A 115,343-nucleotide genomic window follows, 5' to 3' on the forward strand; every position below is an offset into this window, starting at 1 on the left:
GGAGAGAATTTCTATATAATTCTGCATTAGAAGAAGCCGCCATAATTCTCAAGGTTTGTACTAATGTTAAGGGCGTAACTAAATTATTTCGAGATAGTCCTGAACCATCAAATAATTGATAATTATTAGGATTAATTCCTAATTTACTTAAAATTAATTTGATTTCTTTTAATCCTGATTCTACGCTATCGGAACGAGAATTTTGCGCCCCCAATGTTCTTAATAGAGATTCAGCAAAAACATTATTACTTTCCAAATTCAGGGTTTTAATTAATTCAGATAAAGGTGGAGATTCTACAAATGCTAATTCTGATTCTGGATAGGAAAAATTAGAAGAAATTGAGGTTTCTAATACTTTGATTCCAGAATTAATTAAAATTTTCTGGAATTGTTGGATAAAGTTATTGGTTGGTTCGATAACAGCCGCATAAACTGGTTCTGGTTCTCCATTAACTCTTAATTGTCCTGAAACCCTAATAATAGGTTGGCTTAAATCTCGTCCAATATTAACAAATTCCGGTTGATTTTCTCTAACAGTTTGTGTTTGATTATCTATTGTCCATCCCGTTGCTTGTTCGGGACGTACCCAGGTAACTTTTAATGGTTGTCCTACGGTTTGTGGAGAAAGAGTTAAATCTAGGGAATTTTGATTTAAGATTAAACTATTAATTGGTGCGCCATAACCCGCTTGTATGTCTTCCCATTGCCAAGTTGAATGTATGGGCGAACCCGTAAAATAACTATCTACAGCTATTAATTGATTAATCTGATTTATGCCTCGATTTTTTAACTGTTGGGCTAAATCTTGCAGTTGAATTTCTGTTAAGCTGGGGTCGCCTCTCCCGACAATATAAATATTACCTTGACTATCTCCATAAATAGAAGTTCTAATCCTAAAATTTGCTCCTAATTTTTGTAAGGCGGCGGCAGTGGTTAATAGTTTAACGGTGGAAGCGGGAATAAAATAATATTGACTATCTCGCTCATAAAGGGTTATATTTGTAGTTAGGGTTTCTATTAAAATTCCCCACCTAGAGTGTTGAAATTGAGGACGATTTGCGATCGCATTAATTGTAGGTTCTAGTTCCCCAGGACAAAGGTTTTTAGCCAGGGAATTTGTTTGACCCCAAACGGGCTGGGATAAACTTAATAGGGATATTAAACTACTGAATAAAAAATTTTTCATGATAATTTTCCAGAAACCGAGTTTATAATAAACTGAGCAATTTTCAAACTTCCTCCAGGTTTTCCCATGCGCTGTTCTCCATTATTTAAACATAATTTTAAATACTCGGTATTTTCTAAGGTTTGCTTGACTTTTTGGGCAGTTTGATTTAAGATAGAATCATCCGCAGGTTTAGTTCCGATTAGTTGAATTGATAATCCTAATAATCTTAACTGTGCCTCGGCAAACCGATAGGTAAATGCGGGGCCATTCCCAGGAATTGTAATCACAGGTTTGCCCAAACCGACCGCTTGTTCGTTCGCAGTTCCCGCCATTCCTAGAACTAAATTAGCCGCGTTTAGAATATCGGCAAAACTATCAGAATAACAAATAACCTCTAAACCATTTTTATTAGTTAATCTGCCGTTTTGATGTTGCCAATTTAAACATATTGCAATTTGATCTAATTCTGCCATTAAACTCCCCACCGCAGCTACCCGAAATTGAATTTTTTGGGAACTAATTTGATCAATCATTTCCACTAATTTTAACAGCAAGATTAAATTATTTCTAGCTTCAGGAATACGAGAACCAGGAAGCAACGCAATCATTAGGGATGCAGAATCAAGGTTTAAATTAACTCCCCTGGGAGTCAGATTATCCATCATGGGAGTCCCGACAAATTGAGCTTTTCTAATTCCTTGTTTTTGTAAATCCTCTGCGGTAAAATTATCACGGGTAAATATAGCTAAACAGCGAGGAGAATTAAGAAAAAACGGCAGAATTAACCCTAAATTTAGTTTACCTTCATAATAACTAGAATAGGCAGATAGAAAAATTATATAGGGTTTTTTTGTGAAATAAGCGATCGCAGCCACCACAATATCTCCCGTCACCATTAAAATATCATAATCCTTAGCCTGTTTCCAAATAATTTTTAATTGTTTCCCCAATAAACCAATTAAACCCGATGCAATATCCTGTAAAAAAACCAAAGGATTCATATATAAAAATCCTCCCGATGGCAAAGTTCGAGTCGGGGTCAAAATTGTAACTCCCAACTCTTTATAAATATTACCCTCTCCCACAATAGGAACGGCGGCCATTTCAACATTTATATCTAAAGATAATAACGGCTTAATAATCTCCCCATTACAAGTATCCTCACCGTGACCATTACTTAAAAATAAAATTCGTTGATTATTCATAAAACCATGCTATAATTATCTGAAAGTATTCGTCAATTTAAGATTTAATTCATCTAATGATCAATTTTTGATCAATTTTTATGTAAAATGAAAACTGACAATTTTATCAAACATAACCCCAACCGTGAAATTTTTTGTCTATCATACTCCTGAACTAGCCCCTGCGAATGTTCTTCCCGACTGTGCCATCGTCGTGGACGTACTACGCGCCACCACCACCATTGCCACCGCTTTAAACGCTGGAGCCGAGGCGGTGCAGGTTTTCAGTGACATTGACTCGTTGCTGCAAACCAGCGAAAACTGGCCAGCCGATAAACGCATCCGGGTCGGTGAAAGGGGTGGGGCCAAGGTAGAAGGATTTGATTTAGGCAATTCTCCCCTGAGTTGTACCCCAGAATTTGTCAAAAACAAACGATTGTTTATGACCACCACCAACGGAACCCGCAGTTTAGAAAGGATACAAGCCACCCCGGTCGTCTTGACCGCCGCTTTTATTAATCGACGGGCCATTGTGGAATATTTGATCGCCAAAAGTCCAGAAACCGTTTGGGTATTAGGTTCTGGTTGGGAAGGTAGTTTTTCCCTCGAAGATACCGCCTGTGCCGGAGCAGTGGCCCAAAATTTAGTTCATGAAATGGGTTATCCTTTAGATGATTTTGCGGGAAATGATGAAGTTTTTGCCGCTATTTCCCTTTATTCCCAATGGCAAAATAACCTGTTTGAACTGTTAAATCATGCCAGTCATGGTCAACGATTATTACGTTTAGGGTGTTATGAAGACTTGCAGTATTGCGCCCAAGAGGATATTTTAGATGTGTTACCCATCCAAAAAGAACCCGGAGTTTTAGTTAAATCAGACATCAAAAAACAAAACTGATAATTTTGGATAAAAGATGCTACAACTTAACTGAATGGTCTGCATTAATCGTTATCTTGATTACCGTCGGTGAATCAAAAATTTTACCCCCATTCTGATTCTGTAACTTCCCCATTTTTATCAATGGGGGAAATTTTCTATCGCAGCCCCGTTGCACTTCAAAACTTTTATTTAATGTTATCTACCTATTTACAAATCCTCAGCGATTCTCAGCCCCCTTTACCGACTTTAGATGATTTTGCCCAACGGATTAATCAAGAACACAAACAGTGTTTAGATTCTCCACAAACCTCCTTAATTCATGGGCGGAATGCGGGAGAATGGTTGCTGCACGTTCAAACTCAATTCTCCCCGGAACATTGGCAAGTTTGGTTTCAGGAACATTTCACCTTTTCCCAACAAACTGCCACCATGTATATGCAAATTGCCAGGAAAATGCCGGGGGTAAATCCAGGTATTTTTTCCTCAACAATTGATTCTATTTCTCAACCCACAAAAACTCTAGTTATTCCAATTATACCATATTCTCAAGCTCTTAATTCAACGGATGAAGTTAAAAATATTTCTGATAAATCCTCTCAAATTCTACCTCCAAAACCCGACTTTCCGTTATTAAATCCAGAGTGCCATGTAGAGACGTACCATGTAGAGACGCGCCATGGCACGTCTCTACCGGGGATTTCAACTGAATCAACCACTACAATTCAGGAACCATTAGAAATATTAGAATCTCCTGTAACTCGGATTCAAATTAACCCCAAAGAATCCAGTATTGATGTTGAATTTACTGCTATTAATCCCCCGGAACCTCCACCAATTGACCCGCCCAAACCCGATAAAAAACCCGTAGAAATTATTAAATTAATGATTCCTGGCGTTGTTGTTCCGAAAGCTCGTCCTCGGGTAACCAAAAATGGAACCTATTTACCGCCCCGTTATCGCGCTTGGCGAAATCATGCAGAAGTAGAAATATATCGGCAAATTTCAGAACAAAATATTACCCATAAATTTCCTTTACGCAAAGCAGCAATTGTGATTAAATTATTAGGAAATCATCGGACAAATTCCGATATTGATAATTTAGCAGGTGCTTGTTTAGATGCCTTAACCTTAAATGGTGCGGGGGTATTAATTGATGACCGTTTAAGTTGTTTACCCCAATTAACTGTTGAATTCGATCCCGATGCTAAAAAAACTGGGGTTTCCATTGAAATTGAACCGTTATAATTTTTTGATTCAAGTCTGAATATGAAAAGGGTTTTAGTTACGGGGGGAACTGGATTTTTAGGGCAGAAATTGGCGTTGAAATTACATTCTTTAGGTCAGGATGTTACTGTTTTAGGTCGTAACTTAATTATCGGCGATCGCTTATAGCAGGGAACAGCCCCCCAAACCCCCCGTGCACGGGGGGCTAGGGGGGGAGGGATCTGGGGGGAAAATACTTCACCGTCTGGGTTCCAATATCCGTCTGGTGTCCTAACTGCCTTGGCGATCGCTTACAACAATTAGGACTGAAATTTTTACCCGTTGATATTACAAATATGGAATGGATATATAAATACTTATTACCCGATCAAGAACCGCCTTTAACTCGTTATACTCTGGGTTTATTAGCCTTTAGTCAAACCTTGGATATGACATCGGCTAAAATTAAGTTAGGCTATGAACCTCGAATTTCGATGGAACAGGGGTTGGATGAGTTTGTGAGATGTTGGAAATTTTGATAGGATGCGCTGAAGCGCAACAACAAGCGACAACAAAATGATGTTAAAATTATTCCCTCCCATAGTTCTATGGATGAGTAAAATATCAAAGTATTGCCAGCCTCATCCCTGGTTGGTGATATACAAATTAACAATTACTAAAGTCTAATTCCCTAAAGGAATTTCAATTAAAAAGTTAGTTCCGGTTCCTAATACTGAAAAACAAGTAAGTTCTCCGTGGTGTTTATCCGTGACTAAATGATAGGCAATTGATAATCCTAAACTGGTGCCTTTTCCCTGTAATTGTGGGGGAATAAACGGATCAAAAATACTTTTCCGTTCTATTTCCGACATCCCAATTCCATTATCCGCAATCGAAATAGCCACGGTATTTTCATTTTCTAAATAGGTGCGAATAATAATCTTAGGTTGATCCACTAAATCATCCTTAAAACTGGTAGCTTCTAAACGATCAATGGTGTAGGTAAGTAAATTCATAAACACTTGATTTAGTTGTCCCGCATAGCAACCCACTTTGGGTAAAGCACTATATTCTTTAACTAAAGTAATACCCGATCTTCCGGCTTTTGCTTGCAAACGATTTTGTAAGATTAAGATTGTACTATCTAACCCTTCATGAATATCAACAAACTTCATTTGGGATTCATCTAAACGGGTGAAATGACGTAGCGATCGCACGACATCTCTAATTCGTTCAGCCCCAACTTTCATCGACTCTAACATCCGGGGTAAATCCTGCTTTAAAAAGCTCAAATTAACTTCTTCTATCTCATCGGCAATTTCAGGAACAATTTCAGGATAATACTGTTGATATAAGCTAACTAAATTCATTAAATCTTCAATATAATTTTTAGCATGAACAATATTTCCCGAAATAAAACTAACTGGATTATTAATTTCATGGGCAATTCCAGCCACCAACTGCCCCAAAGATGACATTTTTTCGGTTTGAATTAGTTGGGTTTGGGTGCGTTGAAGTTGAGTTAAAATAGTTTCTAATTCGGCTCGTCGTTTCGCTTCTTGTTCTTCACTTTGGCGTAATGCCTGTTCCATTTGTTGACGTTCCGTAATATCTAAACCCACAAAAACCGCCGCCGAACCTCGGTGATATTTTTGGGCGACAATTAAATAGGTGCAAGGAAGTCCTCGGACATTTGCTGTTAATTCCCGTGAACTTTTCCAATGATCTTGAGCAAAAAATTCATAGACAAATTGATTAAATTCTGGGCTAGTTTGGAGAAATCCCACCTCTTTCCCGATAAAGGTTTCCGCCGGAACATTGTAAGAATTAGCTAAATGGCGATTCACCCCTAAATATTTCAAATCGGAACTAATCCAAGAAACTAATCCGGGGACGGCATTTAATACCGCTTCTAATTGATCCTTGGAGGCTAAAATGGCAGAGGAAGTGGCTTTTTGTTCAGAAATATCATGGGCAAAACCACAAATTAAGGGCAAACCTGGAACTGAAACTGAACCTAATTCGGTTTCAACGGTTAAAGTGGGATCGGAGGACTCTAATTCTAAATAATTAATTTTAAAATTAACCGGAAAAATGGAACCGGATTTTCTTTGATAACTGGACTCAAAGGTTAATGATCCTTTTTGTTTCAATTCTTGGCAATATTCCTGCCAAACCACGGCGGTTAAATCGGGATCAATATTATGAATATTCAGTTGCAGTAATTCACTTTCTGTATAGCCCAACATCCGACAAGCGGATTGATTCACATAGCAAAAATTACCTTCTAAAGTCATCCAAAAAATAGCCGTTGCCGCCTGATCAAATGCCTTTTGAGTCAGTTTTAATTTTTCTTGTAATTGTTTTTGAGGCGTAATCACTTCCAAGTATAAAATTAACCCCCCAATCTCTCCCGATGCAGTTTGCCAAGGTTGCACTACCCATTTATTCCACTGAGTCGAACCCTGGGCTTGAGGGTGGTGGGTTTCCAGTTCCCAACGGGGCAATTTCCCCTCCAAAGATTGTTGGGCATTCTGATACCAAATTTCGGGTAAATGGGGAAACCATTGTTGATGAGCAGAACCGATTAAATTAATATTTCCTTCGCCATAGTCCTGTTGCCATTGGCGGGATACGGCTAAATATCGCAGTTGCGGGTCAACCATGGCCATCGCCGTCGGCAGATATTCCACGAAGCGACGGAAATAATCTGGATCAGAGTGGTCAGAATCTGGGGCACCGAACCCAGTCCCCGGTGGGTCAGAAGGGTTGGAAATAGTAGTGGGTTGAACTTGTTTATCCACGATTTGACACTCCCTCCGTCAAAATTGGGTTAGGAAAACTCCATTTGTTTATACAAGATGGAAGATATTGATTCATTGAAATTTAATATTACCCTGATGATGGGTCTTACCCTCCATTGTATAATTAATTGCCGGAGTTTGTCTATAAATTGAGCCTTTTTCCTGATAATTCCTACCGCATCAAGGTAATCTCAACCGGAAGTTATGCTTTTTTACTTCAATTAATTCTCATCTATTATACTGAAATTTAATCAAACAATTAATTCGACTTGACAAAGTTTGGGGTGAGAAAGCCCTAAAGGGCTGACTACGGGGGGGTGAGAAAGCCCTAAAGGGCTTACTACGGGGTTAGAAGGGTTTCCAGTTGAAAAGGAAATAAATCCCTTGTTCCTGTAAACTGCGATCGCTAGACTCTAATTTAATTAAGGGAATGCCCCAGTCAATCTGTGCAGTTATCTGATCGCTATATTGCCATCTTAATCCTAACCCAATTGATAATAATGTGCGATCAGGTAATGCTGATTCTCCGGGCGCATTCCAAGATTGACCAAAATCCATAAAAGGTGTGAGTTGTAGGACACCTTCACCATTTTTAGTTCTCAAAATTGGATAACGCAATTCTGCGGAGGCAAATATCACATTATCGCGTAACAAAACGTCTTGACGATACCCTCGCACACTCTCTAAACCCCCCAGTCCCATCTGTTCTAAAGCCAGTAATTCTTGGTTGGTGAGTTGAACATCAGAACGGAGTAAAAAAATCGTATCGGGCGCTAATAAACGTACCCATTGAGCTTGACCGCGCCAGGAAAAATATTTACTATCGGGTTGATTAGAACTGAGGGTGGCATCGAATAATCCTACCCCGAAACTGAGTTGCGATCGCACCGCTAAGACCTGTTTTGGCCCCTGATTGGTATATTCTTGAAACAACCGCAAAACAGAAAGTCGGGTTTTTCCATCCTCCTCGGCCCCCCTAGACAGGGGAAAACCCACTCCTAAAATACTTGTATCACTTTCCTGACGGCCAAAGGTTAATCCTAATGCTAATTCCTCCGTTGGAGTGCGGATAATTGGTTGGCGAAATCGCAATTCATACGTCCGACTATTCGCCCTAATATCTAAATCGTTAAACGGCGGTTCAATAATTTGGCTATTAGTCGAGTTAAAATAAAATCCTAATGTGGCATTGCGAGATGTCAGGGGAAAGGTATATAAAACATCCCCAATACTACTTCCTTGGGTATTACTAAAGGATAATTCTAAGCGATCGCCCTGTCCCAATAAATTCCCTTCTTTGACTTCAATTCCCCGTTGCCAAGATCCCACCGCCGGAGACCGATTATTATTGGTAAATAAATTCAGATCAAAGGTTTTTGCCGTTTGAAATTCAATATTTAGAATACTTTCCCCAGGTTGAGTTCCAGTTGCCAATTCCGCCGAAATCGTTTTTACCACCGGATCAAGTTGTAGCAATTGTAAAGCCTGTAACAGATGGTTTTGATTAAAGGGTTTCTGAGTCACTAATTCTAACCGACTTTTAATATAGTTGGGATTTAAACGTCCTTTTCCTTTAATATTAATCTCGGTCACTTTCCCTTCTAAAATTGCTATAGTAACAATTCCATTTGTCAAAGGTTGAGCCGGAATAAACGCACCGGAGGTAATATAACCCTGTTTAATATATAAATCCGTTACCGCAGAACGGGCTTGCAATAGTTCTGTAAAAGTAATCGGACGACCGACAAAATCTTTTGTAATTTCAGCTAATTTTTGATCAGAAAAAACCGTATTTCCTTGAAAATTAAACCGTTCAATATTAATAGTATTGGGACTATCTGGAATATTTTCTGGAGTTTCTTGTATAGGAACCGATGGAGAAAATAATGGTTCTGTTGGGGGTAAAGTTTCAGGAAGTTGGGGTTCTGGGAGTCCAGGTTGAGGAGGAATCGGGATAATAGAACGATCGGAGGGCAAAGAATCTGGAATTTCAGCCAAAACCGGACGAACTACCGCAGTTAAGACGCAATTAATTTGTACCGCCAGAATCAAACTAGCAAAGAGTCGAGAATAGACTTGAATATACCGAAGGCGAGAAAATTGCCATAGCAGGATCAATAATTTCAGATTCGGTTTAAACTGTTCTACGGGTAAACAATTAATCGAATTGAGAAGATTCAAATGGCGCATAAAAAAAGTTTTAAATTATGTTTTGCTTAAAAAAATATCAAGAATATGCTACTAAGTAGTTACACAAAATAAATTACCTAGTTGAGAAAGGGAACAGCCCCCCCAAACCCCCCGTGCACGGGGGGGGGGAGGGAACAGGGTGGAGGATGTGTAATTAATTTTGTTTAGGTACTTATCATCTTTTTATGACCATGGTTTATCAAGTCCGTCTGATTAACGAAGCTGAAGGTTTAGATTACACAATTGCAGTTCCTGATGACCAATATATTCTCGATATTGCAGAAGACAACGGGATTCGTCTACCATCAGGATGTAAACAAGGAGATTGTTCAGCTTGTGTGGCTAAACTCCTCCAGGGTCAAGTAGATCAAAGTGAACAGAAATTTCTTCGTCTTGGGGAAATTGCCCTGGGCTATACTGTAACCTGTGTCGCCTATCCCCGTTCAGATTGTACCCTCATTACCCATCAAGAAAAGGTTTTATATCAGTCTTCTCTATATCATCGGTCTAGTTCTGATCCCGGTTAATTCTTCGATTTGTTTAGATAATATTTTCCCCAAAAACAAGTAATTTTATCTCGACTGAAATACAGTTTTTTCCAAGATTGGTCTAACGTCAGATGGATTTCTTGAGACTTCACGTTGCCAATAACCAAAGCCACCATGCTGATTAACAGCTTGAATCCACTGATCTAAAAATCCCCATTTAGCCTCATCTTGGCGAGTTGGTTGTCCTTTAGTTTCCAGAATCAATAAATTGCCATTTTTCAGACGCACTATAAAGTCAGGGCGATATTTGCGAACAACTCCATTAAAAATATAGAGAATTTCAAATCCCAGGTGATCGTTTTTTACCCAAGCATCAACATAGTCATTCCGATCCAATTCAAAGGCTTCGCTGGCTTCCCATGTACTATCAAAAATGCAACAACTAATATGGGATTTTTGGGTATATTCACAAGGTTTACCCGTATACCAAGGGCGCATATCAGATGTAGAACGGATGGGATGTTCTGGATCAAATACTGGTTCAATTACTTCTGTATTTTCTAAATAAATAGCCTGCCAAATATGTTGCACAATTTTACTCATATTGAGAGTAATCAGAATCCGCCGTCTAATTGCGTCCACACTAAATAAGGGTGGATTAATTTCGATGAAATCTGATTGGATAAATTCTTCTAATAATCGAATCAGCTTGGCTAGTAAGTATTCTCGATTACCTTGCCAACCGGGTTTCATCTGTTCAAATATATCCCTAGAAACTTCAAAAGCAATTTTTTGCATCCGTTGTTTTCGACCTAAATCTTCTAGGTCAATTGCCTTGATTTTTGTTACATCCGGTTTGCCATCGACACTCGGAGCGAGTTCTGCTAGGGTAATATTTTCAAAGGCATCTAACTTTAAAGGTTCAACCAGACTCAGATCGAGTTTTAGTTCTGGTTTATAAATATAATCAATGCGGACAATATTGGGAAAGCTTATTTCAAACTGCTGTTTTTCAGGATCGGGTTTAATTTCAGTCTTAGGATTAGGTGGTGGTGGTGGAGTTCCTTCATCAGATTCGTGGGGAAGAAAGGTAAAAGGAACACCAAAAATATTAACATATTCGGCTTCGAGTAAGTTTGTTTCTGGGTTAATATCATAAGCAGTTCTCCTTAAACCTCTACCTACAACTTGTTCGCAAAGAAGTTGACTAGAAAATGCGCGAATCCCCATAATATGAGTCACAGTTTTAGCATCCCAACCTTCAGATAACATCCCAACAGAAATAACATTTTGAATTTGTTCCCCAGGCTTCCCAAGTTGACCGACTGTATCAACTGTTTTTCGTAAAAGTTCTGCTTGTTCCTTCTTTGAAAGTTTGCGAATAGGTTCATCATCAGAGTTATCATCTTCGCTATTTTCTGCGGTGGTATTTTGTATTTCGCTACTTTCTTCTTGGGATTCTGCCATTTTTAAAACATTAGAATCAATATGTAAAGTGCGTTCTGAGTTACAGAGTTCTTCGATATGAATTTTGTGATGATCAAAAGCATATTTAATTCTAGCCGCAGTTTCGGTACGGTTAGCAATAGAAATCATGGCTGGTGGAACTTTATGCCCCGATTCTTGCCATGCTTTCGCAGTTTCTAGCCAATCTTTTCCGAGTAAAAGATAGCCATTAGCCAGCAAATCAGGGAGGGATTCATTAGGTTTGGCTTTACGATTGACATCATCATAAACTTCTGGATCTCGATAAAGATGGTAAAGACGGGATTTAAAGTCTTTTACATTCAGTCTGGAATCGTCACGAATCACCACGCGAGGGGTTTTAACTAAACCGGATTCAATGGCATCATTTAAGCCAAAATCGCTGACAATCCAGCCAAATAAAGCTTCTTCTGAACTCTTTTTTCCAGAGGGTGCAAAGGGTGTGGCAGAAAAGTCAAAACAGGTGATAATTTTTCTGGCTTGGTGAATGCGATCGAGTCCACCAACCCATTTTGTGGCCTCATCTAATTCTTCTTTACTGACACCTTTAATTTTGGATTCAGCAGGTATGCGCCATGCGTGGTGTGCTTCGTCGTTAATAACAACAATGTTGCTAGAATTGGCGATTTCTCCTAATACTTCTCTGGCGTAGGCTTCGTTACTTTTTGCACCCCGTTTATCAACTCCTTTTTTCTTCTTAATTTGTGCTTCTGTTTCCCAATTCAATGCGTGCCAGTTGCGGATTAATACTTTCCCTTGACGGAGTTTATCGAATAATCCCAGAGGAACAATATTGAATATTTCATAATAGTTATTTTCCGCAGATGGAAGCAGAACTTGTAGACGATTTCTAACAGTTAGTCCGGGGGCGACAATAAAAATAGCTTTAGAAAAACGGGTATCTTGGGGATAGGTAATTTTATTGATAATTTGCCATGCAATTAACATTGCCATGACGATAGTTTTGCCCGAACCTGTTGCCATTTTGGAACAGAGACGTTTGAAGTTTCCGCCATCGTCAGGAATATCAATGCCAACTTTTGTAGATGGTGGTGATTCTGTTAGCCAGATTAGGGTTTTTATGGCTTCTAACTGACAGAAAAAGAAGGGAAAATCCCGTTCTTCTGAATTGTCCCAGTGTTCTAGTAGACGCTTGGTAACGCCTGTAACACCTGGGTATCCATCATCACACCAAGCTTTAACGCGGGGACGAATTTGGTTAACTAAAGGAATCTCGACAAATTTACCAGGATCGTCGAAGGTTTTAGAGCTTTCGGAAGCGATAATATAGCCTGCGGGTCGTCTTCCTGCTGCTAGGTTAAATAGGCGAGAATTGCGATCGTAGTGCCAATATTGTTTGGGTTCTTCGTAGGGAGAATTGATAATGAGTTGATTAATTGTAGTTTGTGATGACATAATGCTTCAATTTGTTGGACGTATCGTATCAATCAGATCGCATAGTTGGGTGACGGAGGGACAAAGGTTGAGGTCTTGTCAACTTATGTTATTTCAGTGAAATAAGACGGCTGGATCGAAATCTTATTATAGTAAAACGCTTTTTATTATAATAAGATTGATCGTCTGAATACTTACTCACCATTAAAAATCTGTACGGCGGTCAAATTCAATTCTGGAAAAACTACTGATTCAACTCTTTCATCTCCTCGAAACAGCTTAATTTGATACTCACCATCTACTAGCTGATAAACCGATAAAGTAGGTTGTTTTGGAGAACCAATATAACGGCTACCACCTAAACCCAAATAATCTACAATCCAATATTCGGGAATTCCTAATGCTTCATAATCAATCATTTTGTGTGCATAATCATCGCGCCAATTTGTGCTAACAACTTCAACCACTAATTTGATAGAATCTCCCTGAGTAATAACTGATTCTCTTTCCCATCGAGATTCATTGGCTGCTACGGCTTGTTTATCTAATATAATGACATCTGGATCGTAGCCAGAGTTATCGCTAAATTTAATTGTACATTCCTTGGGAATAAAGTAAGGAAGTTGTAGTCGCCTGATTTCTAAACCAAACTCGAACGCCTGAAAACCTGCGCTGGCTGAATGTTTACCAGTTGGATTTGGCATTTCAACAATAACTCCGTTATGTAGTTCATAGTGTCCGTTTTCTGGTTTCCATTCCAGAAAGTCATCGAAAGTTATTAACTTGGATATTGTTTGAGTCATTGGGAAAACCTCCAACTTTTTTTTCGGGTAATTAGTCTTTTAGTCTTCAATTTTAGTGATATAGCAATCCTATTTGAGTTGTGTTCAAAAGTCCTGGGCAAAAGGGAACACCGGAACACCGGAACACCGGAACACCGGAACAGCCCCCCCAAACCCCCCGTGCACGGGGGGCTAGGGGGGGAGGGAACGCCGGATCTGGGGTAATACTTCTGGCTGTTTCATGTCAGTATTAAAATGTTACAACCTATTTAGGATTGCTATAGGTAGATGAATAATTTGATCTTGATATTCATTATATTTATTTGTGGCTTCTTTATTGGTTAAATAATAAAGGATGCTTTCTATTCCTACTCTTGTCCCTTTTACTCGAATGTCATCATCGGCTAAAAATTCAAAATATTCTTCTATTAGCATGGTTTATTACTCCATTTTTGGTTTAGGTTTGATTGATATTCAGAGTCATAGTTTAGATTATAGCACTTACCCAGAAACCGGGTTTCTTAGGTTAACCGAATAATTTTCAAACTTTCAATTCCCCGATCATCCACAATTTTAACAGCAACGCGCTGATATTTTCCCATCTCAAAAGGTAACGAAACAGTACCCTGATAAGACTCAATTAAATCCTCATCAATTTCAGCTTTTAAATTACGCGCTAGGCGTGACCAAGCATCTTTTTCTCCTGCCATTGGGAAGAAAACCTGACGGGGAAAGATACTTCTCCCATCATAATCAATATCTAACATCCAAACAGCTATTTTTTCCACACTGCCAGACTCAATATTTCCAGTCTTGGTATTATAATAATCGAAGCCGTGAACTTCTACTTCCCACTTGCCTGCATCCTCTCCTCTATTAATGCGACGCAGCGCAACATCTGGTTGACCAATTAACCAAAAACTCTCGTTACTAGCACGTTTTTTCTTCAAATCTTCTGTTAGTAAATCCGCGTTCATTTGCGCTTTTAATAATGTCACACCAGGCCAATTAGTTTCCTCAATATCTTTAGCAGCTTCCGGGTCAAATTGAAAGGCGGCAAAGACAATTAATTTCGGTTTTGGCACTAAAGTTTGTGCTTCTTCAATGGCTTGGGTAACTTGTCTTTGTTCTAAAGGTGCGTGTTCTGGCCCGAAGGAAATCACTACTCGCATTGGTTGACCATAACTACCACCAGTTTCTTTTACTGTATTCGCGAGATTTTCTTCCCCTCGTGAACGGGGGGACTCAGGGGGGGTTGGTTTAGTTTCAGCATCGGCATGAAGCCAACGAGTGCCGGGTAAAGATTCGACTCTGGAGAATAAAATATATTGTCCGTTTTTACCGCGAATCCCCGTTTTTAGCAGTTCATCTCGCCATTCAGATTGTCGCAATGTTTCGCCAGAACGGGCGATTGAATTATCAGGAATGGCTGGATTGATAATATCATCAATTGGTTTAACTGTAGGCGCGGGTACGGCTTCGACGGTGAAGGGGCCGGTAACTCTGGCTTTGGATTTGTCTAATAAAGGTTGATCGTAAAGTGTTTCTTGGTCGGCGTATTTATTAATCGCTTGTTCGATTTCTATGCGATTCATTCCTTCCCGAATTTCGGGATTATTGGCAATAGATTTAAGGGTGATATGAGGGACGGTTTTGTATTTGAAACCACCGCCTACGCCTTCTTGGGAATTTGCTAATTGATAATAGTCAAAGGTGGCGGTCATTAACCTTTGTTTGGCTAGGGTTATTGCTACTCTTGAAGTATCGCAGGTTATCCATCTGCGTCCCCATTGTTCGGCAACGTAGGCAGTTGTACCGCTACCGCAATTGTGAACTGTACAAACTTCAGTAATAAAAGAATGACTACCTTCAATCTCTAAATCATAAACAGTTTCAGTTGACCAACAATTTTCTACTTTTGCAATCTCCACACATTCAAGACTAATCTTTTCTCCCCCTATTTCTCCCCCTATTACTCCCCCTATTACTCCCCCTATTACTCCCCCTATTACTCCCCCTCTTACTCCCCCCGTACAGGGGGGGTTGGGGGGGGACACAAGTGCACTAAAAACAATATCTCCTGGTTTTAGATTACCTGCTTGAACCCAAGTTGCACCCTCAATTGATTCCATGCGGATGCGACATTGAGATTCAATTGCTAAACAAACTCCTTCTAAATTTTCGTAAATTTCTTTTGTCGTAAAGCGCAGCACATCAAGACCAAGACTACGCATAAAACTATCCCGTTGTCGATCATATTCTATTGCTTCTGGTTCAAAGTGGGTTGCGCCATCTATTTCTACAACTAAATGAGCATCTCGACTATAAAAGTCAGCAATATATCGACCTATAGGATGTTGACGACGAAACTTAAATTCTAGTTTTTTCCCTCGTAAAATATCCCATAATTTCTGCTCAGGCGGTGTCATTTCTTTACGAAGTTTTCGGCGAATTTCTAGGTGACTATAGGGGGTTGCTGACCAGTCTTGATTACCTCCTAAATTGCGCGGTCTAAGTTTTGCTAGTACGCGATGATCGGCTGTTAACCACATAGTTGTATTGTTGTTTTTACAGGTTAACCCGATCATTTCTCCTTGGTATTCTTTTTGGATGGTGCGTAGGACTCGGTGGGGTTTGTTGTCGTGACTGTAGACTAAAGTACCGGGTTGTATTTCTTCGATGGGAATGAGTTTTTCTTCCCCTAAATCTCCCGTGAATCCCCCCCTAAATCCCCCCGTGTACGGGGGGACTTTGAATTTTCCGGCTCCCTCCCCATTCATGGGGAGGGTTGGGGAGGGGGTCAATATTTTTGTTCCTTTTCGCAAGCAGGTGATATCTAGGACTAAATCGCCTGGGTCGGTGGTCATTAGGAGGCAGCGTTCGATAGTTTTTGTTGTTGTTTGAACTACATAAATATTTGACTCACGAAATCCACTTGAGCCTGTATCTGTCCAAATATTAGTAATTGGTAATACAGGAAAATCTTCGACAAATCGAACATAACGTAATTTTGAAGTTGCTTCAAATAATCGGTTTGCATTTGCTAAATTTTCAAGTCCATTGAGATTTGTTTTCCAACGTTGAATATATTTTTTCCCTTTATATTCAAACGAGAAGCTAGGATTAGCTGATTCTAAAGAAGTTGTTTGAAATACTTTTGCTTCTAGGGGAATTTGGGAGAAATCTTTTTTTTCTTCAGATATCATTCTCCGTCGTTCACCATTAGATAATTGTAACCATTGATAATCAGTTCCTTCCCCATATTCTTTAGTGTTAAAAAGTTGTTTTGCTTTAATATAATTTTTATCTTTAACATACCAGAGTAAATAATCAGAAGTGACTGGAATAAAAGACTGAGATAATCCTCCAGTTTTTTGAAAACAGATTATACAAATAAAATTATTAACTCCAAAAACCTCATCCATCAATTCCCTAACATGATGCACATTCTCATCAGAAATCTGCACAAAAACACTACCACTTTCCGACAACAACTCCCTCGCCAACAACAATCTATCTCTTAAATAAGTCAAATAAGAATGAATCCCCAATTCCCAAGTATCCCGAAATGCTTTAATCATTTCCGGTTCTTGAGTCAAATCCTCATCTTTGCCATCTTTCACATCCCGCTTATTCACAAACGGCTGAAAATTGGAACCATATTTAATCCCATAAGGCGGATCGAAATAAATCATCTGTACTTGTCCCGCCATGCCCTCTTTTTCTAATAGGGAATTCATCACTAAAAGCGAATCTCCAGCAACTAAACGGTTACTCCAATTATGCTGATGTTTATAAAATTCAATCGCTTGTCGAATAGGCGGATTTTCTTCAGGTATTTCAAATAAAGATAACTGTAAACCCGGAGTTTGATTTTGCTTCCGTACTGCTTCAATAATGCTGCGAGGATCGATGCGTTCGTGAACGTGCAATGATACAGTTGGCACTTCAAAATTAGTATGTTCCGCCTTACCAGCCCAAACTAATTGCGGGTCAAGGTGCGGATCGTAGCTATAATTTTTATTATCACCATCAGGATCACTTTCTGGCGTAACCAGTCCCACAGGTGGATTATTCACTCGTTGCTGATTTTCGTGATTATATTGATCTATATTTCTTTGATCGGGTTTCTTTTGCCTTGCCATGGGATCTCCTCTAGTCAAAGACTTTACTTTACAATTGATCAAATTATTTCTGTATTTGAGGAACGCTCATCAACAGCTACTATTTAAAAGTTCGTAAAAAAAGGACTCCTATTACAGAATCCTTTTGGCTAACTAAATATGGATAAACAATTTGTTAATGCACAACTATTTAATATAGTTACCGATTTAGAATCGGAGCGACAGGATTTGAACCTGCGACCCCTACCACCCCAAGGTAGTGCGCTACCAAGCTGCGCTACGCCCCGACACAATTAACTAATGTAGCATAGCAAACAAAAACTTGTCAAGACTATTTCAAAAGATTTTCAAGGTTTTTGTCGCTTGTACCAATTCCGCCACCACTTCCACGGGCCAACTACCTTCCGCCCGCCGTCCGGTATTCAAAATCAACAGCACCGTATAAGCGTTAGCATAGCCCTCTACCTGCATCCACAACCGCTCGCTTTCCGCTTCACAGGCTATTTTTTCTTCATCCATCAACTCAAGGCTCATTTGGCTCATGGTATCAGCTAGTTCACCCAACAACCGACAAAAATCATCAAACTCCGCCTGGGTCAATTCCATCGCCCAGGTATCGCCCCCGACTAACCCCTGAAATTCCGGGGCTTGGAGGTTCCAACCTAAACGCCATCCGGTTCCGGTTTTTAGAATTTTCTCCATATTCCCCGGGTTATTTTAACCGTTGAGCATCTCCCGACTCCGGTAGGGGAATTAAGGAGGGGGTTGGCGGTTTAGCGGTGGGTGAAGCAGGGCTCGGTTTTGGAATTGTTCCATTGTCACTATTGACTGGATTGGGATTAAATAAACTCGCCAGTGTATTAACTAACGCATCCCGTTCAACTCTATTTAACTGTTGAATGGCTTTTTGATCCCCGACTAAAGGATTTTCTTTTAATCCCTCCTGACCCGGATAACTTAACACTAACATCGGTTCATTCACCCCGAGATAATCGGCTAAGGTGAGTTTCCAATCAAAACGATATTGAGTGGGTCGATCTTTCACATAAATATGATAACGAATTAACCGACCAATCAAGGTATTATCTTCGGCGACTTTCCCCGTTTCCTGGGAAAGATATTGATTTTCCTGGGGTAAATTTGGTAATTGTTCATAGACTTTCTTCCACACCTCTGAAACCCTGACTCGTCCCGATGGGGAGGATATTTCTGGCGGCGGAGTTTGGGCGAGTCCTTGAATTTCCAGGCCATCTATAAACCCACCCAAAACAATGAATAGGGTAATTATAACGGCGATTAATAGAAAACTTAAACTAACTGGTTTTTTGGGTTTTCGAGATTTCAACATAAACATAAGATTAAGATATTTTGGAGTCTTTATCACCTCAATAAATAAGGTGTTAAAGACACCCAATACCGCAATTGATCAATCTAACGATCCGCGATAATTTGCGGTTGATTTAGTTCATCGGACATTTCAATAATTGCGCGTAAAACAGGTTTGATGGTGTTCTCATCTCCATTATCAAAGTATTCATAACGACACCGTTTAGCCCGATTTGCGACTTGTACTGTAATCCGATAGCGATTGGTCGCAGCACTGACGAGATCGGCAGCCCGGCGAGTAATTTCTGTTGAGTCTATTGGATGGGTACGCTTTTGCATGAAGTTTATAATTTCCTAACCCTAGAGTTGTGTTTATATCTTATCGTTTAACTTGAATATAAGGATTAGGATCTTCTGCAATCCATCCTAAATCGGAGTTATAACGAATTTCAAAATGGAGATGGGGTTGATTCGTATCCGGTTGTCCCGTCGTCCCGACTGTTCCCAATACATCCCCTAACTTTACCGATTGACCCAGTTTTACCCCAATATTGTCTAAATGGGCATAACGGGTTTGTTTCCCTGACCCATGATTAACCACAACTAATTTTCCATACCCCTCCCGTTCTCCCGCAAAGGCTATTTTTCCCATCCCAACGGATAAAACTGGGGTTCCCACCGTCGCCGTCAAGTCTAAACCACTATGAAATATTACCCGACCTGAAACCGGATTGAGTTGCCAACCATAACCCATTTGTAGGGTTGTCCGTTGCGGTAAGGGATAACCGGGTAACACCAATATCGCCACAGTTGGTGGCCCTTTGGGTGACCAATTCACACCGGGTAAAAATAAGGCTGTTGGTTGAGTTTGACAACCATTCATTTCAAAAACCACGTCAGGACGGGCATTATAAGCTCTGGCTACTTCCTGCCAACTCCGACCCGGGGGAATATCTACCCTAATCCCATTATGGGGTGGAATCAAAATCTCCTGTCCAATCGGAATTGGCCCCCGTTGTAAAATTGGATTGATCCCCAGTAGGGTTGCCGGAATTAGGTTATATTGGCGGGCAATACTTTCGAGGGTGTCTCCAGGGGCAATCCGATGGGGTTTTAAACGGGATAATACCGGGGTTGGGCAAACATCTTGAGCTTCTGAGTTAAAGGGTTCATTTGCCTCTACAGACCTTATCCATGGCGTAATACTAACTAATATTCCGATTAGAGCCATCAACCGCAATAATAATATTTCTAAACGTTGAACCCGCATAATCAACAATTAATCCAATTTAACTTAAAAAAAAACCGATTCCCCAGTCAGTGATTGTTCAATAATAATCAGTAATCACCTCAACAGGTAGTTTACAGTTATAATGGGATAGTGAAGTCTTTCTTTTATTTCTTTCACTGATAACTGATTACTGATTTCCACCCCCACAACAAAGATGGATTTATCATTCAAACAGTTTACGATATACCTAGCCTTAGTCTCTTTAGGTGGCGGTGGTGGATGGCTGGCAAGTCGCTATGTCCAAACCAATAACTCAGACCCGTTATCGGCGACGGTAGCCATCGTTAAACATATCCCTGCGGTTTCCCCCCCTAGGGTGACAGAAGACCCGGTGGTTGACCGTAGTAGTTCTAATTTTATTGCTGATGCCGCCGAAATTGTTGGCCCGACGGTGGTGAGAATTGATGCAACCCGCAAATCGGCACAAGATGTGCCCGATGCCTTTAAAAATCCCCTATTTAAACGCTTTTTTGGCAATCAAATCCCCACAAATGAAGACCGAGTTCGTAGGGGAACAGGTTCAGGATTTATTCTACATTCCGACGGTCGGATCATTACTAATGCCCATGTTGTGGATGGGGCGGATACGGTGCAAGTCACCCTTAAAGATGGTCGGGTATTGGAAGGGAAAGTAAAAGGAGTTGACCCAATAACCGATGTGGCGGCGGTGAAAATTGACGGGAAAGAGTTACCGACGGCCCCGATTGGTTTTTCCGATCATTTGGTTCCGGGTCAGTGGGCGATCGCCATTGGCAATCCCCTAGGATTAGATAATACCGTAACTATTGGGATTATTAGCGCCACAGATCGTTCCAGTACCCAAGTCGGAATTCCCGATAAACGAGTCCGCTTTATTCAAACCGATGCCGCGATTAATCCGGGCAACTCTGGCGGGCCATTATTAAACGATCAAGGTCATGTGATTGGGATTAATACGGCAATTCGGGCTAATGCCCAGGGTCTAGGATTTGCCATTCCCATTGAAACGGCGATCCGCATCGCTAGTCAACTTTTTGCCAAAGGGAAAGCCGATCATCCCTATCTGGGTGTACAGATGGTGGAACTCAGTCCGGTGGTGAAGGCAGAAATAAATCAGCAACTAGAAGTTAAGTTAACCCAAGACACCGGAGTGATTGTGGTGCGGGTGGTGGAGGATTCCCCCGCCGCCCAAATGGGAATTCTCAAGGGAGATATCCTCACGAAAATTGACGGTGTTGCGGTGAATACTCCAGCCCAAGTCCAAGAACAAATTGAAACTAAGACGGTTGGGGAAGAACTTCCCGTCGAAATTAACCGCCAGGGCCAACAACAAACCCTGATCATTAAAACCGCCGTGTTCCCAGAATCTGCCTTGGCTGGAGAATTCAATAATTAATCCGGTGTTTTGGGATCAATTGAAGTGGTGCGGGACAAGTTTTCTTCCAGGTGCATCCGTTGTTCCATTTGACGTAAAAAGTACCCGGTCATCATTGCCGATGCTAACAGACCCGCCAAGTTTTCGCGGTTGGTTGTAATCTGGACATCAAAGTGATCGGAGGGGAGTACCCCGACTAATCCTTGGACGTTTTTGCTAATGATTTCTTTAATTTCCAAACTCGCAGACTGAGCAACTGTCGCCAGAATATCGGGATGTTGACTTTGCAGGTAGGTCAACAAGGGATTTTCGGCGGTTTCTTGAACATCAGATTTAAGGAAGTCAGAGTTAAAAACCATGATCTGCGTCTCTATATCATGCTTATGCTATCTATAGTTTATCTTATTGTATGGGGGCGTCGATGGGTAAATCGTCGCTAAAATTTAATGAGAGTTGTTGGGGAAGCTGATCAACTTGGAAATATTGATGGAATTTTTTAGTCACTTGTAACCAATGGGAGCGGGAGTTAGCTTGTTTGCGTTTCTGAACAAATCCCAGTTCTACGAGTTCGGTGACTTGTTGATAGGCTCCTGACCCTCTTAATTCTACTAAATCGGTTTGGGTAATGCCACCCTTGAGGGCGATCGCGGCTAAAGTTCTTAATGCCCCAACTCCTAACTCCGGTGCTACTAAGCTTTGCATTAATGACCGATAGGCTTCTCGCAGTTGTAAGCTATATCCAGAATCGGTTTCTACGACTTCTAAGGCACTATCCCGATGGGCATAGTCGGACATCAGTTGAATGAGTGCTTCTTCGACTTCGGTGCGATCGCACCCGGCTAATTCTGCTAGTCCAGCAATGGAAAGCGATTGACCTTTTAAATACAAAATTGCTTCAATTTTCGCCAATAAACTCATTTTTAACAACAGATGAAAGATCACGGTTTGGAGTTCTTAACTGTTGACTGTACACACTTGTCTGTCAAGCGTCAACTTTTAGCCGGGGATTGGTGTTGTCACCCCGATCTGTACTTACAGTTAACAAAATTTTTGTATATTTTTTCAGCAAATATTATTTAATTCCTTCTCTATCTAAAACTATATTTTTTTCAACTCTCTGAAGAAATATTTTACTTGGAGTCAAGAGCTTCATTAAACTTAACAAAAATATAGGTGAACTGTAAGTTAGATAACAAAGTTAAGGAAATCCATCATCCATAATTGAGTTTATATAATTATTTGGGATCAATCAACATGAACAGGGAAAATGCCGTTCCCTCGAATTGCCGCAATTGCCTCCACTACAAACCAGAAGGCAGACGGGGGGGGATTTGTCAGATGTTTCACGCGCCTGTCCAAAGTCATTGGAAATCCTGTTCCTTAGCCGCCTTACCCTTTATTTACTTATTAGATCGGTCAGAGGCGGAATTTTATGGCATACCCGATGAAAAAGAGCAGAAAGTTTCATAAACCAACTCTCCAATCAATTTTATGATGAATTAGGACAAAAATCATGACTAACATCGCAAAAAAATCTATAAAAGAAAACAAAAATTGTTGCTGCTTTAAAGGATTAAATTTTGACTAAATTTCCACAGACTTGTTTGGAAAATTTATGTTAGAATAGAATTTCAGATTTTTTTTAAGATCAATGACAATAAGTTTAAAATCTCAATTAACCGAGCATTTACAACAAATCATTAGAGAACGTGACCCCTATCTGGCTTCAGAGGGTCATTTTTATGTGCGTGAATATATTCGTCAGCAACTCCAACAATGGGGAACTGTGATCACCGATGAGTTTGAACTTAGGGGAAAAACCCATCAAAATCTGATCCTAAATTTACCTGGTATTTCCAAATCAAAAAATTCTATTATTTTAATTGGTGCCCATTATGATGCTGTACCTGGGTGTCCTGGGGCCGATGATAATGGTACGGGAGTTGCGGCTTTATTGGAATTAGCAAAGGCGATCGCAGAACACCCCCTAAAATATCCGGTTCAATGTGTAGCTTTTGATTTAGAGGAATTTGGTTTTCTGGGGAGTCAACATTATGCTGAATCCTTAAAACAGCAAAACCAGTCTATTCGTCTGATGCTCTCCCTAGAAATGTTAGGCTATTGCAATCCTAATCCTAATTCCCAAAAATATCCCCCTGGATTAAAATATTTTTATCCGAATTATGGGGATTATATCGCCTTAATTGGGAACTTAAAAACTATTCCCGATTTAATTAGAATCAGTCGAGGAATTCGCCAAACCAAAACCCCTTGTGAATGGCTACCTGTTCCCAACCGAGGGATGATGGTTCCCGATACCAGACGCAGTGATCAGGTTCCTTTTTGGGATTTAGGATATTCAGCAATTATGGTGACAGATACGGCAAATTTAAGAAACCCTCACTATCATCAACCGACGGATACTTTAGAAACCCTAGATTTGGATTTTCTTGCCGGAGTTTGTCAAGGTTTATTAGCAGGTTTACGAAGGCTGTAATCCCGGGGGATTTACAGTAAGATGACCCAACTGAACCTGTGGCATTAGAAGACTGGGAATGCTTAAAATGATTATCCTTGATACTCATTATGAAGATTCTCTGGAGTAATCGCTTCAACCAACTCCTCTAGGGAATATCGCCGACGAGTTATCGGCTCGATCGTCAGCTTACAAAGCCAGGGTGGGAGCGTGAAAGCCCACTGGCTTCAGCCGTGGGATGAAACGCGACGCAGGCACTTTTAAGTGCCGTCATCTACCAATTAATTTGTACCCAGTTATTAGATATTTATGTTATCATATTTTCCATGATCAAAGTAACTCGGACGATTAAATTAAAATTCGCAAAACTCAACCTTTGTAAAGCTCAAATGTTTGAGCAAATGACGGAAGAAAACACGCAGATTGCTAATAAGCTGTTGTCATTGCCAATTAAAGAACGGCGAAAAATGACAACAGCTAAAATCATGTCCGAGTTAAAATCTGCTCTGGTCAATCAAGTTATTCGACATACCACATCCCCAACGGGTCGTAAAACCAAGCAATATAAAGTTCTTCCTGTAGAAGTTAACAATCAAAATTGGAAATTAACTCAAAAAGGGAGTACCTATTCAATTAGCTTCCCGACCCTCAAAGGTGAAAAAAGAATCCCCATTGAAGTAGCATCTCCTCATTGGCAACCCGTTTTAGATGGATTGTTAGAGGAAACAATTCAAGGGGGTTCTTTTAAATTGATTAAACACAGAAATAAGTGGTATGCCTATCTGTCGATAACAGAGGATGTTCCAGAAGTTGAGACAGAGAAAACATTAGGATGTGACCGAGGGCAGAATAATTTAGCGGTAGTTGCACCAAAAGAAGGTTTCGGCAAGTTCTTTAATGGTCAAAGTGTTAAGCATCGAAGACGTTATTTTCAACAAAGAAGGCAACAACTTCAAGAAGCTAAAAAGTTTCGAGCTTTAAAGAAATGGAACAAAAAAGAGCAACGATGGATGGAAGCTATTAACCATACAGTCAGTCGCCGAATTGTTCGTTTTGCCCAATACCATAACGCCGATATTGTTATAGAGGATTTGGAAGGATGTCGTAAAACCATGAAACAGAGCCAGAAATCTCGTTCTGATTCTGGTCAATCTCGACACACTTGGTCTTATTATTCTTTGGAGCAAAAACTTAATTATAAGTTAGCTCTTAAAGGATTGAAGTTAATCAAAAGACCTGCACCATACACCTCTAAATCTTGCTCAACTTGCGGTGTTATTGGCAAAAGAAATCGGCACGATTTTAATTGCCCTAATGGTCACTACCACAATTCTGATTTGAATGCTGCACGAAATCTGTCTCAATGGGATGGTTTCGCTTGTGATTTAAACCTAAAGAGAGATGCTTCTGTAATGGATTCATCCGGTTTAAATTATGGGGTGTTTGGCGCACCCCCGAACTCGGTGAAAAACAATCAAAAAGAGTATATTCAACTGTCTTTATTTGATTGGGCTAGATACGAGAATCCCACCCCTTTAGCGTAGCGTAGGGGTGGGAGTGTCAACATCTATCAATACAAACTGCACTTGGGAACCTTCAGCTAAGTTAATCTCTTTAGCTAAATGCTGTGGAATCCGAACAGCAAGACTGTTTCCCCACTTTGCGATCGTCCCAACCATAGCCTAATCCTCCAGCTAATGATATTACTCTGAGAAATTCACCATTTTTTATGATGTATATACAGAGTGTCTACAGTATAGCAACTAAGTAAAAGGTTGACAAGGAGCAATATTTTGTTATCTCTTAGTCCACGCAGGCGGACTTTGTTTATGTAGCTGCGGTTTCAACCGCCGAAGCTTTGTTGGTATTTTCCTAAAATCTTAGCATTGTAAGTACGAAAGAGCCGAAAATGTAATGTATAATTTAGGGGAGTTAATCGGAGGTTGTCATGCTGAATATAGAATTAGACAAGGAAACGGAAGCTTATTTAGTAGAAATTTTGGGAAGGGAGAAAACTACCAGCGATGAATTGATTAAACGCTTAGTTAAAGATCGCTGGCTGAGTTTACAACCGCGTCAAACAATTGTAGAAAGACTGGGGGGACATCCTGAACATCTGTTAGAAGATGCGCCACCTGATTTATCAGAACGCGCAACTCGGAAAAAAGCGATCCAAGCTTATTTGGAGAAAAGACATCCTCAATATCATCCGCAATGACTTATCATCCCGTAATTATTGTAGATAGTGGAGTTCTTGTAGCTTACTACAGTGTAAAAGATAGCTATCATCAACAGGCGCGAGTTTTTTTTGAGAGATGTACAAGTAACCTAGTAACTACCACTGCTTGTGTTACCGAAGTGATGTGGCTTTTAAGTCCTAATTGGCGAATACAGAATAAGTTTTTACAGGGAGTTGCCAGGGGAGTTTTTGAATCTATCCCATTGCTTCCTGAAGATTTTTCGCGGATTACTGAACTAAATGAACAGTATGCAGATTTACCGGGAGATTTTGCTGATTTGTCTCTGGTTGCTATTTCCGAACGGCTGAATATTCCGGCTATTGCTACTTTGGATAGTGATTTTGGTGTTTATCGACGTTATCGAAAACAGGCTTTTGAGCGGGTGTTTAGACCTGAAGACTAAAGCTATTTGTATCTATGGTAAAATTCTGCGTTAAACCTTGATTTATGGCATCACTTGAATAGTCGCATTTTACAATATTCTTAATATTCCCTTCATCTCTTAGTCCCTCTCTGCTAAGACTTCCTTTGTGTAGCTGCGGTTTCAACCCCCGAAGCATCAAGGAGATAAATCACAGCCTCTTTTGTGAGTCAGATTAAATGATTTTGAAATTCAGGGAAAGTGATCTGTAGTGAGGATATAATCAAGCATTATGAATTTGAAGGTGATTCCCAATGGATGATAGTCGCACTCAAACTTACCGAAATCTGATTCGTATGCTGTTGGCTTATCCCACCCAGGTAAATGAAATTTTAAACGCCAAGATGATTTGCTGTTAGCAACACGGCACGCCAGCCTAAGTCTTTTCGGGTGGAGAATATTTTGTTCTCTTCTTCGGACAATTATGGTACAAGCAGGCGTTAGTGAAACAGAAATGCGATCGAAAGCCTAACAGCCTAATAGAGTATTTACAGTATAGAAACTAAGAAAAATATTGACACTTTGCAAGATTTTGTTATCTCTTAGTCCCTCTCTGCTAGGACTTTATTTGTGTAGTTTGAACTCAAAAAAAGAGACTGAGTGGAAGTTTGCAGAAATCAGGGCTGATACTTTGAAGGTTACACATAATGGAAATAGCTATGAACAAGGATGCAGTAAATAAAACTTCACAAACCTATTTAGCTTTTTGGTTAGAAATTTTACAAGCAATTTTAGAAGGTAATGATACTTCCCAAGGATTTTACCCAATATTAACAGCAAATCAAGACAAACTAAATGAGGAGTTTAGGATCTTATGGCGAGACTGGACAACAGCAATTATAGACACAGAAGATTATCCAGCACCTTTAATAATTACTGATATTATTAGCAATTTTAGTAGCTTAATCAAAGAGTTCCCTTTAGGCAACCTAGCCCAGAACATAGAAATTTCTATTACAGGTCTTGAGATGACGCTAAAAGTTTATAGCCGTGAGGTATTTCCTTTAAACTGGGCAAGCACTCAGAATAATTTGGGCAATGCTTATAGGGATAGAATTTTGGGCGATGAAACAGAAAATATCAAACAAGCATTAGCATTTTATCAAAATGCCTTAGAAGTTTTCACCCGTGAAGAGTTTCCTGAAGATTGGGCAAGAACTAAAAATAATCTGGCAATGGCTTACGCTAAAAGAATTAGAGGGAAAAAAGCATATAATCAAGAGTTGGCGCTTGCCAATTATCAAGATGCCTTAGAAGTTTATAGCCGTGAGGCATTTCCCCGACAATGGGCAATGATTCAAAATAACTTAGTAGATATCTCCCTAAAAATATCAGAAAATAATGCGTATAATGAGGAAATAGCAATTAAATATTGTCAATCTGCCTTACAGGTTTTTACCCGTGAAGAGTTTCCCCTAGATTGGGCAAAGAGCCAACATAACCTAGCAGCCACTTATCTCTTTATAAGTAAGGGTGAAAGACTAGATTACTTAGAACTAGCACTCACTCATAGCCAAGAGGCTTTACAAGTTCACATCCGTGAAAAAAATCCTTATGAATGGGCATTTACTCAACGTATTTTAGGACTCATTTACAAAGAAAAGGGTGAAATTAAATCGGCTACTGAATGTTGGCAATTGTCTCTGGAAATTTTCATTCCTGCATTGTTACCAGTAGAATGTTTTGGATCGGGTCTTTTGTTAGGTGACACTGCTTTTATTACTGAAAACTGGACAGTAGCCATACAAGGTTATGAAAAAGCAATAGCAGCAGTCGAACAAAGTCGGGAATGGGCAACCAACGAAGCAGCCCGTCAAGAAATCCAATTGAACGCCATAGATGTCTATATCAATATGGTGCAAGCCTGCATCAATGACGGACAAATTGAAAAAGCCCTCGAAACCGTCGAACGCAGCAAATCCCGCAACTTAGTCGAACTACTAGCAAATTCCGAACTTGAACCCAAAGGCGCTGATGATTCACTCAAACAGAAATTACGCACCCTAAGAAGCACCATTTCATCAATACGGCAATTACTAGCCCAAGCCGATAATAACAGCACATTTAATCGCGACAGTTTCCAGGGATTTCGTAGCAGCGAAACATCCAGCCTCACCCGCGAGTATATCGCCCAACAGCGCGAACTCCTGCAAGAATATCAGCGCCAACTCGATGCAGTTTTCGCCCAGTGTCAGGAACTAGATCCCGCCTTCACCCTCACTCAAGAAGTCAAATCTATTACCGTTGCCGAAATCCGCGATTTGATTGACTCCCACACCGCTATTTTAGAGTGGTATATTGGCACAGATAGTTTCCAAATATTCATCGTCACCCAGTCAAATTTGGAAGTTGTGCAGTTTGAAAAAGCCGAATTAGAAAAGCTGGAAGCGTGGAATCAACAGTATCTCGAAGCCTTATTTAACGACACCGAAACCTGGCAAGATAATCTTTCCGAGTCGCTGAATAGTCTTTCCCAGATATTGCGCTTTGATGAAATTCTCCATCATCCCGCCCTAGCCAATTGTGACTCCCTGATTCTAGTTCCCCACCGCTATTTGCATCTATTCCCCCTTCATGCCTTATCTGTTAGCCAACAAACTTGGAAGCGATTTAACCCAGAAACTCCCCATCTGGAACCCCCCGCTAACCCTTGTCTGCTAGATTGCTTCAAAAAAGGCGTGCGATACGCCCCCAGTTGTCAACTCCTGCAACGGGTACAACAGCGAGAACGCCCACCCGCCGCTACCCGCACCCTGTTCGCCATCCAAAATCCTACCGAAGACCTTGACTACACAGATATAGAAGTAGAAACCATCAAACGTGACTTTTCACCCGCCGACATTTTAAGCAAACAACAAGCCACCAAAACCGCCCTCCTTGATAACCTAGAAACCATCGCCCAAGCGCACTACGTCCACTTTTCCTGTCACGGTTCCTTTGATTTCCAGACACCCCTAATTTCATCCCTAATCTTAGCAGGAGCGATAGAATCAACGGACTCACCCACCCCCACCGGGCAAAAATCTCTCCGATTGCGTTCCGGGGGACAAGCCAACCCCGCCAAATGCCTAACTCTGCAAGACATTTTTGCTACACTAAACTTACCTAAATGTCGCCTCGTCACCCTCTCCGCTTGCGAAACCGGGTTGACAGACACAACCAAGCAGAGTGATGACTGTATTGGCTTGGCTACAGGCTTTTTGTATGCTGGTAGTCAGGGGGTACTCTCCAGTTTGTGGTCAGTCAATGACTTAGCGACGGCGTTTTTAATGATTAAATTCTATGAAAATCTGGCAACCGATGATATGGCAGTAGCCCTCAATACTGCCCAAATTTGGCTGCGGGATGCTACCCAATCTAAATTGCTAGAATGGATTGGTAAATTAAAATTAGATTTAGAGTCAACTCAACATATCAAGGGTTTCCTTGAAAGTTACGATTCTGACGAAACACCATTTGAAAGCCCGGTTTTCTGGGCTGCATTTTGCGCTATAGGAAAGTAAAAATTATGACTACAAATCCTCTCTTATTAGCTTTCCCAAACTTTGTAAAAATGGAAAACATTGAAACAGACTGTTTAAGAGAATTGGATCGAGCCTTAGAATCCGTCAGCAGCGAACCTTCACAAAATATAGAGGAAACTCTGAATGAATGGTTACGCAACCACAAAGATATCAGAGAACAGCTTAGAAAGTTTGCACCAAGTAACAAAGAAGTTACTAAAGTTAAAGCTCAACCCAAAACAGGTGTCGGTAACGTATTTCAAGAATTAAGCGAAGCAGTGAAACAAAAACTCAAAAAGATCGAAAAGGGGAAATAACTTTTATGTCTCCTCCTAAAATCTATGCGCCGAATGTTCATTTGTTTGCCTATCAGTTGCGAAAAGAATCTGACCCTCAAAAAGATAATCTCAAAGAACTATTTAAGAAAGGCGAAAACATCTTAAAAGAATTCGGGATTAATCAAAAAATTCATATCCAAGACAAACCCGGATATCGAGTTGAACTTTCTGCTCAACAAACCGAAGACGATGCCTCCATTTTATTTGAAAAATGGTCAGATTCTCCAATCACAGGCATTGCTTATCCTGTCCGAGTTCACGACACTTTTGCCTTAGCATTAAATGTCCGCCGTCCCGAAAAAAACGAACAGGGAATTAAAACTGCTGACGTAGATATCGACTTTTTTAAACGCTTGCATCCTAGCGAATGCTGGATGCCAAGCAAAGTTAACGCTTCTCTAGGTCAAACATTATTGTTAACTCTTTGGTACACTCCAGAGAAAACTTGGCAATTTTGGAACTCAAGAGAAGACCAAAAAAAGCTGCAATCTTTGGCGGATAAATGCTTGCGAGCTTTTATTCCTGACAAGTTAGAGACTCCTCCATTTTACCGATCGGGTGAACTATTTGGTAGTCCCATTTTTGAGTATGGAATTCCCGATGAATTAGAAAATTATTGTCACGTTTTAGTTTGGGTATTCGTCACTCCTGAAACCGACACAAAATTACAAGAAGAATATCCTAATTTAGTTGATATTTTTTGCTATCGTGCTAAAATTATCCAGGCATATAAATTAAGTCGATCTGTCTATAAAGTCCTCTCGCATAGCTATAAAGAAATAAAAGCAGAAATAGCTATTGTTGAAAGTTTACCCGATGATAAAACCTTAGATGCGACTAATTTAGAGGAATTAAAAAAGGCACTTAAGCGCATTCCTAGCCTTAATTTTAGTTACGTTGAGTTCATCAGAGACTTGGATAACTACCGCCTTCCTCTTAAAATCAATCTTCAAAATTATAAAAGAGAGATAAAGCTGTTACAAAAAAAATACCCACAAGAAGATTTAAGATTTCTGGAGAATTTCTCAGACGAAAATGCTCATATTTTTGAAGAGCAAATTCAAGCAGATTTGGACTATTTTGCAAAGGGATCGGATTTACTAGAAAAAGCCTTAGATGCTATCCGAGGAAGAGTGGAAATAGAGCAAGCAGAGAGCGATCGCAACCTCCAAAAAACCATCCAATCCGTAGGCTTTGGCATAGGTGCAGCAGGCGTAGTCGCAACTAGCGCCCCCTATTGGATCGACCAGAATCCAGAGAAAATAAACATTGACAAACCTTTTACCTCTACTTCTCTAAATACTTTCACAGCTGTTATCCTTTTTAGCTTCATAGCGGGGTTAGGTGCATGGGGTATCGCTTCTGGGTGGATGTACCGCAAAAGCTTCATAGCGGGAGTGAAAGGTAGGTTGTCAGGAGGAATTGGTAATAATAAAACTCAGGTTAGCTTACCCAGTTCTCCAGGTCAACCAATTAATACCATTTCCCAGGAACCGGAAGCGGCGACAAATACGACTGAAACGAAGCGCGAAGATTCTGCACGTCCGCATCAATGAAACTCTAATTTTGCCGTATTCTGTATAAATCTGAATCAAGACATTTGTTGATCCAACTTAAGTAAGGCTTGAATTCGAGCTTCCGTTGGTGGATGAGTTGAAAATAAACTAGCCATGGTTTGTCCTGAAAAACTATTCTTGACATCCGCCCCGGCGTGAACGCACGGGGATTCCATCTATTTAAGCAGATCAAAAATTGATAGCTGCTCAAATACTGGATGGGTTGACGCTTCGCGGGCTACAGCTACCGCCAAGGGTAGTCTTACGTCTGCCTCCACGTCCGTTTGAAGTCTCCGAAAGCCCTCCGGCGACTAAAATATTTACTGCGGCATTAACATCACGATCGTGAGATGTACCGCAATTTAAACAAGTCCACTCTCTAATATTTAACTCTTTTTTACCACCACGAAAACCACAGCAAGAGCAAGTTTGAGAAGTAGGAATCCATCTATCGATGACACGAAAATCCCGCCCGTACATAACTGACTTAGCTTCTAACATAGTTCTAAAACTACGCCAACCTAAATCGGAAATTGCACGGGATAGTTTTCGGTTTTTAATCATCCCTGACACATTTAAATCTTCCAAGACTATTGTTTGATTTTCACGAATAATCTGAGTTGAAAGTTTGTGTAAAAAATCGTTTCGGGTATCAGAAACTTTAGCGTGAAGTTTAGCTAATTTCTTTCTAGCAACTTCTCTTCTTTTACTCCCTTTCTGTTTCCTTGACAAATTACGCTGTAATTTCCTTAAACGCTTTAATTGTTTCTTCAAAGGTTTAGGTGATTTAACTTTTTCACCGTTGCTTAATGTAGCAAAATCAGTGATACCTAAATCAATTCCTACTGAATTTTGGTTTTCAGGTAATTGTTGAGGATTAAATTCAACGACAAAGCTGACAAAATACCTATCAGCACTATCTTTGATTAAGGTAGCACTAGAAGGAACTGCGGGTAATTCCCTACTCCAGATTACTTGAATATCACCTATTTTAGCCAGGTGAATGTAATTAGAGTTAGGATAGAGTTTAAACCCATTGTCGGTAAATCTAGCTGATTGCTTAGATTTACGTTTTTTAAACTTAGGGGGTTTAACTTTCTTGCCTTTTCTCTGTCCTTTACAGGATTTAAAAAAGTTAGAATAAGCCTGCTCCAAATCTCTCAAAGACTGTTGCAAGGGAACCGAGGAAACTTCTGTTAACCATTCTTTTTCCTCGGTTTTCTTGAGTTCTGTAAGTCTTTTAGAGAGTTCACCACTAGAAGGTTTTTTGTTACCCGCACGGTATTGTTCTTGGCAGTAAGCTAAGGCATCGTTAAAAACCACACGACAACAACCGAACAATTGAGACATTAGCCTCTTTTGTTGGTCTGTTGGGTAGATTCTATATTGATACCTTAACTTCATTGTTTTTGTTGTTTACGATCACTTCTTTAGTATACTCTAAAATAGAATAAAAAGCCGTCGTGGAACGACGGGGTTTTAAACCCAAAATTTCTGATAATTAATAGAGCTTCAAAAGCGGGATTTCCTTCAATGGGAATTTGTCTGGCCGTAGCATCTAACCGTTGTAACGCTCTGGCTAAAGCTTTAGGATTTCCGGTTAATTTAGCCGCCCGCGCATCGGCGGAAAATTCGCGAGTTCGAGAAATAGCTAATTGAATCACAGTAGCAGCCATAGGAGCTAGAATTATTGTTAATAATAATCCTATGGGATTTCCCCCTTGATTCCGATTCCGTGAACCTCCAAACCACATCGAATAACTGGCAAATTGAGCGAGTCCAGAAATAGCTCCCGCGATGGTTGCAGCTATCGCTTGGGTGAGGGTATCTCGATTTTGAACATGGCTTAATTCATGGGCAATGACGCCTTCTAATTCATCTTCGGGTAACAGATTCATAATTCCTTCGGTGACAGCAACAGCAGCGTTTTTGGGATTTCGACCTGTGGCGAAGGCATTGGCCGCCGGAGTCGGGACGATATAAACTCCGGGTACGGGTAAATTGGCGCGATCGCATAATCGTTGTACCATCGCATATAATCCTGGGGCCTGTTCGGGGGTAACGGGTTGGGCATTATAGGCTTTGAGGGCAATTTGATCGGAAAAATACCAGCTTCCTAAATTGGTTATCGCGGCTAATACGATACCCACCAATAGACCGCCAGTTCCGCCAATCACCCAATAGCTAATCATAACTAAAAGGGCACTTAATAATCCTAGTAAAGCAACGGTTTTAAATAGATTCATGGCAATTTTTCTCCGGTGTAACTGTTGGTTTTGAGTTCTATTATAGTCCTAAATGTGTTAAGGATAGGGGGAATATCACCCAAAATAATAGGTTTTACGGAATTCTTGAGAATCGAGTTGTTATACTAAACAAGAATAATTTCATCAGAAACCTGAAAACATCATGCGAGAAATGTTAGCAAATACACTGGAGATATTTGACCGACACAGTGGTTGGATTATTTGGAATCTGTTCCTGGCATTTATTCCTTGGGCTTTGAGTTTTTGGTTATTTCGCAGAAAAGTGATGACTCGAAATTGGGGTTGGTGGATGATCTATATTATTTTTATTGCTTTCTTACCCAATGCTCCCTATCTACTCACAGATATTATTCATTTAATTCGGATTATTCAGGCTGGGTATTCGGTTTGGGTAATTACCTTAATTTTTATTCCACTCCATGTTTTTGCAATTATGGCGGGTTTACAATTCTATGTTTTATCGTTAATTAATCAAGGGCATTATTTAAAAAGGCAAGGGGTGAAACAATATATTTTTGCTGCGGAAATCATGACTCATCTTTTATGTGCGATTGGGGTTTATTTGGGAAGATTTAGACGGTTTAATAGTTGGGATTTGGTGACTCAACCCGATGTGGTTTTCTTGCAAACTTTAGATGATTTAACCGATAAAAAACCTTTGTTTGTGGTAATTATTACCTTTTTATTCATTACAATATCCTATACATTAATGAAGCAAGTTACCCTGGGATTAATTCTTCAGTTAAAACGAATTTATTCAGGATTAGATGAATTAGACTCGGATGAATTTCCCCAAAGGTAAATCGGAATTAAGTATCAAATCGACAAATATATTTAGGATTAATCGGACATTCAGTTGATGTTAGAGGATTATTTTGAACAAACAAAAAACGAATTTTATTCAAGGATTTTAATGGTGTAATATCAACCACTTGATTATTATTGAGATTGATTTCACTGACAACCTTTAAATTTTGAAGTGGTGAAACATCAGAAATTTGATTATAGCTGAGATTAATTCGGATTAATTTAGTTAAGGATTTTAAGGGACTAATATCCGTAATTTTGTTATAACTTAAATCCAATTCTTCTAAATTAGTCAAACTTTGTAAGGGAGTCAGATCAGAAATATGATTATTTCTTAATTTCAAGACAGTGATCTGGGTTAATCCTTGTAATGGACTTAAATCCGAGAGGAGAAATGTACTTAAATCTAGCATTTTTTGTTCCGCCATCATTTGATTGGCGCGATCGCAATTTGAAGTTCCCACTTTCTGCAATAAAACATCAAGGGTTCTTTTTGCCTCTGGTGACAATTGCTGACGATTCAAACACCAATCTTGAAAGGTTTTAAAGGTCTGGGAATTCGCCTCTGATTGGGCTAAACTTGCCTGGGGTAAACCCAAAACCATTAACATTAATAAAAATTTCCCGACTTTCTGTGGAATTGTCCTTTTTGTCAAGGGTTTGTTCATCCTGATAAATCCTCGGTGAATAATTGTGGTAGAATAGTACAAGTTACTTTTTAACTCTAGTATTGACGACACGATAGCTCTTTGTTCCTCAACTTCTAAACTAATGAGTATTCGGGGTATTGACGTTTCAGATTACCAGCCTATAGTAGATTGGCAAGCCGTTGCCCGTTCTGGGATTTCCTTTGCTGTGATTAAATCAACAGAAGGAGAAAGCTTTGTTTGTAAAGTTTTCCCCAGCTATTGGGAACAAACAAAAGCCAACGGTTTAATTCGGGGTGCTTATCATTTTTTTAAGCCTGATAGTGATCCGATTAAACAAGCCTATCATTTTCTGAAAATTGTTAAACTTCAAGATGGAGATCTGCCTCCGGTCTTGGATATTGAAACCATGGGAACCGTAGATGCCAAAACCCTCTGTGATCGAGCCGCACAGTGGATTGATGTGATTGAAAAGGAAACGGGTTTTCGTCCGATTATTTATACTTATCCTGGGTTTTGGCAAAAACTTAATACTACTCGTTTTTCCGATTATCCTCTGTGGATTGCCCATTATACCACGGCCGAACAACCAATTATTCCTGGCGGTTGGAAAACCTGGGTATTTTGGCAATTTACAGATCAGGGCCAAGTTGATGGAATTAGTGGGGGTGTGGATGTTAATTTATTTGAAAGTATTCGCAGAGGGGATAAGGGAACAAAAGTTGAAAAGATTCAAAACCTGCTAAAAAATCAAGGTCATGATCCAGGAATTATTGATGGGAGTTTTGGCAATGGTACGGAAACTGCTTTAATCAAATTTCAACAAAAAAAACAGTTACAAGCGGATGGAGTCGCGGGGTTAAAAACCTGGACGGCGTTGATGGGGCCCTCCGATTCTTTTGTTCTACCTGTGGGAAGTGTCGAACCTACGCCTGTACCTACACCTGTACCTACGTCTGTACCAACGCCTGTACCAACGCCTGTACCTACACCTGTACCTACGCCTGTACCTACACCTGTACCTACACCTGTACCCACACCAGAACCCGCGCCTATTCCCAGTATTGAACTGATTGATATTTGTAAAGTTTATAAAGGAACTCCCAATCAGGATCAAGTGCTAACATGGTTCGAGCCACAAATTCCCCAGACTATATTATTAGAATTTTCTAAACTCTGGAGAAACCAAACAAAGGTTCCAACTGTTTCTGTAAAGTTCATTAATGTTTGCAAATATTATCGAGGTTTGCCTAATCAAGATCAAGCCTTGCGTTGGTTACAAGAGAAAATTTCACCTACCCTCTTAAGTGAATTAGCTCAAAAATGGAATCAACAAACTTTACCACCACCTAGTATTAAATTAGAGGATGTCTGTAAATACTATAAGGGTTTACCCGGCCAGGTAAAGGCATTAGAATGGTTACAAAGTCAAATTCCTCCGGCTACCTTAGATGAATTTGTCAGACAGTGGAGAAAACCCTAAATCAGTCATCAGTTAAGTAGTTGCACAAAATAAATTACCTAGTTGAGAGAGGGAACACCGGAACAGCCCCCCCAAACCCCCCGTGCACGGGGGGCTAGGGGGGGAGGGCCAGGGTAGAGGATGTGTAATTAATTTTGTTTAGGTACTTATCAGTTATCAGTTATTAAAAACCATTGCCCACCTTAAAAACTCCCTAGATTCCCAAGAGCGATCGCACTTCAATCTCCCCTTAAACTTAATATAATTAAGCAAGCTATCTTATTACAAAAACTGGGTTGTTGTATAGCAACCGCCAAGGCCCCATTCTTTACTCAGAGTCAAAAGCCCGACGTAACGCCTCAATATCCGCCCCACAAATAGCGTGAAGATGGCGAGTAATTTTCTGAATATCCCAATCCCACCATCGGATATTTAATAGGTCTTCAATCATAGAATCTTCAAACCGTTTACGAATTTCTTGGGCGGGATTTCCCCCCACAATCCTATAGGAAGGAACATCACGGGTAACAACCGATTGAGCCCCAATAATCGCCCCATCTCTAATATTAATACCGGGCATAATTGTAGCCCCATATCCGATCCAAACATCATTACCAATCACCGTATTTCTTTTAAACGGCCAAGAATCAGGCATGGCAGATTCCCAACCATTTCCAAATACAGGAAAAGGATAATTTGTCAACCAATCTGTGCGATGATTGCCGCCATTCATGATAAATTTAACATCGGAAGCAATGGAACAAAATTTACCAATAATTAATTGATCTCCGATAAAGTCAAAATGGTATAAAACATTCTTTTCAAAGTTTTCTGGGTTCTCGAAATCATCATAATAAGTATAATCCCCGACAATAATATTCGGATTTTTAATGATTGTTTTCAGATAGACTAATCGAGTTTGTTCGGGGATGGGATAACGGGTTTGAGGAGAGGGGCCGTAATTCATGATCTTTTGAGGAAATAGTGTTAGCATTTTGATCATTACTCAATCCTATCATTTCAATTCCAGTTAAGCAATTACCCTGACAATGACATCAACTCAATCTATAACTTCTCTCCCTTTGCCCCCTGGTAAGTTGGGTTTTGCGATCATTGGTGAAACCATTAGTTTTTTGCGAGATCCTGATTTTGCTGACAAGCGACAAAAACAATATGGATCAATTTTTAAAACCCATCTTTTTGGTCGTCCCACTGTGATTATGATGGGTGCAGAAGCCAATCGGTTTTTATTTGCAAATGAGAATAAATATTTTATTGTGGCTTGGCCCCTAAGTACCCGAATATTATTAGGACAGGGATCATTATCAATGCAATTGGGAGATATTCATAAGTCTCGCCGTAAAATTTTATCCCAAGCATTTCAGCCTAGAGCTTTAGCCGGATATGCTACGACTATGGAAGATTTCACCCATCGTTATTTGCATAAATGGGAACAAAAATCAACCTTAATTTGGTATCCTGAATTACGGAAATATACCTTTGATATTGCCTGTAAATTATTAATTGGAAAACAGCAAGCTACCGATACCAATTTAGAAGTATTATTTGAAGATTGGTGTAATGGACTATTTACTATTCCCCTGCGTTTACCCGGAACAAAATTTAATCGGGGTTGGCAATGTCGTCAGTTATTATTAACAGAAATAGAAACCCTAATTCGTCAACGTCAGCAACAACCCCAGTCTGGGGAAGATGCCCTGGGATTATTATTACAAGCCCAGGATGAAGACGGAAATCAACTCGGTATTGAAGAACTCAAAGATCAGATTTTAACCCTATTATTTGCCGGACATGAAACCTTAACTTCTGCGATCGCATCCTTCTGTTTAGAAGTCGGTCAGCGTCCTGATATTATAGCAAAAATTAGAGCCGAACAACAACAATTTGATCCCACTCAACCGATTACCTTTGAAGATTTAAAATCCATGACCTATTTAGAACAGGTGATGAAAGAAGTATTGCGGTTTGTGCCTCCGGTTGGGGGTGGGTTTCGAGAAGTAATTCAAGATTGTGAATATAACGGTTATTTTATCCCCAAAGACTGGTCTATTTTATATCAAATTGCCAAAACCCATCAGGATGAAACGGTTTATTTTCAACCGCAAGAATTCGATCCTGAGCGGTTTAGTGAAACCCGCAATGAAGATAAACCTAAACCCTTTAGTTGGGTTCCCTTTGGTGGCGGAATGCGCGAATGTATTGGCAAAGAATTTGCTAAATTAGAGATCAAATTATTTGCGGCATTATTAGTCAGAAATTATGATTGGCAACTGTTACCAAATCAATCTTTAGACTTAATTACAATTCCCACTCCCCGTCCCCGGGATGGTTTAAAAGTGCAGTTGAGACGTTTAAACGATTAATCGGCTATCCATGATCCCCCCTAACTATATATGTAGGGCTAATTCATGAATTACCCCTACATATATAGCAATCCGCACCGAGGTTGTAATAATTTACAACTGATATGAAACAGCCAGAAGTATTATTTCTATTCCCTATTCCCTATTCCCTATGGTATATCTTTCGTATTAATTCATAAAAACCTTATGGATTTATAAAAACGCTACTACAATGAAAATATGAAATTTATTAGTAGAGTTGTTAAGTCTGCTCAGATTAATAAATATCAGATTCAGCAAATTCAACAAGGAGCCGATATGAGTTTAAAAAATAGAGAAAAAGCCACCGCCAAAAATGTCGCAGGCAAGGTTCAAGAAGCCGTAGGCAACGTGACTGGAGACCCCAAAGATCAGGCTGAAGGCAAGGAAAAACAGGCAGAAGCAAAGGTTATGCACACCGTTGAAGATGTGAAAGATGAAGTCAAAGCCAAACTGGACTAAAAGCCTTTTTGAGCCTTAAATTTTACCATTTTTGACCCGTAAAATCGGTTTCAAATAATGGTAAAAATGATAAAATCTGAATACCTAAAATAGTGTGAAATTTCTGTTTATCGACTTTTACCAGAGAGTCTTGATAATTTGCCCCAGTTTAGAATCAATATTTTTTGGTATATCTGCCAATGAATAAAAAACTCAGTTAGTTTAAAGCAATCAAAATTTTTAGGGATATTAACATGATTTTGTTTAGCAAAGTTCGTAAATTTTTGCTGTCTATTGGCATGGTTGTTTTCATCTCCAGTGCTATCATCTTTAGTTTGGCATCGGGAGAAAGTTGGGCTGCAACTTTGTCAACCCAAGGCATCAACCCAGCACAGACTCAAATTGCTATCATGAATCAAACGAAAGAGATGATCAATAATGTTAAGGATCAAGCCCAAGAAGCGATTGCTAACATCACAGATGATCTGAAAACCGATGTTGTTCAAAACGATCAGCAATTTGATGCTAATACCCAACAGGGGATTAGAACTCTTGCAAAATAATTTTATGGTATTATGGTGAGTTTTGCTCAATTTCATAAAATCCCAGAGACTAACCATTCTTCACAAACTTTTGCTAAAAACTCCATAAAATGGTAAAAATTGAAAGTGAATTAAGACAATAACTCTGCGATGAACACTCAATTTTATCTAAATTTGAAACCTCCTGAATTTAAACGGAGATTTGGTGTCAAGATTCAAACCTTTCAAGCAATGGTTAATGCCATAGAGCAGTTCAGGTTAGAACATCCTAAAGATAGGAGAGGACGTCACACCTGCCTGACTCTCCAAGAGCAAGTTTTAGTAGCCTTGGAGTATTGGCGAGAATACAGAACATATTTTCATATTGGGACAAATTGGGGAGTATCAGAATCAACTATTTGCCGAATTGTTGCTAATATTGAATCAACTTTAATGAAAAACAGAAAAAATGTTACTCAGGAAAGAAAAAACATCACACGCTCAAAATTCAGTTAGTAATTGATCAAGAAACTAAACAGATTATTTGTACAGATTTTGGACAAGGACATTGCCACGATTTCAGCTTATTCAAAAAAAGCAAAATTCATTTTCACCCCCAAACTGATAGTTTACAAGATAGTGGCTATCAAGGGATTAAGGATTATCACTTGAATAGCTATGTACCCAAAAAGAAACCCAAAAATGGCAATCTTTCGGTCTTAGAAAAAGACTATAATCAAGCTTTGGCTCATCAACGAATTGTGATTGAACACGTTAATCGGAGCCTCAAAATTTTCAGGATCTTATCGAGTCGTTATCGAAATCGTCGTCGCCGTTATGGTCTTCGTTGTAATTTGTTGTCAGCCATTTATAATTATGAGTTGACACTCTTAGTCTGAAAGTGAAAATTTTTTATTATAGCATAGATTTTTTTTGCAAGAGGTCTAATAAGCTCACCTACTACAATATGTTTAGGACGAAAAGTCCGATTAACTTCACTAAAGAAGCCAGTCAGATAAATATTATCATCAAAGGTTGTTGCTATGGCAACAGCTATCGCAACCTTAATTGTTTCAATTAACCAATCCATCACTATCCCTCACTCAAAATCTGTCTGATCACCGAAACTATAGAATAATTGCACAAGTCCTAATAATATATAAAGAGCGTTAAAAAGTCTAACACCCTGGCTACATTCTCGTATTTCCAATTCATCTAACAATGTCCATTATTTATATTTATCAAAGGAGTTATTATGATTAGCTATTTACGCGATATTTTGCCCAAATACAAAGACCAAAATCTTCTAAAACCATTCCGATCAATTCCTCGTAGATTGGTTATATCCAAGTTTGTAGTCCAGTTTGGCATCGGTCTTGCCTCAAGTTTGGTCTTGAGTCTAGCCTTTAATAGTAATGTTGTTGCTACTCCTGAATCTGGCCATGTACTCTCCCCTCTAATCAGTCAGGTCAATCAGGCTAACCCACCCAAAAACTCAAGCATTCGGTTATTAGAAACGGTGGGATTGTTTGTCGGGGGGATCGTATTTTGTATCGCTTTGGATCGTTGGTTTTCTGACCGCTCGGCGCAATTGGGTAACACACCCTTAGCCCAACAAGCGCGACGACTCAAACAACTCAAAATCGGGTATCCAGAGGGAATGACCAATTTTGAAGTTCTTCGCAGTCAAGCCTTACTGGAAGAACGTTTGCGACCCTTTGGGCTAATTGTGACTTGGACAAGCTTTTTATCGGCATCGGCTCTGATTGAGGCTCTGAGTAACGGGACAATTGATTTTTGCGGGGGGGGTGGTACGGCCAGTATTTTCTCCCAGGCGGCGGATCATGTCTTTGTGCGGGTGGCTAAGGAAAAATATACCGCCCCCAAAGGTCAAGCGATTCTAGTCCCAGAGGATTCGCCAATTCAGACTATTGCTGACCTCAAGGGTAAGAAGATTGCCTTTGATAAAGGCTCTAGCGCCCACTATATATTGATCAAAGCATTGCGGAAAGTCGGACTCGATTTTAGCGATATTGACCCGATTTATCTGACCCAGCCCCAGGCATTATCCCTATTCCGACAGGGTGAAGTGGATGCTTGGGTGGTTTGGGTTCCCTACACACTCACTCAAGCCCGAAGTTCCTATCCAGGGCGTTCCATTGCCGACCTAGGAAGTATTTTTGGGGATAGGGCTTCTTTGGAGGTTCCCACCTATTACTATGCGATTCCAGAGTTAGTCCGAGACTATCCTGACCTATTAAAAGTGATTTTAGAGGAGGTCAATGAGGCGGGAGCCTGGGCTAAAAAACAGGAATTAGAAGCGACTCAACGTTTGCTAGATCAACACGAAATCGATCCATTTATCCTAGAAACTTTACAGAAACGGAGTGCTGAACGGGCGATTATCCCGATTGATGAACAATCCCTTGATGCCCTACAGCATCAGGCTAATTTGTTTCGGGATCTTGATCTGATTCCTGAGCGGGTGAATGTGAAGGATGGAACCTATAGTTTGCAGACTAAGCAAAACTGGACTTATTAATCCGACGTTGTTGGGCTTTAGCCCCTCCTCTCCTAAGAGTGCTGAAGCACAACAACGGGGAATCAAGCCGACCTTTTCGTTGTTGGGCTTTAGCCCCTCCTAAGAGCGCTGAAGCGCAACAACGGGGGCAAGAATAAACTTAAATTGGGGTAGCCGATAAATTTAAAAGATAATGGGTGCTTCCGTCCCTGGGGGAGACTCGCAAAAAGTAGGTTCCGCCGGGTAATTTATCTAACTTAATGGATTCTGGGGTGAGGCCTAAATTAGCGGAACTAGCAACAATTTCATTACTTTGAACCGCTCGATTGTTATTCAGATCATAAATCAAGTCTAAGTCTAAATTGGCTTTCATTTGATTCATGATTATACTAACTTTACTATTAAAATTAGGAATAATAAACTCATAAATATCAACGGGGTTAGCCGCGTCAATTAAGCCTACAATGGTTTTTTGTCCTAATAATATATCTATATTAATAGCTTGGGTCAGGTCATCTTTAAAAGCCGGAGCAATCCCTAATCTTGATTCTTTTAATCCTTGTCGCCAAAAATGTTCAAAAAATGTATTATACTGCCCGGATTTAATCTCAGATAAGACATCGGGATATCGAGTTTGATAAAAGTTAGTATCAAAACCAATACTGGGATTGCGTCCTTCATATTGTCCATGGAGAAAAAAATGTTCAAACGGGTTAATTTCTGCTTTAAGAAAACCCGCTTTTACATCGGGATATCGTTCTAAATAATAAATTGGATCAAATAAGGGATTAGGAGAACGCGGTTGAAATTGACCAAAATCAATAAAATGTTCCGCAGGTGTAATAAATCCTTCCTTTATTTGAGTTAAAAGTTCAGGATCTCCTTGCTGATAATATTGACTATCAAATAAAGGATTAGGTTCATAACCCAAAAATTGACCCTCCTGAACAAAATGATCAAAAGCGTTCCGAAATTCTCGCCTTTCAATCGCCGGAGCCACATCAGGATATTGAGCCAAATAGAATTTTTCATCAAATAGCGTTTCTAAAGTTAACATCAGCTTAAAATCTCCCTATATATTGACTTAATTATACAAAATCCACCATTACCCATTACCTATCATGAATTTAAGAGGATTAAGCAGATTAACACAGATTAAAATCTGTGAAATCCGTGAAATCCTCTTAAATCAGTGATCCCCATTCCCTAATTATCCAATAATTCCGATTAAATTAGCAATAGTAAACAGTAATTCATGGGGTTCTACGGGTTTAGCTAAATGGGCGTGAAACCCGGCGGAGAATGCGGCTTGACGGTCTTCATCTTGGGCATAAGCTGTAAGTGCTAAAGCGGGTATTTGCCCTCCTGCTTCTGGGGGTAATAAACGAATTTGACGGATTAGTGAATAACCGTCTCCCCCCGACAGTCCAATATCACTGACTAAAATATGAAATGGAGATATAGCACTATTGGCTTTGAAGATATTAATGGCTTCTTCTGCACTCCCAACGGTCACCACTTCTGACCCACAATTTTCTAAAATATGAGCAACTAAATCCCGAGCATCCACTTCATCATCAACCACTAAAATTTTAACTCCTTTGATTTTTAAACAACTTTCAAACATCAAATCATCATCACCGAAACCCTCTTGAAGATACTGATAATCTTTTAACATATCCGATGTCATCATGGGTAATTTTACGGTAAATACTGTCCCCTTTCCTAACCCTGGACTATCTACAGTAACACTTCCTCCATGAATTTCAACTAAATGGTGGACAATGGTTAATCCTAATCCTAATCCGCCCTGTTTCCGAGTCATTGAACCATCGGATTGACGAGATCTTTCAAACACAAAGGGTAAAAAGTCTTTACTAATTCCTTGTCCGGTATCACTAACTTGAATTTCTGCATAATCTCTGACTTCATAATTGCTATTATTTCCCAAGGAATTTTGATTCTGAGACTTATGTAGTCTCACCTGAATTTCTCCTCCTTCTGAGCTAAATTTTATTGCATTGGTTAATAGATTCCACATCACCTGTTGTAAACGGTTACTATCCCCTAAAACCATCCCAATATTAGGCTCAAAGGAAATATTAATTTTAATATCTTTCGCCTCAGTTATTGAGTGTACCGTTTCAATTGCTGCTTCAATTACCGGAATTAAAGCAGTCGGATTCGGGCTAAAATTCAGTTTTCCACTAATAATTCGAGAAACATCTAATAAATCCTCAATCAGTTGCGCTAAAGCCCGTGTATTACGATTAATTGTTTCCGTCGCCCGATTAAATGTTTCCTTATCTAAATCTCGTGATATCAACATTTGTGTCCATCCCAAAATAGCATTCAGAGGAGTCCGTAATTCATGGGAAAGGGTAGCTAAAAATTCATCTTTGAGGCGGTTGGCTTCTGTTAATTCATCAGCCCGGGTACGCAGTTCAGCTTCTAATTGTTTACGATTAGTAATATCCCGCATGGCTGTCACCTGAACTTGACGTCCTTTATAAATTTGAGACTTACCAATGATTTCTACATCAAAAATTGTGCCATCTTTTCTTAATCCAAAGACTTCTAATGGGGCTTCTAAGTTGTTTTTAATATTTTGTAAAATTAAATCCCGACTTTCGGGGGTGACAAAATCCAGAAAAGAAGTTCCCATCATTTCTCCTAAAGGGTAATCCAACATAATAGATGCCCCTTGGTTAGCATCAAGAATGATGCCATTTTCATGAATAATAATACCATCAAATGTAGTTTCAATTAGGGTTCTAAACCGAGCTTCACTTTCTTGTAATTCTTCTTCTGCGTGTTTACGTTCGGTGATATCTTCATAGATAAATACGACTTCTCGAATTTTACCCACCTCATCCCGCACTGGATAAATATAAGCCTCAACCCAGCGTTGAGCATATCCATAATTCGATAATCCTGGGAAGCTTTGATGAGGATCATATAAAATTGGAGGAATCGCCACGGTTTCCCCGGCTAAACCCTTTTGAATATAGGGAATTATCCGTTTTTGAATTAGTTGTTGATCTTCTAACAAATTGTAGTCTTTAATCATTTCTCCTTTGATTCCCCATAGCTCCTCCCAGGCTCGATTTACACGCCTAACCGAACCATCTAATGATAGGATTAAAATACTCAGGGGAGATTGTTCAACCATTGTCCGATATTGAACTTCTGAGCGACGTAATAAGGTTTCGGCTCGATGACTTTCTGTGCGGTCAATGGCTACACCCCCAACCAATGGATCTTCCTGATCAACCCAAATTGGAAATTGATAGATTAAAAATTCTCCAATTTTGCCGTCTCGTCGAGGTAGAGATTCAATAACTTCTAAAACTAGGTTTTGCGAAGCCACAATCGAAATATAATTCAGGAATTTGGAGGCTAAATCTGGGGTAAATATATCAAATATAGTGGTTTCTAAAGATTCTGGAGAAACATTAAAGGTTCGGGTATAACTTTTACTTAAATATAACATTTTACCTTGATGATCACAAATCCAAGCTACGGTAGGGTTGTAATCCATAAACGCCTGAAATCGGGCTTCACTATCTCGCAGGGCTTTTTCTGATTTCGTCAGTTCCGTTGCAATTTTTTCCGCAATATATCGAGCTTTAATTTGCGATCGCATTAATCCAAATAAGATAATACCAACAAAACTTCCCGCCAAAGCAATATAGGGAGCAATCAAACGTTGGGAATTAAAATCAAGTTTAGGACGGGAAGTATAGATAATCGTCCAAGTTTGTCCAGCAATTGAGAGCATTTTTCGCCCCTCAAATTGAGGCTTAAACCCTAATAAACGACTAGAGTTAGAATCGTATATGAGAGAGGAGGGAGTAATTGCTAAACCATCATAAATTTTAAAATCTATAAAAACATTTGGATAATTCCCAAATAGCCCTTGCATCAAGTCATCCATCCGAAAGGGACTATAGATAAATCCTAGTAATTTCTCCCGTTTTTCTGTTACCGTTGGCGGAGTATAATTACCTCGATAAATGGGGAAATAAATTAAAAATCCCGCTTGTTTTTTGGCATCAATTTCTTGTCGGAGTTTGACTCGACCCGACGCCACCGGAATTCCCCCATCCCGGGCGTGTTCCATGGCGCGACGGCGCACGGGTTCGGTAAACATATCAAACCCAATGGCGGCTTTATTACGTTCATCTAGGGGTTCTAGGTAGATAATGGCATGATATTCGGATCGAGGGTAATCGGGATTGATAGCGAAGTTAGGGATACCCTCAGCTTTCATCCGAGCTATTAATTGATCTTTTTCGGAGGGTTGAACCCGAATTGTAAACCCAATCCCTTGAATCCCTGGATATTCCCTCCGCAGTTTTAATTGTTCCATGTAGGTGCGGAATTCCTCTCGATCCACGGTATCATGGCTGGCAAATAACCCACTTCCGGCACGGAGTAAGGCAATATAGGTTTTAACCCGATCTCGAATTAGGTTTTCCGTCTGTTGGGCGGAGGCATTAAACTGTAACCGATCCTGGTTACGGGCTGTTGATTCTACATAATAAGTGGCGATCGCCGTCAGGATTAAAGTCCCCAACAGCACTAAGTAGGGAACAATCTGCCGATTCGGAGAGAGAAACTTATACAGCCATTTGCGCTTCATAGAGCTATCAGGGAAAGTCTGGGGATTAGAACTGCGGGTTAACCCTTAATTTTTGTGTTGTTTGGGGTAAGTTTTAATTAAGATTTTCTGCATATTATATCACGAAAAATTGAATTGAATCTTCACCAGAAAGGGATTATCTTAAAATTATCGATTTCACTTTTGACCAAAAATTTTCAATTGGGGAAAAATCAGGTCTTCAGCCATTACATCTATAATGAAATATCTTGCTGACCCCCCCTACGAAACTTAATGGGCTGCGGACGCTTTTGCACCTTTACCTCCCTTACCTAAAAAGAATAATAACGGTAACGAAAATAAAAATGTTACTCCCACCACCCTAAAAATATCGGCAAAAGAGAGAACCGCCGCCTGGGTATCGACAATTTGACTTAATGACGCTAAGGCTTGTTTTTGGGCTGTTACCCCATCCATACCCTGACTTTGGAACATCGCCGTCAGCGCTTGTAACCTTTGATTTGTGACAAAATCGTAGGGAGTCAAATGGGTGAGAAGTACCGCTCGATGGAAGGCTTCTCGCTGACTTAACAAACTGGTGAGGGCGGCAATTCCTACACTCCCGCCCAATTGTCGGGTTAGGTTATAAAACCCCGACCCGGCCGATATCGCCTGTTGGGGCAATCCTCCCAAAGTGGCTAAACTCAAAGGCAAAAACATCAACACCGTCACCCCACCCCTGGCTACTAACGGCCAAAATAGCTGATCCGTACCCGTTTGGGCACTAATAGTGGAGAGGTCAAACATCACCAAAGCCGAACCAATGGCCCCTAAAGCAATTAATAACCGGGCATCGACTTTCGTTGATATTTTTCCTAATAGTATCATCATTACCGCCGAAAATAACGCCCCTGGAGCTAATAAAAATCCCGTTTGTGTTGCTGAAAAATGAAGAATACTTTGGGCAAAAATTGGGACGACAAATAACGTCCCATACAGTCCTATCCCCAAAATCCCAGAATAAATACTCCCGGCGGCTAAAGACCGATACCGCAAAACCCGCAGGTCAACAGCCGGATTTCGGGTGGTCAATTCCCGCCAAATAAATAACGCCATCCCCACCGTCGCTGTAATCGCTAGAGTCCGAATAAAACTGGATGAAAACCAGTCTTCCTGTTCTCCTTCTTCTAACAACGCTTGGAAACTGCCAACTGCCACCGTCAGCAAAATAATCCCCCACCAATCAACTTTGGTACTTTGGGAATTGTTTTCTTCATTCTTGGGCAAAAATAGCCAAGCCATCAAGGTTGCTAAAATACCAACGGGCAGATTAATAAAGAAAATCCACCGCCAACCCAGGGTATCTGTCAGGTATCCCCCTAAAGTTGGGCCAATGGCGGGGCCAGCAATTACGCCAACGCCAAACACCGCTTGGGCGATACCTTGTTCATGGGGGGCAAAGGTTTGGAATAAAATGGCTTGACCCTTTGCCAGTAACCCACCCCCACACAACCCTTGCAGAATCCGAGAAATAACCAACATAGGTAAATTAACAGAGAATCCACAAAGAATAGATGCCAGAGTAAAACCGACTAAGGAGAAAATAAAATAAGATTTACGCCCAAAAAAATCTCCGAGCCAAGCGCTTAAGGGAATTAAAATCACGTTAGCGATCGCATAACCCGTCACCACCCAAGCAATTTCCGTCACCGTCGCCCCCAAACTGGCTTGCATATCCGTCAGGGCAACATTAACAATACTGGTATCAATAACTTCTAACATGGCTCCCAAAGCGGCCGTTAATGCGATCGCCCACTTCAAATAACCCTGAATATAATGGGGTTGATTCATATAAGTGTTGATGTTTGACACCGATGGGGGTTACCCACCTCTACAACTAATTACTAATTGCGGTTTCCACACTTACGGTAATGCTCAAACCCGCCCGCAGTTTGTGTTCGGGGTCAGCATTGGCGACAAACGCTAGTCGCACGGGAACCCACTGCACAACTTTGTTAAAATTGCCTGTGGCATTGTCGGGAGGTAATAAGGCAAATTCAGCCCCCGTTGCGGGACTAATTCCCGTTACCGTTGCCCGAAATATTTCCCCCGGATAGGCGTCTACCCGCACTAACGCCATTTCCCCGACTCGTAAATTCTTTAACTCCGTTTCCTTAAAATTCGCTTCAATATAAATATCATCGGTCTTCAGGGGAACTAACGCTAATAACGGTTGTCCGGGTTGGATTTTTTTCCCGACTTCCGCCGTCAGTTGACCGACATATCCACTCACCGGGGCGGTAATAGTAGTATAAGCAAGCTGTTGACGGGCTAAGGCGAGGGAGGCTTGCGCCTGTTTAATCTGGGCTTGAGCCAGTTGGGTTTGATCTTGTTTTATAACCACTTCCTGACCTGAAGCTTGGGTTTCTGCAACCTGAGCTTGAGACGCCCCCGCTTGGGCTTGGGATTTTTCTACCTCGGCTTGGGCCTGACCGACTTTAGCTTGAGCTTGTTGGAGTCGAGCTTGGGCAGTTTTTACCGCCGATTTTGCTTGGGCAAGTTGAGCTTGGCTATTAACAACCTGGGCTTGAGCTTGTTGGAGTTGGGACTGGGCATTATTCACCGTTGCTTGAGCCTGTCCTACCCCCTGTTGGACAACGGTTAAACTAGCTTGAGCTTCTGCAAAGGCAGCTTGGGCTGTATCCCGTTGTTGAGCCGAAACTACATTTTGCTGATAAAGGGATTGATAGCGTTGAAAATCCTGTTGAGTTTTGGTAACTTCAGCCTCTGCTTGGACAACTTTAGCCCGGGCTGCATTTACGCCTAATTCCGCTTCCTGAATTTGAGCTTGTTGGGCGGCAATATTGGCTTGGTCTTGTTGGAGTTGAGCTTGAGCTACGTTAACACCGAGTTGAGCCTGTTGCAGTAGGGCTTGGACGGCAATTGCTTCTGATTCGGCTTGCTGAACATTAGTTTGTTCGGCGGTAACGGCTGCTTGTTGCGCTTTTAAATTGGATTGCGCTTGTTCAACTTGACTAATATTAGTATTGGCGGTTAAAGAAACATTATCCTTAGCAGTTTGTAATTGTGCTTCGGCTGCATTTAAGTTGGCTTCTTCCTGTTTGATTTTTAATAATAAATCTTGATCTTCTAAAATTACCAAAGGTTGACCAGCTTGCACATAATCCCCATTTTTAATTAATACTTTTTGAACGGTAGCCGCAATTTTTGGGGCAATCGGAGAAATATGGCCTTCAATTTGGGCGTTATCCGTTGTGGCGTGGGTGCTTTGAAATTGCCACCAACGGCTTCCGAAAACGGCTCCTGTAATTAATGCGATCGCTCCTACTAACAATAACCCCCAAGGCCGTTTTTTTCCAGAGGGTTTGGCTTCCTCAACCACGGGAATTTCAGCGATGGGCGGTTGATGTCCATTGGTTTGAATCTGTTCAGAAGATAAAGGCTTCTGAACTTCAACGGGTTTGGCTTTTAAGTGAGAATCAATAACAGTGTTGGATTTCATCTTGCTGTTCTCTATTAATCAAGGTGTTATTAGTAGGCAAGGGACTGATACCCTGCACGAAAAGATCGACACAGGTTTCGATATAATCTTCGCGGTTATAATGGATGAAATTGGGGATGGCATTACGTCGCAGCATTCCTGCCAATAGCATTCCGGTAAATAAATCTATAGCGGGTTCTAATCTTAAATCTGAGCGCACTTTACCCCGTTTTTGGCTGTTTTTGAGGTAATTAATTAGCTTTTCTCGTAGGGGTTGGGTAGCTTCAGCAATAATCTGAGATGCGACTTGGGGATGGCGTTTAGCTTCTCCGATAAAAGTGCGAATCAGGGCTTCATGTTCTTCGAGCATGGTGTTATAAAGCCAGCTATAATGGGTTAAATCCTTTTTTAAATCCTGCGTCCACTCTTTTTGATGAGTCAATGCTTCCGTTTGCAAGGCGGTTGCTTGTTGGACAACGGCGGCAAGTAACTGTTTTTTGCTATGGAAATGACGAAATAACGTGACTTCATTAACTCCCGCCATCCGAGCAATTGCTTTTGTGGTGGCTCCCGCAATTCCAGCTTCAGCAAACACTTCTAAAGCCGCTTTCAATAAGCGACTGCGAGTGAGTGCGGTTTTCTGCTCCTGAGAATTCATAGATTATAACGTAAGTGCTTACTTGCATTATAACAAATAAATATAGAAACCGGGTTTCTAATTTGATCTCTGGGCAAAAATCAGAGATTTTATTCAGAATATCCAGTTTCTATCCCCAGATTTTAACGGTTAGAAATCGCATAATGGACTAAAGCAGCCATGCGTTTTCTGAGGGTTTCTAACCCCAAGGCTTTAGAAGCGGAAATATAAACCGCTTGAGGATATTTTTCCTGCGCTAATCGTAAATTTTCCCCATCAGTTTGATCGATTTTATTAAACACTAATAATCCCGGGCCAGGAGTCACAGGCATTTCTCTTAAAATCTGCATTACCGACTCAATTTGACTTTCCCAGGCGGAATGGGATAAATCCACTAAATGAATTAAGGCATCCGCGTCCGTCACCTCTTCTAAAGTAGCTCTAAACGCATTAACCAAAGGAGGCGGAAGTTCATGTATAAATCCGACTGTATCCGTGATAACAATTGTTAAAGGCTCCTCCGTTATCATATCAGGAATCTCTAAACGGCGAGTCGTGGGATCAAGGGTAGCAAAGAGTTGGTCAGCCGTATAGACTTCCGACTGGGTTAAAACGTTCAATAAAGTTGACTTTCCAGCATTGGTATAGCCCACTAAGGCCAAGGTCGGAACCTCTTGAGCTTGACGATTTTGGCGCAGACGAGAACGATGGGCTTGTAGTTGATTCACTTCCTGTTGTAGCCGGGAGATTCGACGCTGGATGGCCCGCCGTTCCGTTTCCAGTTTGGTTTCTCCTGGCCCTCTGGTTCCAATTCCGCCCCCTAAGCGAGACATAGCCAGACCTCGACCAGTTAACCGGGGTAAACTATATTCCAGTTGGGCCAGTTCTACCTGTAATTTTCCCGCCCCCGACTGGGCGCGTTGAGCAAAAATATCAAGGATGACTTCGGTTCGGTCTACAACCCTGACCCCGATTTGGGTTTCCAGGTTCCGAACTTGGGCGGGAGATAAGTCCCGATCAAATACAATTAAATTAGCTCCGATGGTTTGGGCAACCAAGGCAATTTCTTGGACTTTCCCCTCTCCGACAACGGTTTGGGGGTGAGGATGCGATCGCTTTTGGCGTAAAGTTTGTAACACCTGACCCCCGGCGGTATCGACTAAACGCACCAATTCCGTTAACCCATCTTCAAACCGTTGGGGGGATATTTTATCCGTTTTCACCCCCACTAACAGCACTTTATCCTGACTAGAATCGACTTCCCTGGCGACAAATTCCCGTTCAAACTCCGTTTCTAGTTCGTTGACTAAATCGAGAAAATCCTGTTGCGATAGGGCATCCAGACTCATCGGCAACGACAAATAATAGGGAATGGCAGAAAAACCGTTATCAATTTGTTGATTCTTAGTCGTGTCCATTTCCGGGACAAGGTGAGCCATATAAGTGTCTTTAATATAGCCCGTTTCACCCCCTCCTCGTCGCTGAAAACCACCTCCGGTCAGGGTGAGAACTACCAGAATGTCCAAACGTTGAATCGCCATGGCAGTCAAAGCTGCTTCTTTAGGGGGTTCCGGGCTAGTTTGGGTGGTAATACAACGAATTCCACTCAGGCGTCCATTCCCATACCGGGGGAGTTCTAAGGGGGGAATTTGAGTTTGGCGAGGAGTTCCGACTCCCACCCGCATCACCTGTCCCCGACGGTTAATATAGGCGCACAGAGGCTGATCAATTTCTGTACTAATTGCCGCCAGTCGCTGGGCAAATTCTACGGTTGTAATTAAATCGCCTGGTAATCGTTGATGATACAGGCTTTGCAACCGTTTAAGCTGACTGGCTTTTAGACCTTGTAGTTGACCATAAATCGTTTCGATAGGCACGTTTTACCAGTTTCCTGGCCCTCCATAAACAATAGGGGTTAATTTGAAATATGATAGCTTGAATTTTGATCGGAGTGTGGGCTGTGGGCTGTCCAAACCGGACTCATAACTTAATATTTTCTTGAGGACTATTAGATGTCGAATCTGATAGAATCCTTTTATATTTAGGGCTAAATTGATTAAATTTGTGATTAATCTTTAATCAAATGACAGGCTACAGAATGGTTTAAACCCATATCTTTTAATGGCGGTTCCTCCAGCCAACATTGTTCCATAACAGAGGGACAACGACTAGAAAATCGACATCCCATGGGCGGGTTTAGGAGACTAGGAATTTCTCCAGTTAATAAAATTCGTTGTCGTTTGGCTTCTAATTCTGGGTCAGGAATGGGGACGGCGGATAATAGGGCTTGGGTATAGGGATGGAGAGGATTTTCATACAAAGAAATCCTATCTGCAAGTTCAACAATTTTGCCCAAATACATAACTGCAACTCGGTCAGAAATATGGCGAACTATACTTAAATCATGGGCAATAAAAAGATAGGTTAAACCTAAATTTTGCTGTAGGTTTTGGATTAAATTAATCACTTGGGCTTGAATGGAAACATCCAAGGAGGCAATCGGTTCATCGCAAATAATGACATCAGGATTCATTGCCAATGCTCTTGCAATCCCTATTCTTTGTTGTTGTCCTCCTGAAAATTCATGGGGATAACGATTAATTGCATTATTATTTAATCCGACTAATTCCAATAATTCTTTGACGCGATTTTGAGCTATTTTAGTAGTAGCTAATTGATGAATAATTAAAGGTTCACTAATAATTTTTTCTACAGTCATTCGAGGGTTTAAGGAAGAATAAGGGTCTTGAAAAATCATTTGCATCCGGCGACGAAAGGGTTGCAATTCCTTGGGATTTAAAACGGTTAAATCGGTATTTTCAAAGTAAATTTTTCCCACCGTAGGAGGAGAAAGCTGTAAAATCATCCGTCCAGTTGTGCTTTTTCCACAACCTGATTCTCCGACTAAACTTAAGGTTTCTCCCCTATTAATATTAAAGGTAATTCCATCAACGGCTTTAATGGCTGCAACTTGACGTTGTAGCAAAATTCCTTCCATGACTGGAAAGTGTTTTTGTAAGTTTTCTACCCGAATTAGGGGAGTATTTTTTTGATTGGATTTAAGTTTTATTTCTAAAGTATTAACCATATTTTTATTATAATAAATATTTATATTATAAGCAATTCGGCGATTGGGAATCCGGCGATTGGGAAATCACGTCTACACAAACGAAGTCCGCCTACGCGGACTAGGAAGGGAGTAGAGAATTTGCAATCGAAGATTCTTATAACCCGCGCAGGCGGGTTTTGTCTGTGTAGGCGCGATTTCAATCGCCGAGATTAGAGCCGAGATTAGAGGAAATCTGGCGATTGGGAAATCGCGTCTACACAAACGAAGTCCGCCTACGCGGACTAGGGGTAGTTTTAGAAATTAATTCCCACTCAGAAATCATTGATTGCTGACGGTGGTGAACAGCTTGATTTCTGATATAATTAGCTACACTGTCGATGGCATCGTGGCTAACGGTAAAAGCCCCGTAGCTGCCTTGCCACTTAAAAAAATCACCCGGTTTAAGTTGGTGAGTTACGAAATGAGAGGAACTTCCCTTAATTTGCTTAATTATTTCAGCTACCGCCAAAGTTGTTGGAAAACCTATTAGCAAGTGAACATGGTCTTCTATACCTCCAACTGCGATTACAGTACATTCTAATTTTTTACATTCTCCAATAATAACGGCATAGATTTCTTGCTGAATATCAGGAGTAATCAAAGGTAATCTATCCCAGGTTGCCCAGACATAATGGAGATATATTTGCGTAAAATTTTCTCTCATTTTAATTACAATATCCTAAATTTATCCCCAACCCGCGCAGGCGGGTTTTGTCTGTTTAGACGCGATTTCAATCGCCGAAATTAAAGCGATTAGATTAGAAATCCGGCGATTAGGAAATCGCGTCTACAGAAACGAAGTCCGCCTGCGCGGACTGGGAAGGCGTCAACAATAATCCTTAATAAATAGTATAATTGATTGCACCATCCCAAATCCCATTTCTCCGATGAAGTCTGAACCCCAACCAGCCTATCTCAACCTGATAAATCAACTGCTAACCTGTGCCAGCGGCGAAGAACAAGAGATATTGAACACTCACCCCGAATTGCTCGATGATGGCTTGGTGGCGGCTATGCTAGAAAAGGCAGATAATCTTAGAGAACAAGGCGAACTAAATAATGCTAATCGGTTGAAAGATTTTGCCGGGATACTGGGTAAGGTAGATGGCGACTTCCTAGCGGGAATTGCGCTGAAAGCGGAAGCAGACAGAGTGTTAGAACAAGGCAATCAGCAATATGCAATCAGTCAATTTAGAGAAGCTTTGCAGTCTTGGGAACAGGCATTAACTATCTATCGGGAAATCGAAGATCGCCAAGGAGAAGCTAATTCCCTCGGCAACTTGGGCAATGCTTACCTTTGCCTAGGGCAATTCCAGAAAGCGATCGCATTTCACCAACAGTCTTTAGAGATTGCACGGGAAATCGGATATCGCCAAGGAGAAGCTGCTTCCCTCGGCAGTTTGGGCAATGCTTACTATTCCCTAGGGCAATTCCAGAAAGCGCTCGGATTTTACGAACAGTCTTTAGAGATTGCACGGGAAATCGGATATCGCCAAGGAGAAGCTGCTTGCCTCTGCGGTTTGGGCGCTGCTTACTATTCCCTAGGGCAATACGAGAGGGCGATCGCATTTCACGAACAGTTATTAGAGATGGCACGGGAAATCGGATATCGCCTAGGAGAAGCTGCTTCCCTCGGCAATTTGGGCGAGGCCTACTATTCCCTAGGGCAATACCAGCAGGCGACCGAGTGTCACCAACAGTATTTAGAGATTTCACGGGAAATTGGATTTCGCCAAGGAGAGTCAATTGCTCTAAATAATTTGGGAAATACTTTACTAAAAACTCACCAACTTGCAGAAGCTGAAACAGCACTTCGTGACTCAATCAAAATTCATGAAACTCTGCGTTCTGAATTAGTCAATAATGACCATAAAGCCTCAATCTTTGAAATCCAGGTAGAATCTTATCGCCTGCTGCAACAAGTTCTAGTTGCCCAAACTAGATTTGATCAAGCCTTAGAAATATCTGAAATGTCGCGTACCCGTGCCTTCGTCGAGTTATTGCAGCAAACCTTATTAACAACCCCCCCTCAGTCCCCCCCTTATCAATGGGAGGAAGTAGATAAGTCCCCCCTTACCAAGTGGGGGTTATCTGAATCCCTCCCTCTTAAGCCCCCCATTGCTAAGGGGGGGTTGGGGGGGTTATCAATTCCCAAAATCCAACAAATCGCCCGCGACAGAAACTCCACAATAGTTGAATATTCGATTATCTTTGATGAAGACATTTACATCTGGGTAATCCAACCAAACGGCAACATCACCTATCGCGCCGCCAACCTCGAACCCCTCAACCAACAAAATCAAACCCTCAAACAAATCATCCTCAAAACCCGCGTCTCCATCGGCAGTAAGGAAACCGACGACGAAGGCAACAAAATTCAACTAGAAAGAGAGTACCAACCAAACCAAACAGGCGGCTATCCCCTATTGCAACTCCTCCATCAAATTCTAATCGAACCGATCATCGACTTGCTACCCACCGATGCCAATAACCAGATCATCTTTATCCCCCACTACGACTTATTTTTAGTTCCTTTTGTCGCTTTGCAAGATAGCAAAAATCGCTACTTAATCGAAGATTATACTATCCTCACCGCCCCATCCATCCAAGTATTAGAAATCACCCGCGAACATCAAAACCGAGTCGGAGGATTGAGACAAGCCGCCCTAATTGTCGGCGATCCAACCATCGATCCAAAATTCAAAGAAAATCCCTACAAACTCAACCAAATGTCTAGGGCAAAAGAAGCCGCCGAAGCGATCGCCGCCATTTTAGGAACCCAAGCAATTAGCGGAGACAATGCCACCAAAGTTGCCATTTTAGACAGAATGCTAAACACCCGTATCGTCCATTTATCGGCCCACGGACTCCTCGACGATTTCCAAGGTTTCGGCATTCCCGGCGCGATTATTTTAGCACCATCAGAAAACACCGATGATGGCTCACTTAACGCAGCAGAAATCCTGCGATTAAAACTCGACTCCGAACTCGTAGTTTTAAGCGCGTGCAGCACCGGGCATGGTAGAATTACCGGAGATGGAGTTGTCGGATTATCGCGTTGCTTCATTCTCGCGGGAGTCCCCAGTATTATCGTTTCCCTGTGGAATATGGGAGTGATATCAGCCAAATTGCTAATGACTCAATTCTACCAAAATTTAGCCCGGGGCGACAATCGAGCAGAGGCTTTGCGGTGTGCTATGCTAACCACAAAAGCTCGATTTCCGAGTCCCATAGCTTGGGCAGCATTCACCTTAATTGGGGAAACTGAAACTTTACCATTATCAACGGAAAAAATAGATTTAAGGGGGCTAAAAATGTCACTTCCTGACAATACCAAACCTGAAGAAATTGTGGCTGGTTTAAATAAATTATTAAAAACTTGTCCACCCTATTTATTTGCTGAACATTTACCAGCGCTTAATGTTTCTGCGACGGATAATGTCAATATTATAGCTGAAAAAATCAAGAATTGGTGCGAAACCAGACCTAAAATTGAACAGAATTTAGAGAATGAAATCGATCAAATGGGTGCGGGTGGTACTGATAGCGATGCACCGGAAGAAATCGTCAGGGAATTTTATGAAACGTTGATTGAAAATCAGATTAGATTAGGTTTATCTGTGTCGTCTGTGGCGGAGGTTGAAACGGATACAGACGACACAACCGATTAGGAAATCCGCCGATTTCAACCCGCGTAGGCGGGTTTTGTCTGTGTAGATGCGATTTCAATCGCCGAGATTAGAGCGATTAGATTAGGAAATCCGGCGATTGGAAATCCGGCGATTAGAAATCCGGCGATTAGAAATCCGGCGATTAGAAATCCGGCGATTAGAAATCCGGCGATTGGAAATCCGGCGATTGGAAATCCGGCGATTAGGAAATCGCGTCTACAGAAACGAAGTCCGCCTGCGCGGACTAAGATTGAATTAAGATAATGTCTTATATTTTCTTTGATTATGAACGAAGCACAGCAAATTAAAAATCCCAGTATTACCCTCTATCCTTTCCACCTGCGGGATGATAGGGACGAAAGCAATAAGCAAGTAGCCAAAAATGCTCAAAATTTGTGGGAAAATCTAGCGGATAATGTTGGTAAAGAGTTTGATATTAACGAACTAAAATCCCTCAGAGATAAGCTAAATTGCTACAAAAACGGACATTACAAACCAGACGATAAACAGGAAAATCTGAATGACGGAAAATTACTAAAGCCCGATGGAAAAACTCTGAAATTTCAGCAAATTACTCAGTCAGATAACCAAAAACTTGATGGTTCTATCTATGCCCTACGAATTCACGACACTTACACCGCAGACTTGACATTTAACTATAAAAATACCACAATAAAAGTATCAGAATTAACTCAATTAAATCCCCAAGGTTGCTTGTTACCCAATGCAATTAAACCATCTTTGGGACAAACCTTATTGTTATACGCCGAACCAGCAGTTTATGATACTTACCGGAAACTGGCTGACGAATGCGTTAAAGCTTTTGTACAAAATAAACCGGAAAAATCAGTAGACTTTCGGGCCGAAGGAAAGTTATTTGGTAGTCCGATTTTTGAGTATGACAGCCGAGAAAATGATGCAACTAAGCGGTGTCATATTCTCGTATGGCTAAAACAAAATCCCGAAACTTTGAAATCCGTAACGCCGGCTTTTAACATTTACTTGATTAATCTACTTTGTTATCGCGCTAAAATCGTGTTTGTGTATCACGAAGCTAGAAAAAGGTATCGCAAAGCACAGCAAATAGTCAGCGAATTAGAAAAAAACCTTCCGAAATTCAGTGAAATAGAAAAGGAACAAGATAGACAAATTAAATTGCTGAAATTAAAGGAATTGCTGGCTAAAGTCCGAACTAAAATGTTTGATTTTTCTCAACAAATGCGGTATTTGCAAGAAGATAGAAATACCATTGATACTAATGCTGAAAATTATGGTGAGGCTTTGACAAAAATTAAAAGTTTGTGCATCGACGGCGACAATTTGGAATTTTTGCAGAAGTTTTTAGATTTAGCTGAGAATAAATATCAACGGCAAATTGAAATAGATTTCAACTACTTAATTGCCAGTCAAGATTTGTTCCAGCAGTCGATATCTACTGTGCGAGGCATGGTGCAAATTGAGCAGGTGGAATTAGATACGGAACAGGAACAAAATGAAAAAAACCGTGATCATCAACTTGAGAATATCATCTTTTTTGTCGGAACTGCGATCGGCGGCGGACAAATATTTTCCGCAGCCTATCCTTTAATTAAGGATACACCAATTCAATGGCAACCCGATTTTTCTCTACCTTTGCATCCCTTTTTTGCCACACTTATCTGTAGTGTACTGTTCGGTTTAGGATTTGGCTTGCTAACATTGCTGATAGTTTGGGTAGCCCGAAAAATATTTCCCAAGTAAACCCTAAGACCTAACCCCCCACTGTTTCATTTTCACGCCTTCCCAACGAAGTAACCCCTATTTATTAACAATCTATTTCAGGTAAGTAGGTGGTCATAAATAAAGTCAACAATAGAAGAAGATTGTTTAGGATAATTCTTAAGGGTTACTAAGGGAATTCATCGGGTTTACCATTTGGTATATATAAACCAGACTATTTAATTCAAGCAGTAGATCAAAGTCAAATTTTTAAATTTGAATGGAAGACAGGAATAGGAATTATTGAAAATAATGTTGATGTATATCCTAATTTTACTTATCCTAAACTGGCTAGTTGCTTAAAATGTGATACAGATAATAATACTCTGCGCGACTGTTTAATAGAAATGAATCAAACTAAATAAGAAAAAGATTTTTTCTATAAACATGGAAAATTTTCTCAATGCAGAAAAATCAGAAAAAACGATGCCCCTATATTAATACCTCAAGCATGGATTCAATGGCATTCATCATCTAAAGATAAATTAAAACCCACTCATTCACTTAAAGATGATATATATCGTATAGATTTTGTTGCATTTTGGAATAATAAAAGGTTTGCTATTTTAATAGATGGTGAAAGCCATTACTCCAAGCAAGAATCTTATTCAAAAACTTTGAAAGAAGATCGAGATTTACGCCAAAAAGGATGGGAAATCTTCAGAATAAGTAACTGGGATGTAGACAATCGAGTTAACGATATTTTAGAAGAATTAAAAGAATTCATTGGTTTTTAGTTTTTAAAATATTTGATCGCTTTTAATTTCTATAGTATAATTATGTTTTAAAATAATAATTATTTCCAACCATATACCCGAATATTATTAAAATTTACGGTATCAATTCCGATTTTTTGCAAATAGTGAGCTAACCTTAAATCATCCGTTAAGACTAAATAGCGATCGCCTGCTAAACTAATAATATATAGCTCTAAAATAACAGTCATAAGCAAAAGTCTATATTGATATTTTATCACATCCATAAATTAGCAGGATTGTCTTGATCTTCATCCCACTTATCTGGATTATTAACAATATATTCCTGAATCTTAGCTAATGAATGTTCATCTCGAATAACATGATCATAAAATCGGGGTTGCCATGCAAAATTATCGTAACCATTTTTACGACACCAACGAGTTACAGAAGATTTATAAGCATTAATAATAGCTTGTAAGGAACCTGGTTTTAACGGGGCAAATTTGTTAGATTCATCCGTCCTTTGTAGAGACGTGCTTTGTAGAGACGTGCCACGGCGCGTCTCTCCTTGATCTCCGTGCGTCTGTTCGTGACTCTCTTCGTTATGCGATCGCTCAATAACAATAATCCCATGTACATGATTAGGCATGATAATATAAGCATCTAGGTAAACATCCTGAAAATGATTCGGAATGTCTGACCAAAATTTAGTCGCAATTTCACCAATAGCAGAAAATTGAATATTACCGGAAACGATATCACCAAAAAACCACAGTTTATCCTTTGTGCAAATGGTGACAAAATACCAGCCATTGGCAGCATAATTATGATGAGGTAATCGTGTAGATTCAATCCGATATTTATTTTTATATAATGTCATCGGTGTTTATTATTGGTTTTTATAGGATATCAGGGTGGTGTTCCCTAGACCTGGTAGAGACGCGCCATGGCACGTCTCTACAGGGGAATAAGGGTTTTTTTATTCAACCCCTTCAATTCGGTCTTCAACTTCTTGGTATAACTCCCGCAGACGGTCTAAATTCTCATCGCTGGTTTCCCAATAGCCGCGACCATTAACCTCTAACAAAGTGCTAATAATCTTACGGAAAGAATGGGGGTTTAAGTTCAGCAAACGTTTCTGCATTTCTGCATCTTGAATAAACGTTTCATTCACATCTTCATAAACCCAATTATCCACCGCCCCGGCTGTAGCACTCCATCCCATTGTATTAACCAGGCGCTTAGAAAGTTCACGCACCCCTTCATAACCATGGGATAACATTCCTTCATACCATTTCGGATTTAGAAGTTTTGTTCGTGCATCCAAACGCACCGTTTCCGATAGCGTCCGCACCTGTGCATTAGCTGTTGTCGTATCCGCAATATAAGAGGTCGGTTTTTTGCCATCCTTGCGTAAATTAGCAATTAATTTCGTCGGGTCAGAATCAAAATAATGGGAGACATCCGTTAAACTAATTTCCGAAGAATCTAAGTTTTGGAATGTGACTTCTGCGGTTTTTAACGCCGACTCAAAGATATTTCGATCCTGTTCCATCATCCCCGGATTATCAGAATTAAAGGCAAAAGATTTGCGCTTTAAATACATTTCCTGTAACTCAGATTCCTGTTCCCAACTACTATTTTCTACGGCTAAATTGACGTTAGAAGAATAGGAACCGGAAGCATTACTAAATACCCGTGTAGCAGCTTGTCTTACCGATACTCCTAACTCCTTCGCCTGTTCTAAAGCGTGTTTGCGAACGAAATTCATTTCCAAAGGTTCATCAGATTCCGCAGCCATTTTTACCGCTTTATCTAATAGTGCCATTTGGTTAATAAATAAGTCTCGGAACACCCCAGAACAGTTGATCACGACGTCAATTCGAGGCCGTCCCAATTCTTCTAAAGAGACTAACTCCAACTTATTCACCCGTCCCAAGGCATCGGGTACAGGTATAACCCCCACCATCCACATAACTTGAGCCAGAGACTCACCGTAAGTTTTGATGTTATCGGTTCCCCAGAGGACGACGGAGATGGTTTCGGGGTAATTTCCACCATTTTCAACCTGTTGCCGTTCTAACAGCCGTTCTACGACGATTTGAGCAGATTTAACTGCTGCCGCCGTGGGGATGGACTGGGGGTCGAGGGCGTGCATATTTTTGCCCGTCGGTAAGACATCGGGGTTACGGATGGGGTCGCCTCCTGGCCCTGGGATGATATATTCCCCTTCCAACGCCCGCAGCAAGGAGCCCAACTCGTTATCAGCGCAAATTTGTTGTAAGCAGAATTCCAAATACTCAAATAACGGTTTAATGGGTTCGGGGTCAACTTTGGTGAAACCGAACTCATGCAGTGCTTCAATCCAGGGTGCTTTTTTACCCATATTGAAGAAGTTGAGTTTGGAGACTAGGGAAACCCGTCCTTCGGCGTCGGTTTGTTCGTTAACTAAGGCGATAACAGCCGCGCGGCACGCTTCAGTGATTTTTTGTAATAACTCCACATCCGCTAACAACCCTAAGTTATTGTTAGAGTAGAGTTCCTCAAGATTGCGGTTCAGGCTATTGGCAATAATTCGGGGTAAGCTGAGAAGATTATCTTCTTCCCGATCAATACTAGCGATATTTACCAGAGTTGAAATTGCTTCTTCGGCCGTGGGTGGTTTACCAATAACGTGCAACCCACAGGGTAATAACCGCGACTCAATTTCCATTAACCGCCGATAGACCTGTCCAACAATATGATCCCGTGCTTCGGGGGTTAATTCCGCCGCATCGGTTTCGGGAAGGGTAATATCTTGGTCAAAATTAACCAAGCGGGATTTATCTATAATTGTGTTAACAATTGCCACACCCCGACCGCTATCTTTTAGGGTTTGATAAGACCCAATTAACTCGTTGAGTTCTTTCAGCCCTTTATATAACCCAGCGTTTTCCGCAGCCGGAGTTAAATAAGAAATCGTGGCGGCATAACTCCGCCGTTTGGCAATAGTAGCCTCGCTGGGGTTATTGGCGGCGTAGTAATACAGGTTGGGAATATTACCAATTAAATTATCGGGGTAGCATTCTCCCGACATTCCCATTTGTTTACCTGGCATGAACTCTAACGATCCGTGTGTGCCGAAGTGTAATACTGCATCGGCTTTCCAGACTTTCTCTAAATAGGTATAGTAGGCGGCGAAGCCATGATGGGGACTCGCAGACCGGGAGAATAACAACCTCATCGGGTCGCCTTCATAGCCGAAGGTAGGTTGAACTCCGATAAACACATTCCCAAACTGTTTGCCGAAAATCAATAAATTCTCGCCGTCGCTGTTTAAGGTTCCCGGTGGTGGCCCCCAATTCTCATTTAAGCGCTCAAAATAGGGGGTTAACTGTTCATATTCACCCACGGACATCCGATAGGCGACATTTAATTCCGGACTCTGATATTGGGCGGTGGCGTCGTGGATAACTTCCTGCATCAGTTTCTCAGCCGACTCAGGCAGGTTTTGAATATCGTAGCCATTGCCCTGTAAGGCTTTCAGCACTTCGTAAATAGAACCAAACACATCCAAATAAGCCGCCGTCCCGACATTTCCCTTATCCGGGGGGAAGCTAAAAACGGTAATAGCAACTTTTTTGTCTAATTTGGGTTTTTTCCGCAGATTAGCCCATTTTAAGGCACGTTGGGCGATCGCTTCGATCCGGTCTTGTAAGGCGATCGCTTTTCCGGTAGCACCATCCCGTCCTGATATAATAATTGGTTCGATCGCACCATCAAGTTCAGGAATAGCAATTTGCAGCGCCACTTGGATCGGGTGTAGACCTAAATCACTTTCTTCCCATTCTTCAGTGGTTTGGAAGACTAAAGGCAAGGCCACCATATATGGGCGGTTCATCCGCTTTAAGGATTCTATCGCCTTCGGGTGATCCTGTCGAGCCGGGCCACCAACTAAAGCAAAACCCGTTAAGGAAACAATAGTATCCACAAGAGGTTGGGGTGGAATACCTTTCGGGGGGTGATCCCAGAAATACTCATCAATGGGTTTAGAAAAGTCCAAACCTCCCGCAAACACAGGTAATACCCGCGCCCCTAAAGCTTCAATTTCCTGTACCATGGCCACATAATGGGCATCATCTCCGGTGACGAGGTGAGTCCGTTGCAAGACTAACCCCACACAGGGAGCGAGGGGATCTTTTTGATCGTCGGAAATATCGTCGCGGCTATTATTCCAATGGAAATACTCTTTAGCATCCTCGAACATTTTTGGCGCCAGGGGATGCCATATTCCCATATCGGGATAAGTTACAGGATCGGCAAATTGCAGCTTGTCTTTGCCCGTGAAAACATATTTTGATCCTAACATCAGCAGGAAGTTTTCCAGGTTTTCAGAAGAACCCCCTAACCAATATTGGAAGGATAACATAAAGTTGCGGGCATCCTGGGCCTTGTCCATCGGTAGATATTTCAGGACTTTAGGCAAAGTTTGCAACAACTTCAGCATGGCATCTTGGAAAGAACTCCCCGACTGTTCTTTACGTTTCTTCATAAACTGGGCGATCGCACTTTTGCTTTGTCCCAGTTGCGCCATCGAAAACGTCCCCATCTTGTTCAGACGCATCACTTGCGGCATGGAGGGGAACACCACTACCACATCCAGTGTATCCCGATAGGGGGCTACGGCCTCAACGAGTTTATCCGCTAAATCTTCAATAAAAATCAGGGAGGCTATGAATATATTAGCCCCAGATAAATCTTGTTTAAAACTTTCGTAGTTTTCGGGAGATCGTAACTCCTCGATCAAATAACCGCTAATTTCGATCGCAACATTAGGGTTATTTTTGTTAATAGACTGCACTGCCGCCGATAGGGCGCTTTGATATTGCGCTTCTAACACCACGTAGACGACTTTCATCAGTTGTCGCCCGTTTAGGTCATCTGGCTTGATGTGTCTAATGGCGGGTTTTACATAAGTAAACATATCTTAATTTGTTCCTTTTTTGTCTGCTGCTTTTTTAGGGTGATCGGCGATGGGCATTGCCAGATCATTAGGACTCACCTTTGAGTATTCTTACCAGAAAACGGTCATTCTGGGCAGGTTTGATGACCCTTCGCAACAATTCGACAAGAAAAATGTCATAATTTTTCACATTTCTTGACTTTTGTGACTTTTTAGTTTTTTGGAATTATTAGCAATAAGAAAGAATCGGCAAAAATCTAAATAACTACTAGAAATTGCTAAAATAGGAGTAGAACGAGCAATTGAAACCGATGAGCAGACAGTGACTATTTGGATAAATCAACAACTTGAAAGATTAGGAATCAATCTAAGAAAATCAAGGATAAAATCATGAAAAGTAGAGAATTTTTTATGGTGACTCATAGTTTGGGCAATAGGTTGTGTTAAAATTCAAGTAACTCCATCAAGTTTGGTTAATACTATGATCGGCACTATCTCCCAATCTCTAGTTGTCAATCAAGCGGACATAGATGATTTAAAATTATTCTATCAGTTTCGCCGTGAGTATGATGTTGTTCAATTTTTAGCAATTCATCCCAATCTATTATCAATTTTGGTATTAGGTAAAGATTTAATCAGCCAATATTTCCCCGAATCAAATGTATTTCTTGACTGGATTTTAGATCCAGAATTAGCTGAGTCTCAATTGGTTGTTTACCTAACAAGAACAATTGCAGATACAGAAGCAGCGATTGAACAAATTGAAAAACTTTCTGATCAGTGGTTAGGAAGCTATGACGGTGATATCTGCAGTCAAATTTATGTCAGATATGATTATTTATGACTTTCTTAGTGTCTTAGTGCCTTTGTGGTTACTTCAAAAATCACCGACTGCACCAATAACCAACTCTCCCCGATTTTCTTTTTCCGCACATTCTTGATTTAATTCTAAGAGTTTTTCTAAAATATTATCCTCGGATTTAAAATGATATGCTTCCCTGACTAACTGATCTAGTTTTTGATGCAATTTATAGAGTTGTGATGCAGGTTCATGGTAATATTGATTATATAATTGAGTAATTCCCCAGCTTTTGCGATCCGTTGTTTAAAAGTTGCACCCGCTTGTAATGCACCTTCATATCCAAACACTCTATAATCCAGAAATGGCAAAAGTTTTCGGAGAGTGACAGAAGAGGGATATTTGTTAACTTTGAGGATTTTCCGACAAACTCCCTAACGAAAGTGTATTATTCTGATCCAGATTATCCAAGTCATCTAAAATGGCGACAATTTCCCGTTCAAAAGTTACTTTTGCTCGATTAGTTTTCCCCCCAATATAAAGGCGATCGCCATCTTTTAAAGCCCAAATTTGAGAATGGGAAACATAACTCATCATCACACTAATCATTAATAATCCAAACCCTAAATAAACAATAGGAATCCCCGGATCGGCTTTAATTTGTAGTCCCGTACTTCCAATAATTTCATCAATAAATAAAGTCACCCCATCCACTTCCGTTGACATTCCCTTTCTAACCGTTGAAACTAATTCCCCCTTGCCATTATAAACTAATACATTTCCTTTTAAGTCCCTAGCTAAGACAGAAACCCCGGCACTAAAATCCGGTTTAATTGGAATCCAAGTTCCCCAAATTCTGCCCTTTCCTTGGGTGTCTAATTGTGCCATCGGTAAACGAAATACAGGGCTTTTATTCACCCGTACTCGTAACGCTGCAATACCCCAATCAGCTTGATAAAAAGTAACCCCTTGATAGTGCAAAGGTTCGTTAACATGAATGGTTTTGCGATCAACTTCTTCTCCTTGTTGATTTAATACGGATAAATCAGAATAAAATTGATCAATTCTACCTTCAGCATCATAATCAATCCAAAACCGATTTACTTTAACTGACCAATCTTTAGGTACTTGAGATTGAGAAAATTGTCCGGCATCTATGATATTTTTGACTTGAAAAGTATTTCCTCCTGGAACCAATTCTTGAGCCATAAATCCTGTCATAGAACCGATAATCGACCCGGCTAAAATAATTAACATACTAGCATGAACAATAATCGGCCCAATTCTGCCAATCAGTCCCCGTCTAGCATAGAGTTTATTGCCTTCTTGAAACACTAAATAATTGCGTTTTTTCAATAAAGGTTCTAAAGCTGTTAATGAACCTGTAGTTAATTCAGCACTTAAAGCAATATTTTGAAATTGTTTGGGTTTATCGTAATAGACCCAGCGACGGGCTGATTTTAAAGTAGGTAATTGTCGGGTAAAGGTGCAAGCAGTTAAGCTACTACCAAACAAGACTAAAAGGGATAAAAACCACCAAGTTCTATAAACATGATCAAGTCCGATAAATACTAGAAATTTCCAGGTTAAAAAGCCAAATAAAGCCGGATGTTCAGGGTAATTAGATTGATAATATTCTAGGGATTGTCCCTGTTCTAGCAGTGTTCCTGAAATACTGAAAACGGCAATCAATAATAACAATACAATAGCTAATCTTAAATCGGCCAAAAGGGGCAAAAGTTCTTTTCTAATCATCTTTTGCAGGGTTGTTTCCCCTGTAATTATTTTTTGAAATAGTGAAAGTTCCGTATCCATTTTTATTTTCCTTTGATTCAATTAAACGACGGGTAGAAATCTAAACAATAGCGAAAATACGCCAAATCCAACTAATAAAACTCCGCTTGTAGGTGTAATCCAACTTGACCATTTTCGCAGTGCTAGTAACTTTTTAATTGTGGCGGTAAAGGTTCCAGCTAATACTAATGGGGCGACATAACCTACTGCATAGGCTAGTAATAAAACTCCGCCTAAAATGACATCTCCGGTGCTTGAAACCCAGGCTAATAACGTTGCTAAAACGGGGGTACTACAGGGAGAAGCCACTAACCCAAAAGTTAATCCTAATAAATAGGATTTCAAGCTATGGGGAAACTCTTTAGGTATCCAGCCTATCGTATCAAAAGCGGGTAATTGGAGGGGGAGAGCTTCTAATAAATTTAACCCCATTAAAATTGCAATCACACTCGCAATAATGGGCAAACCTAAACCGATTTGACCATAGACTTGTCCGACAAAAGACGCTAAAATTCCTAACCCAGCTAAGGTGGTAGCCAGTCCTAATGCAAACCAAATAGATTGAATCGCAGCTTGTAGTCGATTTTCGGTTTCATAGCCCCCAATATAACCAATGGTAATCGGTAACATTGAGAGCATACAAGGGGTTAAACTGGTCAATAAACCCGCTATAAAAATAATGCCAATACTCAAAAAACTGAGATGATGGAGTTGAGTTTGAACTAGATTATTTGCCAGTTGTGCCAGTTCGTACAATCTAATTTGTAGGGTTTCCAGCATGAAATTTATTCAACAATTGGTGTCCTTTAATATACTATTATACCCTGTTTTGACTCTTAATTGATTATTCATGAATTGAACCATCGGGCATAACAGCACCTTGTAAAATTACGGTTTCTAAGTGAACGCCTTCGAGATTTGCTCCTTGTAAATTGGCATTACTAAGATTAGTAAATTGAGTGGCATCTCGAAATAATAGACTATTGACATCGGCAAAACTTAAATTACTATTTTCTAAATTAGCATATTGTAAATTTGTTCCCCGTAAACTGGCATGGCTTAAATTAGTTTGACTTAAATTGGTTCCCCATAATCTTGCCCCTAACAATTTCGCTTTTTCTAAATTAGCCGATCTCAGATCAGCTAAAGTTAAATTAACTTCCAATAAGCTCGACTGGGTTAAATTAGCTTCAGATAATTTAGCCTTGTTCAGATTTGCTCTTAATAAATTAGTATTTTCTAAGTTAGCTTGTCTTAAATCGGCTCCCGATAAGTTAGCATATTTTAAGTTAGCTTCTCTCAAATTAGCTTGTTTTAAATTGGCTCCTGATAAGTTGGTATTTGATAAATCTAATCCCTGTAAATTAGCTCCTTCTAAGTTACAATATTTCCAAAGAGATGAATGACAATCTTTGGTTTCTAGCAATTGTTGAATTGTTTTCAAATTAGTCGCATCGGCAGGCAATATCCAGCCCACCATTAAACTTAAAATTAACCCAATTTTAATCACGAAAGCAATTTCTTTCATGGCATAACCTAGATATTGATGGCACTTCAACAAATTATAGTTTATCTCAAAATTGCCTCCTAGATGGTTAAACGGGTCTAAAAACACTCCCAATTGGGGGATAAGTCAGTCGTCCGACAAAAAAATGTCGGGTACTGGGTCAGATGCTATCTATAGTTTAAATTAAAAATTACATCATTTTCTTGACTTATATCGAATTTTGTATCAAATTAGAAGGTAGGATTCTGGCTATACAAAGGACAGCAAAATGCCGACAATTAACTCGACCTGGGATGACTTAATTCTCCAATGTGACGGGCGATATTTGACCAATGCAGAACTCAAGCCTCTGCATCAGTACGTTCAGACTTTAAATGCTCGCACCAAAACCTATGAAGTTCTACGGGTAAAATCAGCAGGTTTAATCAAACAAACCCTGAAGAAATTCATGTTTTCCCATCCAGAAATCATGGAAAAGCATTCAAAACGCTGTGTGTATGATATGTCAATGACGATGTGTCTGATGTCCGTGGCTTTATTACGCGATGACCCGCACTTTTTTAAGGAATCTTTAATGTTATGGTTAGCCAATATTTTGGCAGCCCACGAAAAAAATACCCAATGTCTACAAGCCTATACCTATCTTCAAGAAGCCTTACAAGAACAATTGCCCAGTGTGTGTAATCAATTATTAAAGCCCTATATGGACATTATTTTAGAAGTTTTAGATACTCCCCCTAAACTATTAGCAAATGTCCAAAGAAGTGGGGTTTAAACCCGATTGATTTTGTATTGTATATCAGGGTGTTATTTGATTTCTAGCTACAGAAATTATAATTTCAATTGATCATTTCATTGCCAATCACTCCAACTTAACTTTGAGTATTGATGCACACAGGAGTTTAATTTATGTCCCTAACTCAACCGGTTACAACTCGTCATGATGCTTCCCCAGAAGAACGAGAGTTTGTTTTAAAACAAATTTATCAGCAAGTAATAGAACGTCAACTTTATGAGTTTGAACACAAGCAACTTGCGGATTTAGAAAAAGATTTTATCAAGGGGAAAATAGGGATTCGACATTTTTTAAAAAGTCTGGCGGTTCGTTCTGTCTATTTAGAGCATTTTTATGAAAATAGCTCTAATATGAAATTCATTGAAAATGCTTGTAAACATTTTTTAGGACGAGCTCCGAGAAATAATCAAGAAATTCAGAAATGGGATGATATCTTAGTTCGCCGTGGCGTTGGCGCACTGGTTTCAGAAATAGTAGACTCGGAGGAATATCGTAAATCCTTTGGTTATTTTACTGTTCCCTATTGGCATGAACACCGTTATGAATCCGCGAGTGAATATATTGAAAATGAGCGTTTAGGTCATGAACACGCGGGACAAAGAGGCTGGGCAATTCCTAACCATTATCAACATGAATTACACATTGATTGTGATGGCGGAACTTGTGTTCGAGAGGAGGATAAATTAACAGTTGAACCTATACAAAAAACCCAAGAAACCTTGGATTTTTCCTCGGATACAAAGATTACAGCCAGACATATTCAACGGCTATCAGCCTGTGTTAAGGAAATTACAGATATTCTCTCCCTGTATCCTCAACCTGTGAGTCAACAAGAGATTGAAACTGACCTTCAGCAAAAAGTGTTGGAGTATGTCAGTGCGACAAATGCCAGTTTACTGTTTAAAAATTAAAACCAGGGTGGGCAACCCCCACCTTTGATTTTTCTATAGCAATATACTGATCAATTAAGAATTTATTTAAGTTTTATATTATGCCAATTAACAAATATCTTCATACTGCAATTTTAGTCTCTAATTTAGAACAATCAGAACATTTTTATAGTCAGGTTTTGGGCTTGGAAAAAGTTGAACGTCCGTTAAATTTTCCGGGGATTTGGTATCAAATTGGTGAGGTTCAAATTCATTTAATTCAAGCTGAAACTGTAATTAATGATCAAGTTAATGATGAGAAGTGGGGAAGAAATCGACATTTAGCTTTTTCGGTTGAGAATTTAGAAGCCGCAAAACAACAGCTAATTGCTGATAATTATTCGATTCAAATGAGTGCTTCTGGTCGGGCGGCATTATTTACAAAAGATCCCGATGGCAATATTATAGAATTAAATGAACAATGAAAATTATTGCCTATTCTTATACCGATCCTTTGTTTGAACAGCCTCCTGATCGGATGATTTGGGGATGGGAAGTGGATCGGGTTTATCAGGATTTAGGGGGAAGACAGGAACTCGAAGACTTGTTACAAGATTGTAATTTAGAAGCACCGGATTATTTATTAATTCGACGGTTAGAGGAGTTGGGAAATTCCGTTTTAGAGGTGAGCGATCGCTTACAACAATTAGAATCTTTCCAGATTAATATTATTGCCATTGAGTCGGATTTTAAGACCTCTGTAGGTGAAATTAATCGTTCCGATTTAATCCAATTATTTATAGAAATTCAAAATCGCCAACGCAGTCGCCGCATTTGTCACGGACACGCTAAAAATAGAATTAAAGCCTTACCTCCGCCAGGGAAAGCACCTTATGGATATCGACGGGGAAAAGAGCGTTATATTTTAGATCGGAGTGTTTCACCTATTGTTAAAGAGTTTTTTGATCGATTTTTAATTTATGGATCTTTGCGGGGTGCGGTGCGACATTTAGAAAAACGTTATGGGAAAAAAATATCAGTAACTACCGGAAGAAGATGGTTAACAAATCCCGTTTATCGAGGGGATTTAGAATATAAAAATGGAGAGATTATTTCTAATACCCATCCTCCAATTATTTCCAGAGATGAAGCCGCCCAGGTGGATCGATTATTACGGCGAAATCAACGACTTCCCCCTCGAACAGCCAGTGCACCGCGTTCTTTAGCGGGGTTAGTTAATTGTGGAGAATGTCAATCTTTAATGACTGTTGCCCGGGTTACAACCTATCGGAAAGACAGGGAATATTTATATTTACGTCCGATAAATTGTCCGAAAAATCCTAAGTGTAAAGCCCTATCTTATCAAATGGGATTAGAGTTAACTATTAAACGCATTTGTCAAGATTTACCGCAAGCGGTTTCTGGTTTGAATTTACCAGATTTACAGATAGTTAAACAAGGTATTATTCAGGAGATTAATCACAAACAAAATATTTTATTACAAATTCCCGATTTATTAACTTCTGGAATATTGGATTTAGAAACAGCAGATTTAAGAAGTTATAAACTGCGGATAGAAATTGCTCAGTTACAAGGAAAGTTAGCAGAACTTCTCCCAGTTAATTTAAAAGAAACGGCGCAGGCGGTTTGTATTCCACAGTTTTGGTTGGATTTATCGGAAACTGAACGAAGATTTTATTTTAGAGAATTTATTAGAACAATTGAGATTATTCGAGAGGGAGATAACTGGGACTTAAAGGTTGTCTTTATTTTTTGATTCAATTTTGTTGTAATAGTTGTTGATTTTGTTCCATAAGTTTCTTTTTTAAGTTACAAATGGTTAACTGATTTTTCACCCGAGCCAAGACCTCATCCACTTTAAAAGGTTTGGTAATATAATCTACCCCTCCAGCAGAAAAGGCTTGCATAATATCTTCAATTTGATTCAGCGCACTAATAAAAATGATCGGAATCTCATGGGTTTCTAAATTTGATTTTAGCTGACGACATAACTCATACCCATTGACACCCGGCATCCGAATATCTAATAAAATTACATCCGGTTTCAGACTCTCAATTGCTATCATTGCCATGGGCGCGTTTATGGCTTTGCGAACATAATATCCCTGTTGATTTAACAAGGCAGATAAAACTCGAATATTATCGGGTTCATCATCCACAATCAGCAAATTGCTATGAGAACTAATAATGTCTTGATTCATAATTTACCACTGGGGAGTTAAGGATAAAAGATTGATCAATTCTTCTCCGGGTAGAGGTTTAGCAAAGAAATATCCCTGACCAAATCCACAGTCTAATTCCCTGAGTATTTTCAATTGATCAACTAATTCAATTCCTTCAGCAACGACATTCATATTCATGGTTTTAGCTAAACTAATAATCACAGGAATTAAGCCGATATTTTCCGATGTTAGGTTTAGTCTTTGCACGAAGGATTTATCAATTTTTAGGGTATCAACAGGAAAAGAATGCAGATAACTTAGAGAGGAATAACCCGTCCCAAAATCATCAATACTAATTAAAATGCGACGTTTTCTGAGTTCTTTAAGAATAGTAGCAACGTCCTGATGATTGTCCATAATTGCACTTTCGGTAATTTCCAGTTTTAAACAGTCGGGGGAAAGTTGACTATGCTCTAAAACTTGATCAATTTGTTCTAATAAATTGGGTTGAGCAAACTGTTTTACGGATAAATTAACACTGACAAATAAATTGGGATCAATTGAATTTTGTTGTTGCCAAGTTCGTAATTGATGACAAGATTCTGATAAAACCCAATAGCCAATCGCTGTAATTAAACCGGTTTCTTCAGCAATAGGAATAAATAAACCCGGTGGGATTAATCCCCGTTTGGGATGACGCCATCTGACTAACGCTTCAAACCCGGAAATTCTGCCTGTAATTAAAGAGACAATGGGTTGATAATGGACAACTAATTCCTCTTGTTCAATCCCACGACGTAAATCCGTTTCTAACTGTAATCGTTCTAAAGCGGCGGTGTGCATCACCGGATCAAATAGATGATATTGTCCTTTACCTAGGGCTTTGGCTCGGTACATTGCCGTATCTGCATCTCGGAGTAAATGTTCCGGTTCGTTATATTCACAATTACCGATCACAATACCAATACTGGCATTAATAAAAATCTCGTGTCGTTCTAAGTTAAAGGTTTGAGAAAAACACTGTAAAATTTGATCTGATAGTGTGGTTACATCATGAAAGTTGGGAATTTCTGTTAATAAAATTGCGAATTCATCGCCTCCCAAACGAGCTAATGTATTTTGGGGTTTAACATAACAGCTAAGACGGTGAGCAATTAAAATTAAGAGTTCATCTCCAACTAAATGACCCAAGGAATCATTCACTACTTTAAAGCGATCGCAATCTAAAAATAACACCGCAAACTGATAGTTCAGATTAGCTTTTGCCTGATGAATAGATCGGCGTAAATCCGTCATCAATAAAGCCCGATTAGGCAAGCCTGTTAGGGAATCATGCAGTGCCATTTCTAATAGTTGAGTGTTGGCTACTTCTAATTCCTGAGTGCGTTCTTTAACCCGGGCTTCTAGTTCCGCATTCAAGACCCGAATCTCTAATTCCGCGGCTCGTAAAGCCAATTGATTTTGAACTCTGATTAAGACTTCTTCAAACTGGAAAGGTTTGGTAATATAGTCCACACCTCCAACTTGAAAGCCTTTAACTTTATCGAGAACATCATCTAAAGCACTCAAAAAAATAATTGGGATTTCTGCGGTTTTAGCATCGGCTTTCAGATTTTGGCAAACCTCATAACCATCCATCTCCGGCATCATAATATCTAGGAGAATTAAGTCGGGAGCAACGGTTTGAACCGCGGTTAAAGCCATGGGCCCACTCAAAGCTTTACGCACATTATATCCCTGACAAGTCAGCATTCGGGACAATAAATGCAGGTTATCCGGGGTATCATCAACGATGAGAATATCTTCCGTTTTTGTGGGATCAAGGTTGTAATGATTCATTTGGCAATTAGATAAGATAGGGGATGGATTGAGGCTTGGGGACTTTGATCCTAGAAATAATCCATATCCCAAAGCTCGTGTTCTTTAATAATCCTTCATATTAAAATATAGTTTACGATTATAACATTTTTTTGCTACTTAACTCAAGCCCGTTGAATTGTGATCCGATTAACATTTATATCAAGGTTTATAAAAACAATATTAATCAGGAATAGATACCTCTGGCCGATCTTTTTTCTGTTCTTGCTTTTGAATATTAGGTAATTTGAAAAGTACACCAACTAAAAACCAATAATAAACCGCTACTGGATCGGTATCCAGAGGATACCAGTAGGGATTATAACTAATTAAAACAATAAAAATCCAGAAAATAATTCCATAGCCCCACAGACTATTATCCTGTAATTGATGATAGGATTTAAACCCTAAAACCGTAATATTAGTTACTAAGAACAAGAAAGCAGCTACTCCAAATGGCCCAATTTCATAGAACAATTTAGGATAATAGGCTTCAATTAATCGAATTTTTCCTAATCCTCGGGCTGAAGTTGTAGCTTGCCCTAAACCATTACCTAAAAAGCCTCGATGGGCTTCCAAACTCAAATTAGTTTGCTTGGTTAAAAACACCGCCGGAGGATCGGCATTCCAACGTCCAATAAAGTTATCGACCCTTTCGGTCATGATTTCGGGTGCAACAATCCAGGTTCCCATGATAAAAACCAACATCCCCAAAACAATCACTAAAACTCGCTTAATTCTTGAAATGTGACTGGTGACAACCAGTAGTAAAATCACAATTGATGGAGAGGCTAAAAGGGCCGTTCTCTGACCGGAAACAATGGCATTTAGAATCACTAAAGCCAAGGTAACTAAACCTGTGAAACGCCAACGTAATTTGGGATCACTAAAGGATGTAGCAAAACAAAAAAACGTACTGGAAACTAAAAACCAAGCCCAATGCCAGGGGGCAACAAAAGTTCCGGGTAAACGAATAAAATTTTCTGCGGGTAAATATCCCAAAGCCCCTCCTACCAAACATTTTCGCTGCACATTTGCCCTCAATAATAAATGTTCGGGTAAACCCGTATTATCAGGGCAGTATCCGCTAACAACTAATCCAAATTGAATTAATCCTAAAATGCAGCAAATTAAGATTAAAATGACTTGTAACCGAGTAAAAAATTCTAGATCTTGACGATGACGAATTAGATAATAACCACAGGTGATCAGGGGAATATATCCGATTAAAACTTTTAAGCCAAACAGTCCTACAGCAAAGGGTTGATTATCCGTTGTCCCGTGTTTCTGTAGGACACCATTAACAGCAATTAATGTAACGATCGCAATTATAAATAAAATTAACAGAGGAATTTTAAGTTGCGGGGGATTAATTAGGGGTAACTTTTTTTTCCTTAATTCCACAACCAAACCGATTAATGCGGGTATATACAACCCATCTTTGGCTAAATGAAATAGATAATGATCGTTACCCACCCAATAAGAAATCGTCCCCGCAAAAGGTAAATAAATTAAAAAAGCCCATAATCCTTGACGGGGATAGCGCCAACAAAGCGCCATAATGATCAGAGCCAAAGTGATCAGGGTGATGGTAATTGCACTCAACCCATTGGCAAAAAGCAGTAGTCCGACTAACAATCCTACTGCGCTGACGATGCCCAAAAACCGCAGAAAATCCGATCTCGTGGCGGAGATATTTTCACTCTCAATAACAGGACAGGGGACTTGATTAAGTTCAGGGTTATCTTGACCCAGAAGTGATGATTTTTCAGGGGGGCTGTGGAAGTTAGACATCAGGGGCTAATAGTTATTTCCAACGTCGAGAAATTCTGGCTTCCCAAAGTTCCTGTACTCGCTGTTGCTCAGGAAAGGAAAGTTGTTCAAAAGCCTGCATAATCTCTAAATGGGTATGATCAATAATCAAAGCTGTGAGTTCACCCACCGTTTCAGCTTGTAATAAAGCTGATTGCAACAGTTGATTTTCAAGGGTGTGCAGATTCAGTTTTTTTTCTAAAGGTAAAAGTGTTGTTGCCATCGGATTTCAAACAAAAGATTACAGAACATTCAAAATAGGGGGGATTTTACTGCCGAAATCAGCGAGAGAATCACTCTAACTATAGCACCCCCAATAGGGTAACGCTAACCAGAAAACTGATGGCAAATCCTAAAGTACGTTTTTCATCGGCTTGGTAAGACGTTACAGTGTGGGCTTTTGAATTCATTGATTATAGCAAGAGGTAATCTTGATCTGGGAATTTTTGAGGAAAAGTCTGAACCGGAATACGATAATTAAAAAGGTGGCTTACGCCACCCAACGGACTAAACTAAACTTAAATCAGGATAATATGCCAACATATCATCGGTGCTGAGGGTATCCCCACTGGCTTGGGGTGTCCAGAGAATTTCTACGGCTAATAATTGTTCACTTCCAACCGAACCTAAACGACTTAATGCTTGACGTAATGTTTCAGGACTATTAACTTGAGGAAGTTCAATTTTCCCCAAAGTTCCTACCACTAATGTCACCACAATATATTCGTTGTCCGTGGCGGTTAACTCTCCGGTTTGACTCGCTAAAGTTGGATTATTTCCAGCCAAAGAATGGGCTGCTCCACCAATTAACTGATTATTAACATTAGACAGGGTTTCTTCAGCAAATTTACTGCGTTCGGCTAAAGCCCATTGATTAAATTTAGCTTCAGCCGAATTCATCCCCGTTTGTTCCGACGCCGAAGACCCATAGGCCCAATATTCAGGATGGCGTAACATGGCTAAGGTGGCTTCCTGCAAAACTTGGGCGCGACCGGAGGCCGAACCCGTATCGGCGGTTTGGGCCATGAGGTCTAAATCTCCTTGTAAATTTCGAGCTTGGGCCAGTAACCCCACTTGCAAACGGGCCACAGAAACCGTCGGGTTGCTGCTATATCCCGGTTCATCCTGTCCCTGTCCCATGGCTGACCGGATACTGTTGAAAATGAACCCGGCGAGCGCCATGAAAATCAGCAGGGAAAATAACCCACCCCCACCAAACCCAAAGAAGGGTATCAGAAAGGGAAATCCAAAACCGCCACCACCGTAGTACCCCCCTCCAGAACGGCCAGGACTGGTATTATAACTGCGACTAGGAGACGATCTAAAGGAGCCACCACCAATGCGTCCCCCACTTCTAGCGGCCAATACACCATCAACTTGACTGAAAAACAAAACAGCAACTAGGCTAAAAATAGCTAAGGGTTTTAAAAGTTTTTTGAACATAAATCACATCTCATTTTTTTAGGACATAGAAACTGGAAAATTCTCTTGAGGAAGACAACAGAGGCTCTATTGATTCCGGTTTACGGACTTCCTCACTTCCTTGATTGTGGGAGTTTTTCTACAATTTTATCTATACTGTAACGTTTTTTTAATTTTGCTTCAGCCAGATTCCGGTTCGGGATTTACCCTCAAGGGTAGGGAATTTTCTCCTGGTCTTCCTCGCGGATTTCCGTTACCTTTTACCGTCCTTGAGGTGATCGAGTCCGACACCCCCGCCAGAATATTTATCCAGGGGGTAGAAAAATTTTGCGATCGCTGTTATAATCAAAAATAACTGATAACTGATAACTGATCTAGCCACAGCCACTATTTTCTAGCGACTGTGGCTTTCTTTTTGGGATTAACCCTTAAACTCACTTCCAGTCGGGGAACAGGTAATAGGTAATGGGTAATGGGTTGTTCTCCTTAAACTTTAGGTTTAGAGGGGGGTGTAATCTTAAATTTATTTAAAAGATCATTAATTTCTAATAGTAACTCAAACTCTGATTCAGGCAATAAATCATAATGACTATTTTTTTCTAAAAAACTAAATGCTTGCCGAAATTGTTCCGGTGTTGCCATAATCGGGGAATCAAAATGACAAGGAATAATCCGGTTAAACTCCCATTTAGAAACTTGATTTGCCCAATTTAAGGTTTCTTCTGGGGCGCGATTTAAAATTAAAGTTTGTAAAATGGGAGCCACAAATAACTGCCCATTTCTGCTTAATGCTTCAAAGGTTTCTTGCCAATTGGGTTTCCATTTAAACGGATAAATCCCAAAATAGGCTTTTTTTGAACGGTCGGGAGCTTGCCACGATTCCCGCACCGCTTCCCCCAATTCTATCGTATCTAAAACACTCGGACGAAAATAAAAGGAAAATAACGAGATTCTCTGCCATCCTCGGCGACGGGTAGTTTCTGTATTTTCTACTTTATGAAAAGTATGATCTTTGGCATGGAATAAGAGGGGATAGGGATCTATTTGTAGAATCGCTGGAGGGGTGTTAGGAATAGAAACAATAGTATCAGTTACTAATAAAGTGTGCGATCGCTTATGGAAAAAAACTACCTCGGCAAATTGTCCAATTCCTAATGCTAAAGGGCCGAGAATTTTATAGTCAAATTCATCAGCAAAGGGTGTATTTCGACTGTCCTGGGGCAGAATATGGGTGCGTTTTGCGGGGAAACCTAACCAACTTAGGGGTAAATTAATCGGAAAACTCCACTGTCCGGGGGCGACAAAAACTTGGGCGTTGGGAAATTTTCGCGCGAAGGGGCCAACAAAAACCTTATGTTCAACTCCTGAAATCGTAGGTAGAATAATATATTTTACATCGCCATATTCTACAATTAATTCTCTGATTAAATTCAGACATTCTGGAGTTGGAGCAACGGGAGCATACACCAACAAACCCCCCTGTTCTAGTTTTACCACAGTCATCCGAATGGGAACTACAACATACAAAATCCCCTGTACCTGCTCAAATGTCCAAATGCTCTGGGGAACCACTTCCGTGCGGAGGGTGCGCCGCTGACTGTAGGGATAAATCGGGACAACGGGCCACAGGGGCCATGAAAATTCCTGCAATGAACGGTTTTGACGGGGTGCTTCTGGGGGTTTCCGAGGGTACTCCACTGTTTTTGTAACTCCTGTGTCCTGTAGGAAGACGCGCCGTGGCTCGTCTCTACTTTAGAATATCGGAATTTGTTCTAAACTTTCATATTCATCTAAAATTCCTTTTGGGGGTTCGTCTCGATGGACTAATATTCCGCGTATTCCTAGGGCTTTTGAACCTTGATAATCGGCTTTAAAACTATCACCAATATGCCAAACTTCTTGGGGTAAACATTGATGTTTGGTTAAGGCAATTTGGAAAATTTCAGCACTGGGTTTAGCGGCTCCTACTTCTGTAGAAATAGTCACGGTTTGAAAAAAATCAGCTAAATTTAAAGATTCTAAAACCGGATATAATCGGGAATCAAAGTTAGATAATACCCCTAATTCTATTCCTTGGGCTTGCCAATCTTTTAATTTAGGAAGAACATCGGGATAAACAAACCAAGGTTTTTCGGTTTCAAAATAATGATATAGGGCTTGAAAAAAAGCGGAGAAATCTGTAAAATCATTATAGAGTCCGACGGTTTTAAAGGTTTGTTCAGCGATCGCTTTCCACCATTCAAATTCTAAGGGGGGAATTTCATTGGGATCAACCCCTGGAAATGCCATAACCGGAGCCGCTAAAAAACAATTAAAAAACACTTTATCCAAAATTTTAGCTTCAGCATTGACCCCAAATTGTTCTGCAATAATTCGGTAGGCTTCCCCCACACTATGACGCACACCAAATAACGTCCCAACGGCATCTAAAAAAATAACACGGGGTTTTTCCATTGTAGAATTCTGCGAATTAGTCATATTTACGATTGCTATAATTAGCGATAAGCCGGGTTTATATAAACCCGGTTTGTTGGTTTAGAATATTAAATTTTAAGATGCGCTTAAGCGCAACAACGGAATATGAGTTATTCTCTATCTGCCATTTTTTGATCGATTGAAATTAAGAAATCCTGCAAGGGTTTGGTCATCCAATTAAACGCCACTCGAATTTGATGATCAAAGGTGGGGAAGCGATATAAATAGATTAAACGCCGGGTTAAATGGGCAAATTGACCCTCTAATTTTATCCCTAAACCTGTTAAGGTAGCGTTATTAGTTCCTAATGTCATCATTTCCCCTAAATTAATATATCGGAAGGGTAATAAGGGTCTTCTTGTTAATAACGCCCAAAGATTCCATCCGGTATAATCAGCTTGTTGAAAAGCGGCTTGGGCTGTGGTGGGAATTTTTTGACCGTCAGCGTCTTGAGATTCTGCTAAATCTCCTAATGCAAAAATTTCAGGATGATCAATTACTTGTAAGGTTGATGTGGTGACAATTTGACCTCGTTGATTGTGTTTTAAAGGTAGCGATCGCACTAACGGAGACACCTGGGTTCCCACTGTCCATAATACTAAATCCACTGGAATTTCATCAATTTCACCTCGATATTCTAGGGAAATTTTATTGACTTCAACAGCCGCTACAGTGGTTTCTAAATCTATCCAAACCTGGCGATTTAATAAGGCATTTCTAGCGGATTCTTGATTAAATTCGGGAGAAGTTTTTAAGATTTCTTCCGCTTGTTCAATAATTCTAATTCGTCCTTTTGTTCCTAGGCGATCGGCTAATTTACAGGCGAGTTCTACCCCACTATAACCGCCACCTACAATGGCTATTCTAATTTTATCTTGATCTAAGGTTTCTAATCGTCTTAACTGTTCTTCTAAACGGTAAGCATCAGCAATACTTCGGAAAGGAATTGCATAGTCTTTCGCCCCTGGAACTTTATCTAAAGCTGTTTCTCCTCCCATTGCCAAAACCAAATAATCATAGGAAATCTGCAAATCATCTTGCAATTTAACCTGTTTATTTTCAATATCAATTTCGCTAACAATTCCTTGACAAAACTGCACATTGGTATCTTTTAATAGATCTGCAAAAGCGGGGGCAATTTCCCAACTTTGCAGTTCATTAGTCAGTAATTCATACAGCAAAGGTAAAAACAAAAAATGGTCATTTTGATCCACCAGAACAATTTCCGGTTGTTCCGATTTTTGCCAAGGAAGTTGACTTAAACGTAAGGCGGTGTACAGTCCACCAAAGCCTCCACCAAGGATACAAATGCGGGTTTGCGGTTCAGTCATATTAAAATTAGGAGTTTTTGAGTCGGGCTGTTTCTTTCAACTAGGATAGCAATTTTAGTCAAAAAATGTTAAGTATTGCTACAAGGACGAAAATCAATTCCCTTTGTTTGGTAAAACATCTTAACTATAGTAATCCTATTTGAGTTGTGTTCAAAAGTCCTGGGCAAAAGGGAACGCCGGAACAGCCTCCCAAACCCCCCGTGCACGGGGGGCTAGGGGGGGAGGGAACAGGGGTAATACTTCTAGCTGTTTCATGTCAGTATTAAAATGTTACAACCTATTTAGGATTGCTATATAACGATTAATTTCCATTGGTTACAGTTTAAAAAACTTTAGGAGATAATTCCATGATGCTTTTAGCCGCGACCGTCGCCACTCCCGTCACCCACGCCTGGAGTCCTACCATCGCTATTGTGATGATTGTGTGTAATATTGTAGCGATCGCCATTGGTAAATTCTCCATCCAACAGCCTAATGCTGGCCCTCAATTACCTTCACCTAATATGTTCGGTGGGTTTGGCTTACCTGCGGTTTTAGCAACCACAAGTTTTGGTCATGTTTTAGGGGCTGGTGTGATTTTAGGATTATCTAGTTTAGGAGTTATTTAACTCATTTTATTTAGTAGGGGTAATTCATGAATTACCCCTACTTTTAATCATAATCCTGTCCTGACCCATATTTCCACGCTTCTAACCAACGATAATAATAGTATTGAGACGAAAGGGGTAATTTATTAAACATCGGTTCTAGGGTTTTTGCCAGGGGATATAAACCCGTATACAGCCCTAAATTCCAGTAGTGAATTGTCCAATTAATTAAACTGATTAACCCCACCTGGGGAATAATTTTAAAAATCAAACCGGGATGGGAAATTGCGGTTTTTGATAGGGTTTGAGTTAAGGCGGAAAACCTTACCACATCTTGCAAAAATGGCTTTAAAATTGGTTCTCCCAATTGTTCCATTTCTTGAAATACGGTAGTTAATAATTGATTAATTTGTTCGGGGTTAATAGTTTGTTGAATCCCCACACTCATCGACCTTTGAAATAACCAAGTTACGGATAAACTGGGTTGATAGGGTTGCAATAAAGATAGGGCATTTTGACTTAATTGATCAGTGGTTAAGGCTTGATCAATTCCATCCGTTAACCGTTGTAAATGACGTACCATCGCCCCAAATCCCCCAAAACTTAAGGGAGATTGATTTCCGCTACTATCTCCCACCGCCAAAACCCGATTCCAGGGCATTTTTAACGGACTATTTTTATAACAGGGAAAAAATCCAAATAACGCCCGTTTAAAGGTTAATTGATTTAACTCAATCTGTTGATATTCGGGTAACAGTTTAAAATAGTCTTCAAACAAAGATTCTAAACTAAACCGTTGGGGGTTAGCATCTAAATAGGTAAATAAATAAGTTGTTCTTCCATCCCTAGCCGGAAACGCTTCCCAAAAATATTGACATTGATTTTTTAAAGGAGTAAAAGAAGCGAAAATATCCCCCGTTTGATTATTAGGATATCCCGTCGCACAGGTTCCCACCACTAAACAAACTGCATCGGGTTTTTGTCCTTGTCTAGCTTGTCGAACTAGGGGGGAAAAATGACCCATTGCATCTATTAATAAGCGGGTTTTTAGGATGATTGACCTGTCCCCTAACCCCTCTCCTGCAAGGCGAGGGGAATGAATTTCGGTTACATTTACCGCCACACCATCAGGATGAATAATAGACCCTTGATAAGCCGTATTTTCTAATAATATTCCTCCGGCTTCTAAAAATTTAATTTTGAGAGTTTCTAATAAATAAACCGGATCAACTCCAATATTAAGAACATCTTTCACCCAAATATCATTACCCTGGGGAAAACTTAAACGGGCGGGGTTATATTCCGTAGCGATCGCTGTTTTTAATTCTACCTCAGATAGTAAATTTAATTCTACAAAAACCTCTAATTCCTGACGAGAAATATTCCATTCCTGTTCCCGTCCTTGGAGTTTTCCCCGTTCAATTAATCCCACTCGCCAGCCTTTTATTGCTAAGGTAGCACCGATTAAAATTCCCAGAGTTCCCCCACAAATAACTACATCATAATCCAGACTTTCCAAGGGTTTATCATCCTGTTTAATGGTATCAGGAAGGGGGAGAGTATTATTTTTTAACCCCGTCCAAAGTTCATCCGCTTTTTGTAGACCCTTGAAAGGATTTCCCTGGATTTGAGATAAAATTTCTTCAGTCAGAGACATATAAGTAGTTGCATAAAATAAATTACCTAGTTGAGAGAGGGAACATCGGAACAGCCCCCCCAAACCCCCCGTGCACGGGGGGCTAGGGGGGGAGGGAACGCCGGAACACCGGAACAGGGGTAATACTTCTAGCTGTTTCATGTCAGTATTAAAATGTTACAACTGATTTAGGATTGCTATATCTGTTAATTAAACCGAATAACCGTTTCTAATTCAGTCAAATGAGCGGTATCTCCGTTGAGTTCTAGTATCCATTTATCTCCATTTTGAACAATTTTCACTAAACAACAAAGGGAGGCTTTAATATCCATTTCTTCTAAGGTTGGAATTAATCCCATGGCTGTTCCTAATACCGAAGCACCATGTCCAACCAATAATAAATTATCATCGGGAAAGGTGTTAACTAAACGTTGGGAAGTTTCTCCGGTTCGTTGTAAACAATCTTTCCAAGTTTCAGGATAATTAGGAACTCCCAGAGGATGGGATAAATCAATTTTAGGGAATTTTTTAGCTAAAAAATCTGGGGATAATGTTTCTGGAAAACCCATCCATTCAGGATTTAACCATTCTCCTAAACCCCAATCTAATTTAAGCGGTAAATCTAATTTTTTAGCCACAGCATTAGCGGTTTGTACGGTTCTCAAAAAGGGAGAAGCAATAATTTGAGTAATTCCTTCTCCGACTAAACGATTAGCTAATTGTTGGGCTTGAATTTGACCATCCTCGGATAAATGGGGGTCATAAGGTCTTTCTGCGGTATCAAACCAGGCGGGATTGACAAAATCAATCCGATTTCCATGGCGGGCTATCCATACAGTTTTAGACATAGGTTAAGTTAATAGTATTGTGTTTCCCTTAATAAAGATCATACTTTAATAAAGTACAAGGTAAAGCACCATTATAAACCGCAATTCTTCGAGATGTTCTCAACCCCACTTGTTTTCCTAATGCCTTATTTCCTGTTAAAATATAAGCTGTCCATCCCTTAAACCGTTGTTTAAAAGTATCTCCTAATTGTTTATATAAAGGAGCTAAGTCTTCAGTATGACCCAAACGTTCCCCATAGGGAGGATTACAGATAATTACCCCATGAGCCGCCGGAGGTTCAACTTGAGATAATTCTATTTGTTGTAGTCGAATTTGTTTCGCTACCCCACAGCGTTGAGCGTTTTCCGAGGCTTGATGAATGGTATCTTCATCCTCGTCTGAACCGACAATCGGCGCGGTTAAGGTAGTTAATTGTGCGTCTAAAGCGTCCTGTTTTAGACTATCCCACAATTGAGCGTCAAAATCTTTCCACTTCATAAACCCAAAGGTTTCTCGGAATAGTCCGGGGGCAATATTTAAGGCTTTTAAACTGGCTTCAATGGGTAAGGTTCCTGAGCCACATAGGGGGTCTAAAAATGGTAAATCAGGATGCCATTCTGCCATGTCTAATAAGGCGGCAGCTAGACTTTCTTTTAAAGGGGCTAGTCCCACGGCCGGACGATATCCCCGGCGGTGTAAACTGCTTCCCGAACTATCTAAACTTAGAATCCCTTGATTTTCATGGATATGAAGATTAATCCATAAATCAGGATTATTAATATCAATATCAGAACGTTCTCCAAATTCCAAACGCTGTTGATCAATAATGGCGTTTTTGACCTGAAGGGCGGTAAAATGGGTATGATTTAAAACTTCATTTTTGCCTGTACAATTAACAGCAAAAGTATTCAGGGGTGATAAATACTGATTCCAGTCAATATTTTGAATTTCCTGATACAACCGTTCTCCATTGGGACAGGGAAATTCAGCAATAGGAACTAAAACCCGATATATAGTTCTCCCCCAAAGATTCACCCGATAGAGAAGTTGGCGGGAACCAGCGAAATGAACGCCAGCAAAATCAGGACGAACATCATGAGCACCGTTAGAGTCGATTAGAGGGTTGCCCCCCTAACCTCTCCTTCAGAACCGTGCATGAGACTTTCACCTCACACGGCTCCTTGATAACTCCACCTTTGTTATAGGTACGATTCAAAACGGTTGATTGTCATAATTCTCAACTGTTTTAGTTAAAGAACCATCACTAGCCGTCTTTGTGTCATGACAATGTTTGTGTAAAAGTTGAAGGTTATCATAGGTGTCTTTTCCACCTAACGATGTTGGTTTAATATGGTCAACTTCTACAATGTCTGTACTTGTGAAATACAAACCACAGTGAGGACAAATACCTTTTTGTTTCTTAATAAGTGTTGCCACTCTTTTAGGAGTCTCAGGATATTCGCCTCGACGTTTACTCCAGTAAATCCAGTCTCCATTGAACGGACTAGCTTCACCCTTAATCTTTGTATGCCTAATGATTGGCGTACTGCTATGGGTGAATAATTTCAATCCATCTTCTGTACTGAAACACCAATTTCTGTCATCTACTGTTCTCCAGTATTTGTCTTTATTGATGTTCCCTTTTCCCCTTCTTCTTGCCCAGGCTCTCAGCTTGTCGTAGGTTTGATGGTCAACCTTTGAGAAGGTTTCTTTACTAACCACTGTTGAGTAATAATTTGACCAACCCCTAATAATTGGATTCAGCTTGCTAATTAGAGCAGCTTGTGGGGCGGTTTTATGGGAATCTATTACATCAGCTATCTTGACAAGATGAGTTTTGATTTTGGCTTTTGAGGGTTTGATTAATGTATTAAAACCTAGCGGTATTCCATTCGTTTTATTAGCACCTCTGTAGTTTCCTACTTTGTACTGTTGTATGTGGAATCCTAGGAACTCAAACCCAACATTTCCATCAATTTCTTTGAAGGTGTGGGTCAATTTTGTTTTACTTGGTTTTAATTCCAGTCCCATGTCACTTAACCAATCAGCAATTATCTCTTGACACTTTTTGACTACGTTTAGATCCTCATGGATTATCACGAAGTCATCAGCGTAACGGATTAGACTAAGGGCTACTCTATTTGCCGTTTTTGCCCCTTTTAGAGTTTCGGCGTATTGCTTAACTCTTTCTTCCATACCATGTAAGGCAATATTCGCAAGTAAGGGTGAAATGACCCCGCCTTGTGGTGTACCATCATTAGTAGGAAAAAGTTCTTTTCCGTCCATGTACCCTGCTTTGAGCCATGTCTTTAGTTGACGGCTTAATGTAGGGTATGTGTGTATTTTGGAGATTAACGCTTTGTGGTCTATGCGGTCAAAGCATTTTGAGATATCAGCATCCAGTACATATTTGTCTTTTTGCTTAATACTGCTAAATATTGCTTCGATTGCATCGTGGCAGGAACGTCCTGGTCTGAAACCATAACTGTTTGGCTCAAATTTAGCCTCCCATTCTGGTTCTAACGCTAGTTTTACTAACGCTTGCAATGCACGGTCGTTTATTGTGGGTATCCCTAATGGACGGGTTTCGGTTGTACCAGGTTTGGGAATATTAACTCTACGAGTTGGTTTTACCTTATTGGTTAACTTTAATCGTCCTACAAGGCTCATACGTTGTTTTGGGTTCAGAGATTTAACTCCATCCACTCCAGCCGTATTTTTGCCTTGGTTATCTTGTGTTACCCGACGAACCGCAATACATTTGGCACTCCAGGAATTAATCAGGGTTTTTTGAAGTTTACGAACTGCTTTAACATCGCCTCGTTCACTCGCTCGAAATATGCGCTTTTGCAACTTGAAAGTTACCTTTTCTAACTTTCGCCAGTTAAGGTCTTTCCATTCCACCGTCTGATTTTTATTCAGCGTTTTAGACATATACATTGCTACTTGTTCTATTTCTTTGGAATTACCGAGTATCTGTCAGCATATCCTTGTCATTACAACAAGGCATTCGCTTTTGATACCATCCCTTCCCCATACATCATTCGTTAGCTACTTACTGGATTTCGACCTTTCCAGAGATATATAGGGGTTACTTCGTTCCGATTACACATTTGTTTGAAGTTTTTAGCGTGATGCTGTCCACCGGGTTTATTGGGTTTGTGCTTATAAGTCGGCGTATAAACCGCTTATTCCCTTATCCTTGCCTTTTGGCTTGGTGATAACCAGGTCTTTACCATATTTTCCAATGGGTTTTATTCCTGATTTAGCCTTTTCACCATTATCGGTATCGATGGTTCAGACACATCTTTGCTTGCGCTACGCATGAACTTCTTGCTCGATAGTTACCAAATTTGGCTTTCAGTAGTTCTATCTTTTAACCCCGCTTTAGCTTGATGGATGCTACCCATTTCAAACTAGGGGTTATGCTTTCACCTCAGCACTTGAGGGATGGGACTTGTAAATTTTTATTACTTATCTCTGAATTTCGTAACATTTCGTTATTTTTTGAGATTTTGTGATGTTTCTTTACTCACCCATAAATGTAATCAGTTATCACCAGTCTTAACAACTGGGTTAGCCGTCCCATAAGCCTTTCGGCTTAATTTAGGCTAAACGAATCGCACTAAACGTTCCAATTCCTGAGCAGCGATAAGCTCTAAACCCTTGGCAACCGTGGCAAAATACTGGGTCATTCAGGAGAAAATTTTGAATATTACTATTTTATAATCCCACAACAAAGCCAGGGTTAAAACTATATAACCATAAACAAGAGAAAAATACCCGGTAAATTACCGATTTCAACCCAGTTGTATTATTCCTAATATTCTCTGCAAAATCAGAGTTTTCACAAAGAACGTATGTTTCCTTTTGATCAGAAAAGGACACCGGCGACTGGCCGTGTTTCGTCTCGGTGTCCTTAACTGGTTCGCTCCTCACACGCTTGTTACTCTACCCAAACCCGATCCCATTTGTCAACACCTAAAATATTTTTTTTTCTGATTTCAGGGTTTTAGCCCATAAAATAAGGCTTTTTGACTGACGGATGCTGGTTTGGGCCTTGTAAAATCCATTCGGATTGCGTAACGGTATAAAAGTCCACAAAAATTCCTAAGATAAATTGAGACAATGGGAGGTTGATTAAGTAACCAATAATTCAGTGATTGATATTCTCTGGCTGCTAGTCTGTTCGGGCTTAGTCTTTCTGATGCAGCCCGGATTTATGTGTTTAGAGTCGGGCTTAACCCGTTCCAAGAATAGTATTAACGTTGCCGTCAAAAATTTTGCCGACTTCGGCATTTCTGTGGCCTTGTTTTGGGCCTTTGGCTATGCCATTATGTTCAGCAGAGCGGCGATGGGCGGGATTGACCCCCAGGCTTTGTTTTTTGATACGACATCGAATCCGGGGCAAGCCGCATTTTTTCTGTTTGAAGCTATGTTTTGTAGTACCGCCACAACAATCGTTTCAGGGGCATCGGCGGAACGGATGAAGTTTGGAGCTTATTTATTAGTTGCGGCTTTAACTTCGGGAATTATTTACCCCGTTTTTGGCCATTGGGCCTGGAATGGGATTGAAACTAACCATTTATTGGGGTGGTTAGGAAAAATTGGATTTGTGGATTTTGCCGGGTCTACCATTGTTCATAGTATGGGCGGATGGGTTTCTTTGGCAGTTCTATTAGTGATTGGGCCAAGGCTGGGACGGTTTACCCCCGATAAAACCACCCAAGAAATGCGCGGCTCTAACCTTCAGTTATCCGTATTGGGGGCGATGTTGTTGTGGTTAGGGTGGTTAGGATTTAATGGGGGCAGTTATTTACATTTAGATATTCGAGTCGCCACGGTGATTGTCAATACCATCTTGGCCGGGACGTCGGGAATGTTAGTCGGGGCGGTTTTGGGTTGGCTGTTATATCGCCGACCGGAAGTTGAATTGATTATTAATGGTTCCTTGGCGGGTTTAGTGGCAATTACCGCATCTTCCCATGCTATCTCGACGACCGCGGCTCCCTTAATTGGTGGGGTGGGTGCTGTCGTTATGGTGTTAGTATCCTTGACCTTGCAACGATGTCAGATTGATGATGCCGTTGATGCCATTGCGGTTCATGCGGGTGGTGGGGTTTGGGGAACCCTCGCCGTAGGTTTGTTTGGAAATCTGGATTTATTGCATACGGGGTTATCCCGTAGTCAACAATTGCTGGTTCAAGTTTTGGGGATTGGAGTTTCTTTTGTTTGGGGATTTGGCTTAACCTGGCTGGTTTTATACACCATTAATCATTATTTTCCATTACGGGTTTCTCTGGAGGCAGAAACCACGGGATTAAATATTTCTGAACATGGAGCCAAAACCGAAATTTATGATTTGTTTGAAGTCATGGAATATCAAGCCCGTACCCAAGACTTTAAACGCCGGGTTCCCGAAAATCAATTTACCGAAGTCGGTCAAATTGGCTGTCGCTATAACCAAGTGATGCAGGCTTTAGAAGATTCCTTAAACCAAACCGAGGCAATTATTGAAAATGCCACGGATGCCATGATTACCTTTAGTAACCCATCGGGAGAAATTTTAAGGACTAATCCTAGTGCAGAAGCCATATTTGGATATTCGGCTGCGGAATTAATTGGAACTTCCATTTTGCAGTTATTTGAATGGCCGACTTCCCAAATTCAAGAACAGCAAACCCTATTGGAAAAATGGTTATCACAGGGACGGCAAGCGGTTGTGGGGAGACGAGCTAATGGTTCTTGTTTTCCCTTAGAAGCCACAATTAATCAAGCAAAATTCGGCTATCAATCCTTTTATTTGGGAAGTTTTCGGGATTTATCCGCCCATAAACGAGCCGAAGAAGCCCTACAGCAAGCCGAAGAACGGTTAAAAACTTCCCTGGAATTAAAACGAAAAAATGACCAATTCAAACACGCCATTAAAGAACTCAAACAAACTCAAATTCAACTAATTCAAAGTGAAAAAATGTCGAGTTTGGGTCAGTTAGTCGCTGGAGTTGCCCATGAAATTAATAATCCAGTTAATTTTGTTTATGGTAATTTAATCCATGCCACTAATTATACCCGCGATGTGCTGAATTTATTAGATATTTATCAAAAAGAATATTCTAATCCTAGCGTTAAAATTCAGCAGGAAATTGAATCTATTGATTTGGAATTTCTCAAGGAGGATTTTCCCAAAATTGTAGAATCAATGCAGGTAGGGGCTGACCGAATTCGGGATATTGTGCGGTCTTTAAGAACTTTTTCTCGCCATGATGAAGCCGAATTAAAACAGGTAAGTCTGCATGATGGATTAGAAAGTACCTTGATGATTCTGAAAACTAAACTCAAACCCCAGGGGAAATTAACCGGAATTGAAATTATTAAGGACTATGGCAATATTCCCTTAATTGAATGTTATCCTGGGCCACTGAATCAGGTATTTATGAATCTGATTAGTAATGCCATTGATGCCCTCCATGATTCGATGATGCAGGATAAGTTTTCTCTAATATCCTGTGATAAATCCAAAATCCAACCGCAAATTTTGATTAGAACTCTATCGGTGAATCACCAAAAAATTATTATCGAAATTGTTGATAATGGTTTGGGGATTCCTAAAGAGATTCGGTCTAAGCTATTTGACCCATTTTTTACCACTAAACCCGTCGGAAAAGGCACGGGTTTAGGATTATCCATTAGCTATCAAATTGTTGTCGAACACCATAAAGGTCGAATCTGGTGCGAGTCGGAAGTGGGAGAATACACTAAATTTTTGATCGAAATTCCGGTCAAACAAATCCTTGAGTCTAAGGTTCACAAAACCAGTGAACAGCTTTTGAGCATTGATTGTTAACCCTTGTTGACCAAAAACCCCAGCCCCCCTGGCGCGGGGGGAAACCGACTCCGTAATCGAAATAGAATCAAAAAACTGTATTGCTTAATACAGAAATTAAGTTAATAATCTATCAAAAATTGTTAGCAATTTAGCTAAAAATTCAGCCACAGAAACCGTGATTTATCTGTAGCCAATTTCAGTGGATATCTGCAATTGATTTCTTCTACTAATGTCGATTCATAAACCCAACATGATGTTTATCTCCAAAAAAACGACCGATTTAGGAAATCGACGACACAAAAATGTGAGTCGTTTCACCGCTAAAACCAATAGGGTGATTTCAAAATTACAGCATTCTCGATGGCTGTCTCCGACTTGGTTGGCCTGTATCCCCCTAACCGCGATTATCGTCGGAGTCTGGAGTTTCGCGGCCGTTGCTCAAACAGATGCCCCCCCCCTGACGGCTGAAATGGTTCAGGGCTATTTAAACGTTGCCTGGGTTTTAGTCGCCTCAATTTTGGTGATTTTTATGAATGCGGGTTTCTGTATGTTAGAAACGGGCTTCTGTCGCCAAAAAAATGCCGTTAATGTTTTGGCCAAAAACTTAATTGTCTTTGCCTTAGCTACCCTAATTTTTTGGGCTTTTGGATTTTCCTTTATGTTTGGGGGAGAAAACCCTTGGATTGGCGGAGGCGGTTATTTTCTGACGGGACAGCCAGAAACCTACGGTTTATCGCCCTTTCCGGCGGGATTACCTGTTTCTCTCTATTTCCTGTTTCAAGTTGCCTTCGCTGGAACCGCAGCCACGATTGTATCGGGAGCCGTTGCCGAACGCATTGAATTTATTGCCTTTTTACTCTTTAGTTTACTGTTAGTGGGGATTGCCTACCCAATTACAGGTCACTGGATTTGGGATGCTTCAGGCTGGTTAGCTCAAGCGGGATTCAAGGATTTTGCTGGTTCAACTGCCGTTCACTCCGTTGGTGGTTGGGCTGCATTAATGGGGGCTGCTTTCCTGGGGCCCCGTTTGGGTCGATATGGGGCTGATGGACAATCTCGTGCCATTCCGGGTCATAACATGAGTATCGCCACCCTGGGATGTTTAATCCTGTGGGTATGCTGGTTTGGCTTTAACCCCGGTTCCACCCTAGTCGCTAATGAACAAATTTCTTACATCGCTGTTACCACCAACTTAGCGGCCGCCGCCGGAGCCGTCACTGCCAGTGCCACCTCCTGGTTGAAGGATGGTAAACCCGATTTATCCATGATTATTAACGGGGTTTTAGCGGGTTTAGTGTCAATTACCGCTAGTTGTGATTCGGTCAGCTACCTCCAGGCTGTAATTATTGGGGCGATTGCTGGGGTGCTTGTTGTCTATTCCGTGGGTTTCTTTGACCGCATCAAAATTGATGACCCCGTGGGCGCTACTTCTGTTCACTTGGTTTGTGGGATTTTTGGAACCCTAGCGGCGGGCATTTTTGGTGGCGCTAATTTGGGTATCCAAATCCTGGGTATTCTTGCCGTGGGCGGATTTACCGTCGCTCTGAGTACGATTTTCTGGTTAGCCCTAAAAGCCACGGTCGGCTTACGGGTGCATCCTGAACAGGAATTTGAAGGACTAGACATTGCTGAACACGGGATGGAAGCCTACGCCGGATTCCTCAAGGATGAAGTCGGCCCAGGATTAGGCAGTTCTGGCTCTAGCTTTCCCTCCGAAGGAAGTACCTTCAAAAGTCGTTAATAATATTTCAGGTATAGCAGGGAACACCGGAACAGCCCCCCAAACCCCCCGTGCACGGGGGGCTAGGGGGGGAGGGAACAGGGGGGAAAATACTTCACCGTCTGGGTTCTAAGATCCGTCTGGTGTCCTAACTGCCTTGGCGGTTGCTATATTAGCCGACTATTAGGGAGCATCCGGTGCTCCCACGACTCCTTCCCTGGCTTCCCTTAGCTGGGGATTTTTTGTGGATTTGAAGAAATCTTGGTTAAATATTAATGGACAGATTAGGTTGAGTGAGTTTTGTTTAAGCAGCATTGGAATCGGTCTGTTTATCGCTCGAAAATAATTCCGTATTGGGCTTGGATATCCTTAATCGGCAATGGATTACTCTTGTTTATCATCCTGGGATTGATAATGCACCGACAATCTGTTTCCCATACTCCCTCCTCCCTGACGGATGTTGTTCTGACCCATCCTTTGCCCTCAGAATCGGCGTCAATTAATGCTACAGGCCCCCGTCATCGCTGGACTTATGAACAATGGGTGGAACAGTTGCGGCGCGAAGCCAATGCGGTGGCGGCTATCCCCCCGGAACGTTTAACTATTTTAGCGGGGGATTCCTTAAGTTTGTGGTTTCCGGCGGAACTTTTACCCCAAGACAGAACTTGGTTAAATCAAGGAATTTCTGGGGAAACTTCCGCAGGATTATTAAAGCGGGTTAAATTATTTGATATTACTCAACCGGAAACTATTTTTGTCATGATTGGCATTAATGATTTAATTCGGGGCATAGATGATAGTACATTATTAAATAATTATCGAGAAATTATTAGGGATTTACGTTGGGTACATCCCGATACTCAAATTGTTGTCCAATCAATTCTTCCCCATAGTGATAAAAATTCTAATTGGGAAGGACGGGAACGCCTATTAAAAATTTCTAATCAACGCATTCGTCACTTAAATCAAGAGTTAAAATTCATCGCCCAGGAAGAAGGAGCTTATTTTTTAAATTTACATTCCCTATTTACCGATGCAGATGGTAATTTAAGACCGGAATTAAGCACCGATGGTTTACATCTAAATCAACAAGGTTATTTAGTTTGGAGTTCCGCCTTAAAAATTTATAGTCAAATTGCCCTAGAACCATCTTCTAACCCTTAAAATTATGAATCATCTCAAAATTATTATTATCGGTGCAGGAATTGGTGGTTTAACCGCAGGTTTAACCCTAAAACGGGCAGGATATACCGTAGAAATTTATGAAAAAACCAGCGAAATTCGTCCCGCCGGGGCAGGAATTTCTATTTGGTCAAATGGGGTTAAAGTTCTGAATAGTTTAGGTTTGGGGGATGAAATTGCCAAAATCGGTGGTCAGATGGATAGGATGGAATATCGCAGTCATACCGATAAATTATTAAATCAAATTAATCTCAATCCTGTGACCGAAACCGTAGGACAGCGACCCTATCCCGTGTCTCGAACGGAATTACAATCCCTGCTTTTAAACGCCTTTAATAATAATCTTGAAACCGTTAAACTGAATGCTCAATGTATTGGCGTTGAACAGAATACCCAGGGCGTGACCGCCTATTTTGCCAATGGATATCAAACCAGTGCAGACCTATTAATTGCCGCCGATGGCATTCATTCTCAATTACGGGATTATGTGGTCGGTCATCCGGTAGAATTGCGTTATGCCGATTATGTTAATTGGAATGGTTTAATTAAAATTAATCCCGATTTAGGAGATAAAAATACTTGGGTTATTTATGTTGGCGAAGGCAAACGCGCTTCGATGATGCCCATAGGAAATAACCGATTTTATTACTTTTTTGGTTGTCCGATGGCAAGGGGAACAATTGTTGAACCAGATTATCGTCAACGGGAGTTAAAATCAATTTTTGCCCGATGGCCGTCTCCAGTTCAATCTTTAATAGAAAATCTCAATCCCCAGGAATTAAACCGTTTAGAAATTCATGATTTAGACCCCTTAGAAACAATCGTTAAAGGTCGAGTTGCACTGTTAGGAGATGCCGCCCATGCTTCCACCCCAACCCTCGGACAAGGCGGCTGTCAAGCCATGGAAGATGCAGAAATATTATCTCGATTTCTATTAACTACTAATTTAGGAGTAGAATATGCTTTAAAACGATATGAATCTGAACGCAAAGAACGGACTTCAACCCTAGTTCTCAAAGCCCGAAAACGAGCCGATATGATTTATGGAAAAGACCCCCATTTAACCCAACAATGGTATCAACAACTCCAACAAGAAACCGAACAGGATGTTACCAATGCTTTATCTAAAACCATCCTAGGCGGCCCCTTTCACTAAAAGAAAAGAAACCGGGTTTCTAAAAAAATCTTGATTTGAGTTAATAGACCATAATTAGAAACCCGGTTTCTGAGGTATTATTAATTTTAACCCTTAACTTTTTCCTATGGTTGGTAAACTCACAACTCATGTATTAGACACAGCCCAAGGTCGTCCAGTTGCCCATTTAAAGATTGAATTATGGCAAATTAATTCAGAAATAGGAGAACGAACCCTTCTCAAAACTTCTATTACAAATAAGGATGGTAGAACCGATATCCCCCTATTAACAGAAACCGAATTAAATCAGGGAATTTATGAATTAGTCTTTGCCGTTGGGGACTATTTTAAAACCCAATATGAATCCCTAGATTATCCCTTATTTTTAGATAATATTCCGATTCGATTTGGCATTGCTAACCCCACCGTTGCCTATCACGTTCCCCTATTAGTTTCTCCCTGGTCTTATAGTACCTATCGAGGCAGTTAAACATCATGCAAACCTATTCCTTATCCCAAGTTAATCAAATGACTAAAGCGGAATTTATCGCAGTATTAGGAACTATTTTTGAAGCATCTCCTTGGGTGGCAGAACAGGCGGAATTAAAACGACCCTTTGAGACTATAGAAATATTATATAAAACTATGGTTGCCATCGTTAAAAATAGTAATTCACAACAACAATTAGCCTTAATTCGCACCCATCCCGACTTAGGAAGTAAAGCAAAAATGGCAGAATCTTCAGTCAAAGAACAAGCCGGAGTTGGGTTAGACCGTCTAACATCTGCCGAATATCAATACTTTCATCAACTCAACCAAACCTATAAAGATAAATTCGGGTTTCCCTTTATTATTGCCGTTAAAAATCATACCAAAACCAGTATTTTAGCGGCGTTTGAACAACGGTTAAATCATTCTATTGAAGCCGAAAAAATAACCGCCCTAGAAGAAATTTATAAAATCGCCCAATTTCGTCTTTATGAAAAAACAGTTCGCTAACAGCCAGAATCCTACCCCGTATCTATCGGTAGTATGGGCAATCTCCCTGTGGTTGCACCTAAAGATTGTGTGGTTAGTCCTAGCTATAATATTTAGTAGTAACACCAGGCAGAAAACTATACTGACCATATTAGTTGCCGACAACGTGCTTCCGGGGCTGAGTTTAGACGATTAACTGCTCGGATGGCTTCTCATCCAATTTGAGCAAAACTGTCCTAAATTGATTCTCCAGCATAAGAAAAACCCTGTAATGTAAGAAATCAAGAATACTAAAAACACGGAGTTAATTAGATGAACAAAATTACCTTAGAAATTCCTGACCAATTAATGAATCTAATCCGAGACAAATCAGAATCTATAGAATCTATTTTACTCAAAGCATTAGAGGATTATTTGACCAAAGAATCTTTAGATATTACTAAAACAAAAACTTGGGAACTTTGCGGTAGTTTAGAAATACCCAATCCCGAACCAGAATTTATTGTTAGTGAGAAAAAGTCAGAATTATCCACTAACTACGCTGAAAAGATTGATCAAATTTTATATTAAAGTAGGATTATGAATCAAGAAATAATTGTTGATACATCAGCTTTAATTGCTTTTTTTGTTAAATCCGAAACTAACCATCAAATAGCCAAACAGTATGTATTAAACAATTATCATTATCGCTGGGTGATTTTAGAGACAGTCTTTGATGAAACTGTAACTTGGATTAGAACAAAAATTTCTAGTTCTGCTTCCATTAAAATTGGTCAAATCTTAAGAACTGAACATCGCTATGTTAATATTTCCAATGAAGATGATCAGGCTATTTGGGAAGCCTTTTGTAAATATGATGACAAAAAATGGAGTTATACAGATTGTTCTATTTTAGTAATGGCAAATCGTCTCAATATTTTTGAAGTTTTTGCTTTTGATGAACATATACGCCAAATGAAAGGATTAGGGATTATTTGCCTTCCTAACCTCAAATAAATGGTTTTAATATCACACAATCAACAGAATCATCAATACTGATATGAAACAACCAAGGGACGTAAACTTAAAAACAAAGGTAATGCTATAATCACAGTTTAAATACACAACAGCTTCCCAACCTAAAATTCTCCTCAATGATTACCCAGTTAAAACTATTTCGCTCATCGTTTTTAGACTTTATTGATGATCCTTTTTATGAATCAGAAGAAACCAGCGTTCGTTATCTTGCCGATGGATTATTAGTTGTAGAATCTGGAATTATTATAGACTTCGATGATTATAACATTTTAAAAGACAAATATCAAGGGTTTACTATTACCCATTATCCAGATTTATTAATATTACCAGGATTTATTGATACCCATATTCATTTTCCCCAAACTGAAATGATAGCATCCTATGGAGAACAACTCTTAGAATGGTTAAATCAATATACTTTCCCCACAGAACGTAAATTTAGCAGTAAAGAATATGCTCAAAAAATAGCCTCTTTTTTCTTAGATGAACTCTTGAAAAATGGAACCACAACCGCCCTGGTTTTTGCCACGGTTTTTCCCCAGTCCGTTGATGCTTTTTTTGAAGAAGCCGAGCGCCGAAATTTACGCATGATTTCGGGTAAAGTGATGATGGATAGTCATGCGCCAGATTATTTAAAAGACACTCCCGAAACCTCCTATCAAGACAGCAAAAGATTAATCCAAACTTGGCATAAAAAAGGACGTTTACTCTATGCAATTACTCCCAGATTTGCCATAACTTCTAGTCGTGAACAGTTAAAAATAGCTGGAAAATTATTAACAGAATTTCCCGATGTTTATTTACAAACCCATCTTTCAGAAAATCTCAAAGAAGTTGAATTTGTTGCCGGACTTTTTCCTGAAGCTCCAAACTATTTAGGGGTTTATGACCAAGCTGGTTTAGTCGGAGAACGTTCAATTTTTGCCCATAGTATTCATTTAACCCCGGATGAATTTAAACGGTTATCTGAAGCTAAATCTGCGATCGCATTTTGCCCCACTTCCAATTTATTCCTCGGTAGTGGACTGTTTAAACTCCATCAAGCTAAATCTAAAACCCATCCCATTAATGTCGGTTTGGGTAGCGATATTGGAGCGGGAACCAGTTTTTCCCTCCTCCAAACTGCTAATGAGGCCTACAAAGTCGCTCAACTACAAAATCAAACTCTTTCACCTTTTCAAGCCCTATTTTTAGCCACATTAGGAGGAGCAAAAGCTCTAAAATTAGAGGATAAAATTGGTAATTTTGACATCGGAAAAGAAGCGGATTTTATTGTTTTAGACTATAACTCGACCCCGTTAATGAGATTGATAAATCAACAAATTTCCGAACCTCAAACCCGATTAAAAATTGCGGAAACTATCTTTAGTTTAGTTATATTAGGGGATGACCGAGCTATTCAAGCCACCTATATTATGGGAGAGAGGGCATATTCAAAAGAATAGGATAAAATAAAATTAATAGACTTGCCAATTTTAATATAGCAGTCGCCAGACCTATTAGGACAAAGAGTGATGCAGCAAAGCTAGACGGTGAAGTCTTTTCCTCCGGTGTTCCCTCCCCCCCTAGCCCCCCGTGCACGGGGGATTTGGGGGGGGCTGTTCCCTGTTCCCTGTTCCCTGCTATATGAATCCTATCGCTATTGTTACGACTCCCGATGATACCCTGAATGTGCGTTCTACTCCTAACGGTGAAATTGTTGATATTTTAGGCGATGGAACCCAGGTTGAAATTAGTGGAGATTCTGTTAATATTGAGGGTGAAATCTGGACACCTATTGGGATAAATCGTTGGGTAGCTGCGAAATACTTAACGCTTATTGATGCCGAAATTTTAGCCATTCCAGGTGCTAAAATTATATCCACACAAACCGAGGAACAAATCGGAGGTGGTTTACAAGTTTATCAAACAAAATTACTGGATAATACAGGTACAATTATTAATACCGTGCGCTGTGTTTCTGGTCGCATTGGTCAACAAATTCCCTCGGATATATCGGGTTCTCAAACTCCTTTACCCTTTGGGATTTATACCTTTGATGCTCCGGGTATCGTTGAAGATGCACCCGGAGAATTTGGCGGAGTTTGGTCAGCAATTACACCAACTTTTCCCACAGAAAGAGCGGGGTTAGGTGTACATTATGACCCCTCGGCTTTGTTATCTGTTTCTGAAACGGGAACATCGGGATGTTTAGCCACACCAACTATAGAAGAACGAGAGATAATGACAACATTTATTCTCGAATATCAACCCACCCATTTAATTGTTAAGAAACCAGAAAATCAAGATTGAACTTGTTTTAAACGAGCTAGATTTTTCTCAAATATCTGAATGTCTAAGTTATCCTCCTGTTGTTCAATAACAGAACGTTTAACTTGACCCAAATAGAGTGGTTGAGAAACATTTGCATCGGGGTGAACAATAGTTCTAGCGCGAATTAATAGTGGTGCTTGAAATTGTCCTCCCCGTCCAGAGGAATATAAATCTGATGCCGCTTGACGTAAGGTGGCATCTAATTGAGTTTTGGTAATTTCCGGGGCAACCGCAATTACAATCTGTCTACTGCCATCATCAAATACCCGACTATAACGCGCTGCCCCAGGAACTTGAACATGATGAAATAAACCTAAACTCAAACCAAAAACTCCACCGGTTAGAACCCCTGTAAAGGAGGTAATTCCTACTAACCTAAACCTAATTCCCCATTTAAAAATAAATGAGAAGATAGTAATTACAGCAAGAACTAAAGTAGCAATTCCTATCCATTTAGAAAAGTTTAGCAATTCTGCTGTTGATAATGAGAAGTCCATGACAGTGATTAAAGAAACAACATCTAAACTTATAGCTTAATCTTAAAAGAGTCACTTTGGATATTATATTATTTATAGTTAACCCTAAAATCATGGCAGGGGTTTGGTCTCCAAACCATCAAGAGGGTTGAACTTGAAGACTAAACCCCATACTTGGGATTATACTTTCGGAGGAAGTGGGGGTTTTTGTTGGGGTGGAACACTCAAATTTTGAACAAATGGGAGTAAATCTGAGGGAAGCACAACAATGGTTGTTGTATTATTTTCTACCCCAATTTCCGAGAGCATTTGTAACCGTCTTAACTCCAGGGCGGCGGGATTTGCCATAATTAATTGAGAGGCTTCTGCTAATTTAATCGAGGCTTCTTGTTCGGCTTCCGCCTTAATTAAACGCGAACGTTTTTCTCGAAGTGCTTCTGCTACTTTTGCCATAGCTCGTTGCATAGAAGTAGGAATTTCCACATCTTTCATTTCCACTCTTTCAATCACAACTCCCCAAGATTCAGTCATTTCATCCACGAGTTCTTGAATTTTCTGATTAATCTTATCTCGATTTTGTAAAACATCATCAAGACTACTTTGACCAATGACATTCCGCAGGGTTGTTAAGGCAGCTTGATAAACTGCTTTTTCATAACTTTCCACCTTAACAATTGCCTTGGAAGGATCAATTAAACGGTAATAAAGAACTGCATTTACTCGAATGGTTACACTATCAGATGTGATGGTTTCTTGCGGTTCTATATCAACGGTTTTGGTTCTAATATCCACTTGAATTTTTTGATCAAATACTGGAATAATCCAATATAAACCCGGCCCCTTAACCGATTGAATTCGCCCCAATCTAAAAACAACTCCCCGTTGATATTCTCGATCTAACTTAAAGCCGGAAATGGTTAAATAAGCTAATAGAATAAAGAAAGAGCCAAAGAAATAATTCATGGTTTTTTGATCTCCAATCTCAACTCCATTATAAACAGTACCAGAAGTTAAGCCTAATTTCTTAATATTATTTTATGATTAGGAGAATTAATTTTTATGATATAATTTTACACCAGTTTGGTAATTTTTGGGAGAATCCCAAATTAAAATTTTTATGAATCCTTTGTCCTCAGAATCATCACCTGCTGTTTCTAACTCCGTTGATGCGCTATTAATCTTGCGAGGAATTGCCTGTTTAGTCGTTGTATTATTTCATTGTAGTATTTCACGGGAATTAATTATTTATCCCCCCTATGATTTTTCTTGGTTACTATTAGGAGATGGAATTGTTGCCGTCTGGATATTTTTTGCCCTTTCAGGATATTTAATGGGCAAAGCCTTTTATACCTATCGATATTTACCCACGGTATCGGGATATAAAGCGTTTTTTATGAATCGAGTTTTAAGGATTTGTCCTCTTTATTACTTTTCCGTATTAATTACGGCAATTTTTGTTTATCCTGAAATTTTAAAAGCGGAAAAATGGTTTGAATTATTCAGGATTCTAACTTTTACCTATACCTTTCCTTTGCCTTTATCCCCTAATCATCCAGATTTTAATTTTAATCCAGTGATTTGGTCATTATCAACGGAAGTTCAATTTTATTTAATTGTACCCTTTTTATATACAGCGTTTCGACCCATTCTGGTTAATCGAACTAAAATTTTAATTACCGCCCTAGCCATTATTGGGTTTACATCAATTTGTCGAGGTTTTGCGTTACTTTTCTTTCCCCATCATACCTCCCTTGTCCTCAACTTAGATGTGTTCTTATCTGGTTTTTTACTCAATGCTTGGTTTCAGTGTAAACCTATAAAAAATATTCAGACTTCAATTTTTATGCCTTTCAGAAAACGGTTTAAAAATTTAATCTCTTTAAAAGTAATTGCTATTTTAGCTATGATAGGTTTATATCTAATTTCAGCCTATCATGGCTACCATCAAGAATTATGGAATGTTGCAACTCGTCCAGCCACATTAATGCAAAGAAGCCTATTTATTACTCCATTTAGTTATTATTTTATGCCTGTAATCACTGGAATTTGTACAACATTCTTTATCTATGCTTTTGAGCGGAATGGTCAGTATAATAATAGAGTAAAAAACAAAAAATTATCTTTTGAAACCTGTCTGGAAAATCCAGTTAGAGTGTTGGAAATTATGGGAGTATTATCCTATGGAATTTATTTATGGCATTATCATATTATCCAAAAAATAGCTCCCATTGTTCAAGTTACTGACCCCTTAACCACATTTTTTCATAAACTCTCCGTCGTTGTGATTTTATCCGTTATTTTATCTGCTGTTACTTATTCTTTGGTGGAAGTTCCCTATGCGAAATTAAAAAAATATAATTCTTCACAATCATCAAAATACTAACATCCATAATCAACAAACTAAAATCCAACTAAACCCATTACCTATTACCCATTACCTATTACCCATCTTTAAGGCAAACCATACCAACTTTGTAATGCTAATCTATGCACTTCTAACCAACTAACTTTATGCTGTTTAGCGAGTTTTGCACAGTCTTCATATTCCGGTTGAACATTAGTGATTTTTTTACCTGAAAAACCAACTTTAACTCTAACTGCACCATATTGAGTTTCAACAGTTTGAATATCCCGTTTCAAAATACTGCGATTTTGTAGGGTATGACGAATTCCTAATGTTGTGGTTTCTCGAAATAATATGGCTTCACAAACTTGACGGTGTTCGGGATGACAAATAACCGTTAATAATACCCCCAAACGGGATTTTTTCATGGTAATTGGTTGGCTAAAAACATCAATAGCCCCCGCTTGAAATAATAATTCAAAAGTATAAGCAATCACTTGAGGACTTAAATCATCAATTTGAGTTTGTAGTACAGAAATAGTTTCTGTAATCGTTTGAATTTCTGTATTAACCGTTGAGAAAATATCGCTATCTAGGGATGGATGTTGTTCCCCAACCCATAGCCTTAAAATATTAGGAATAGGTAAATCCTGAGAACCTGCACCTAAGCCTATGGTTTGAATAGATAAAGCCGGAGGTTCTCCAAAACTTTGAGCTAAAGTCACCGCAATTGCCGCCCCCGTTGGTGTCACTAATTCCCGTTCAATTCCATTACTATAAACTGGAACTTTCCCGATTTCAAATAACTTTAAAACCGCCGGAGCCGGAACAGGTAATTGACCATGGGCTGCCCAAACTGTTCCCCCGCCCGTGGGTAATGTCGAACAATAAAATTGTTCAATATTTAACCAATCTAAACCCAAACAAGTCCCAACAATATCAACAATAGCATCCGTCGCCCCAACTTCATGAAAATGAACTTCTTCAACGGTCATACCATGAACATCCGCTTCCGCTTCTGCTAACTTCCGAAAAATAGCTAAACTCCTAATTTCCACCTGTTGAGGCAATTTAGCTTGTAGAATAATGGCTTCAATTTGTGATAAATGCCGGGTGGTACTAGAATGGTGATGATGTTCATGATCATCAGAGTTGTGTTGAGTTAAATTAACAGAAACTTTTGTTGCTAACTGTCCCTGACGACGAACAGGTTCAGATTTTAACTCATATTCTGCCCCAATTCCCAGTAACTCTAACTTTTCTTTTAAATAATCCAAAGGAACACCAGCGTGGACTAATGCTCCCAAACACATATCGCCGGAAATTCCTGTCGGACATTGAAAATAAGCAATCTTAGCCATAATTTGTCGTTAGTCTGCTAGTCTTGAAATCGATATAAAATTTGTTCTCTAAAATACAACATATTACCATGGCAATTCTATATGAAATCCATCCCCAAAACCCCCAAGAACGCATCCTAGAAAAAATCAAAGACGACCTCAAGGATGGGGCGGTGATGCTGTATCCTACCGATACGGTCTATGCCATTGGTTGTGATTTAACCGTCAAGTCAGCCATTGAACGAGTCCGACGCATCAAACAACTCTCCAATGATAAACCCTTGACGTTCCTGTGTTCTTCCCTATCTAATATTACCGATTATGCGATCATTAGTGACCCCGCTTATCGTTTAATTAAAAGATTAGTTCCAGGGACATACACTTTCTTATTACCCGCGACTAAATTAGTTCCTAAATTAGTCATGTCTCCTAAACGTAAAACCACAGGTATTCGTGTCCCGAATCATCAAGGTTGTTTGTCCATTCTTAAAACTTTAGGCAATCCCATTATTTCCACTTCTGCTCATATTACCACAGAAGAAGAAGGTCAAGCCCCGATTGCTTTACCCATAGAACATCAAGTTGATAAAGCCAGATTGTACGATAGTTTAGGTAAGTTAGTTGATATTATTGTAGATGATACCTCAGACCCAGGATATCATGTTTCAACTATTATTGATTTAACCACTGATGAACCAGTAATTGTGAGAAAAGGTCAAGGCTGGGAAGAAGTAGAAGAATGGTTTTAAGAATAATTGTAGCAGTTGTAGGGGCGGGTTAATCGAGATTTAGGTGATTAAAAAATATCTAACAAAAACCGCTCTTACACAACCTCTTTGTGCCTTTGTGTCTTTGTGTTTTAATTAAAATTATTAGATAAAAATCCTCTTTTTAAGGAGGATTTAGATGATTTTATTTTTCTATAAATTATAACGTTTTTCTAACCAAATTCTAACTTTCTGTTCCGTATCAAACCGGGCTTGATGACCCGTCACCGGATCATAAATCTGCCAAATCATATTTCCATCAGCGTCTTTTTTTTGCCAGATTTTAGGTTCAGTTGGTGAAGTTAAGGCATTCACAAATATTGCTGTAATACTTTTGAGGCTATGAAGAATATTTTTGCCAACATTCAACCCTTTAGCCTGATAACTGGGCAATACAGGAAAAGATATTTGCAGCGTCGCCAATGATGAACTTCTGGTCATTTTCATCCGAATCACCTCACTAAAAATGGATGGTGAGTTATCCCAAAATTAAACAAATACTCAATCCTTGCTTAATTCCCACTTGGGAAAACTAATCTTGTTATATTCCTATTGTTGCGGTTTCTCTCTCACCCGTACAGATGCAGTTATACTAAATTGTAACCATAACAGTTTTATTGATCTAAACTGTTATGCTAGTTCTTACCCTTAACTGTTACCCCTCTACCCCCATGAAAGTTAGACCCCTGGAAATGGAAAATGGTACAAACCTCTATGAGCAGGTAGCCCATCGCATAGAAGGCTTAATTAGCGAAGGCACTTTACAAACAGGCGATCGCATTCCCTCCGTGCGAAAAATGCACCAACAGATGAACGTAAGTATTTCTACAGTCTTAGAAGCCTATCGTCTATTAGAAGACCGGGGATTAATTGCCGTGCGTCCCCAGTCCGGTTATTTTGTCCGTCCAGGCCTGTTATCCCATCGAGATGAACCCAACCCCTCAGCCCCTCCCCACAGAGCCCTACAGGTTGATACGTCCCTCGCTGTTCGGATTAATCGCGCCCTACGGGAACCGAATATTATTAAACTGGGGGCGGCAGTAGCCGATCCCTCCCTGCTTCCCCTAGCTACCCTAAACCGTCTGATCGGACAAACCTTGAGAAATGACCCGGAGCGCTGTCATTCCTATGATGTCCTACCTGGTTGCGAACCCCTGCGGCATGAAGTCGCCCGTCGGTTAATGGAAGCCGGATGTTCGATCACACCGGATCAGATTTTGATTACCAATGGCACCACCGAAGCCATGTATTTATCCTTGAGAGCGATCACCAAACCTGGGGATACCGTTGCCATTGAATCCCCCTCCTATTATGGATTATTAGAAGTCATAGCCTCACTGAATTTACGCGCCTTAGAATTGCCGACCCATCCCCTGGACGGACTCTGTTTAGACACCTTAGAAACAGCCTTAAAAAAAGGCTCAATTGCTGCTTGTGCCTTAGTGTCTAATTTTAGTAATCCTTTAGGCACTTGTATGAGTGATTTACATAAAAAACAATTAGTAACTGTCCTAGAAAAATATAATATTCCCTTAGTAGAAGATGATGTTTATGGGGATTTATGTTTTCAAGGAAATCGCCCCAAAGCTATTAAAGCATTTGATCAAAAAGGATTGGTTTTATATTGTTCTTCTTGTAGTAAAACCCTATCCCCAGGATTACGGGTCGGTTGGTTGGTAGCAGGACAATATCAAACTCAAGTCGAACAATTAAAACTATTTACCAATATGGCTACGGCGACGGTAAATCAGTTAGCGATCGCTGCTTTTTTATCCAATGGTGGCTATGAAAGACATTTACGCCAATTAAGGCGAGCTTATTATGAACAAGTGATGAGAATGACCCAGGCAATTTGTGATTATTTTCCTCCAGAAACTAAGGTTTCTCGTCCTTCTGGGGGTCATGTATTGTGGGTGGAATTGCCCGCTCATTTTGACGCTTTAGAATTACATGAACAAGCCTATCAACATCAAATTAGTATTGCTCCGGGTTCGATGTTTTCAGCATCGGGAGCCTATCAAAACTGTTTTCGCTTAAACTGTGGTTTACCTTGGTCAGATCAACTCGATCAAGCCATGCAAACCTTGGGAAAATTAATTAAAATATAAATAATTAGGGAATAGGGAATGGGCAATGGGCAATGGAAAAAAAGGACTGGAGAATAGGGATTTATTTTTCAAGTGTTCTAATAAGAGAAATAATCATTCTAGTTTCAGATTGTAGATCATTTATTAAAGATTCTATATCTTTTTTCTCACATAATCCTACAGATTCAACCAGAAAAAGATGGGTTTGTAATTCGTTAATAGAGCCTTGTGCAATAAAGAACTAATCGGGGATGAAGCATGGGGAATTTGTAGAGAACGGATTTGAAGTTGAATTTTCCCCACAATTTTTTGAGCACCTTCGACATCGACTCATCCACAATAAAGGAACATTTTCAGTGATTTTTGCCTGTTTTAATTTTTGACTTGCAGTGATAGAGCTTGGATAAACCTGTGATAGTTTGAAACCCTTGACGTGAGGAACAGGTCAGATCAAATATGAAAATTATTTGGTTCAATATAGAGAATTAATTGAACAGTTCACTTTAAGTAAAAAACAAAGGACACTTTCTTAATTGAATAGCTGATTGAGAGCCTATTAATCTATAAATGCTCGGTTAATCTACTAGAGTACGGCGTCTATTTTTCATCTTACCAAAAATCATGATAGACTAAATTAGAATAAAGTCAACAACCATAAATAAAAGCCAGATATCGTTATAAATGCTATCCAGCACTCCGTCAAAAATTGGCATTAGCCAAGTCATTTGGGTGTGTACAGGTAGTGTGGAATGATGGTCTGGCTTTCTGCATTTCTGAGTATAAATGAGGGAATAGGAAATAGTAAGCAGTGATGTCTTAACTGTAATGCGTAGTGCCATACAAAATCTAAGATCCCAAATGAGTTCTATAGGAGCCATTTTATGACAGTATCTACCGATCAAGAAACACTTTCGCATCTATCTTTAGAAGCATTACAAAAGCAACTAAATACTTCTAATCAGGGATTGAGCAAAAAAGAAGCTCTGCAACGACAATCAACAGGTGGCTACAACGAGTTACCCGAAACAACCGTCAACCCAATCATGCAATTCCTATCGCACTTTTGGGGGCCGATCGCTTGGATGATAGAGGCAGCAGTGATTCTTTCGGCAATAGTTGGAGACTGGGTTAATTTTGGCATCATTTTGGTACTCCTAATTGGCAACGGAGTAGTGGGTTTTTGGGAAGAATTTCAAGCCGGAAATGCGATCGCGGCTCTCAAGGCAAAATTAGCACTCCAAGCACGGGTGAAACGAGAAAACACCTGGACGCAGATACCCGCCCGTGAAATAGTTCCTGGCGACCTGATCCGGTTACGTCTGGGCGATATTGTCCCCGCAGATGTACGGTTTTTGTCAGGCGATCCGGCACAGGTTGACCAATCGGCGTTAACGGGGGAATCACTACCCGTAGAATGCAAAGTTGGAAGTGTGTTGTATTCCAGTTCCATCCTCAAGCAAGGAGAATTGGATGGCATTGTCTATGCCACGGGAATTAATACTTACATGGGCAAAACCGCCCACCTGGTAGAATCGGCTCAGACAGTCAGCCACTTTCAACGAGCAGTATTAAAAATTGGCGATTACCTGATCATGATTGCCCTGGTGCTGGTGGTCTTAGTGCTGGTAGTAACACTATTTCGGGGCGATCCTTGGTTAACTACCCTGCGGTTTTTACTGGTGCTAACGGTTGCCTCCATTCCCGTAGCCATGCCAACGGTTTTGTCAGTGACGATGGCTGTAGGAGCGCAAAAACTAGCGAAAAAGGAAGCGATTGTCAGTCGGTTAGCAGCTATTGAAGAGATGGCGGGGATTGACATTCTCTGTTCCGACAAAACAGGTACTTTAACTCTCAACCAGTTAACTTTGGGAGAGCCTTTTTGTGTAGGCAATACGGCTCCAGAATCCCTGATCCTCAACGCTGCCCTGGCTTCCCGTGATGAGAATAAAGACCCGATCGATTTGGCAATTCTCGCTGGTTTGAAGCCAGATCAATCTTTAGATACTTACCAAATTGTCCACTTCCAACCGTTTGACCCCGTGGGAAAACGTACTGAAGCCACCGTTGAAAGTGGTGGCGATAACTTTAAAGTAACTAAAGGTGCACCCCAAGTAATTCTGGCGCTCTCAAAAAATGTCGATCAGGTGCAACCGCAAGTGGATCAAGCGATCGCAGGTTTTGCCAAACGCGGATTTAGATCCCTGGGGGTTGCCCGGACTGACGATGGTGATAACTGGCAGTTTTTGGGCGTATTACCCCTATTCGATCCACCCCGCAGCGACTCCCAACTGATGATTCAGGCAGTCAAAAAGCTGGGAATTGACTTGAAAATGTTAACCGGAGATCAACAGGCGATCGCCCGTGAAACGGCCCATCAACTAGGACTAAAGGGAGATATCCTCGATGCCAGCCTGCTAAGTTCCGCCGCACCTCACGAAACTGGACAAATTGGCGATGCCATTGAAGCCGCCGCCGGATTTGCTCAAGTCTTCCCAGAACACAAATACCACATCGTCGATGTCTTGCAGCAACGGGGGCATCTCGTAGGTATGGCTGGTGATGGGGTTAATGATGCTCCTGCCCTGAAAAAAGCTGATGCTGGGATTGCGGTTTCAGGAGCCACCGATGCTGCTCGTGCGGCTGCCGATATTGTTTTGCTCACCCCTGGACTTTCTGTAATCGTAGAGGCGATTCAAGAAAGTCGCCGCATCTTTCAGAGGATGAACAATTACGCTATTTACCGGATTACCGAAACCATCCGGGTTTTGTTGTTCATGACCCTTTCCATTGTGGTCTATAACTTCTATCCCGTCACCGCCATCATGATTGTGCTGCTGGCATTATTAAATGATGGTGCAATTATCTCCATTGCCTACGATAACACCCGTCCCGCCAAGCGTCCTGAAACCTGGAATATGCCCATCGTCTTGGGTCTGGCAACTATTTTGGGAATAACTGGATTAGCCAGTTCTTTTGGGATGTTGTATTTGGGAGAACGGTATTTTCACCTCGATCGCAGCATTCTGCAAACGCTAATTTACCTGAAGCTCTCCATTGCTGGACATTTAACTATTTTCGTAACCCGCACTAAGGGGCCCTTTTGGTCAATTAAACCAGCCCGAATTTTACTTGCAGCCGTCGTGGGAACTCAAATAATCGCCACCCTGATTGCAGTGTATGGCATCTTTATGACCCCTCTCGGATGGGGTTTGGCAGGTTTTGTCTGGATTTATGCGTTGATCTGGTTTTTGATTGCAGACTGGGTAAAACAACTTGCCTACGGTGTGTTTAATCATGATCAGCCTGTCTATGTAACACGGGGTTTAAGACTGTTGAATCAATGGTTTTTTCATAAGCCTGTTAACTAAGTAATCAAAACAAAAATTTCTAGCAATCACCATTAAAGGAGAACAAACTATGAACCGGGAAATCAAAATTATTGTTAACAGCCTGTTGGTTTTCATGTTTACTTTACTACTTGTCACCTGTGGATTGCGCCCACATTCAGTAGTGCCCAGTCCAACCGCCCAAGCAGTAAACACTTCGAGCCCACAGTCAGTAGAGCGCAGTCAAACCGCCCAAGCAACAAGAACATTTAACTCCAACGGCGAACGGATTTATGTGACTTCTACAAGCGATCGCGGCACAAACATTACTTATACTAACGAACAATCATCGGGTAGCATGGGCGGTGGTTCCCAGGGTGGAATGATGGGCGGTGGATCATCCGGTGGGATGATGGGTAATAGCAACATGACCTGTGCTTCCTGTCATGGTTTGAATGGTCGTGGTGGTACAAGCACCATGATGGGAATACAAACAATGAATGCACCCGACATTCGCTGGTCAGCTTTAAAAAATGAATTTGATGCCGAAAAATTCCGATTAGCAATTACGAAAGGTCAAGACCCCGACGGTAAGAAGCAGTTGAATAATTATATGCCGCGCTGGAACATCGGGAATGAAGACTTAGCTGATTTAATAACTTATCTCAAGACACTACCTTAACAGGGGAGAGTTAAAAGTATGACTGATTCATCATTGAACCTATTTCCGATTAAAAATATTGACGATTTGACTCGTCCTTTTATTGTGCCACCAGAACGAAAAATTTCCCTTGCCAAAGACTATGATCCAGGCTACAAAGCCGATCATCTCAAAAAGTCGAAAGCTAAAGGTCAATTAAAGGAAGGAATTGAGGCGTTAGCTGAATATCAGGATGTTCTTTATGCCCAAAATACCCACGCTGTGCTAATCATCTTTCAGGCGATGGATGCGGCGGGAAAAGATAGCACCATCAAGCACGTTATGTCAGGTATTAATCCTCAAGGATGTCAGGTGCATAGCTTTAAAGCACCATCTACGGAGGAGTTAAATCATGACTATTTATGGCGATGTTCTAAGGCTTTACCCGAAAGAGGACGAATTGGAATTTTTAATCGATCTTATTACGAAGAAATTTTAGTAACAAGAGTACATCCAGAAATCCTAGAGCAGCGACCGCTCCCTATGAGCATAATTGATAATAATATTTGGAAGCGCCGCTTTGAAGAAATCAACAATTTTGAGAAGCATCTAGTTAATAATGGGACGATCATCCTCAAGTTTTTTCTCAATGTATCGAAAGAGGAGCAAAAAGAACGTTTTTTAGAACGGATTAATCGCCCTGAAAAGAATTGGAAATTTTCTGAAAATGATGCGAAAGAGCGTAGATTTTGGGATGACTATATGAGTGTCTATGAGGATATGTTCAATCACACCAGTACAAAATATGCCCCTTGGTATATTATTCCTGCCGATCATAAATGGTTTACTCGTCTAGTTGTGGCGGGTATCATTTACACGCAGTTAAAGGAACTGAATCTCAAGTATCCTAGTCTCAGTAAAGAGCAACATAAGGAGCTTTTAAAAGCGAAAGAGATTCTGGAGAGCCAGAAATAAGCATGAGAATTGGTTGATTTAGCGATCGCCATATTCCTGTTTTTTCTCTCCTCAAGTTGATTATAGGTATAGCAACCGCCAAGGCAGTTAGGACACCAGACGGATATTGGAACCCAGACGGTGAAGTATTTCCCCCCTGTTCCCTGTTCTCGTTCGACCGTTCGACTGGCTCACGGCTCACGACGCAGCCTGTTCCCTGCTATAATTTTAGAAAATGAGTGCTAGTATAAAATATTAACTAAAATTATGTCTTAACATTTGCCGATATGCCTCTAAGTTGGAATGAGATTAAACAAAGGGCGATCACCTTTTCTAAGGAATGGGAAAGTGAAACTTCAGAGAAGTCAGAGTCGCAATCATTCTGGAATAACTTTTTTAATGTGTTTGGCATTTCACGGCGGCGGGTAGGAAGTTTTGAACTACCAATTAAAAAGGCAGACAATAAGCAAGGGTTTATTGATTTGCTGTGGAAGGGGACGATTTTGGTGGAGCATAAGTCTAGGGGCAAGGACTTAGATAAGGCTACACAACAAGCAAAAGATTATTTTCCAAATTTAAAAGAACATGAATTACCAAAATATATTTTGGTTTCGGATTTCCAAAAATTCCGGCTTTATGATTTAGATACGGCCGAAACTACAGAGTTTGAGCTAAAGGATTTTTTAGATCATGTCCATCTATTCGGCTTTATGGCGGGATATGAAAAACGGGTTTATAAGGATGAAGATCCTGTCAATATTAAAGCGGCGGAATTGATGGGAGAACTGCACGATCGCCTCAAAGAAATTGGCTATACAGGGCATGATTTAGAGGTTTATCTAGTGCGGCTATTATTCTGTATGTTTGCCGATGATACGGGCATTTTTAATAATAAGGGAATTTTTTGGGAATATATTGATTTGCATACGAAGGAAAATGGCAGTGATTTGGCGATGCACATCGCCTCAATTTTCCATATTTTAAATACATCTAATGAGAAGCGATTAAAAAATTTAGATGAAAATTTAGCGCAGTTTCCCTATGTGAATGGGAAGTTATTTGAGGAGACTGTAAAACCTGCGACTTTTGATAAACCGATGCGTGAAATGTTGTTAAAGGCTTGTGCGTTTGATTGGGGTAAGATTTCCCCGGCAATTTTTGGGTCGATGTTTCAGGCGGTAATGAATCAGACGGAACGCCGCAATTTAGGAGCGCATTACACTTCTGAAAAGAATATTCAAAAGTTGATTAAACCGCTTTTTTTGGATGATCTTTATACTGAATTTGAGAAGGCTAAGGGTAGTAAGGGCAAACTAGAAACATTACATAAAAAGATTGCAAATTTACACTTTCTCGATCCTGCCTGTGGTTGTGGTAATTTCTTGATTATTACCTATCGGGAATTGCGAGATTTAGAGATTCTGATTTTGTTGGAATTGAATAAGAGTGGGCAGTTAGTGACGGATATTAGCTCAATTATTCAAGTCGATGTAGATCAGTTTGCAGGGATTGAATATGATGAATTTGCGGTGCGGGTGGCTGAGGTGGCGATGTGGTTAATTGATCACCAGATGAATGTGAAGGTGAGTAATGAGTTTGGGCAGTATTTTGTGCGTTTGCCATTGAAGAAGGTGGCGAAGATTGTGCATGGTAATTCGTTGCGGATTGATTGGGAGTCTGTTGTTGCAAAAGAGAAGTTAAATTTTATTTTAGGTAATCCGCCTTTTGTCGGTTCTAAAATGATGAATGAAACACAAAGAGATGATCTTCTTAGTATATTTAACGATGCCAAAGGTGCTGGAGTTATGGATTATGTCTCAGCTTGGTATGTCAAAGCAGCAGAACTCATTCAAAATTCAAATATCCAAGTAGCTTTTGTTAGTACAAACTCAATTTCTCAAGGCGAACAGGTTGGCATTTTGTGGAATGTTCTCTTTAATGAGTACAAAATAAAAATTCATTTTGCTCATAGAACTTTTAAGTGGGCAAATGAAGCCAGAAAAAATGCTGCTGTATATTGCATTATTATTGGGTTTGCGAACTTTGATATTGCAGAGAAACGTATTTTTGAGTATGAGGATATCAAGGGCGAACCATTGGAAATACAGGCAAAAAACATCAATCCTTATTTGGTAAATGGAACAGA

Annotated in this window: 100 protein-coding genes, 1 tRNA gene and 1 pseudogene (2 of these 102 only partly in view); 49 read left to right on the top strand and 53 right to left on the bottom strand. The window is 40.2% G+C overall.

Annotated elements, in window-relative coordinates:
• Together dacB and NMG86_RS11380 are read right to left on the bottom strand one after the other, a co-directional pair.
• A protein-coding gene (dacB, locus tag NMG86_RS11375; RefSeq protein ID WP_026797663.1) for a D-alanyl-D-alanine carboxypeptidase/D-alanyl-D-alanine endopeptidase crosses the window boundary here: on the bottom strand, positions 1–1,186 show its 5' portion. It extends 245 nt beyond the left edge of the window; the window shows 1,186 of its 1,431 coding nt (coding positions 1–1,186); the start codon lies at positions 1,184–1,186; its stop codon lies off the left edge, out of view.
• Positions 1,183–2,373 (bottom strand): lipid-A-disaccharide synthase-related protein, encoded by a 1,191-nt coding sequence (locus tag NMG86_RS11380; protein WP_026797664.1) that lies wholly within the window; start codon positions 2,371–2,373, stop codon positions 1,183–1,185. Before NMG86_RS11380 ends, dacB begins: the two co-directional genes overlap by 4 nt.
• Positions 2,374–2,497: 124 nt before the next feature.
• On the opposite strand from NMG86_RS11380, the gene NMG86_RS11385 reads away from it, so the two are divergent.
• The 4 genes from NMG86_RS11385 (at position 2,498) to NMG86_RS11400 (ending at position 4,974) form a co-directional block, all read left to right on the top strand.
• Positions 2,498–3,250: a 2-phosphosulfolactate phosphatase family protein gene (locus NMG86_RS11385; RefSeq protein WP_026793886.1), complete on the top strand. Its 753-nt coding sequence runs from the start codon at positions 2,498–2,500 to the stop codon at positions 3,248–3,250.
• Positions 3,251–3,319: 69 nt separating this feature from the next.
• Positions 3,320–4,477 (top strand): RusA family crossover junction endodeoxyribonuclease, encoded by a 1,158-nt coding sequence (locus tag NMG86_RS11390; protein ID WP_071782547.1) that lies wholly within the window; start codon positions 3,320–3,322, stop codon positions 4,475–4,477.
• 21 nt (positions 4,478–4,498) lie between these two features.
• Entirely contained in the window at positions 4,499–4,624 is a 126-nt protein-coding gene (locus NMG86_RS11395; protein WP_173400989.1) for an NAD-dependent epimerase/dehydratase family protein, read from the top strand.
• Positions 4,625–4,791: 167 nt separating this feature from the next.
• Entirely contained in the window at positions 4,792–4,974 is a 183-nt protein-coding gene (locus tag NMG86_RS11400) for a hypothetical protein (protein ID WP_026793888.1), read from the top strand.
• Between the two features lie 144 nt (positions 4,975–5,118).
• Here the strand turns inward: NMG86_RS11400 and NMG86_RS11405 are convergent, their stop codons facing one another.
• Together NMG86_RS11405 and NMG86_RS11410 are read right to left on the bottom strand one after the other, a co-directional pair.
• Positions 5,119–7,239, bottom strand: a complete 2,121-nt coding sequence (locus tag NMG86_RS11405) for a PAS domain S-box protein (RefSeq protein ID WP_237746658.1) — start codon at positions 7,237–7,239, stop codon at positions 5,119–5,121.
• Positions 7,240–7,587: 348 nt separating this feature from the next.
• Positions 7,588–9,429, bottom strand: coding sequence for a ShlB/FhaC/HecB family hemolysin secretion/activation protein (locus NMG86_RS11410; protein ID WP_081692316.1), 1,842 nt, complete (start codon positions 9,427–9,429; stop codon positions 7,588–7,590).
• A 191-nt stretch (positions 9,430–9,620) separates the two neighbouring features.
• Here NMG86_RS11410 and NMG86_RS11415 point away from each other — a divergent pair, with 191 nt between their 5' ends.
• Entirely contained in the window at positions 9,621–9,956 is a 336-nt protein-coding gene (locus NMG86_RS11415) for a 2Fe-2S iron-sulfur cluster-binding protein (protein WP_040957491.1), read from the top strand.
• Positions 9,957–10,001: 45 nt separating this feature from the next.
• Here the strand turns inward: NMG86_RS11415 and NMG86_RS11420 are convergent, their stop codons facing one another.
• The 9 genes from NMG86_RS11420 to NMG86_RS11460 form a co-directional block, all read right to left on the bottom strand.
• Positions 10,002–12,818: a BPTD_3080 family restriction endonuclease gene (locus NMG86_RS11420; protein WP_026793890.1), complete on the bottom strand. Its 2,817-nt coding sequence runs from the start codon at positions 12,816–12,818 to the stop codon at positions 10,002–10,004.
• A gap of 173 nt (positions 12,819–12,991) precedes the next feature.
• Positions 12,992–13,600: a Uma2 family endonuclease gene (locus NMG86_RS11425; RefSeq protein WP_026793891.1), complete on the bottom strand. Its 609-nt coding sequence runs from the start codon at positions 13,598–13,600 to the stop codon at positions 12,992–12,994.
• A gap of 237 nt (positions 13,601–13,837) precedes the next feature.
• Positions 13,838–14,014 carry a hypothetical protein gene (locus NMG86_RS11430; protein WP_155806208.1) on the bottom strand — a complete coding sequence of 59 codons (177 nt, stop codon included), beginning with the start codon at positions 14,012–14,014 and terminating at the stop codon, positions 13,838–13,840.
• 86 nt (positions 14,015–14,100) lie between these two features.
• A complete protein-coding gene (locus NMG86_RS11435) occupies positions 14,101–17,724 on the bottom strand; it encodes a DUF559 domain-containing protein (RefSeq protein WP_498601602.1) in 3,624 nt (1,207 codons plus the stop codon).
• 192 nt (positions 17,725–17,916) lie between these two features.
• Positions 17,917–17,990: transfer RNA gene (locus tag NMG86_RS11440), tRNA-Pro, on the bottom strand.
• Positions 17,991–18,039: 49 nt separating this feature from the next.
• Positions 18,040–18,405, bottom strand: a complete 366-nt coding sequence (locus NMG86_RS11445; protein ID WP_026797667.1) for a DUF1818 family protein — start codon at positions 18,403–18,405, stop codon at positions 18,040–18,042.
• Positions 18,406–18,415: 10 nt separating this feature from the next.
• Positions 18,416–19,057: a hypothetical protein gene (locus tag NMG86_RS11450; protein ID WP_237747607.1), complete on the bottom strand. Its 642-nt coding sequence runs from the start codon at positions 19,055–19,057 to the stop codon at positions 18,416–18,418.
• A 77-nt stretch (positions 19,058–19,134) separates the two neighbouring features.
• The gene (locus tag NMG86_RS11455; RefSeq protein WP_026797668.1) at positions 19,135–19,368 is read right to left on the bottom strand and encodes a DNA-directed RNA polymerase subunit omega; all 234 of its coding nucleotides are present in this window, start codon (positions 19,366–19,368) and stop codon (positions 19,135–19,137) included.
• Between the two features lie 40 nt (positions 19,369–19,408).
• Positions 19,409–20,299, bottom strand: a complete 891-nt coding sequence (locus tag NMG86_RS11460) for a LysM peptidoglycan-binding domain-containing M23 family metallopeptidase (protein WP_026797669.1) — start codon at positions 20,297–20,299, stop codon at positions 19,409–19,411.
• A gap of 175 nt (positions 20,300–20,474) precedes the next feature.
• On the opposite strand from NMG86_RS11460, the gene NMG86_RS11465 reads away from it, so the two are divergent.
• Positions 20,475–21,695, top strand: coding sequence for an HhoA/HhoB/HtrA family serine endopeptidase (locus tag NMG86_RS11465; protein ID WP_026786847.1), 1,221 nt, complete (start codon positions 20,475–20,477; stop codon positions 21,693–21,695).
• Here NMG86_RS11465 and NMG86_RS11470 read toward each other — a convergent pair.
• Entirely contained in the window at positions 21,692–22,033 is a 342-nt protein-coding gene (locus tag NMG86_RS11470; RefSeq protein ID WP_026786846.1) for a DUF760 domain-containing protein, read from the bottom strand. The genes NMG86_RS11465 and NMG86_RS11470 overlap by 4 nt on opposite strands.
• Before the next feature lie 43 nt (positions 22,034–22,076).
• A complete protein-coding gene (gene scpB / locus NMG86_RS11475) occupies positions 22,077–22,592 on the bottom strand; it encodes an SMC-Scp complex subunit ScpB (RefSeq protein WP_026786845.1) in 516 nt (171 codons plus the stop codon).
• 336 nt (positions 22,593–22,928) lie between these two features.
• Here scpB and NMG86_RS11480 point away from each other — a divergent pair, with 336 nt between their 5' ends.
• The 3 genes from NMG86_RS11480 (at position 22,929) to NMG86_RS11490 (ending at position 25,694) form a co-directional block, all read left to right on the top strand.
• Positions 22,929–23,144, top strand: coding sequence for a hypothetical protein (locus tag NMG86_RS11480; protein WP_026786844.1), 216 nt, complete (start codon positions 22,929–22,931; stop codon positions 23,142–23,144).
• A gap of 181 nt (positions 23,145–23,325) precedes the next feature.
• Positions 23,326–24,171 (top strand): M28 family metallopeptidase, encoded by an 846-nt coding sequence (locus NMG86_RS11485; RefSeq protein ID WP_036842375.1) that lies wholly within the window; start codon positions 23,326–23,328, stop codon positions 24,169–24,171.
• Positions 24,172–24,476: 305 nt separating this feature from the next.
• Positions 24,477–25,694, top strand: a complete 1,218-nt coding sequence (locus NMG86_RS11490; protein ID WP_499074412.1) for an RNA-guided endonuclease TnpB family protein — start codon at positions 24,477–24,479, stop codon at positions 25,692–25,694.
• Here NMG86_RS11490 and NMG86_RS11495 read toward each other — a convergent pair.
• On the bottom strand, positions 25,686–25,829 hold the full coding sequence (locus NMG86_RS11495; protein WP_087882177.1) for an AbrB/MazE/SpoVT family DNA-binding domain-containing protein: 144 nt from the start codon (positions 25,827–25,829) through the stop codon (positions 25,686–25,688). The genes NMG86_RS11490 and NMG86_RS11495 overlap by 9 nt on opposite strands.
• 269 nt (positions 25,830–26,098) lie before the next feature.
• Between NMG86_RS11495 and NMG86_RS11500 the strand changes: the two genes are divergently transcribed.
• From NMG86_RS11500 to NMG86_RS11520, 5 genes are all read left to right on the top strand, one after another.
• Entirely contained in the window at positions 26,099–26,368 is a 270-nt protein-coding gene (locus NMG86_RS11500) for a hypothetical protein (protein ID WP_026786842.1), read from the top strand.
• The gene (locus NMG86_RS11505; RefSeq protein WP_026786841.1) at positions 26,365–26,793 is read left to right on the top strand and encodes a type II toxin-antitoxin system VapC family toxin; all 429 of its coding nucleotides are present in this window, start codon (positions 26,365–26,367) and stop codon (positions 26,791–26,793) included. The genes NMG86_RS11500 and NMG86_RS11505 overlap by 4 nt, the downstream gene beginning before the upstream one ends.
• Positions 26,794–27,470: 677 nt before the next feature.
• Positions 27,471–30,314 carry a CHAT domain-containing protein gene (locus tag NMG86_RS11510; protein ID WP_158442150.1) on the top strand — a complete coding sequence of 948 codons (2,844 nt, stop codon included), beginning with the start codon at positions 27,471–27,473 and terminating at the stop codon, positions 30,312–30,314.
• Between the two features lie 5 nt (positions 30,315–30,319).
• Entirely contained in the window at positions 30,320–30,631 is a 312-nt protein-coding gene (locus NMG86_RS11515) for a hypothetical protein (protein WP_026786839.1), read from the top strand.
• Between the two features lie 5 nt (positions 30,632–30,636).
• Positions 30,637–32,208, top strand: coding sequence for a hypothetical protein (locus NMG86_RS11520; RefSeq protein WP_026797670.1), 1,572 nt, complete (start codon positions 30,637–30,639; stop codon positions 32,206–32,208).
• A 35-nt stretch (positions 32,209–32,243) separates the two neighbouring features.
• Here NMG86_RS11520 and NMG86_RS11525 read toward each other — a convergent pair whose 3' ends face one another.
• Genes NMG86_RS11525 through NMG86_RS11535 form a run of 3 tightly spaced genes read right to left on the bottom strand, consistent with a single transcriptional unit; the run spans position 32,244 to position 34,454 of the window.
• Complete coding sequence (locus NMG86_RS11525; protein WP_193372473.1) at positions 32,244–32,384, bottom strand: hypothetical protein; 141 nt, start codon at positions 32,382–32,384, stop codon at positions 32,244–32,246.
• 31 nt (positions 32,385–32,415) lie between these two features.
• Positions 32,416–33,612, bottom strand: coding sequence for an RNA-guided endonuclease InsQ/TnpB family protein (locus tag NMG86_RS11530; protein ID WP_337587932.1), 1,197 nt, complete (start codon positions 33,610–33,612; stop codon positions 32,416–32,418).
• A gap of 26 nt (positions 33,613–33,638) precedes the next feature.
• Positions 33,639–34,454, bottom strand: coding sequence for a M48 family metalloprotease (locus NMG86_RS11535; RefSeq protein WP_043938690.1), 816 nt, complete (start codon positions 34,452–34,454; stop codon positions 33,639–33,641).
• A gap of 163 nt (positions 34,455–34,617) precedes the next feature.
• On the opposite strand from NMG86_RS11535, the gene NMG86_RS11540 reads away from it, so the two are divergent.
• A complete protein-coding gene (locus tag NMG86_RS11540; protein WP_026797671.1) occupies positions 34,618–35,277 on the top strand; it encodes a DUF1361 domain-containing protein in 660 nt (219 codons plus the stop codon).
• Between the two features lie 7 nt (positions 35,278–35,284).
• Here the strand turns inward: NMG86_RS11540 and NMG86_RS11545 are convergent, their stop codons facing one another.
• The gene (locus NMG86_RS11545; RefSeq protein ID WP_042151777.1) at positions 35,285–35,950 is read right to left on the bottom strand and encodes a leucine-rich repeat domain-containing protein; all 666 of its coding nucleotides are present in this window, start codon (positions 35,948–35,950) and stop codon (positions 35,285–35,287) included.
• Positions 35,951–36,053: 103 nt separating this feature from the next.
• Here NMG86_RS11545 and NMG86_RS11550 point away from each other — a divergent pair, with 103 nt between their 5' ends.
• Complete coding sequence (locus NMG86_RS11550; protein WP_026797672.1) at positions 36,054–37,412, top strand: GH25 family lysozyme; 1,359 nt, start codon at positions 36,054–36,056, stop codon at positions 37,410–37,412.
• A 307-nt stretch (positions 37,413–37,719) separates the two neighbouring features.
• Here NMG86_RS11550 and NMG86_RS11555 read toward each other — a convergent pair whose 3' ends face one another.
• A complete protein-coding gene (locus NMG86_RS11555; RefSeq protein ID WP_026797673.1) occupies positions 37,720–38,358 on the bottom strand; it encodes a CatB-related O-acetyltransferase in 639 nt (212 codons plus the stop codon).
• Between the two features lie 82 nt (positions 38,359–38,440).
• On the opposite strand from NMG86_RS11555, the gene NMG86_RS11560 reads away from it, so the two are divergent.
• The 5 genes and pseudogenes from NMG86_RS11560 (at position 38,441) to NMG86_RS11580 (ending at position 43,297) form a co-directional block, all read left to right on the top strand.
• The gene (locus NMG86_RS11560) at positions 38,441–39,775 is read left to right on the top strand and encodes a cytochrome P450 (RefSeq protein WP_026797674.1); all 1,335 of its coding nucleotides are present in this window, start codon (positions 38,441–38,443) and stop codon (positions 39,773–39,775) included.
• A gap of 219 nt (positions 39,776–39,994) precedes the next feature.
• Entirely contained in the window at positions 39,995–40,255 is a 261-nt protein-coding gene (locus NMG86_RS11565) for a CsbD family protein (RefSeq protein WP_406622101.1), read from the top strand.
• Positions 40,256–40,488: 233 nt separating this feature from the next.
• Positions 40,489–40,797: a hypothetical protein gene (locus tag NMG86_RS11570; protein WP_141296384.1), complete on the top strand. Its 309-nt coding sequence runs from the start codon at positions 40,489–40,491 to the stop codon at positions 40,795–40,797.
• Positions 40,798–40,926: 129 nt separating this feature from the next.
• Positions 40,927–41,654, top strand: a pseudogene (locus tag NMG86_RS11575) (transposase family protein).
• 356 nt (positions 41,655–42,010) lie between these two features.
• On the top strand, positions 42,011–43,297 hold the full coding sequence (locus NMG86_RS11580; protein WP_043938686.1) for an aliphatic sulfonate ABC transporter substrate-binding protein: 1,287 nt from the start codon (positions 42,011–42,013) through the stop codon (positions 43,295–43,297).
• A 139-nt stretch (positions 43,298–43,436) separates the two neighbouring features.
• Here the strand turns inward: NMG86_RS11580 and NMG86_RS11585 are convergent, their stop codons facing one another.
• The 8 genes from NMG86_RS11585 to tnpA form a co-directional block, all read right to left on the bottom strand.
• A complete protein-coding gene (locus NMG86_RS11585) occupies positions 43,437–44,333 on the bottom strand; it encodes a hypothetical protein (RefSeq protein WP_026797677.1) in 897 nt (298 codons plus the stop codon).
• A 153-nt stretch (positions 44,334–44,486) separates the two neighbouring features.
• Positions 44,487–47,921 carry a hybrid sensor histidine kinase/response regulator gene (locus NMG86_RS11590; RefSeq protein WP_052338699.1) on the bottom strand — a complete coding sequence of 1,145 codons (3,435 nt, stop codon included), beginning with the start codon at positions 47,919–47,921 and terminating at the stop codon, positions 44,487–44,489.
• Between the two features lie 249 nt (positions 47,922–48,170).
• The gene (locus tag NMG86_RS11595; protein WP_043938685.1) at positions 48,171–49,730 is read right to left on the bottom strand and encodes a DHA2 family efflux MFS transporter permease subunit; all 1,560 of its coding nucleotides are present in this window, start codon (positions 49,728–49,730) and stop codon (positions 48,171–48,173) included.
• A gap of 46 nt (positions 49,731–49,776) precedes the next feature.
• Entirely contained in the window at positions 49,777–51,402 is a 1,626-nt protein-coding gene (locus NMG86_RS11600) for an HlyD family secretion protein (RefSeq protein WP_026797679.1), read from the bottom strand.
• Entirely contained in the window at positions 51,380–52,039 is a 660-nt protein-coding gene (locus tag NMG86_RS11605; RefSeq protein ID WP_026786828.1) for a TetR/AcrR family transcriptional regulator, read from the bottom strand. The genes NMG86_RS11600 and NMG86_RS11605 overlap by 23 nt, the downstream gene beginning before the upstream one ends.
• Before the next feature lie 122 nt (positions 52,040–52,161).
• On the bottom strand, positions 52,162–53,889 hold the full coding sequence (gene hflX, locus NMG86_RS11610; protein ID WP_199918722.1) for a GTPase HflX: 1,728 nt from the start codon (positions 53,887–53,889) through the stop codon (positions 52,162–52,164).
• 197 nt (positions 53,890–54,086) lie between these two features.
• Positions 54,087–55,106 (bottom strand): ABC transporter ATP-binding protein, encoded by a 1,020-nt coding sequence (locus tag NMG86_RS11615; RefSeq protein WP_026797680.1) that lies wholly within the window; start codon positions 55,104–55,106, stop codon positions 54,087–54,089.
• A gap of 235 nt (positions 55,107–55,341) precedes the next feature.
• Positions 55,342–55,791, bottom strand: a complete 450-nt coding sequence (gene tnpA / locus NMG86_RS11620; protein WP_026797681.1) for an IS200/IS605 family transposase — start codon at positions 55,789–55,791, stop codon at positions 55,342–55,344.
• A 223-nt stretch (positions 55,792–56,014) separates the two neighbouring features.
• Between tnpA and NMG86_RS11625 the strand changes: the two genes are divergently transcribed.
• The 3 genes from NMG86_RS11625 to NMG86_RS11635 all read left to right on the top strand — a co-directional run bounded on the left by NMG86_RS11625 (position 56,015) and on the right by NMG86_RS11635 (position 61,293).
• Complete coding sequence (locus tag NMG86_RS11625; RefSeq protein WP_026797682.1) at positions 56,015–58,798, top strand: CHAT domain-containing protein; 2,784 nt, start codon at positions 56,015–56,017, stop codon at positions 58,796–58,798.
• A gap of 285 nt (positions 58,799–59,083) precedes the next feature.
• Positions 59,084–60,538, top strand: a complete 1,455-nt coding sequence (locus NMG86_RS11630) for a hypothetical protein (RefSeq protein WP_026797683.1) — start codon at positions 59,084–59,086, stop codon at positions 60,536–60,538.
• 533 nt (positions 60,539–61,071) lie between these two features.
• Complete coding sequence (locus NMG86_RS11635) at positions 61,072–61,293, top strand: DUF559 domain-containing protein (RefSeq protein WP_269147374.1); 222 nt, start codon at positions 61,072–61,074, stop codon at positions 61,291–61,293.
• A 59-nt stretch (positions 61,294–61,352) separates the two neighbouring features.
• Here the strand turns inward: NMG86_RS11635 and NMG86_RS11640 are convergent, their stop codons facing one another.
• From NMG86_RS11640 to NMG86_RS11650, 3 genes are all read right to left on the bottom strand, one after another.
• Positions 61,353–61,502 (bottom strand): PIN domain-containing protein, encoded by a 150-nt coding sequence (locus tag NMG86_RS11640; RefSeq protein ID WP_155806207.1) that lies wholly within the window; start codon positions 61,500–61,502, stop codon positions 61,353–61,355.
• 26 nt (positions 61,503–61,528) lie between these two features.
• Complete coding sequence (locus tag NMG86_RS11645; RefSeq protein ID WP_026786823.1) at positions 61,529–62,134, bottom strand: transposase; 606 nt, start codon at positions 62,132–62,134, stop codon at positions 61,529–61,531.
• Positions 62,135–62,233: 99 nt separating this feature from the next.
• A complete protein-coding gene (locus tag NMG86_RS11650) occupies positions 62,234–66,217 on the bottom strand; it encodes a magnesium chelatase subunit H (RefSeq protein WP_026797684.1) in 3,984 nt (1,327 codons plus the stop codon).
• Positions 66,218–66,677: 460 nt separating this feature from the next.
• Between NMG86_RS11650 and NMG86_RS11655 the strand changes: the two genes are divergently transcribed.
• Positions 66,678–67,040, top strand: a complete 363-nt coding sequence (locus NMG86_RS11655; protein ID WP_043938681.1) for a hypothetical protein — start codon at positions 66,678–66,680, stop codon at positions 67,038–67,040.
• A gap of 33 nt (positions 67,041–67,073) precedes the next feature.
• Here NMG86_RS11655 and NMG86_RS11660 read toward each other — a convergent pair whose 3' ends face one another.
• From NMG86_RS11660 to NMG86_RS11675, 4 genes are all read right to left on the bottom strand, one after another.
• Complete coding sequence (locus NMG86_RS11660) at positions 67,074–67,223, bottom strand: hypothetical protein (RefSeq protein ID WP_199918668.1); 150 nt, start codon at positions 67,221–67,223, stop codon at positions 67,074–67,076.
• A 177-nt stretch (positions 67,224–67,400) separates the two neighbouring features.
• Positions 67,401–68,810, bottom strand: coding sequence for a cytochrome c biogenesis protein (locus tag NMG86_RS11665; protein WP_026786818.1), 1,410 nt, complete (start codon positions 68,808–68,810; stop codon positions 67,401–67,403).
• A 21-nt stretch (positions 68,811–68,831) separates the two neighbouring features.
• Positions 68,832–69,569 (bottom strand): cytochrome c biogenesis protein CcdA, encoded by a 738-nt coding sequence (locus tag NMG86_RS11670; RefSeq protein WP_026793933.1) that lies wholly within the window; start codon positions 69,567–69,569, stop codon positions 68,832–68,834.
• Positions 69,570–69,633: 64 nt separating this feature from the next.
• The gene (locus NMG86_RS11675) at positions 69,634–70,317 is read right to left on the bottom strand and encodes a pentapeptide repeat-containing protein (RefSeq protein ID WP_026797688.1); all 684 of its coding nucleotides are present in this window, start codon (positions 70,315–70,317) and stop codon (positions 69,634–69,636) included.
• Between the two features lie 247 nt (positions 70,318–70,564).
• Here NMG86_RS11675 and NMG86_RS11680 point away from each other — a divergent pair, with 247 nt between their 5' ends.
• From NMG86_RS11680 to NMG86_RS11695, 4 genes are all read left to right on the top strand, one after another.
• Positions 70,565–71,071 carry a bilin-binding protein gene (locus tag NMG86_RS11680; protein ID WP_026786815.1) on the top strand — a complete coding sequence of 169 codons (507 nt, stop codon included), beginning with the start codon at positions 70,565–70,567 and terminating at the stop codon, positions 71,069–71,071.
• Positions 71,072–71,205: 134 nt separating this feature from the next.
• Positions 71,206–72,003, top strand: a complete 798-nt coding sequence (locus NMG86_RS11685) for a phycobilisome rod-core linker polypeptide (protein ID WP_026793935.1) — start codon at positions 71,206–71,208, stop codon at positions 72,001–72,003.
• Between the two features lie 80 nt (positions 72,004–72,083).
• The gene (locus NMG86_RS11690) at positions 72,084–72,446 is read left to right on the top strand and encodes a VOC family protein (RefSeq protein ID WP_026793936.1); all 363 of its coding nucleotides are present in this window, start codon (positions 72,084–72,086) and stop codon (positions 72,444–72,446) included.
• Complete coding sequence (locus tag NMG86_RS11695; RefSeq protein ID WP_026797689.1) at positions 72,443–73,738, top strand: recombinase family protein; 1,296 nt, start codon at positions 72,443–72,445, stop codon at positions 73,736–73,738. The genes NMG86_RS11690 and NMG86_RS11695 overlap by 4 nt, the downstream gene beginning before the upstream one ends.
• Position 73,739: 1 nt before the next feature.
• Here NMG86_RS11695 and NMG86_RS11700 read toward each other — a convergent pair whose 3' ends face one another.
• From NMG86_RS11700 to NMG86_RS11720, 5 genes are all read right to left on the bottom strand, one after another.
• Positions 73,740–74,183, bottom strand: a complete 444-nt coding sequence (locus NMG86_RS11700) for a response regulator (RefSeq protein WP_043938678.1) — start codon at positions 74,181–74,183, stop codon at positions 73,740–73,742.
• 3 nt (positions 74,184–74,186) lie between these two features.
• The gene (locus tag NMG86_RS11705; RefSeq protein WP_026797690.1) at positions 74,187–75,983 is read right to left on the bottom strand and encodes an EAL domain-containing response regulator; all 1,797 of its coding nucleotides are present in this window, start codon (positions 75,981–75,983) and stop codon (positions 74,187–74,189) included.
• A 201-nt stretch (positions 75,984–76,184) separates the two neighbouring features.
• A complete protein-coding gene (gene hpsL / locus NMG86_RS11710; protein ID WP_043938676.1) occupies positions 76,185–77,795 on the bottom strand; it encodes a hormogonium polysaccharide biosynthesis protein HpsL in 1,611 nt (536 codons plus the stop codon).
• A gap of 13 nt (positions 77,796–77,808) precedes the next feature.
• Positions 77,809–78,036, bottom strand: a complete 228-nt coding sequence (locus NMG86_RS11715; protein WP_043937060.1) for a hypothetical protein — start codon at positions 78,034–78,036, stop codon at positions 77,809–77,811.
• Between the two features lie 284 nt (positions 78,037–78,320).
• Positions 78,321–79,256 carry a DUF1517 domain-containing protein gene (locus NMG86_RS11720; RefSeq protein WP_026797691.1) on the bottom strand — a complete coding sequence of 312 codons (936 nt, stop codon included), beginning with the start codon at positions 79,254–79,256 and terminating at the stop codon, positions 78,321–78,323.
• 154 nt (positions 79,257–79,410) lie between these two features.
• Between NMG86_RS11720 and NMG86_RS11725 the strand changes: the two genes are divergently transcribed.
• Positions 79,411–79,590 (top strand): hypothetical protein, encoded by a 180-nt coding sequence (locus tag NMG86_RS11725; protein ID WP_141296021.1) that lies wholly within the window; start codon positions 79,411–79,413, stop codon positions 79,588–79,590.
• Between the two features lie 131 nt (positions 79,591–79,721).
• On the opposite strand, the gene NMG86_RS11730 is transcribed toward NMG86_RS11725, so the two are convergent.
• The 3 genes from NMG86_RS11730 to NMG86_RS11740 all read right to left on the bottom strand — a co-directional run bounded on the left by NMG86_RS11730 (position 79,722) and on the right by NMG86_RS11740 (position 83,041).
• A complete protein-coding gene (locus NMG86_RS11730) occupies positions 79,722–80,933 on the bottom strand; it encodes a DUF4336 domain-containing protein (protein ID WP_043937059.1) in 1,212 nt (403 codons plus the stop codon).
• A 54-nt stretch (positions 80,934–80,987) separates the two neighbouring features.
• Complete coding sequence (locus tag NMG86_RS11735) at positions 80,988–81,713, bottom strand: HAD-IA family hydrolase (RefSeq protein WP_026797692.1); 726 nt, start codon at positions 81,711–81,713, stop codon at positions 80,988–80,990.
• Between the two features lie 107 nt (positions 81,714–81,820).
• Positions 81,821–83,041, bottom strand: coding sequence for an NAD(P)/FAD-dependent oxidoreductase (locus tag NMG86_RS11740; protein WP_026797693.1), 1,221 nt, complete (start codon positions 83,039–83,041; stop codon positions 81,821–81,823).
• A gap of 347 nt (positions 83,042–83,388) precedes the next feature.
• Here NMG86_RS11740 and psaK point away from each other — a divergent pair, with 347 nt between their 5' ends.
• The gene (gene psaK, locus NMG86_RS11745) at positions 83,389–83,649 is read left to right on the top strand and encodes a photosystem I reaction center subunit PsaK (RefSeq protein WP_423212663.1); all 261 of its coding nucleotides are present in this window, start codon (positions 83,389–83,391) and stop codon (positions 83,647–83,649) included.
• A 43-nt stretch (positions 83,650–83,692) separates the two neighbouring features.
• On the opposite strand, the gene NMG86_RS11750 is transcribed toward psaK, so the two are convergent.
• The 4 genes from NMG86_RS11750 to ltrA all read right to left on the bottom strand — a co-directional run bounded on the left by NMG86_RS11750 (position 83,693) and on the right by ltrA (position 89,032).
• Positions 83,693–85,285: an FAD-dependent monooxygenase family protein gene (locus NMG86_RS11750; protein ID WP_026797694.1), complete on the bottom strand. Its 1,593-nt coding sequence runs from the start codon at positions 85,283–85,285 to the stop codon at positions 83,693–83,695.
• A 185-nt stretch (positions 85,286–85,470) separates the two neighbouring features.
• The gene (locus tag NMG86_RS11755; RefSeq protein ID WP_026786804.1) at positions 85,471–86,112 is read right to left on the bottom strand and encodes a histidine phosphatase family protein; all 642 of its coding nucleotides are present in this window, start codon (positions 86,110–86,112) and stop codon (positions 85,471–85,473) included.
• Between the two features lie 28 nt (positions 86,113–86,140).
• Positions 86,141–87,208, bottom strand: coding sequence for a THUMP domain-containing class I SAM-dependent RNA methyltransferase (locus tag NMG86_RS11760; RefSeq protein ID WP_087882175.1), 1,068 nt, complete (start codon positions 87,206–87,208; stop codon positions 86,141–86,143).
• Positions 87,209–87,304: 96 nt separating this feature from the next.
• Entirely contained in the window at positions 87,305–89,032 is a 1,728-nt protein-coding gene (gene ltrA, locus NMG86_RS11765) for a group II intron reverse transcriptase/maturase (RefSeq protein ID WP_026796660.1), read from the bottom strand.
• A gap of 1,219 nt (positions 89,033–90,251) precedes the next feature.
• Between ltrA and amt the strand changes: the two genes are divergently transcribed.
• The 10 genes from amt to NMG86_RS11815 all read left to right on the top strand — a co-directional run bounded on the left by amt (position 90,252) and on the right by NMG86_RS11815 (position 101,242).
• Positions 90,252–92,936, top strand: coding sequence for an ammonium transporter (gene amt / locus NMG86_RS11770; RefSeq protein WP_026786802.1), 2,685 nt, complete (start codon positions 90,252–90,254; stop codon positions 92,934–92,936).
• A 235-nt stretch (positions 92,937–93,171) separates the two neighbouring features.
• Positions 93,172–94,659, top strand: a complete 1,488-nt coding sequence (locus NMG86_RS11775) for an ammonium transporter (RefSeq protein ID WP_087882195.1) — start codon at positions 93,172–93,174, stop codon at positions 94,657–94,659.
• Positions 94,660–95,052: 393 nt separating this feature from the next.
• Positions 95,053–95,802 (top strand): SGNH/GDSL hydrolase family protein, encoded by a 750-nt coding sequence (locus NMG86_RS11780; protein ID WP_081694475.1) that lies wholly within the window; start codon positions 95,053–95,055, stop codon positions 95,800–95,802.
• A gap of 4 nt (positions 95,803–95,806) precedes the next feature.
• Positions 95,807–96,976 (top strand): FAD-dependent urate hydroxylase HpxO, encoded by a 1,170-nt coding sequence (gene hpxO, locus NMG86_RS11785; protein ID WP_026797697.1) that lies wholly within the window; start codon positions 95,807–95,809, stop codon positions 96,974–96,976.
• Between the two features lie 106 nt (positions 96,977–97,082).
• Complete coding sequence (uraH, locus tag NMG86_RS11790; protein ID WP_026797698.1) at positions 97,083–97,445, top strand: hydroxyisourate hydrolase; 363 nt, start codon at positions 97,083–97,085, stop codon at positions 97,443–97,445.
• Positions 97,446–97,450: 5 nt separating this feature from the next.
• Positions 97,451–97,954, top strand: coding sequence for a 2-oxo-4-hydroxy-4-carboxy-5-ureidoimidazoline decarboxylase (gene uraD, locus NMG86_RS11795; RefSeq protein WP_026797699.1), 504 nt, complete (start codon positions 97,451–97,453; stop codon positions 97,952–97,954).
• A gap of 291 nt (positions 97,955–98,245) precedes the next feature.
• Positions 98,246–98,503: a hypothetical protein gene (locus tag NMG86_RS11800; protein WP_026797700.1), complete on the top strand. Its 258-nt coding sequence runs from the start codon at positions 98,246–98,248 to the stop codon at positions 98,501–98,503.
• 9 nt (positions 98,504–98,512) lie between these two features.
• The gene (locus tag NMG86_RS11805) at positions 98,513–98,929 is read left to right on the top strand and encodes a type II toxin-antitoxin system VapC family toxin (protein ID WP_026797701.1); all 417 of its coding nucleotides are present in this window, start codon (positions 98,513–98,515) and stop codon (positions 98,927–98,929) included.
• Positions 98,930–99,066: 137 nt separating this feature from the next.
• Positions 99,067–100,395 (top strand): guanine deaminase, encoded by a 1,329-nt coding sequence (gene guaD / locus NMG86_RS11810; RefSeq protein ID WP_026797702.1) that lies wholly within the window; start codon positions 99,067–99,069, stop codon positions 100,393–100,395.
• A gap of 181 nt (positions 100,396–100,576) precedes the next feature.
• The gene (locus NMG86_RS11815; protein WP_026797703.1) at positions 100,577–101,242 is read left to right on the top strand and encodes an SH3 domain-containing protein; all 666 of its coding nucleotides are present in this window, start codon (positions 100,577–100,579) and stop codon (positions 101,240–101,242) included.
• Here NMG86_RS11815 and NMG86_RS11820 read toward each other — a convergent pair.
• Together NMG86_RS11820 and NMG86_RS11825 are read right to left on the bottom strand one after the other, a co-directional pair.
• Positions 101,233–101,760 carry a Ycf51 family protein gene (locus NMG86_RS11820; RefSeq protein ID WP_026797704.1) on the bottom strand — a complete coding sequence of 176 codons (528 nt, stop codon included), beginning with the start codon at positions 101,758–101,760 and terminating at the stop codon, positions 101,233–101,235. The genes NMG86_RS11815 and NMG86_RS11820 overlap by 10 nt on opposite strands.
• Positions 101,761–101,919: 159 nt before the next feature.
• Positions 101,920–102,702, bottom strand: a complete 783-nt coding sequence (locus NMG86_RS11825; RefSeq protein ID WP_026797705.1) for a slipin family protein — start codon at positions 102,700–102,702, stop codon at positions 101,920–101,922.
• A 154-nt stretch (positions 102,703–102,856) separates the two neighbouring features.
• Between NMG86_RS11825 and NMG86_RS11830 the strand changes: the two genes are divergently transcribed.
• Positions 102,857–104,122, top strand: a complete 1,266-nt coding sequence (locus NMG86_RS11830; protein WP_043939234.1) for an acyltransferase family protein — start codon at positions 102,857–102,859, stop codon at positions 104,120–104,122.
• Positions 104,123–104,190: 68 nt separating this feature from the next.
• Here the strand turns inward: NMG86_RS11830 and larC are convergent, their stop codons facing one another.
• The gene (larC, locus tag NMG86_RS11835; RefSeq protein ID WP_026797707.1) at positions 104,191–105,444 is read right to left on the bottom strand and encodes a nickel pincer cofactor biosynthesis protein LarC; all 1,254 of its coding nucleotides are present in this window, start codon (positions 105,442–105,444) and stop codon (positions 104,191–104,193) included.
• Between the two features lie 68 nt (positions 105,445–105,512).
• Between larC and NMG86_RS11840 the strand changes: the two genes are divergently transcribed.
• Positions 105,513–106,172 carry an L-threonylcarbamoyladenylate synthase gene (locus NMG86_RS11840; RefSeq protein WP_026797708.1) on the top strand — a complete coding sequence of 220 codons (660 nt, stop codon included), beginning with the start codon at positions 105,513–105,515 and terminating at the stop codon, positions 106,170–106,172.
• 171 nt (positions 106,173–106,343) lie between these two features.
• Here the strand turns inward: NMG86_RS11840 and NMG86_RS11845 are convergent, their stop codons facing one another.
• Positions 106,344–106,637, bottom strand: coding sequence for a hypothetical protein (locus tag NMG86_RS11845; RefSeq protein ID WP_036831873.1), 294 nt, complete (start codon positions 106,635–106,637; stop codon positions 106,344–106,346).
• 185 nt (positions 106,638–106,822) lie between these two features.
• Here NMG86_RS11845 and NMG86_RS11850 point away from each other — a divergent pair, with 185 nt between their 5' ends.
• Positions 106,823–108,298 (top strand): aminotransferase-like domain-containing protein, encoded by a 1,476-nt coding sequence (locus tag NMG86_RS11850; protein WP_499103705.1) that lies wholly within the window; start codon positions 106,823–106,825, stop codon positions 108,296–108,298.
• A 61-nt stretch (positions 108,299–108,359) separates the two neighbouring features.
• On the opposite strand, the gene NMG86_RS11855 is transcribed toward NMG86_RS11850, so the two are convergent.
• Complete coding sequence (locus NMG86_RS11855; RefSeq protein ID WP_081692338.1) at positions 108,360–108,512, bottom strand: four helix bundle protein; 153 nt, start codon at positions 108,510–108,512, stop codon at positions 108,360–108,362.
• Between the two features lie 423 nt (positions 108,513–108,935).
• Here NMG86_RS11855 and NMG86_RS11860 point away from each other — a divergent pair, with 423 nt between their 5' ends.
• From NMG86_RS11860 to NMG86_RS11880, 5 genes are all read left to right on the top strand, one after another.
• A complete protein-coding gene (locus tag NMG86_RS11860; protein WP_081693671.1) occupies positions 108,936–109,064 on the top strand; it encodes a helix-turn-helix domain-containing protein in 129 nt (42 codons plus the stop codon).
• Between the two features lie 94 nt (positions 109,065–109,158).
• Complete coding sequence (locus tag NMG86_RS11865) at positions 109,159–111,645, top strand: plasma-membrane proton-efflux P-type ATPase (protein ID WP_026797710.1); 2,487 nt, start codon at positions 109,159–109,161, stop codon at positions 111,643–111,645.
• 142 nt (positions 111,646–111,787) lie between these two features.
• Complete coding sequence (locus NMG86_RS11870) at positions 111,788–112,285, top strand: c-type cytochrome (protein WP_158442151.1); 498 nt, start codon at positions 111,788–111,790, stop codon at positions 112,283–112,285.
• A gap of 18 nt (positions 112,286–112,303) precedes the next feature.
• Positions 112,304–113,218 carry a polyphosphate kinase 2 family protein gene (locus NMG86_RS11875; protein ID WP_081693670.1) on the top strand — a complete coding sequence of 305 codons (915 nt, stop codon included), beginning with the start codon at positions 112,304–112,306 and terminating at the stop codon, positions 113,216–113,218.
• Positions 113,219–113,484: 266 nt separating this feature from the next.
• Positions 113,485–115,343, top strand: partial view of a class I SAM-dependent DNA methyltransferase gene (locus NMG86_RS11880; protein WP_026797711.1) — the 5' portion only. Its footprint extends 895 nt past the window's final position; 1,859 of the gene's 2,754 nt are visible here — the first part of the coding sequence; its start codon is at positions 113,485–113,487; the stop codon falls past the right edge of the window.

Origin of the sequence: Planktothrix rubescens CCAP 1459/22, from assembly GCA_904830895.1 — a bacterium.
In the GTDB taxonomy this organism is placed as follows: Bacteria; Cyanobacteriota; Cyanobacteriia; order Cyanobacteriales; family Microcoleaceae; genus Planktothrix; species Planktothrix agardhii.

Bases quoted from the DNA above. Each gene is read 5' to 3' on its own strand.
- NMG86_RS11450 (WP_237747607.1), bottom strand. From the start codon at position 19,057: ATGTTTATGTTGAAATCTCGAAAACCCAAAAAACCAGTTAGTTTAAGT.
- NMG86_RS11510 (WP_158442150.1), top strand. From the start codon at position 27,471: ATGAACAAGGATGCAGTAAATAAAACTTCACAAACCTATTTAGCTTTT.
- NMG86_RS11415 (WP_040957491.1), top strand. From the start codon at position 9,621: ATGGTTTATCAAGTCCGTCTGATTAACGAAGCTGAAGGTTTAGATTAC.
- NMG86_RS11545 (WP_042151777.1), bottom strand. From the start codon at position 35,950: ATGAACAAACCCTTGACAAAAAGGACAATTCCACAGAAAGTCGGGAAA.
- NMG86_RS11690 (WP_026793936.1), top strand. From the start codon at position 72,084: ATGCCAATTAACAAATATCTTCATACTGCAATTTTAGTCTCTAATTTA.
- NMG86_RS11555 (WP_026797673.1), bottom strand. From the start codon at position 38,358: ATGAATTACGGCCCCTCTCCTCAAACCCGTTATCCCATCCCCGAACAA.
- uraD (WP_026797699.1), top strand. From the start codon at position 97,451: ATGCAAACCTATTCCTTATCCCAAGTTAATCAAATGACTAAAGCGGAA.
- NMG86_RS11840 (WP_026797708.1), top strand. From the start codon at position 105,513: ATGGCAATTCTATATGAAATCCATCCCCAAAACCCCCAAGAACGCATC.
- uraH (WP_026797698.1), top strand. From the start codon at position 97,083: ATGGTTGGTAAACTCACAACTCATGTATTAGACACAGCCCAAGGTCGT.
- NMG86_RS11750 (WP_026797694.1), bottom strand. From the start codon at position 85,285: ATGTCTCTGACTGAAGAAATTTTATCTCAAATCCAGGGAAATCCTTTC.
- ltrA (WP_026796660.1), bottom strand. From the start codon at position 89,032: ATGTATATGTCTAAAACGCTGAATAAAAATCAGACGGTGGAATGGAAA.
- NMG86_RS11515 (WP_026786839.1), top strand. From the start codon at position 30,320: ATGACTACAAATCCTCTCTTATTAGCTTTCCCAAACTTTGTAAAAATG.
- NMG86_RS11865 (WP_026797710.1), top strand. From the start codon at position 109,159: ATGACAGTATCTACCGATCAAGAAACACTTTCGCATCTATCTTTAGAA.
- NMG86_RS11780 (WP_081694475.1), top strand. From the start codon at position 95,053: ATGCACCGACAATCTGTTTCCCATACTCCCTCCTCCCTGACGGATGTT.
- NMG86_RS11775 (WP_087882195.1), top strand. From the start codon at position 93,172: ATGTTTATCTCCAAAAAAACGACCGATTTAGGAAATCGACGACACAAA.
- NMG86_RS11630 (WP_026797683.1), top strand. From the start codon at position 59,084: ATGAACGAAGCACAGCAAATTAAAAATCCCAGTATTACCCTCTATCCT.
- NMG86_RS11845 (WP_036831873.1), bottom strand. From the start codon at position 106,637: ATGAAAATGACCAGAAGTTCATCATTGGCGACGCTGCAAATATCTTTT.
- NMG86_RS11470 (WP_026786846.1), bottom strand. From the start codon at position 22,033: ATGGTTTTTAACTCTGACTTCCTTAAATCTGATGTTCAAGAAACCGCC.
- NMG86_RS11585 (WP_026797677.1), bottom strand. From the start codon at position 44,333: ATGTTAACTTTAGAAACGCTATTTGATGAAAAATTCTATTTGGCTCAA.
- NMG86_RS11805 (WP_026797701.1), top strand. From the start codon at position 98,513: ATGAATCAAGAAATAATTGTTGATACATCAGCTTTAATTGCTTTTTTT.
- NMG86_RS11530 (WP_337587932.1), bottom strand. From the start codon at position 33,612: ATGAAGTTAAGGTATCAATATAGAATCTACCCAACAGACCAACAAAAG.
- NMG86_RS11875 (WP_081693670.1), top strand. From the start codon at position 112,304: ATGACTGATTCATCATTGAACCTATTTCCGATTAAAAATATTGACGAT.
- NMG86_RS11445 (WP_026797667.1), bottom strand. From the start codon at position 18,405: ATGGAGAAAATTCTAAAAACCGGAACCGGATGGCGTTTAGGTTGGAAC.
- NMG86_RS11395 (WP_173400989.1), top strand. From the start codon at position 4,499: ATGAAAAGGGTTTTAGTTACGGGGGGAACTGGATTTTTAGGGCAGAAA.
- NMG86_RS11645 (WP_026786823.1), bottom strand. From the start codon at position 62,134: ATGACATTATATAAAAATAAATATCGGATTGAATCTACACGATTACCT.
- NMG86_RS11830 (WP_043939234.1), top strand. From the start codon at position 102,857: ATGAATCCTTTGTCCTCAGAATCATCACCTGCTGTTTCTAACTCCGTT.
- NMG86_RS11825 (WP_026797705.1), bottom strand. From the start codon at position 102,702: ATGAATTATTTCTTTGGCTCTTTCTTTATTCTATTAGCTTATTTAACC.
- tnpA (WP_026797681.1), bottom strand. From the start codon at position 55,791: ATGAGAGAAAATTTTACGCAAATATATCTCCATTATGTCTGGGCAACC.
- NMG86_RS11655 (WP_043938681.1), top strand. From the start codon at position 66,678: ATGATCGGCACTATCTCCCAATCTCTAGTTGTCAATCAAGCGGACATA.
- NMG86_RS11680 (WP_026786815.1), top strand. From the start codon at position 70,565: ATGCCGACAATTAACTCGACCTGGGATGACTTAATTCTCCAATGTGAC.
- NMG86_RS11480 (WP_026786844.1), top strand. From the start codon at position 22,929: ATGAACAGGGAAAATGCCGTTCCCTCGAATTGCCGCAATTGCCTCCAC.
- NMG86_RS11425 (WP_026793891.1), bottom strand. From the start codon at position 13,600: ATGACTCAAACAATATCCAAGTTAATAACTTTCGATGACTTTCTGGAA.
- psaK (WP_423212663.1), top strand. From the start codon at position 83,389: ATGATGCTTTTAGCCGCGACCGTCGCCACTCCCGTCACCCACGCCTGG.
- NMG86_RS11435 (WP_498601602.1), bottom strand. From the start codon at position 17,724: ATGGCAAGGCAAAAGAAACCCGATCAAAGAAATATAGATCAATATAAT.
- NMG86_RS11500 (WP_026786842.1), top strand. From the start codon at position 26,099: ATGCTGAATATAGAATTAGACAAGGAAACGGAAGCTTATTTAGTAGAA.
- NMG86_RS11625 (WP_026797682.1), top strand. From the start codon at position 56,015: ATGAAGTCTGAACCCCAACCAGCCTATCTCAACCTGATAAATCAACTG.
- NMG86_RS11380 (WP_026797664.1), bottom strand. From the start codon at position 2,373: ATGAATAATCAACGAATTTTATTTTTAAGTAATGGTCACGGTGAGGAT.
- NMG86_RS11535 (WP_043938690.1), bottom strand. From the start codon at position 34,454: ATGAATCTATTTAAAACCGTTGCTTTACTAGGATTATTAAGTGCCCTT.
- NMG86_RS11540 (WP_026797671.1), top strand. From the start codon at position 34,618: ATGCGAGAAATGTTAGCAAATACACTGGAGATATTTGACCGACACAGT.
- NMG86_RS11580 (WP_043938686.1), top strand. From the start codon at position 42,011: ATGATTAGCTATTTACGCGATATTTTGCCCAAATACAAAGACCAAAAT.
- larC (WP_026797707.1), bottom strand. From the start codon at position 105,444: ATGGCTAAGATTGCTTATTTTCAATGTCCGACAGGAATTTCCGGCGAT.
- NMG86_RS11465 (WP_026786847.1), top strand. From the start codon at position 20,475: ATGGATTTATCATTCAAACAGTTTACGATATACCTAGCCTTAGTCTCT.
- NMG86_RS11650 (WP_026797684.1), bottom strand. From the start codon at position 66,217: ATGTTTACTTATGTAAAACCCGCCATTAGACACATCAAGCCAGATGAC.
- NMG86_RS11700 (WP_043938678.1), bottom strand. From the start codon at position 74,183: ATGAATCAAGACATTATTAGTTCTCATAGCAATTTGCTGATTGTGGAT.
- NMG86_RS11485 (WP_036842375.1), top strand. From the start codon at position 23,326: ATGACAATAAGTTTAAAATCTCAATTAACCGAGCATTTACAACAAATC.
- NMG86_RS11595 (WP_043938685.1), bottom strand. From the start codon at position 49,730: ATGAATCAACCCCATTATATTCAGGGTTATTTGAAGTGGGCGATCGCA.
- NMG86_RS11685 (WP_026793935.1), top strand. From the start codon at position 71,206: ATGTCCCTAACTCAACCGGTTACAACTCGTCATGATGCTTCCCCAGAA.
- NMG86_RS11570 (WP_141296384.1), top strand. From the start codon at position 40,489: ATGATTTTGTTTAGCAAAGTTCGTAAATTTTTGCTGTCTATTGGCATG.
- NMG86_RS11590 (WP_052338699.1), bottom strand. From the start codon at position 47,921: ATGAAGCGCAAATGGCTGTATAAGTTTCTCTCTCCGAATCGGCAGATT.
- NMG86_RS11490 (WP_499074412.1), top strand. From the start codon at position 24,477: ATGATCAAAGTAACTCGGACGATTAAATTAAAATTCGCAAAACTCAAC.
- NMG86_RS11400 (WP_026793888.1), top strand. From the start codon at position 4,792: ATGGAATGGATATATAAATACTTATTACCCGATCAAGAACCGCCTTTA.
- NMG86_RS11605 (WP_026786828.1), bottom strand. From the start codon at position 52,039: ATGAATTCTCAGGAGCAGAAAACCGCACTCACTCGCAGTCGCTTATTG.
- NMG86_RS11495 (WP_087882177.1), bottom strand. From the start codon at position 25,829: ATGGTTGGGACGATCGCAAAGTGGGGAAACAGTCTTGCTGTTCGGATT.
- NMG86_RS11740 (WP_026797693.1), bottom strand. From the start codon at position 83,041: ATGACTGAACCGCAAACCCGCATTTGTATCCTTGGTGGAGGCTTTGGT.
- NMG86_RS11560 (WP_026797674.1), top strand. From the start codon at position 38,441: ATGACATCAACTCAATCTATAACTTCTCTCCCTTTGCCCCCTGGTAAG.
- NMG86_RS11675 (WP_026797688.1), bottom strand. From the start codon at position 70,317: ATGAAAGAAATTGCTTTCGTGATTAAAATTGGGTTAATTTTAAGTTTA.
- NMG86_RS11815 (WP_026797703.1), top strand. From the start codon at position 100,577: ATGAATCCTATCGCTATTGTTACGACTCCCGATGATACCCTGAATGTG.
- NMG86_RS11420 (WP_026793890.1), bottom strand. From the start codon at position 12,818: ATGTCATCACAAACTACAATTAATCAACTCATTATCAATTCTCCCTAC.
- NMG86_RS11820 (WP_026797704.1), bottom strand. From the start codon at position 101,760: ATGGACTTCTCATTATCAACAGCAGAATTGCTAAACTTTTCTAAATGG.
- NMG86_RS11600 (WP_026797679.1), bottom strand. From the start codon at position 51,402: ATGAAATCCAACACTGTTATTGATTCTCACTTAAAAGCCAAACCCGTT.
- NMG86_RS11715 (WP_043937060.1), bottom strand. From the start codon at position 78,036: ATGGCAACAACACTTTTACCTTTAGAAAAAAAACTGAATCTGCACACC.
- hpsL (WP_043938676.1), bottom strand. From the start codon at position 77,795: ATGTCTAACTTCCACAGCCCCCCTGAAAAATCATCACTTCTGGGTCAA.
- NMG86_RS11550 (WP_026797672.1), top strand. From the start codon at position 36,054: ATGAGTATTCGGGGTATTGACGTTTCAGATTACCAGCCTATAGTAGAT.
- NMG86_RS11460 (WP_026797669.1), bottom strand. From the start codon at position 20,299: ATGCGGGTTCAACGTTTAGAAATATTATTATTGCGGTTGATGGCTCTA.
- NMG86_RS11695 (WP_026797689.1), top strand. From the start codon at position 72,443: ATGAAAATTATTGCCTATTCTTATACCGATCCTTTGTTTGAACAGCCT.
- NMG86_RS11615 (WP_026797680.1), bottom strand. From the start codon at position 55,106: ATGGTTAATACTTTAGAAATAAAACTTAAATCCAATCAAAAAAATACT.
- NMG86_RS11640 (WP_155806207.1), bottom strand. From the start codon at position 61,502: ATGACTGTTATTTTAGAGCTATATATTATTAGTTTAGCAGGCGATCGC.
- NMG86_RS11670 (WP_026793933.1), bottom strand. From the start codon at position 69,569: ATGCTGGAAACCCTACAAATTAGATTGTACGAACTGGCACAACTGGCA.
- NMG86_RS11430 (WP_155806208.1), bottom strand. From the start codon at position 14,014: ATGCTAATAGAAGAATATTTTGAATTTTTAGCCGATGATGACATTCGA.
- NMG86_RS11850 (WP_499103705.1), top strand. From the start codon at position 106,823: ATGCTAGTTCTTACCCTTAACTGTTACCCCTCTACCCCCATGAAAGTT.
- NMG86_RS11720 (WP_026797691.1), bottom strand. From the start codon at position 79,256: ATGTTCAAAAAACTTTTAAAACCCTTAGCTATTTTTAGCCTAGTTGCT.
- scpB (WP_026786845.1), bottom strand. From the start codon at position 22,592: ATGAGTTTATTGGCGAAAATTGAAGCAATTTTGTATTTAAAAGGTCAA.
- hpxO (WP_026797697.1), top strand. From the start codon at position 95,807: ATGAATCATCTCAAAATTATTATTATCGGTGCAGGAATTGGTGGTTTA.
- NMG86_RS11800 (WP_026797700.1), top strand. From the start codon at position 98,246: ATGAACAAAATTACCTTAGAAATTCCTGACCAATTAATGAATCTAATC.
- NMG86_RS11755 (WP_026786804.1), bottom strand. From the start codon at position 86,112: ATGTCTAAAACTGTATGGATAGCCCGCCATGGAAATCGGATTGATTTT.
- NMG86_RS11565 (WP_406622101.1), top strand. From the start codon at position 39,995: ATGAAATTTATTAGTAGAGTTGTTAAGTCTGCTCAGATTAATAAATAT.
- NMG86_RS11705 (WP_026797690.1), bottom strand. From the start codon at position 75,983: ATGAATCATTACAACCTTGATCCCACAAAAACGGAAGATATTCTCATC.
- guaD (WP_026797702.1), top strand. From the start codon at position 99,067: ATGATTACCCAGTTAAAACTATTTCGCTCATCGTTTTTAGACTTTATT.
- NMG86_RS11735 (WP_026797692.1), bottom strand. From the start codon at position 81,713: ATGACTAATTCGCAGAATTCTACAATGGAAAAACCCCGTGTTATTTTT.
- NMG86_RS11505 (WP_026786841.1), top strand. From the start codon at position 26,365: ATGACTTATCATCCCGTAATTATTGTAGATAGTGGAGTTCTTGTAGCT.
- NMG86_RS11520 (WP_026797670.1), top strand. From the start codon at position 30,637: ATGTCTCCTCCTAAAATCTATGCGCCGAATGTTCATTTGTTTGCCTAT.
- NMG86_RS11410 (WP_081692316.1), bottom strand. From the start codon at position 9,429: ATGCGCCATTTGAATCTTCTCAATTCGATTAATTGTTTACCCGTAGAA.
- NMG86_RS11455 (WP_026797668.1), bottom strand. From the start codon at position 19,368: ATGCAAAAGCGTACCCATCCAATAGACTCAACAGAAATTACTCGCCGG.
- NMG86_RS11525 (WP_193372473.1), bottom strand. From the start codon at position 32,384: ATGGAATCCCCGTGCGTTCACGCCGGGGCGGATGTCAAGAATAGTTTT.
- NMG86_RS11665 (WP_026786818.1), bottom strand. From the start codon at position 68,810: ATGGATACGGAACTTTCACTATTTCAAAAAATAATTACAGGGGAAACA.